Below are 83,002 nucleotides of genomic sequence, written 5' to 3'. Positions count from 1 at the left end.
GTGCAGTAGCGTCGCGGCCAGCGCGGTCGTGCGGGTGCCCGCGTCGGCGGTGACGGCCGCGCCGAGCCAGTCGGCCAGCCGCACCGCCCCGCCGTGCCGGACGGCGCCGCCGACCAGCCGCAGCGCGACCAGCAGGCCGCACAGGATGTCGTCGCCGGTGGGCGTCAGCCCGGGGCCGAGGCCCATCACCAGCTCGGCCGCCTCCACCGCGGCCGCCGCCACGCCGGCGGCGCAGGCCGCGGCGAGCGCGTCGGGGTCGGGGTGCCCGGCGAGGCCGCCGCCCGACGGCCCGGCGGCGGTGAGGGCGCCCGCCGCGGTCAGTTCGGCCTCCAGGGCGCGCACGCCCCGGGCCAGCGCGTCCGGCCGCAGCCCGCCGAGCGCGGGGGAGGGATCCCACCAGCGGCGCACGCGCACGGTGAGGCCCTCCGCCTCGATCCGGCCGTCGCCGACGAACGCGTCCGCGCCCTCGCGGACGGACCGGAACGGGTGCTCGCGGCGGGTGGCGACCATCACCACCGCGTTGGGCAGGCGTCCGGCGTCGGAGGTGACGACGGCGAGCACGCGCGGCTCGGGGCCTCCCCGCATCTCCAGGTACAGCGCGGCCGGGAACACCGCGATGACGCGGGCGGGGCGGCGCGGCGGGTCGAGCAGCGGCCGCAGCGCGAGGCTCGCGGCGCCGGCGGCGGGGGGCCGGCCCTGGGGGCGGGGACGGGCCGGGAGCCGGATCGGGTCGCGGACGAGAGCGGTCACGGATCCTCCCGAGGCCGGGGTCGGCGGCCGCACGGCGTGCGGGCGGCCCGGCCTCCGGCATGACGGTAGAACGGGCCCGGCATCGGACGTATGGATAATTCTGCCAAGGATGGTTGTCATCGTTCGTCTTTGTTGTCAGTGTTGATCAGGAATCGGTAGCGATCACGCCGTTACGGGCGATGTACGCACCAAAAGGCGAGGTGACCCCTGGCATGAGTTACACCACTGCGGACCCGGGCCCACCGGCCCTCAGGCTCGCGAGTACCGGAACCCTGACCTACGGCCTGTCGGTCGGCGAGGTCCTCGGCGTCAGCACCCTGAACGGCGCCCGCCTCATCGCCGGACGAGCCGGACTCGAACGCGTCGTCCAGCGGCTGAACGTGATGGAGGTCCCCGACATCCTGTCGTGGGTCAAACCGAACGAACTGCTGCTGACCACCGGCTACCCCCTCCGCAACACCCCCCAGTCGCTCGACAACCTGGTGTCCGACCTGGACGAGCGCGGCCTGGCCGCGCTGGCCATCAAGCTCGGCCGCTACCTGGACTCGCTGCCCGCCGAGATGATCGCGCAGGCGGACCGGCGCGGCTTCCCCCTGATCCTGCTCCCGAACGACGTCGGCTTCGACGACATCCTGAACCAGGTGCTGACCGACATCCTGAACCGGCAGGCGGCCGTCCTCGCCCGCACCGAGGAGGTGCACCGGGCGCTCGTGCAGATCGTGCTGTGCGGCGGCGGCCTCCAGGAGGTCGTGGACGAGGTCGCGACGCTGCTGGACGTGGCGGTCGTCGTGCTGGACGGCGAGCAGCGGGTGCTCGCGGGCGCCGGCCCCGACGAGCACGTCCAGGCGATGCGGGCCTTCGACGCGGGCCGGCACGCGGCGTGCGGCCGCGGCGGCTGCGGCATCATCGGCGCGCACGGCACCGGAGACCACCTGGTCGTGCCCGTGATGGCGGGCGGCTTCGACCACGGCCGGATCGTCGCGTTCAGCCCCGGCGGCACCCTGCGCGGCACCGACCTCGGCATCCTGGAGCGCGCCGCGACCGTCGCCGCGCTCGTGGTGACGAAACAGCAGGCCGTCGCGGCCGTGGAGAGCAAGTACCGCGCCGACTTCCTGCGCGACATCCTCGCGGGGCGCGCGGGCGGCGACGACCGGATCGTCGCGCACTGCGGCGGGTTCGGCTGGGACCTGGACCGCCCGATGATGGTGGTCGTCGCCGAGCTGGACGGGCGCCCGCGCGGCGCGGTCTCCCCGGAGGGCGAGGGGAAGGGCCGCGGCAAGGCGGCCGAGCCCGACGGCCCGCGCGGCGTGCGCGGCGCCGAGGAGCGGGCCGCGCAGGAGCGGCTCGCCGCCGCGTGGACGGCCGCCGTCCGGCGGCACGACCGGGGCGCGGCCGTCGCGAGCTTCGCCCACGAGGTCGTGGCGATCGTCGGCGCCGAGGGCGACGACCCCGCCGAGTGGACGGCCGGCCCGGTCCAGGCGATGGTCAAGGAGGCCTCGTCGATCTTCGCCGAGCACCTGCCGGTGCGGCGGACGTTCTCCACCGGCATCAGCCGGACGGTGGCGTCGCCGGCCGCGCTGCCCGAGGCCTACGAGCAGGCGGTGAAGGCGGTGCGGGTCGGGCGCCAGCTCAACGGCGCGGGCGCGCGGGCGCACTTCGACCAGCTCGGCGTCTACCGGCTGCTGAGCCTCGTCTCCGACCCCGAGGAGCTGCACGCGTTCGTCCGCGAGACGCTGGGCGACCTCGCCGCCGACGACGAGCCGGAGCTGGTGGACCTGCGCCGCACCCTCCAGGTGCTGCTGGAGACGAACCTCAACGTCGCCGAGACGGCGCGCCGGCTGCACTTCCACTACAACACGCTGCGGTACCGCATCGGGAAGCTGGAAAGGATGCTCGGAGCCTTCACCGAGGACGCCCATCTGCGACTCAACCTCACCCTCGCCCTTCACGTCCTGCGCATGCGAGGTATCTGAGGGTAGCGGCGGCGTTCCGGCGACCCCGGGACGCCGCACCGGAGCGCCCGGAGGTCCGTGCCCGGATCGGCCCGCCGGCGCACCGGCCGGTCCTCCCAATCCTGGGCGCGGGGTTTGGCAGAAGTCGCCGATGCCCGCCCAACAGGGTAGATCTACCTTGCCCGCATGACAGGCCCGCGGGAACGCGGCCGGCTGAGCAGGAGGCCCCCCGATGATGATCGGCTGGAAGCTGCACGGGGACGGGCGGACCCCGCCCCCCGGGGAGGTCGTCCGCCCGGACGAGCGGCTGTCGTGGCCGCGGACCGCGGGCATCGGCGCCCAGCACGTGGTCGCGATGTTCGGGGCCACGTTCGTGTTCCCGCTCGTGATGGGCCTGGACCCCAACCTCGCGATCATGATGTCCGGGATCGCGACGATCCTGTTCCTGCTGATCGTGGGCGGCCGGGTGCCGAGCTACCTCGGCACGAGCGCCTCGTTCGTCGGCGCGGTCGCGGCGATCCGCGCGGCGGGCGGCGACAGCGCCACCGTCACCGGGGCGATCCTCGTCGCGGGCCTGGTGCTCGCGGTGGTCGGCGTGCTCATCCACGTCGTGGGCGGCGAGGTCATCCACCGGGTGTTCCCGCCGGTGGTCACGGGCGCCGTGGTGATGCTGATCGGGTTCAACCTGGCCCCGGTCGTCGCCACCGTGTACTGGCCCCAGGACCAGTGGGCGGCGCTGGCGACGCTGACGTTCGCGGTGCTCTGCGCGGTGCTGCTGCGGGGGTTCTGGGCGCGGATCACGATCCTGCTGGCGCTGGTGTTCGGCTTCGTCCTGTCGTGGCTCCTCGACGCCACCGCGGGCAAGATCACCTCCGTGCTGCCGGGGCAGAACCTGCTGGACGGGTCGGGCAAGCCGTGCGCGGCCGAGGGCCCCTACTGCGTCGCCACCGCGTTCCCGCACGAGCGGGTGAGCTTCACGGGCGTCAGGGCCGCCGACTGGTTCGGCTTCCCCGACCTGCACGCCCCCGACTTCAAGACCTCGGCGATCCTGCTCGCGCTCCCCGCCGTCATCGCCCTGATCGCGGAGAACACCGGGCACGTCAAGGCCGTCGCCGCGATGACCGGCGACGACCTCGACCCGGTCCTCGGCCGGGCCATCGCCGCGGACGGCGTCGGCACCGCCCTCGCCACCGCCGTGGGCGGCTCGCCCACCACCACCTACGCCGAGAACATCGGCGTCATGGCCGCGACCCGGATCTACTCGACGGCCGCCTATCTCGTCGCCGCCGTCGTGGCGATCCTGTTCGGGCTGTGCCCGAAGTTCGGGGCCCTCGTCGCCGCGACGCCGGGCGGCGTCCTCGGCGGCATCACCGTCGTGCTCTACGGGATGATCGGGCTGCTCGGCGCGAAGATCTGGATCGAGAACCGGGTCGACTTCGGCGACCCGGTCAACCTCGTCCCGGTGGCGGCCGCGATCATCCTGGCGATCGGGAACGTGACACTCCGGGTCACCGACGACTTCCCGCTCCAGGGCATCGCGCTCGGTACCATCGCCGTCCTGGTCGGCTACCACGTCCTGAACGTGCTGCGCCGGCCGGAGGACACCGGCGGCGGCGTCATCGCCCCGGCGGAGCAGGAGATCGGCGGCCCCGTCCGGCACTCCCGGCGCGAGCCGCCCGAACCGGGTGAACCGAAGGGCGATGCGAGCTGACGGGGATGCGAGCTGACCGAGATGCGAGCTGACGGGACCGCGCGGTGAAGCCGCCTCCGTTCGGGTACCACGCGCCGGGCACGCTCGGCGAGGCCCTGGACGCGCTGGCCGCCGCGCCCGGCGGGAAGGTGCTCGCGGGCGGGCAGAGCCTCATCCCGCTGCTGAACATGCGGCTGGCCGCGCCGTCCGACCTCGTCGACGTCAACCGCGTCGCGGAGCTGGACACGCTGCACGTCGGCGACCAGGGCGTGCGGGTCGGCGCGCTCGCCCGGCACGCGCGGGTGGAGCGCTCGGCGGAGGCGGCGGCCGTGCAGCCGCTGCTCGGCCGGGCGCTCCGGCACGTCGCGCACCCGGTGATCCGCAACCGGGGGACGGTCGTCGGCAGCCTCGCGCACGCCGACCCCGCCGCCGAGATGCCCGCGGTGCTGGCCGTCCTCGGCGGGACGGTCGAGGCGGCGTCGGTGCGGGGGCGCCGCACCATCCCGGCCGCCGCGTTCTTCCGCGGGCCCCTGGAATCGGCGCTGGAGCCCGGCGAGCTGGCCGTCTCGGCGTTCTTCCCGGCCGCGCCGCCCCGCACCGGCACCGCGTTCGCCGAGACGGCGCGGCGGCACGGCGACTACGCGCTGAGCGGCGTCGCCGCCGTCGTCGGCCTCGACGAGGACCTGCGGGTCGCCTCCGCCCGGGCCGGGTTCCTCGGCATCGCGCCGACGCCGCTCGTCCTCGACCTGACCGGAGCCGCGGGTCCCCGCGGTGACTGGGCGGCGGCCGCCGCGCACGTCCGCGAGCGGATCGATCCCGAACCCGACATCCACGCGGGCGCCGCGTACCGGCGCCACCTGACCGGCGTGCTCGCCGAGCGCGCCCTGAACGCGGCCGCCGCCGAGGCGCTGCGGAGGGCGGAGGACTGATGGCCGAGGGCTTCGAGGTCGCGCTGACCGTCAACGGGACGCACCGCACGGCCCGCGTCCCGGCGCGTCGGCTGCTGTCGGACCTGCTCCGGCACGACCTCGGGCTCACCGGCACGCACGTCGGCTGCGAGCACGGCGTGTGCGGGTGCTGCACCGTCCTGCTGGACGGGGAGCCGGTGCGCTCGTGCCTGATGCTCGCCGTCACCGCCGCGGGCCACGAGGTCACCACCGTCGAGGGGCTCGCCGCGCCGGACGGGACGCCGTCGCCGGTGCAGCGCGCGTTCCGCGAGTGCCACGGGCTGCAGTGCGGGTTCTGCACGCCCGGCTTCCTCTGCACCGTCACGGCGCTGCTCCGGGAGACGCCGCGCCCGACGGACGACCAGGTCCTGGAGGGGATCTCCGGGAACCTGTGCCGCTGCACCGGCTACCAGAACATCGTCAAGTCGGTGCACCGCGCCGCCGACCTGCTCAGCGGGGCCGAGGGGAGCGGGGGGCCGTCCCCCCGCGACGAACCCGGCGGTTCCGGGGGGCGCGGGGGGTCGTCCCCCCGCAACGAGACAGCCGAGGAGTCGTGAATGGGCACCAGGGTCTTCGGTGAGCCGGTCGAGCGGCGCGAGGACGCGAGGCTCCTCACCGGGCGCGGCCGCTACCTCGACGACCTCGGGCGGGACGCGCTCGCGGCGGCGTTCGTGCGCTCCCCCCACGCGCACGCCCGGATCGCCGACATCGACGTGTCGGGGGCGCTCGACGTCGACGGGCTGGTCGCCGTCTACACGTGGGAGGACCTGCCCGGCAAGGTCGGGGACCCGCTGCCGCTGCTCATCCCGCACCCCGCCCTGACCCACGGCCGCACCGGGTACCCGCTGGCCCGCGACGTCGTCCGGCACGTCGGCGAGCCCGTGGCGATGGTCGTGGCCCGCGACCGCTACCTGGCCGAGGACGCCGTCGAACGCATCCGCGTCGAGTACGAGCCCCTGCCGCCCGTCGTCGGCATCGAGAACGCGGAGCGCGCCGAGCACCTGGTCCACGACGACGTGCCCGGCAACGTGGGCGCCGTCCTGGTCCAGGAGAACGGCGACGCCGCCGCCGCGATCGGCGCGGCGCCGCACGTGCTGGAGTTCCGGCTCTCCATCGAGCGCAGCGCGTCCATGCCCCTGGAGGGCCGCGGCGTCTACGCCCGGTGGGACGCCGACGACGGCTCGCTGCGCGTGTACTCCTCCACTCAGGCGTCCACCAGCGTGCGGGCGGCGATCGCGGCGCGGCTCGGGCTGCCGAACGGCAAGGTCGAGGTGATCGCGCCGGACGTCGGCGGCGGCTTCGGCGTGAAGATCGTCCACCCGTGGCCCGAGGAGGTCCTCGTGCCGTGGGCGGCGCGGCTGCTGGACCGCGAGATCAAGTGGACCGAGGACCGCCGCGAGCACTTCGTCTCCGCCGCGCACGAGCGCGGGCAGCTCCAGGACGTGCGGGTCGGCTTCGACGGCGAGGGCCGTGTCCTCGGCCTGGACGTGCGGATCCTGCACGACCACGGCGCCTACACCCCGTACGGGATCATCATCCCGATCGTCACCTCCACCCAGCTCCTCGGCCCCTACAAGATCGGCGCGTACCGGGCGGAGGTCGTCAGCCTCTACACCAACACCCTCATCGTCACCCCGTACCGGGGCGCGGGCCGCCCGCAGGGGGTGTTCTGCATGGAGCGGACGATGGACCGCATCGCCCGCCACCTCGGCCTCGACCGCGCCGACGTGCGCGCGGCCAACGTCATCCAGCCGGACGAGTTCCCCTACGACCAGGGCCTGACGTTCCAGGACGGCCGCCCGCTGATCTACGACTCGGGCGACTACCCCGAGCTGCTCCGCAAGGTCCGCGAACTGATCGGCTGGGACGGCTTCGAGGCCGAGCGCGCCGCCGCCGCGTCCCGCGGCCGCCGCCTCGGCATCGGCCTCGGCGTCTACGTGGAGGGCACGGGCGTCGGCCCCTACGAGGGCGGGCACGTCGAGATCGACACCGCGGGGCGGGTGCACGTGTCGACCGGGCTCACCTCGCAGGGCCAGGGCCACGAGACCGTGTTCGCGCAGATCGCCGCCGCCGAGCTGGGCGTCCCCATCGAGGACGTCCACGTCACGACGGGCGACACGCGGCGGTTCGGGTACGCGGTCGGGACGTTCGCGTCCCGCGCGGCGGTGATGAGCGGCAACGCGATCGCGCTGGCGTGCCGGAAGGTCCGCGGCAAGGCCCTGCGCATCGCGGGGGAGGCCCTGGAGGCCGACCCGGACGACCTGGAGATCACCGACGGGGTCGTGCACGTGCGCGGCGACCGGTCCGCGGCCGTCCCGCTGCGGACGGTGGCGGTGCTGTCCAACCCGCTGCGGTACGCGTTCGACGAGGAGGCCGCGGCGGCGACGCAGTTCGCGGTGGGGCGCCCGGTCACCGAGCCGCCCGTCGCGGCCGGGGACGAGCCCGGCCTGGAGGGCCGCGACTACTACTCGCCGGTGCGCTCGACGTTCGCCTCGGGCGCGCACGCCGCGATCGTGGAGGTCGACCCGGACACCGCCGAGGTCGCGATCCTGCGGTACGCGGTCGTGCACGACTGCGGGCGGCTCGTCAACCCGATGGTGGTCGAGGGCCAGATCCACGGCGGCGTCGCGCAGGGCGTCGGCGGCGCGCTGTACGAGCGGATGGTGTACGACGAGTCGGGGCAGCTGCTCAACGCCTCGTTCATGGACTTCCTGATGCCGTACGCGACGGAGATCCCGCGCATCGAGACCGACCATCTGGAGACGCCGTCGCCGCTGAACCCGCTCGGCATCAAGGGTGCGGGGGAGGCGGGCGTCATCCCCGTGTCGGCGGTGATCGCGTCGGCGGTCGAGGACGCGGAGGGGATCCGGGTGGACGCGATGCCGCTGTCGCCCGACGACCTGTACACGCTCCGGCTGCGCGCCGCGGACGACCCGTCGCTGCGCGTCCGCGAGGGCGCCGGCGCCGTCTGAGGCGGCGCGCGGTCGGGGCGTCTCCCGGGCGCCGGGCGGGGGCGAGGCTGGCGGGGCCGGCTCGGGAAAGCAGGGGACCTCGGCCCCGCCAGCGTGTTGACCTTAGGCACAGTCCGCCCGGCCCTCCGGCTCAACCGGGTTTCCTCCGGGAAGGTCCCTTTCAGGCGTGGGACGGCTGGTCGGGGGCATTTCCGCCGAGCGAGCGCGGCAGGTAGTTCTGCACGGCGGCGGGCCGGAAGCCGGCCTGCCTGATCCAGCCGAGGATCATCTGGAACTCCTGGGCGAGCCCCTTGCGGTAGTGCATGAGGACGATGTCGCCGGGCTTGAACCCCTTGCCGCCGTCGCCGCGCGCGAAGCCGTTGTAGCCGACTCCGGGCCCGGAGGTGCCGTTGTAGAACTCCGCCGACCAGAGCAGCACCGACTTGATGCCGCATTCCTTGGCCACCTGGAGGGTGGTCTGGTTGTAGCTCCCGAACGGCGGACGGAAGATCTGCGGCCGGCGCCCGTACTGCTTCGTGATGGCCTCGGAGGAGTCGCAGATCTGCTTCTTCTGCGCCTCGGCGCTCAGCGTCGCCATGTTGGGGTGCGTGACGGTGTGGTTCTCCATCTGCGAGCCCGCGTTGCGCAACGCCCAGAAGTACTGCCCCTGCCCCTTGATGTAGGTGGAGGTCAGGAACGTCAGGATGGGGACCTTCTCCTTGCGGACGAGGTTCACGAACTCCGAGTCGTAGGTGTAGCCGTCGTCGATGGTCAGGAAGACGACGCGGTCCTGCGTCTGGATGCTCCTGATGACGGGCGGCAGGCCGTTCGCGGCGGGCTGCGGCGCCGTCCAGGACCCGGGCCTGGGCGTCGCCCACTGCTGGTCGTCGAGCACGGAGGCGAGCTGCGTCCGCATGGACGGGCCGGACTCGCCGCCCAGCCGGGCGGCCACGACGGGCCAGCCGCCCGCCGCCACGCCGAACACTCCGGCGGCGACCATGGCGATCACGGGCGTCTTCCCTGGCATCGGCCGCGTACTCCGTTCGGTCGGGGGGTCTGCAGCTCTCAGGGGCGTGCAGTGGGTCCGCATCGGTTGACGCGCGAGCGGCGAGCGGGGTTCGCACCCGCGCGGAACCTGGCGGACATATCTGACCATTCCCAGCGGCCCCGGGGGTGCATCTGCCCAATCCTCGGCGTGTACTCGGCAGAAGTTGCCGTTCGGGGAGGCCGCGGGGTTCTCTAAAGTCGGGTCATGCAGCTCACCGGCAGTGCCAGCGTCGCCGCGCCGCTCGACCGCGTCTGGGACGCGCTCCAGGATCCGGCCGTGCTGGCGAGGACGATCCCCGGGTGCCGCTCCCTGGAGGAGACGGGGGACGGCACCTACCGCATGACGGTCACCGCGGGCGTCGCGTCGATCCAGGGCACCTACGTGGGGCAGGTCGAGCTGGCCGACCCCGACCCGCCGCGCTCGTTCGTCCTGCGCGCCCGCGGCCAGGGCGCGCCCGGCACGGTGGACGCCACGGTCCGCGTCCGGCTGTCGGACGGCGACGGCGCGACCCGCATCGACTACGACGCGGACGCGGTCGTCGGCGGGATGGTCGGCGGCGTCGGGCAGCGGATGCTCGGCAGCGTCGCCAAGCGCACCGCGGGCGAGTTCTTCTCCGCCGTCGAACGCGACCTCACGGCCCTGGCCCCGAGCCCGAGCCCAGGCCCGGCCCCGGCCGCGGAGCCGGTTCCCGCGGCTCGGCCGGCCCCGTCCGCCGCCGGGACCGTGTATCCGGGACGCGCCGCGGCCGCGCCTCCCTCCCCGGAGTGGCTCCCGATGGCCGTCGCGTTCGGAACCGGCGGAGCGGTCGCCCTCGCGGGCGTCGCGGTCGGCTACCTCATCGGCCGCCGCTCCCGCTGACCCGCCCTCCGGAAACGGCGACGGCGGGCGCCCCGGGCGAGATCGCCCGGGGCACCCGCCGCCGGAAGCCGCTAGCTGACGCCGACCAGGTCGACGACGAAGATGAGCGTCTCGCCGGGCTTGATGGCGGGGCTCGGGCTGCGGTCGCCGTAGGCCAGGTGCGGCGGGATGACCAGCTTGCGCCGGCCGCCGACCTTCATCCCGACGATGCCCATGTCCCAGCCCTTGATGACGCGGCCGGAGCCGAGCTCGAAGTCGAACGTGCCGCCGCGGTTCCACGACGCGTCGAACTCCTCGCCGGTCGACCACGACACGCCGACGTAGTGCATCGACACACGCGAGCCCTTGACGGCCTCCGGGCCGTCGCCCTCGGTGATGTCGGTGATGTCGAGGTACGCGGGCGGCTGGCCCTCGGGAAAGTCGATCTCGGGGCGTTCAAGCGCCATGAACGGGCTCCAGCGGTCGTCAGATGTGCGGACAGGACAGAGCTGCTCAGCCTATCCGCACGCCGGTCACGAAAGAACGACGCCTCCATTGGCAGGTTGCGACGGTTTCGCAGGTGGCCGGCGTCCGGTAGACCTCTGTGCATGGTGAGGCGGCTGAGGATCGGCATCGACACGGGCGGGACGTTCACCGACGTCGTCGCGCTGGACGGCGACGGGGCGCTCGTCACCACCAAGACGCCCTCGACGCCCGCCGACCCGGCCGAGGGGTTCGCCGACGGCGTCGCGAAGATCCTGCGGCTGACCGGCGCGGAGCCGGCGGACGTGGCGGCGCTGTCGCACGGCACGACGGTCGCCACGAACCGCCTGCTGGAGGACCGGATCGACGACCTCGGGCTCGTCACCACCGAGGGCTTCGAGTCGATCCTGGAGATCGCCAGGCAGAGCGTCCCGGACGGCTACGGCAACAGCTACTTCTGGGTGAAGCCGCCGCGGATCGTCCCCGCGCACCGGGTGCGGGCGGTCGGCGGGCGGCTCGACCACACCGGCGCCGAGCTGCGCCCGTTCGACGAGGAGTCGGCCGTCGCGGCGGCCCGCTGGTTCCGCGACCAGGGCGTCCTCGCGATCGGGGTGTGCTTCCTGCACTCCTACGCCGACCCGTCCCACGAGCTGGCGATGCGGGACGTGCTGGCCCGGGAGCACCCGGACGCGGTCGTGTCGCTGTCGTCCGAGGTGCTGCGCGAGTACCGCGAGTACGAGCGGTCGGTGACGACGCTCGTCGACGCCGCCGTCAAGCCCGCGATGAACGGCTACCTCGCGCGGATCGCCGAGCGCGTCGCGGCCCGGCTGCTGGTGATGAAGAGCAACGGCGGCGTCCTGTCGGCGGAGGAGGTGGCGCGGCAGCCGATCACGACCGTTCTGTCCGGCCCGGCGGCCGGGGCGCTCGGCGCGGCGTTCGTGGTCGCGCGCAGCGGCCGCGGCTCGGTGGTGACGCTGGACGGCGGCGGGACGTCCACCGACGTCGCGGTCGTCCTGGACGGCGAGCCCACCCTCACCACCGAGGGGTCCATCGGCCGCCACCCCGTCAAGATCCCGATGATCGACATCGTGACCGTCGGGGCGGGCGGCGGGTCGGTCGCGTGGCGCTCGCCCGACGGCGCGCTGAAGGTCGGGCCGCGCAGCGCCGGGGCCGACCCCGGGCCGCTGTGCTACGGGCGCGGCGGCGCCGAGGTCACGGTGACCGACGCGCACGCCGTCCTCGGCCGCATCCCGCCGCACCTGCTGGGCGGCGAGGTGCCCCTGGACGTGGACGCCGCCCGCCGGGGCCTGGAGGCCCTCGCCGCGGACCTCGGCCTCTCCGTGGAGCGGGCCGCGGCCGGGATCCTGGAGATCTCCGCGTGGAACCAGGCCAACGCCATCCGGCAGATCACCGTGAAGCGCGGCCTGGACGTGCGCGACTACCCGCTCGTCGCGTTCGGCGGCTCCGGGCCCCTGCTGGCGTGCCGGCTGCTGGACGTCCTCGGCCTGCCCGCCGCGGTCGTCCCGGAGAACCCCGGCAACCTGTCGGCCTTCGGGCTGCTCACCGTGGACGTGAAGAACGACTACGTCCGGACCCGCGTCGTCCGCGACGCCGAGCTCGACCCCGCGCTCCTCGCCGGCGTCTACGCCGACCTCGAATCCGAGGCCGCCGAGGCCCTGGCGCGCGAGGGGTTCCCCGAGGACCGCCGCCGCTTCGCCCGCTCCGCCGACCTGCGCTACTACGGCCAGGCGTTCGAGGTGCGGGTCGCCGCCCCCGCCGGGCCGCCGGACGAGGGGCTGCGCGCCGAGGTCGTCCGCCGCTTCCACGACGCGCACGAGGCCCTCTACGGGTACTGCTACCGGGACGACCCGCGCCATCCCGTCGAATGGGTCAACCTGCGGGTCTCCGGCATCGGCCCCATCGAACGGCCGCGCCCGGCCGAGCGTCCGCCCGGCGACGGCGACCCGTCGCGGGCCCGCACCGGCACCCGGGCCGTCCACTTCGACGCGTGGGAGGAGGCGGCCGTCTACCGGCGCGAGAAACTCGCGCCCGGCGACACCGTCGAGGGCCCGGCCGTCATCGAGGAGTTCGGCTCGACGCTCCCGCTGCATCCCGGCTTCACGGCGGCCCTCGACGGCCACGGCAACCTGGTGGTGACCCGATGACCGGCCCCGCGCCCGACCCGATCCTGCTGGAGATCGTCGAGGGGACGCTCGCCTCGGTGGAGCGCGAGGTCGAGACGGCCATCGCCCGCACCGCCCGCTCCCCGATGATCCGCGACGCGCACGACTTCCGCGCCGGGATCCACGACCGCCGCCTGCGCAAGCTGACCGGACGGTCCTACTCGGCGCTCGTCCAGCCGGTCGCCCGCGACTTCCCGCCGGACGAGATGCGGCCCGGCGACGTCTTCTTCCACAACGACGTCTACCTGTCCGAGGGCGGCATCGGGCACCTGCCCGACCTGTGCGTGACGGTCCCGGTGTTCCACGGCGACGAGGTGGTCGCGTTCGTCCAGGCGTTCGGCCACCACGACGACATCGGCGGCGCCGTCCCGGGGTCGATGCCGAGCCACGCCCGCAGCGCGTTCGAGGAGGGCCTGATGGTCCCGCCGATCAAGCTGTGGGACCGGGGCGTGCCGAACCGGGCGGCGCTGACCATCATGACCCGCAACTCGCGGATGCCCGACTCGCTCGCCGGCGACCTGGACGCCGAGTGCTCGGCCTGCCTGATGGGCGCCCGCCGCCTCGGCGAGCTGTTCGCCCGCTACGGCCGCGCCGACGTCGAGGCCTGCTTCGACGCGATCATCGACCGGACCACCGAGACGTTCCGCCGCGAGCTGCTCACCAAGATCCCGGACGGGACGTTCGTGTGGGAGGACTACGCCGAGCACGACGGCGTCGACCCGCCCCGCCTGCACGCCCAGCGCATCACGCTGACGGTCGACAAGGCGGCCGCCGTCCCGCTCGTCATCGACTTCACCGGGACGTCCCCGCAGGCCAAGGGGCCCATCAACCACGCCGGTGACTACTCGGGCGGCGTGTTCCTGAAGAAGTGGCTGGCGCCCGTCCTGCGCAACCTCGCCGACACCCCGGAGCGGGCCGCCGAGCTCGACGTCAACGAGGGCGTGGTGCCGCTCATCGAGATGCGGTTCCCGGAGAAGGGCACCCTGCTCACACCCGTGTTCCCCGCCCCGACCAACGCCCGCACGTTCGTCATCCTGCGGCTCCTCGGCGTCCTCGCGGGCGTGCTGGCCAAGGCGACGGGCGGCCGGATGCCCGCCGACCAGGAGACGATCCGCTACACCGGCGTCTACGGCGAGGACGACCGGGGCCCCTACCTGATGCGGGAGGTGCTCGGCGGCGGCTCCGGCGGCCGCTCCTACGCCGACGGCGAGGACACCATCCACGTCGTGCCCGACTCCCGCAACATCCCCGCCGAGTTCGCCGAGGCCCGCTGGCCGTTCGTCGTCGAGCGCCTCGGCCTCGCCGTCGACTCGGGCGGGCCGGGGGAGCACCGCGGCGGCCTCGGCTACGACAAGCACATCCGGATGCTCCGCGACGCCCACTACATGTCGATCGCCGACCGCTCCATCCTGTCGTGCTGGGGCGTCAACGGCGGACGCGCGGGGCGCCCGTTCCGCGTCGACATCGACGGCGAGGAGATGGACGGCCTCGTCGACGACCGTCCCGTCCGCGCCGGGCAGGTCATCCGCATCCGCACCACCGGCGGGGGCGGCTGGGGCGACCCCCTGAACCGCGACCCGTCCCGCGTCGCCGCCGACGTCCGCGACGGCAAGGTCTCCCCGGCCGGCGCCCGCGACGACTACGGCGTCGTCCTCACCGGCGGCGCCGTGGACGCCGAGGCGACCGAGACCCTCCGAGCGCGCCTCCGCGCGGAACGCGGCCCCGTCCCGTTCTTCGACCGAGGCCCCGGCTACCCGCGACTCTCCGGCGGCGCCACCTCCGCCGAAGTCGACTCCCTCGACCCCTGAGGAGCTTCTGCTCGCCATGCCGGACGTGTTCCCGTGGGTGCGTCACCTCAGCACCGAGGAGGTCCGCGCCTTCACCGTGGAGCTCGTCGAGGCCCTCTCGGACGCGGCGGAGCTCGACCTCGACACGTCCCTCAACGAGGTGGTCGCCGGGTGGCGTGCCACCGCGCGCATCAAGGCGGACCCCGAGCAGCACGAGGAAGCGGTGCGGCCCACCAGCGGTGACTTCGGTCCGGTGGAAGTCATCCCATGAGCCCCAAACGAGGGGACAGGGTCACCGTCCCGCCCGCCGCCGACGAGTGGGACTTACGCTTCGGAACGAGCGAGGCGGCGCGCGGCTGGGAGGAGCGTACGAGGCGGCGCCGTCGCGCCCCTCTTGAGGGCCCTACCGCTCGGGTTCGCGGCCGGCGGCGAGTTCGGCGAAGACGTGGTCGGGGTCGTGCTGCTGCCAGTAGCGGAACATGAGCGAGACCCGGCCCCCGTCGTCGCCGAACGCGCTGATCGGCTGCGAGGCGTCCACGAGGTAGCGCGGCTCGTCCCACTGCTGCGCCACGACCGCCAGCGGGCGGCCGGCCACGAGGATCCACGTCGCCCGCCCACCGGCGATCACGGCGAGGAAATGCCCCTCCAGGAGCCCCGCGACCACGTCGCCCAACGGGGTCCCGGGCGGCACGTCGATGCTCCGGGCATGGGGCCGGACGTCGTCGCCCGCCGCCACGCTGCCGCGATCCACCTTGATGATCATTGTTCCGCCGCCCTCCGCAGCCGCCAGTATGCCCCTTACCGGCGCGACCACGTCCCGCCGCCGGACGGCGACGGGACGCGGCGTGCTGTTCCCCTGGGTTCGAGGACCGTCAGGTCAGCAGGCCTGGACGTAGTACGCCGGCCTGAAGTCGTACGTGCCGTCGGTGCCCGGAGGGACGTTGACGAGCACGTTGTGCGCGATGCCCTTGATGAAGGCGTGCGCTCCGCCGGTGTTGGAGTTGTCGTAGAGGCCGGTGCCGTTCCACGCCCGCAGCGCCCAGTCCGCTCCGCCGCGACGGCAGTGGAAGAGGGAGAAGACCTTGCCTCCCTCGGCGGCCAGGACGTTGGTGTAGAGGCAGAAGTGGCCGGTCGGGCACGGCGTGCCGCTGGTCGTGTTGATCCACGTCCAGCAGTCGGCGCTCACGTAGATGTTGGCGCAGTACGGGACGCCGACGACCGACGCGTTGTCGTTGCCGTGGTCCTGCTGGACCGGCGCCGCAGCGGGGGCGACCCGCTTGCCGTCGGCCCGGACGGACCCGCCGCCGGGACCGGCGGCGTAGGCGGCGCCGCTGCCGGCGAGGAGCACCGTCAGGCAGATCACCAGCCCGAGCGCCTTGCGCAGTGTTCGTGGTGCCATCAGAGGACAACCTTTCTCGTGTGCCGCGAGGTCGTGCCTCTTGCAGGAGCGATGCGGAGCGGGGAGGTCGGATCTTGCAGGGAGCGTCCGGGCCTCGCGTGGTTTCACGATTGAGGGTGCAGGCCGCTGACCTGGCCTGTCGTTACGTGTGCGCGCACTCGCCTGTCGCCTGAGCGCACTGCCGGCGGAACTGGCCGGGGGAGAGGCCGTAGGCTCCGCGGAACACCTGGCTGAAGTGCGCGGCGCTGCCGAATCCCCACCGGGCCGCGATCGCGTTGATCGGACGGTCGGCCAGCCGGGGATCGGCGAGGTCGCGCAGGCAGCGCTCCAGGCGGCGCTCGCGGATCCAGCCGGCGACGGTGTGCCCCTCCTCATGGAAGAGCTTGTGGAGGTAGCGCAGCGAGATGTGATGAGCCGTGGCGATCGCGTCCGGCGTCAGGTGCGGGTCGGCCAGGTTCCGGCGGATGAAGCTGAAGATCTGGGCCATCAGCACATGCCGCCTCGCCTGGGGCGGCACCACGTCCGGGGCGTCCAACGCGGTGGCGAGCGCCGCGGTGAAGACGTCCAGCGTGAGGGTGGACAGCCGGGCGGTGTCGGACGGCCCGAGTTCATGCATGTGCCGGGCCAGTTGCAGCAGGAACTGCGACGACAGCGCCCCCACACCCTGATCCCTCCGGAGTCGGACCCCGGCCAGCCGCCGCAGATCCCGATGCGGGAACGGCAGCAGCGAGCGAGGAAGGCACAGGACCAGCACCTGCCCGCGGGGAACGTCCGGCGATAACTCCGCCCGGTAGGGCCGCGAGGTGTCGGCCAGCACCAGGTCCCCGGGACCGAACTCCGCCCGCCGACCGTCTTGCGCCATCACGCCGTGCCCGCGCACGGTGCACACCAAAATGAAGGCCCCGGGATCGGACTGACGGATCAGCTTGGGGGTGCGCTCCACCGAGTACGGCGTGGCGGTCATCAAGGACGCCTGCACGGGCCCGAATTCACTGATGCAGAGACGGGCCTGGAAACGGCTCTCCAGGTGCGGTTCGCAGTGCAGTTCGCAGGGGCCCCAGACTTTCGAGGTGACCTCGTGCCAGAAAGCGAATCGCTCCGCCACGGGCACTTCCGCGGTACTGATCACTTTCATGAACCCACCCGAACACGGTCGTGGCGGGGTTTCGGAACAGCCTCACCCGAACACCTCCATGAACGCAACCCGCCGTTTCCGCCCGTGGGCGGGGTGTCGAAATGCGCATTTATCGAGATTCTGTGCCATTTACTCCTAGGGGATGATTCGGGCCCAGACCCACTTGCCGCCGCAGGGGTCGCGCATCGCCCCGCACGCGGCGGACAGGGCCTGGACGATGTGCAGCCCCCACCCGCCGTTGTCGTCGAACGCCTCCTCGGACAGGTCGAGGCCGTCGAGGGTGAGCTCGACCTTCGGCCGGGCTTCGGGGAGGTCGGAGGCTCCGTCCCACACCGCGACGATGACCCCGTGCGCGTCCCTGCTGACCTGGAGCCGCAGCTCCGCGTGCGGCGTCCGGTCCACCGCGTTCGTGACGAGTTCGGAGACGATCAGCAATGCGTCGTCGAGAACATGCGAATAGCCCCATTTGTGAAAGCGTGCCCCCGCCAGCGTCCGCGCCAGCCCCACCGCCGCCGCCGATCCCGCCAAGGAAATGATCAGATCCCCGGTCGCCGTCGTCATGACCGCCTCACCCTCGTCCGAGTTTCGGATTCTCTAGGGCAAGGATGGCTGTAGCGGCCTAGTGTTTCGTGTTAGTGAACGGAGACGAAACAGGAGTTCCCGTGACCATGGTTCGCGACCCCCTTGAGCCCAAGATCTCTCTGTGGCATTTTCTTGCGTTCTATCTGCGGTTTCTGCGCGAGAGGGCAGGGCTCTCCCTCAGCCAGTGCGGCAAGATCATTGGCGTTGCTCGATCAACTGTTTCGAATATCGAGGCTGGCCGACAACGGCCACAAGAGGACCAACTTGCGAGACTGGACGAGCAATATGGCACAGGGAGGCTATTGCAACTCTTGCTGTGGTATGCCCGAAACACTCACGATCCCGATTGGGGGCGTCAGCTGGTTCCATTCGAGGAGCAGGCAGCCGCGTTCAGGGCCTACCACGGCAAGTCGATTCCAAGACCGTTTCAAACTGAGGACTACATGCGTGCCCTTGCCATGGCAGGCGCACCGGATGATGCCGATGACACTGTTGCCAGGCGTTTGGCTCGCCAGCAGGTCCTGCTCGACCGGGAGAAGCCGCCGTTCTTTTATCTGATCCTAGAAGAGGACGTGCTTCGTACCTGCGTGGGGGGCCCAGAGATCATGAAGGCTCAGCTCGCACACCTGCGCGGGATGATGGACCTACCTCAGGTCATCATCCGCTTCGTCCAACCGGCTGCGGGAGCCCACGAAGGGTTCGACGGTGCTTTCCAGATCATCAGCTTGGAACGCCGGGATGTGGCGTTCGCTGGCGCTCAATACGGCGGGCGACTGATCGAAGGTCCAAGCGAGGTGAGGGATCTCTGGGCTAGATTCGATCGTATCGGTGCGAAGGCTCTTTCTGAGGACGCCTCGCGCGCTCTGGTCGAGCGGTACTTGGAGCAGGTCACATGAACGTCCAATGGCGCAAGAGCACCCGTAGCAGTGGTGTTAACGACGAAGACTGCGTTGAGCTGGGGCGTTTGGCCGCCGGGGCCCGTATCGGCGTCCGCGACTCGAAGGACCCGGACGGCGGTCACGTGTCTATGACCGCAGCCCAGTTCGCTGGTCTGATTGCGGAGATCAAGCGGCGTTCAGGGTGGTGACCGAGCCTGTGTGACGGCCTCTGAGCCGCCATCAGCGGTGGGAGGGAACAGGGCCCGGCAGTGGGTGCCGGGCCCTGCGTGTTGGGCGGCGCGTCCGTGGACGCGCCGCCCGGACAGCACCCCGCCGGCCGTGGTTCGACCGGTGGAGTCCTGCGGTTCGGTCGGGCGGCGTCGAGCCGCCCGACCGCCTGTGCTTCAGGCGTCACGAAACACCTTGTCCTCGCGGCGCTCGGCCTCTCAGTTGAGGCCGAACAACGCGGAGACTTGCCGCGCCAGCTTCTCCTCGGTGACCGTGGAGTCCACCTGGAGCCCGTGCAGGCCCAGATGCTCGACCTGGTCGGCGATCCGTTGGGTGAACATCGCGTCGCGCTGGAGGAGCTTCTCCAGCGCCTGCGCCGGGTCACTGGTCTTGGCGATGAATCCCCACTCCAGGCCGCCGCGGTGCTCGAACACCGACGTGCGGAACTCTGGCGTGGGCAGCAGCCACACCGCCTGGTCCTTCCTTGCCAGCAGTGGCAGGACGAGGTCCGGCAGCAGCCGGAAGCCCTCGGCGATCACTGGCCGGTCGTCGGGAAGTTCCAGGAGATCCTTGACGATCTCGTCGAACCCCTCCCCCTGGTACCAGTGGAAGGTGTCGAGCATCGCCTGAGGGGTCCTGGTCACCCACCGCTGGTCCATGCTCATGGCCGCGAAGCCCCGCAGGTAGGGGGCCTGCTCCACGGGCATGCGACGGGCGTGGGCGGGCATGGTCGCGTCCGTGTCGTACAGGTACACCTCACCCTGGTCGGCGAGGCGCCGGGCGGTGGTCGTCTTCCCGCCGCCGCTGCCGCCGCCGATCCAGAAGACGTGACGCAACCGCTCCCGCACCATGGCGAGGGGAGAGCTGGCGTCAGTGAAGTCGGTCTCCGCCGGATCGGCGTGAGTGGTGAGCGGCCTGGCGCCGCCGTTGTCATGCGGAGCGACCCTTGCGCTGTCCATGCGCTGCATAGGGTTGCCTCCCGGTGTGAGTTGGCTTTGCCCAGCTGTTGATCAGCCGGGCCTTTCCGCCGTGGACCCGAGTGGTCACGGCACATGATCATCATGATCCAGATAGAGGTGGTTTGTCTAACGCCTTTGCACTGCACGGGATCTGCCGCCGACGGCCTTGCGGAGCAGGGGCGCCCTGCTTTTCGATTCGCGGCGGACCCGGTAATCGTCCGTGGTAGGCAAACTCGTCTGTGACCTGCTGTTCTGGCGGGTGTCGGACAGATGACCTGCGAGAATGCGCGCGGTGGCGCGACGGTGCGGCCGGAGGGCGGCTTGCGATCCGCCTCTGATCGGCCTGTTAGTGGAACGTTCCGAGGTAAATAGTGACCCTCGAAATTTCTCCTCGCCTTCGAAATGACGGCGCCCTGCTGACGGAGGCGTCGAAGGAGTTTCGGCCTGTCGGATACCGCAGCCAGACCGATGTCCACATGTGGCAGGCGATCCGGAAGGTCCACGGATACTGCGGAGGAGGATCCGCTGCGCGCCTCGGCCGGTCCAGAAGCCCGATCGCGCCCTCGGCATGGGCCGCCGGCCAATGTTGCCTCTCGGGACGGTGAGTCCAGAGTGGCCGAGCGAACCCTTCCGGACCAAATCACCCTAAGTGACACTTCAACTCCGGAGAGTCGCCGCGTCCGGCGGTGCGACCCCGGAAGCGCTCGGCCGTCTTCCCGCCGTCTGTGAGCCGCGCCGTTGGGCGGCGCGGTCGCGGGGAGCCCGGACGACCTTGAGGAGGAAGCTGTGCATCTGACCCCGCACGAGCAGGAGCGCCTGATGATCCATGTGGCCGCCGGGGTGGCGGCCGGGCGCCGGGCTCGTGGGCTCCGGCTGAACTATCCCGAAACGGTGGCGCTGCTGACCGCGCACGTGCTCGAAGGGGCCAGGGACGGCAGGACCGTCCGCGAACTGATGGCCTCGGGGCGGGGCGTGCTCACGCGCCGCGAGGTGATGCAGGGCGTGCCCGAGATGATCGAGATGATCCAGGTGGAGGCGACCTTCCCGGACGGCACCAAGCTGGTGACCATCACCGACCCCATCCCGGCGCGGCCCGACGTCACCGCGCCCGGGCAGGTCGCGCACCCCGAGCAGGCGGAGCCCGTGGGGATCAACGACGGGCTGCCGGTGACGAGGGTGGAGGTCCGCAACACCGGCGACCGCGCGGTGCAGGTCGGCTCGCACTACCACTTCTACGAGGTGAACCCGGCGCTGGAGATCCGGCCGGTACCGGTGGCGGCGGAGGCGGAACCCGACCGGGAGTGCGCGTACGGCAAGCGCCTGAACATACCCGCGGGCAAGTCGCGGCGCTTTGAGACCGCCTGCCGGGTCGAGGTCGATCTGGTTCCGCTGCAGGGAGAGCGCAAGGTCATGGGGCTTCGCGGGATGGTCGGAGGCGAGCTGCGTGACTGAGCCCGAGGTGTGCCGTCCCCGGCTGGAGCGCGCGGAGTACGCCGACCTGTACGGGCCCACCGCGGGCGACCGGATCCGGCTCGCCGACACCGACCTGTGGATCGAGATCGACGAGGACTGGGCGGGCGGCCCGGGGCACAGCGGTGACGAGGTGGTGTTCGGCGGCGGCAAGGTGATCCGCGAGTCGATGGGCCAGTCCCGGGTGTCGCGCGCCGAAGGCGCCCCCGACACGGTGATCACCGGGGCGGTGGTCCTGGACCACTGGGGCGTCGTCAAGGCGGACGTCGCGCTGCGCGACGGTGACATCGTCGCCCTGGGCAAGGCGTACAACCCCGAGACCATGAACCGGCGCCACGACGGCCACGCGGTCGCCACCGACATCGTGATCGGCCCGGAGACCGAGATCATCGCCGGCAACGGCAAGATCCTCACCGCGGGCGGGGTGGACACCCACGTCCACTTCATCTGCCCCGAGCAGCTCGACGAGGCGCTCGGCTCGGGCGTGACGACGCTCATCGGCGGCGGTACGGGGCCCGCCGAGGGGAGCAAGGCCACCACCGTCACGTCGGGCTCCTGGCACATCACCTCCCTGCTGGAGGCGCTGGACGGCTCGGCCGTCAACATCGGGCTGCTCGGCCAGGGCGCGACGATGTCCGCGGACTCCATGCGGGACCAGCTCGGCGCGGGGGTCATCGGGTTCAAGGTGCACGAGGACTGGGGCGCCACCCCCGCCGTCATCGACGCCTGCCTGCGGGTCTGCGAGGAGTCGGGCGCGCAGCTGGCCATCCACGCCGACACCCTCAACGAGGCCGGTTCCCTGGAGAGCACGCTGGAGGCCATCGCGGGCCGCTGCATCCACGCCTTCCACGTGGAGGGAGCGGGCGGCGGACACGCCCCGGACATGATCGAGATGGCGTCCCGGCGCAACGTGCTGCCCGCGTCCACCAACCCCACCCGGCCGCTGACGGTCAACACCGTCACCGAGCACATCGACATGCTGATGGTCTGCCATCACCTCAACCCGAAGGTCACGGAGGACCTGGCCTTCGCCGAGTCGCGGATCCGGCCGTCGACGATGGCGGCCGAGGACGTCCTGCACGACATGGGCGCCATCTCCATCATGTCCTCCGACGCCCAGGCGATGGGGCGCATCGGCGAGATGGTCCTGCGGACCTGGCAGACCGCGCACGTGATGAAGCGGCAGCGCGGCCCGCTGGACGGCGACGGGGCCGCAGACAACCTGCGGGCCCGCCGCTACGTCGCCAAGTACACCATCAACCCCGCCGTCGCCCAGGGCATCGCCCACCGGGTCGGCTCGGTGGAGACCGGCAAGCTCGCCGACCTGGTCCTGTGGGAGCCGGCGTTCTTCGGCGTCAAGCCCTACCTGGTGATCAAGGGCGGGCAGATCGCCTGCGCGCAGGTCGGGGACGCCAACGCCGCCGTCCCGACCCCGCAGCCGGTGCTTCCCCGCCGCATGTTCGGCGCCCTCGGGCAGGCCCCGGGCGGCAACTCGGTCACCTTCGTCACCGAACGGTTCGCCGGAGGCGTGCCCGGCCTCCGCAAGCCCTTCGAGACCATCACCGGCACCCGGGGGCTGACCAAGGCCGACATGCGCGAGAACGACGCCCTCCCGCGCATCGAGGTCGACCCCGACAGCTTCACCGTGGTGATCGACGGCAGCGGGGGAGCGGCCGAGCAGGACGACCGGAGCCGGGACGTCAACGTGGAGGTCGGCGAGGACGCGGTCACGCCGGCCTACCGGACCGAACTGCCCATGGCCCAGCGGTACTTCCTGTTCTGACCGGTCCCCACCCCTTGGAGCCACGTTGAGCCCCGTGTCGCTTCTGATCCTCGGTGACGGGCGTTTCCCCTCCGGAGGCCACGCGCACTCCGGAGGCGCCGAGGCCGCCGTCACCGCCGGACGCGTCCGCGACGCCGCGACCCTGGAGGACTTCTGCCGCGGGCGGCTGGCCACCGCCGGCCTGGTCGCGGCCTCGCTGGCCGCCGCCGCGGCGGCCGGACACGACCCGCTGGTCCTGGACGACGCCGCCGACGCCCGCACACCCGCCCCGGCGCTGCGCCGGGCGGCGCGCAGGCTGGGACGGCAGCTGACGCGCGCCGTCCGCGCCGTCTGGCCCAGCCCCGAACTGGAGCACCTGGCAGCCGCGCGTCCCGGCGGCGCGCACCAGCCCGTCGTGCTCGGCGTCGCCGCGCGCACGGCCGGGCTGACGCCGCGGAACGCCGCCCAGGCCGCCGCTTACGACAGCGTCAGCGCGCCGGTGACCGCCGCGGTACGCCTCCTCGGCCTGGACCCCTTCCAGGCCGCCGCCGTCGCCGCCCGCCTCGCCGGCGACATGGAGGACGTCGCCGCGGAGGCCGCCCGCCATGCCGCGCGCCTGCCGGTGGACGGGGTGGACGCGCTGCCCGCCGCGTCCGCGCCGCTCCTGGACATCACCGCCGAACAGCACGCGGCCTGGCCGGTACGCCTGTTCGCCAGCTGAAGACCGCCACACCCGGAGAGCACCATGCACCTGCACCGCACCGACCCGGTCATCGACGACATCATTCCCCCCGCCGCGGCCCGCTCCGGCGACCGCCCGCGCCCGCTGCGCATCGGCCTGGGCGGCCCGGTGGGCTCCGGCAAGACCGCCACCGTCGCCGCCCTGTGCAGGCGGCTGCGCGACACCCTGTCCATCGCGGTGGTGACCAACGACATCTACACCCGCGAAGACGCCGAGGCCCTGCTGCGCCAGGCGGTGCTGCCCCCCGAACGGATCACCGCCGTCGAGACCGGCGCCTGCCCGCACACCGCCATCCGCGACGACATCTCCGCCAACCTCGAAGCCGTCGACGACCTCCAGGAACGGATCGGCTCCCTCGACCTCGTCCTGATCGAATCCGGCGGCGACAACCTCACCGCCACCTTCTCCAAGGGCCTGGTCGACCACCAGATCTTCCTCATCGACGTCGCGGGCGGCGACGACATCCCCCGCAAGGGCGGCCCCGGCGTCACCGCCGCCGACCTCCTGGTCATCAACAAGACGGACCTCGCCCCGCACGTCGGCGCGGACCTCGGCGCCATGGAACGCGACGCCAGGTCCGCGCGCGGCCCCCTGCCCGTCGTCCTCACCAGCGTCAAGGCCGACCACGGCGTCGACCCCATCGCGGACTGGGTCCGCCGCCGCCTCGCCGAGCAGGCCGCGGCCCGGGCATGACCGCGGCGCCGCCCGCTCCCTTCGGGCTGCACGCCACCGCCCGCCTCAGAGCCGAGGCGGCGGACGGACTCACCGATCTGCCGCTGCTCCACGGCGACGGCCCGTTCGCGCTCCGGCGGCTCCGCCCGCGCGGCCCGCAGGCGCGCGTCTGCCTCCTGAACACCATGAGCGCCCCGCACAACGGCGACCGCCTGCGCGTCGAGGCCGTCGTCGGGCCGGGCGCCGACCTGCACGTCATCTCCGCCGCCGCCACCGTCGCACTGCCCGGACCGGCGCCCGGACACGCCGTCCTCGACGTGGCGCTGAGCGTGGCGGACTCCGCGCGACTGCTCTGGCTGCCCGAACCCGTCATCTCCGCCACCGGAAGCGACCTGCGCCAGCGCATCCGCGTCGACCTGGCCCCCGGCGCACGGCTCGTCCTCGGCGAGCAGCAGATCCTCGGCCGCGCACACGAGCCGGCAGGACGGCTGGCCTGCCGCGTCACCGTCCGCCACGGCGGACGGACGCTGCTGGACCAGCACACCGTCTACGGTCCCGGCGCCCCCGGCTGGGACGGCCCCGCCGTGCTGGCCGGCAACCGCGCCGTCGGCCAGCTCCTCGTCATCGACCCCGCGTACCGAGACCTTCCGCCCGGCACGCGGATCCTCGACGACGTCCCGGCGCGCGCCCACGGCGTCGTCACCCCGCTCGCCGGCCCAGGCGTCCTCCTCACCGCCGTGGCCCCGGACGCCGGCGACCTCCGCCGCTGTCTCGACGCCGCGCTCCGCCACCTCGGCCTCGGGGCCGGCTGAGCCGGGGAGCCCGCACTCGATCAGCCCGACGACCCGGGCCGGGTGCCGGGTTCGGTGAGCTCGATGATGTTGCCGAGGTTGTCGCTGACGAACGCGACGCGCTGACCGATCTCCGCCACCGCCATGGGCCCGCCGATCAGGTCCGCTCCCAGGTCGCGCAGTTCGGAGACGGCCGCGTCGAGATCGGTGACGGCGAGGCAGAAGTGGTGCAGGCGCGCCGGGTCCATGCTCGACAGGACGTTGTCCGTGGGCGCTTGGCGGGTCGACGCGACCGCCATCAGTTCGATCTTGACGTCCCCGCGGACGAGGAAGACGAACGTCATGCCGTAGGTGTCGAACCGCCGGTCGACGGTGAAGCCGAGCGCGCGGGAGTACCAGTCGATGGTGGCGTCGAGGTCCGCGGGGGGAACGGTGATGCCGATGTGGTCGAGGGAGAAGGAAATGCTCATGCGGTCAACGTTCGCCGCGGGCCGGGCCGATTACCAGAGCCGGATCGACGGCGGAGTCCACGGCATGATGCCGGTATGGCTCATGTCGCGCTGTTCCACTCCGTCCTCGGGCTGCGCTCCGCCGAACTCGCCGCGGCCGAGCGACTGCGCCGCGCCGGGCATGAGGTCCTCGCACCGGACCTGTTCGGCGGCCGTACCGCGGCCACGCTCGACCAGGGATTCCGGATAGCCGACCAGGTCGGCTGGACGACGGTGGTCGAGCGCGCCCGCCAAGCCCTCCAGGCCATGCCGGACCGGACCGTGCTGGCCGGCCTCTCCATGGGCGCGGGCGTCGTCGGCGCCGTCTGGCCCGAGCGCCCCGACGCCGCCGGGGTCCTCCTGCTGCACGCCCCCGCCGAGATCCCGGCGTCCGTCCGGCCGGGCCTCCGGGTGCAACTGCACGCCGCCGAGCCGGACCCCTTCGCCCCGCCCGAGCAGGTCGCCGCCCTGCGGCGGTCGGCCCGGACCGCCGGCGCCGAGCTGGAGATCTTCCGCTACCCGGGCGTCGGCCACTTCTATACCGACCCCGATCTCCCCGACCACGACTCCGCCGCGTCCGAGCTGACCTGGAGCAGAGTGCTCGACTTCCTCGCCTCGGCCTGAAGCCGCGCGCGACGAGGGGAGCGGCCGCCCGGCGTCCGGGGTTCTGTGATCCGCTTTTCGGCCGGCTGGTCTTCCTGACAGGGCCCATTTCCGGGCGCGGTAAGGACCACGGCCGGGCGGAGGTACTCTCGGTGTCCGGCCGCGTGCATTGGGTGCCGGGAAATGATGTCGATTCGCTCTCACCTCATGGCGCGGCGGCATGAAACGCGTATCCGCGGGGACGCATCCGGGCCGAGCGGCGATCGCTTTCGTGCTTTCGGTGTGGCGGCACGAGTCCGTCGATCGTCGGCCTTGGCATAAGGAGAAGACAACAGAATGACCGTGTCGCAGCAGGAACCGACGCCCCCCGGAGACGATCTGCTCTCCTCCCCGTCCGACGATCGCGCGCACCGGATCCGCCGCGCCCTGGAGCGGCTGATCGGCGTGGCGGCGACGGAGGGCAACGCCGTGACGCCCCTGCGCAACGGGGACGAGATCTTCCCCCGGATGCTGGACGAGATCGCCGGGGCGCGGCGCACCATCGACATGATGACCTACGTGTACTGGCGCGGGGACATCGCCCACCGCTTCGCCGACGCGCTGTCGGAGCGCGCCCGCGCCGGGGTGCGGGTCCGGCTGCTGCTGGACGGCATCGGCGCCTGGCAGATCGAGAAAGACCTGGTGAGGCGGATGGAGCGGGCGGGCGTGACGGTCGCCTGGTTCCGCAAGCCCGTGTACGTGTCGCCGTTCAAGCAGAACCACCGGTGTCACCGGAAGGTCCTGGTGGTGGACGAGCGGGTGGCCTTCACCGGCGGGGTCGGCATCGCGGAGGAATGGTGCGGTGACGCCCGGGACGAGAGCGAGTGGCGCGACAGCCATTTCCGGGTCCGCGGGCCCGCGGTGGACGGGATCGCGGCCGCGTTCGCGCAGAACTGGGCCGAGTGCCACGACATGCTGTTCGACGACCGCGACCACTTCGTCGGCCACGAACCGGCCGGCGACGCCGTGGTGCAGGTGGTGCGGGGGTCGGCCAGCGTCGGCTGGCAGGACATGCAGACCCTTCTGCGCGTCGTCCTGCAGCTGGCCGAGCGGCGGCTACGGGTGGCCTCCGCCTATTTCGCGCCCGACGACTACTTCGTCAACCTGCTGTGCGAGACCGTCGCCCGCGGGGTCGAGGTGGAAATGCTCCTCCCCGGCCCGCACGCCGACAAGCGCGTGAGCCGCCTGGCGAGTCAGCGCCATTACGAGGACCTTTTGAAGTGCGGCGTGCGCATTAACCAGTTCCAGCCGTCGATGCTGCACACGAAAATCCTCACGATGGACGGAATGGTCTCGCTCATCGGGTCCACGAACTTCAACCGGCGGTCCCTCGATCACGACGAGGAGGTCATGCTGGCCGTGATCGACAAGGATCTGACCGCGACCCTGGACGCCCATTTCGAGGAGGATCTCGCGCGCAGCGAGCGGGTCGACCACGCCCGGTGGGCCCGGCGCTCCGTGGCGCAGCGCGCCAAGGAACTGTCGATCACGCCCATCCGCCGTTTCCTCTAGGAGGGCGGTCGTCCGCCGGTCCGGGAAGGGCTCTGAAGCGGTGCGGGGTGAAGGTCGTGCCGTCCACGAGGAGATCGCAGCGGTCGGCGGTGGCGTCGGCGGCGAAGTGGGCCTGCTCGCGGACGGCCCAGTCCTCCCAGGCCCCGGCGTACTCGGGGCCGTCCCGGTCGAGGGCGCGGGCGCGGCGCAGGTCGTACGGCGCGTCGATCCAGATCCGGTAGGCGGCGGGCGCCTTCGCCCAGGCGGAGCCGACGCCCTCGACGAGCAGCACGGGAGCGGGCGGGACGCTCTCCTCGGGGCCGTAGCGGTCGTGGCGCCAGTCGTAGCGGCGCAGCACGGCGGGCCGCCCGTCCCGCAGCGGGCCCAGCGCCGCGTGCCGGAGGGGGCGCCACCAGGTGAGCGGGTCCGCGTCCCACGGCACCCGGAAATCGTCCGACCGGACGACCGGGGCGCCGACCAGGACCTCCGCCAGGTGGCCCGCGAACGTGGACTTGCCCGCGCCGCTCGGGCCGTCCACCGCGACGACCCGCACCGGGCCGCAGGACGGCGGCAGCGCGAGCAGCCGCGCGGCGAGCGCGGCGTAGGTCACGCTGGAGGACCCTCCTCCGGGGTGGGACACGGGAGACGGCGGCACGGACGGCATACTTCCAGGTACCCGAGCCCGCCCGAGAACGGAGCCGTCCCCCCGGAGCCCCGAGAAGGAGAACGTCCCTTGCCCGGACCGCTCGAAGGCGTCGTGATCGTCGACCTCAGCCGCGTCGTGGCGGGCCCGCAGGCCACCATGACGCTCGCCGACCTCGGCGCCCGCGTGATCAAGGTCGAGCAGCCCGGCACCGGGGACGAGACGCGGGGGTGGGGCCCGCCGTTCGCGGGCGCGGACCGCGTGAGCACCTACTACCTGTCGATCAACCGGAACAAGGAGTCGATCACCCTCGACCTGAAGTCGGACGAGGGCCGGGACGTCCTCGCCCGGCTCGTCCGGCACGCCGACGTGCTGGTGGAGAACTTCCGGGCGGGGGTGCTCGACCGGCTCGGCTTCCCGGTGGAGCGGCTGCACGAGCTGAACCCGGGGCTGGTCGTCCTGTCCATCACCGGGTTCGGGCACGACGGGCCCGAGGGCGGACGGCCCGGCTACGACGCGATCATGCAGGGCGAGGCGGGGATCATGAGCGTGACGGGGCCGCCCGGCACGCCGAGCAAGGTGGGCCTGTCGATCGCCGACATCCTCGCCGCGGGCAACGGCGTCGCGGGCGTGCTGGCCGCCCTGTACGAGCGGACCCGCACCGGGCGCGGGGCCGTCGTCCGCACCTCGCTGCTGGCGTCGGTGGTCGGGGCCCACATGTTCCAGGGGACGCGCTGGACCGTCGCCCGGGACGTCCCCGAGTCGGTCGGCAACGACCACCCGTCCATCGCCCCCTACGGGACGTTCCGCTGCGCGGACGGGCAGATCCAGATCGGCGTCGCGAACCAGAACCTGTGGCGCAGGTTCGCGCCGATCGTCGGCCTGGACCCGGACGACGCCCGCTACGCGACGATCCCCGACCGCGCGGCCCGGCGCGCCGAGCTGACCGCCGACATCGAGCGGGCCCTCGCGGCCGGCACGCGCGACGCCTGGCTCGCGCGGTTCGGCGAGGCGGGCGTCCCGGCCGGGGCGATCCGGTCGATCGACGAGGTGTACGAGTGGGAGCAGACCCGCTCGCAGGGCCTGGTCGTCGAGGTGGACCACCCCCAGCTCGGCCCGATCGAGCTGCCGGGGCCGCCGCTGCGCTTCGACGGCGCGCCGCGGCGCGAGCACACCGCGCCGCCGCTGCTGGGCGAGCACACCGGCGCGGTCATGGCCTGGCTGGAGGAACGGGAGAACGAGGAAAGGGGCGAGTGATGGATCTGCTCGGCGGGACGGGCGGCCCGGTGCGGATCGCCGGACGGGAGCTGCCACGCGACGAGCTGCTCGGCCGGGCGTCCGCCGTCGCCGCGGAGATCCGGGGCGCGGACGCGGTCGCCGTGCACGCCACGGCGTCCCTGGAGACGGTCGCGGCGGTCGTGGGCGGCCTCCTCGCGGGCGTCCCGGTGGTGCCGCTGCCCCCCGACTCCGGGCCCGCCGAGCGCGCCCACATCCTCGGCGACTCCGGCGCGGACCTGATCCTCGCGGACGGGGCGACGGAGGCGTCCGTGACGGAGCCGCCGCTCCTCCCGGTCGACCGGTTGCCGAGCGGCGGGAGCGGTGGGAGCGGCGGGCACGCGGAGGTCCCCGCCGACGCGACCGCCCTGATCCTCTACACGAGCGGGACGACGGGCGCGCCGAAGGGCGTGCTGATCTCGCGGAGCGCCATCGCCGCCGGGCTCGACGCCCTCGCCGAGGCGTGGGCCTGGACGCCCGGCGACGTCCTGGTCCACGGGCTTCCGCTGTTCCACGTGCACGGGCTCGTTCTCGGCGTTCTCGGGCCCCTGCGGGTCGGGTCGCCCCTCGTCCACACCGGGCGTCCGAGGCCGGAGCTCTACGCGGCGGCGGCGCGGGACGACGGCGGCAGCCTGTTCTTCGGCGTCCCCACCGTCTGGTCGAGGACGGCGGCGGACCCGTCCACCGCCGAGGCCCTGCGCGGCGCTCGGCTGCTGGTGTCCGGCAGCGCGCCGCTGCCCGTGCCCGTGTTCGAGCGGCTCTCGGCCCTCACCGGGCACCGCCCGGTGGAGCGGTACGGCATGACCGAGACGCTCATCACGGTCAGCGCCCGCGCGGAGGGCGACCGGCGCCCCGGCTACGTCGGCACGCCGCTGCCCGGCGTGGAGACCCGCCTGGCCGCGGAGGACGGCTCGGCCGTCCCGCCGGACGGGGAGACGCCCGGGGAGCTGCACGTCCGCGCGCCGCTGCTGTTCAAGGGGTACCTCAACCGGCCGGAGGCGACCGCGGAGTCGTTCACGCCGGACGGCTGGTTCCGCACCGGCGACATCGCCACGATCGGCCCGGACGGCTGGCACCGGATCGTGGGGCGCGCGTCCACCGACCTGATCAAGAGCGGCGGTTACCGGATCGGCGCCGGGGAGATCGAGAACGCGCTGCTCGCCCACCCCGCCGTGCGGGAGGCCGCCGTCGTCGGGACGCCGCACGACGACCTCGGCGAGCAGGTCACGGCCTACGTCGTCGCCGACGGGGTCGGCGAGAGGCAGCTCATCGACTTCGTGGCCGAGCGCCTGTCGGTGCACAAGCGGCCCCGCGTCGTCCACCTGGTCGGCTCCCTGCCCCGCAACGCCATGGGCAAGGTCGTCAAGAGCCGGCTGAGCGAGCTCTAGGGGAGGAGTTCGGCGAGGACGGGCCGGACCAGGCCGCGGGCGAAGGGCTCGGGGGGGTCCTCGGACTCCGCGAAGTAGAGCAGGAACCCCTGCTGGAAGCAGGCGCCCATCAGCAGGGCCGCCGCGGCCTGCGTGTCGGCGGTCGGGGCCACCCGGCCGAGCTCGCGTTCGGCGTCCAGGTAGCGGGCCAGCGCGCGCACCGGCTCGTGCGGGCCCGCGCCGTACTCGCGCAGCGACTCGCGGGTCGCGTGCAGCAGCCGCGGCTGCGCCGCCATCGAGACCATCATCGGGAACGAGCGCCGGTAGAAGCCCAGCGCGCCGTGCACGATCCTGACGAGGTTCGCCTCGACGGTCTCCTCGCCCGGGACGCCCATCGAGGTGAACGGCGGCATGCGCTCCTTCAGGACGCGCAGCATCAGCTCGTCCTTGTCGCGGAAGTGCTTGTAGAGCAGCGCCTCGGAGTAGCCGGCCGCCTTCGCGATCTCCTTGGTGGTGGCGCGGGCGACCCCGTGCCGCCGCATGACGTCCGCCGCGGCGTCGAGGATCCGTTCGCGCGCGTCGCTCAATGAGGCCCCCTTGACAGGTGAGTGAACGCTCACCATGATAGAGGTTAGTAAGCACTCACTCACCCTCTTTCGCACCGATTCCCAGGAGGACCCGATGAAGCTCACGGTGTTCGGGGCGACCGGCGGCACCGGCGTCCAGGTCGTCCGGCGCGCGCTGGACGCCGGGCACGAGGTGACCGCCGTCGTCCGCGACCCCGCCGCCCTGCCCGGCGAGGTCCGCGCCTGCGCCGACGTCGTCCAGGCCGACGTCATGGACCCGGCGGCGATCGAGGAGGCGGTCCAGGGCCGCGACGCCGTCGTCACCGCGATCGGCACCCGCGACGGCCGCCGGCCGACCAGCGTCTGCGCGGCCAGCGCGGGCGCCATCACCGCGGCCATGCGGGCGGCCGGGGCCGAGCGGTTCGTGCTGACCAGCGCGTCCGGGCTCCACGCCGGACCGGGCGACGACCCGTTCACCCGGTTCGTGGTCAAGCCGCTCGTCCTGGGCCCGCTCCTCAAGCACGCGTTCGCCGACATGCGCGCCGCCGAGGCCGTCACCCGCGAAAGCGGCCTCGCCTGGACGATCGTCCGCCCGCCGCGCCTCACCGCCGGCCCCGGCAACGGCCGCTACCGCAAGGCCGCCGACCGCAACGTCCTCGGCGGCCTGTCGATCGCCCGCACCGACCTCGCCACCGCGCTCCTCGACGTGGCGGGCGACCTGTCCACCGTCCGGCACGTCATCAGCGTCGCGGGCTGAGGCCGCGGCATGACACCTGTCACGCCGATCACCTGACGGCGCGCGTCCCGGACCGGTGACACGCGCTTCTACCGGGGCGCACGCGCGGGCGCGAGGCTGGGGCCATGGAGACGAACCCAGCGATCCGCGTCGACGGCCTGCGGCAGCGGTACGGGGACTTCGAGGCCGTCGCCGGGATCTCGTTCGAGGTCGCGCCGGGGGAGCTGTTCGCGCTGCTCGGCACGAACGGCGCGGGCAAGACCACCACCCTGGAAACGCTGGAGGGGCACCGGACCGTCCACGAGGGCACGGTCCGCGTCCTCGGCCACGACCCGCACCGGGAGCGCCGCCGGGTCCGGCCGCGCATGGGCATCATGCTGCAGGACGGCGGCTTCTTCGCCGACCTCACCGTCGCCGAGACCGTCGACCACTGGCGCGGCTTCACCCCCGCCGCGCGGGCGCGCGACGAGGTCGTCGCCCTGGCCGGGCTCGCCGAGAAGGCGGGCGTGCGGGTGCGGCAGCTCTCCGGCGGCCAGAAGCGCCGCCTCGACCTCGCGCTCGCCCTGCTCGGCAGGCCCGACGTCCTGTTCCTGGACGAGCCGACGAGCGGCATGGACCCCGAGGCCCGGCGCGCGACCTGGGACATCGTCCGGGACGTGGTGGCGGGCGGCACGGCCGTCCTGCTCACCACCCACTACCTGGAGGAGGCCGAGCACCTCGCCGACCGGCTCGCGATCCTGCACCGGGGCCGGATCGAGGCGTCCGGGACGGTCGCCGACGTCGTCGCCGGGCACGGCGACCGCATCGAGTTCCGGCTGCCCGAGCGCGTCCAGGTCGCCGAGCTGCCCCCGCTGCGGGGCGCCCGCGCCGACGTCCGGGTGGAGGGCGGGCGCGCCGTCGCGTCCTACGCCCTGCCCTCCGGCGACGGTGACCGAGACGGCGACGCCCCGGGGCTCCAGTCGGGGCTCTACGAGCTGCTGCGCTGGGCCGACCGGGAGGGCGTCCGGCTGGACGGCCTGCGGGCGCGCAGCGCCTCCCTCGAAGACGTCTTCCTGCGCACCGCCGAAGGAGCCTCCCGATGATCCTCCCCTCGATGAGCTCCGCCGCGGTGCTGCGCGTCGCCCGGCTCGACCTCGTCCTGCTCTGGCGGAACCGGACCGCCCTGTTCACCGTCGCCGGCCTGCCCGTCCTGTTCGCGGCCATGCTCGTCCCGGTCCGCGGCGAGAGGATCGACGGCGTCGACGGCGCCCTCCTGCAGGGCACCGGCCACCTGGGGTTCTTCCTGGTCTTCGCCGTCTTCATGAACCTCGTCAACGTGCTCACCGCCCGCCGGGAGGACCGCACGCTCAAGCGGCTGCGCGGCACCGCCCTGTCGGACGCGGAGATCAGCGCCGGCAGCGTCCTCACCGCGACCGCGCTGTACGCGGTGCAGGCCGCGGCGCTGCTGGTCCTGCTCGGCGCCGCGATGGGCGGCCGGATCCCCGCCGACCCCGTCCTGGTGCTGGCCGGGCTCGCGGGCGGCGCCGCCGTGTTCGCGACGCTGGCGTTCGCCGTCTCGGGGATCACGCCGAACGCGGAGCTGGCGCAGCTCACCGTCCTGCCGATCATGTTCGGCTGCATGCTCGGGGCCGGCGTCATGTTCCCGATGGGCGGCCTGCCCGGCTGGGTCCAGGAGGCCTGCCGGTGGGTGCCGCTCAGCCCCGTCGTGGAGATCGTCCGGACGGGGTACTTCGGCCAGGACTTCGTGCACCGCCCCGGACACCCGTCCGTCGGCATCGCGGAAGGCTGGCTCAGCTGCGTGCGGCCGTTCTTCCTCCTGGCCTTCTGGGCCGCGTTCGGACGCCTGCTGGCCACCCGCTGGTTCCGGTGGGAGCCGCGCCGCGCCTGACGCGCCGCGGGGCCCCGTTACAGTGCGATGCGAGGAGGAACGGAACCATGGCGGTCGCGACCACGGCGGACATCGAGGAACAGGCCGCCCGCAAGCTGGAGCGGTACAGGCGGGTGACGTACCGCTCGTTCATGTTCGCCGCCGTCGGCTTCGTCCTGCCGGGCCTGTACGGCCTCGAAGAGGCGTACACCGACGGCGACGCGCCCGTGCCGGTGATCGTCGCGGCCGTCGCGGGGCTCGCGGTGCTCGCCTGGTACTACGCGCGCCTCGTCCGGGCGGGACTCGAAGGCACGACGTCCAGGCGCGACGCCGTGGGAAGCGGCGCCGTCGCCGGAGCCCTGAGCCTGATGCTGCTCACCAGCCCGTGGTTCAGCGTCATCCCCGTCTTCTGGGTCTCGGCCGTGGTGCTGTCCCCGATGGGACGGAGGCGGATCGCCGCGCTGTGCGCGGGCACCGGGGCGCACTGCGGGGCGGTGGGCACGATCGCCGCGGAGCGCCTGTACCCCGACGGCGACGCCCCCTGGTACGCGATCTTCCCGGTGCTGTTCGCCCTGTACACCGCGATCTCCGGGTTCGTCGTGTTCGTCAACCGGTACCAGCGGCGCATGTGGGAGCTGCACCAGGAGGCCTACGCGGCCCGCGACGCCCTCGCCCGGCTCGCGGTCACCGAGGAGCGGCTCCGCTTCTCCCGCGACCTGCACGACCTGCTCGGCCACAGCCTGTCCCTCATCGCGGTGAAGAGCGAGCTGGCCAAGCGGACGGTGCGCGACGACCCCGACCGGGCGGGCGCCGAGATGGCCGACGTCCAGCACGCCGCGAGGGAGGCGCTCCGGGAGGTCCGCGCCGCCGTCCGCGGCTACCGGGCCGTGGAGCTGGACGCCGAACTGGCCGGGGTGCGGGCCGTCCTGGAGGCCGCCGGGGTGCGCTGCGAGATCGGCCGCCCGCCGGACGGGCTGCCGCCGGAGGTCGGCTCGGTGCTCGCCTGGGTGATCCGCGAGGGCGCCACCAACGTCATCAAGCACAGCGAGGCGAGGAACTGCGCGATCTCGCTCGTCGTGTACGGCGGCCCCGCTCGCGGCGGCGTCCCCTACGGTGACTCCGTGGTCCTGGAGATGCGCAACGACGGCGTCCGCGGCGCCGAGGCCGCCGGGGGCTCGGGCCTGACCGGCCTCGCCGAACGCGTCGCCGTGCTCGGCGGCGAGATCACCGCCGGCCGGCACGGCCGCGACGGGTTCCTGCTGCGCGCCGCCGTTCCCCTCCCGCCCGCGCACGAGCGCGGCGACGGGACGGACGCCGGTCAGGCGCTCACGGCCGGGCGGCCCGCGTGATCCGTGTCCTGCTCGCCGACGACGAGCACCTCATCCGCGGCGCCGTCGCCGCCCTCCTCGGCCTGGAGCCCGACCTGGAGGTCGTCGCCGAGGTCGGCCGCGGCGACGCGGTCGGCGCCGCGGTCGCCGCGCACGACCCCGACGTGGCCGTCCTCGACATCGAGATGCCGGGCGCGGACGGCCTCGCCGTCGCCGAGGAGCTGCACGCCGCCGGCGCCCGCTGCGCGGTGTGCATCCTGACGAGCTTCGGCCGCCCCGGCTACCTGCGCCGCGCCATGTCCGCCGGGGTCCGCGGCTTCGTCGCCAAGGACGCCCCCACCGACGAGCTCGCCAGCGCCATCCGCAAGATCCACGGCGGCGGCCGGTACCTGGACGCCGAGCTGGCCGCCAGCGCGATGGCCGCCGGGGACAACCCGCTCTCCGAGCGCGAGCGCGACGTCCTCCGCCTCGCCGGGGCCGGCGCCGAGACCGCCCGCATCGCGGCCGACCTGCACCTGTCGGAGGGCACCGTCCGCAACTACCTGTCCACCGCGATGGCCAAGATGGGCGAGCCCACCCGCGTCCGCGCCGCCCGCGCCGCCCTCGACATGGGCTGGATCTGATCGGGAGGCCGTCCCGGCGGCGCCGTGCACGCCGGGCCGGGGGCCTAGGCTTGGGGCGTGAGCGAGCCATTGGTCGAGCGCATGCAGGGATTCGGCGAGACGATCTTCGCTGAGATGTCGGCTCTCGCCGTCCGGACCGGGGCCATCAATCTGGGCCAGGGCTTCCCGGACACCAGCGGTCCGCCGCGGATGCTGGAAACGGCCGTCGAGGCCGTGCGGGCGGGCGCGAACCAGTACCCGCCCGGCCCCGGACTGCTCGAACTCCGGGAGGCCGTGGCGGCGCAGCGGCGGGAGCGGTACGGGCTGTCGTTCGACCCGGCGACCGAGGTGTTCGTGACGGTCGGGGCCACCGAGGGGATCGCCGCGTCCGTGCTGGCGCTGGCGGGGCCGGGCGACGAGGTCGTCGTGTTCGAGCCGTACTACGACTCCTACGCGGCCGTGATCGCGCTCGCCGGGGCCGTCCGCAGGCCCGTCACGCTGCGCCCGGTGGAGGGGCGCTTCACCTTCGACCCGGACGAGCTGCGCGCCGCCGTCGGCCCCCGCACCCGGGCGATCCTGGTGAACTCGCCGCACAACCCGGCCGGCACCGTGTTCACGCGGGACGAGCTGGAGGCCATCGCGGACGTCTGCCGCGAGCGCGACCTGGTGGCGATCACCGACGAGGTGTACGAGTACCTGACGTTCGACGAGACCGAGCACGTCCCGCTGGCGACGCTCGACGGCATGCGCGAGCGGACGGTGTCGGTGTCGTCCGCGGGCAAGTCGTTCTCCGTGACCGGATGGAAGACCGGGTGGGTGACGGCGCCCGCCCCCTACATCCGGGCCGTCCAGACCGTGAAGCAGTTCCTCACCTACGCGGTCAGCGCCCCCTACCAGCACGCCGCCGCGTACGCGCTGCGCAACGAGATCCCGTGGGTCGTGGAGCTGCGCAAGTCGCTCCAGGCCAAGCGGGACCGGCTCATCACCGGCCTGGAGGCGGCCGGGTTCGCGACCTGCCGCCCGCAGGGCACCTACTTCGTGCAGGCCGACATCCGCCCGCTCGGCTTCACCGACGGCAGGGAGCTGGCCCGCGCGCTGCCGGAGAAGGCGGGCGTCGTCGCGATCCCGAGCCAGGTGTTCTACGACCACGCCGAGGCGGGCGCCCACTTCGTCCGGTTCGCCTTCTGCAAGAAGGACGAGGTCATCGACGAGGCGGTGAGCCGTCTCGCGCGCCTGCGCTGAGGCCTCCCCGCTCCGCGGGCGCCGGGGAGAACCGCCGGAACTTGCCGAAGAACCGGCGTTCGTTGGGCGGAATTCGCCCGTGAGGGGCAACCGCCGCGCGGGTTAGCGTCCGTCCCGTGACCTGGGGCCATGCGGGCGGACGCAGCGGTGGACACGGCGGCGAGCGGATCCTGGTCGCCCTCGGCGGGAACGCCATGACGGCGCCGGACGGCAGCGCGACCCCGGACGCGCAGGCGGCCGCGATCGAGGCCGCGATGGCGCCCGTGGCGGACCTGGTCGCGGCGGGCGCGCGGGTCGCGCTCACGCACGGCAACGGCCCCCAGGTCGGCAACCTGCTGATCAAGAACCAGCTGGCGTCGGCGGTGGTGCCTCCCGTCCCGCTGGACTGGTGCGGCGCGCAGACCCAGGCCACCGTCGGCGTGATGGTCATGAACGCGCTGGAGCGGGCGCTGGCCGCGCGGGGCGCCGCCCGCCCGGTGTCGACCGTGGTGACGCGGACGCTGGTGGACGCCGCCGACCCCGGGTTCGCGGCCCCCGCCAAACCGATCGGCCGGTACTTCCCCGAGGCGGAGGCCCGCCGCTCGATGGCGCTCGGGCAGGTGTGGAAGCGGTTCGGGGACCGGGGCTGGCGGCGCGTCGTCGCCTCGCCCGAGCCGCTGGAGATCCTGGATGCCGACGCGGCGGCCGTGCTGCTGGACGCCGGGCACGTCGTGGTCGCCGCGGGCGGCGGGGGAGTGCCCGTCGCCCGGTCGGACGGGGTGCTGCACGGCGTCGAGGCCGTCGTCGACAAGGACCTGGCCGCGCAGCTGCTGGCGCGCCGCCTGGAGGCGACCACCCTCGTGATCGCCACCGACGTGGAGAACGCGATGACCGGGTTCGGGACGCCGCGGGCCCGCCCGCTGCACCGCACGACGGTCGCGGAGCTGACGGAGCTGGCCGCCGCGGGGCACTTCGCCGGCGGCAGCATGGGCCCGAAGGTCGAGGCGGTGCGGCGGTTCGTCGCGTCCGGCGGGCGGCGCGCCGCGATCGCCTCGCTGGCCCGGCTCGGCGACGCCGCGCACGGCAGGGCCGGGACGGTCGTCGAGGGCTGACCCCGGGTAGAGACCGATCAACACAGCAGGTGAGGAGCGATGACGGTGCCCGATCCGATCGAAGTCCGCAAGATCCCCATCGAGAGCGTGACCGACGCGTCCGGGCTGGCCCGGCTGGTCGACGACGGCGTGCTGGAGGCCGACCGGGTCCTCGCGGTCGTCGGCAAGACCGAGGGCAACGGCGGCGTGAACGACTACACGCGGCTGCTCGCCGACCGGGCGTTCCGCGAGGTGCTCCTCGCGAAGGGCACCCGCACCGCGGACGAGGTGGCGCGGGTCCCGCTGGTGTGGTCGGGCGGCACGGACGGGGTGCTCAGCCCGCACGCGACCGTCTTCGCGACCGCCGACCCCGCCCGCGTCCCCGCCACCGACGAGCCGCGGCTGTCGGTCGGCGTCGCGATGAGCGAGGTCATCCTGCCCGAGGACATCGGCCGCCCCGCGATGGTGGAGACCGTCGCCGCCGGCGTGCGCGAGGCCATGAAGACCGCCGGGATCGACGATCCGGCCGACGTCCACTACGTGCAGACGAAGACGCCGCTGCTCACCCTCGACACGATCAACGACGCCAGGAAGCGCGGCCGCGACGTGGTCACCGAGGACACCCTCAAGTCGATGGACATCTCCAACTCCACGACCGCGCTCGGCATCGCGGTCGCGCTCGGCGAGATCGAGCCGCCGTCCGCCGAGCAGATCCACAGGGACCTGTCGCTGTACTCGTCGGTGGCGTCGTGCTCGTCCGGCGTCGAGCTGGACCGGGCGCAGATCGTGGTCGTCGGCAACGTGCGCGGCATCGGCGGCCGGTACCGGGCCGGGCACGGGGTGATGAAGGACGCGCTCGACGCCGACGGGATCTGGGACGCCGTCCGGTCGACGGGCCTGGACCTGCCCGAACGGCCCCGCACGTCCGACCTCGGCGACCGGCTCGTCAACGTGTTCATCAAGTGCGAGGCCGACCCGCGGGGCTCGGTCCGGGGCCGCCGCAACATCATGCTGGACGACTCCGACGTGCACTGGCACCGGCAGATCAAGGCGTGCGTGGGCGGCGTCGCCGCGTCCGTCACCGGCGACCCGGCGGTGTTCGTGTCGGTCGCGGCGGTGCACCAGGGGCCCTCGGGCGGCGGCACCGTCGCGGCCATCGCCGACCTCGGGTGAGCGCGCCGCGGACGCGGAGAGTATCCGCGGAGTAGCCCCTCGCGGTCGCCGGAGGCTATAGCCTTCCTGGCGTGTCCGGACTGACCATTCCCGAACCACAGTTCCCCGGGGACGACGGAAGCGCCGATCCCCGGTTGTGCGAGGCGCTCGCCGGGTACGCGTCCGGCCGCGTCGGCGTGCACGCGGTGCTGCGGCGGCTCCAGGGCGCGCGGCTGCTGGTGCCGATCGTCGCCGTCCTCACCGAGGAGGAGCCCGCGGCGCCCGGCGAGCTGCGGCGGGAGAAGTCGAGCGACATGGCGCTGCCCACCCTGATCGGCGACGACGGGCGGCGCGGCGTGCTCGGCTTCACCTGCACCGAGACGATGAAGGCCTGGCGCGCCGACGCCCGCCCGGTCGCGGTGCGGGCCGGCGACGCCTGCCGCGCCGCCCTCGACGAGGGGGCCGACGCCCTGGTCGTGGACGTGGCGGGCCCGGTCCCGTTCGCCGTGGACGGGCTGCGCCTGCACCTGCTCGCCGACGGCCGCCCGATCCCGCCGCCGCACGAGGACCCCGACATCCTCGCCGCGGTCGAGGCCGCGTTCGGCTCCGACCCCTCCGTCAGCGGGGTCCGCGTCGTCGAGGGCACCTCCGCGGAGATCGCCGTCCGGTTCGCCGTCGTGCCCGGGCACGACGAGCGGGGCACCGTCCAGCGGGTCTCCGACCGCCTCGCCGAACTCCTGCGCGGCCGGATCGTCGGCGGCGTCGAACTGAACGTCCTGCGCAGGTAGGCCCCCCGGACGGGCGGCCGGGGCGCGATTAATCGCTGGCCTCCGCCGCGGCCGCTCTGCGACCCTGGCGCCATGATCGACGTTGACGCCTTCATCGCCGACGGATTCGTCCGGGTGGAGCGGGCGTTCCCCCGGGAACTGGCGGCCGAGTGCCGCGACATCCTGTGGCGCGACACCGGCTGCGACCCCCACGACCCCGCGACGTGGGCGCATCCCGTCGTGCGGCTCGGCGACCACGCCGAGGAGCCGTTCCGGGCCGCCGTGAACACCGGCCCCCTGCACGCCGCGTTCGACGCCGTCGTCGGGAAGGGCGCCTGGCTGCCGCGCGCCGGCCTCGGCACGTTCCCGGTGCGGTTCCCCAGCGACCAGCCGCCCGGCGACGACGGCTGGCACATCGACGCGAGCTTCCCCGGCGACGACCCGGCCGACTTCATGTCCTACCGGGTGAACGTCGCGTCGAAGGGCCGCGCGCTGCTCATGCTGTTCCTGTTCTCCGACGTGGGGGAGGACGACGGGCCCACCCGCATCCGCGTCGGCTCCCACCTGGACGTCCCGCCGATCCTGGAGTCGGCGGGGGAGGCGGGGCTAACGTTCATGGACCTGGCGGGCAAGGCCGTCCCCGCGACCGAGCACCGCCCGCTCGCCTACGCCACGGGGCAGGCGGGCGACGTGTACCTGTGCCACCCGTTCCTGGTGCACGCCGCGCAGGCGCACCGGGGCACCGTCCCCCGGTTCATGGCGCAGCCGCCCCTGATTCCGGCGGGCCCGTTGCCTCCGTCGTCCCCCGTGCGGGTCGCGATCGATCGAGCCCTCGGCCGGTCCTGACGCCCTACCGGGGGCGCGGCGGTGAGAACCAGGTGGTGGGGAGGCCGTGGGACGGGCCCTCACCGAGGATCACCGGCTCCCCGCCCGGCCACAGCCGCAGCGTCACGACGTGCAGGACGTCGAGCCGCGAGGCGTCGCGGCCCTCGAACGACAGGTGCGCCACGGGCGCTTCGGGGGTGGCCGCCGCCCCGGCCCGCTCGATGCTCCGGTCGACGCGCGCGGCCTCGTCGCGCGACATGTACGCGCGCATCGTCGAGTGCCACACGACCGTGGCGACGCCCTCCTCGGGGGCCAGCCCCTCCAGGAAGTCCGCGGCGCCCGCCTTCACGACCGTCGCGGGGACCCGCGCGGCGACCTCGAACGCCGCCCGCAGCCGCGCCACCCGGGCCGTCTGGTCGGGCCACACGTACGACAGGAGCCGCCGCCGCCCGGCGGGCGAGGCCGCGTCCAGCGGGTTCGGGTCGCATCCCCGCCGCTCGGCGATGGCGAGCGGCGCGCCCACCGGGGGAAGGCCCCGCCAGGCGTCCGGCAGGACGACCGGCGACTCCGGGCCGTACGCGCCGCTCTCGTGCAGGAACCGGAAGCGGTCGGCGCGCAGGTTCAGGCCCCCACTGGCCCCGATCTCCAGCAGCCTGACCGGCAGGGACCGGCCCGGGGCGCCCGCGGGACGGCAGGCGTCGGCGATCGCGAGGAGCCCGCCGACGAGCGGCGCCGCCCGCCCGACCTCGTTGGTCTGCGGCGGATCGAGGAGGCCGTCGCGGACCTCGGCCGCGTGCCCGGCCAGCACGTCCCGGAACGCGGGCCAGGCCTCCAGCGGGTCCCGCGTCCCGCCGGCGGTCGGGTAGTACGCCGCCAGCTCCGGCGCCCGGCCCTCAAGGACGAGCCGGTGCACCGTGCCGAGCATGCCCAGGATGTAGCCGGTCCGCGTGCGCTCCCCGAGCACCTCCGTCACGACCGCGCCCGGATCCTCCGCCGCCCGCGTGAGCAGTTCGGCGTACATCGGCGACCCCAGCTGGGCGGACGCCCGCGCCTGGCCCAGCAGCGCCCGCCTCGTCTCGACCCCGTCCGCACCGGCCCTTCCCATCGCCACCTCCCCGACGAGCCTCTCAGATGCTGGACGCCGTCACGGGCGGGCACGCGGAGTCAATAGGATTCCTCCCATGCTGCGATGGTTGACCGCGGGGGAGTCCCATGGCCCGGCCCTGACCGCGATCGTGGAGGGGCTGCCGGCCGGAGTGCGCGTGACCTCGGGGGACATCGCCGAGGAACTGCGCCGCCGGAGGCTCGGCCACGGCCGGGGCGCCCGGATGAAGTTCGAGCAGGACAAGGTCACGATCATCGGGGGCGTCCGGCACGGGGCGACGCTCGGCGGGCCGGTCGCGATCGAGGTCGGCAATACCGAGTGGCCCAAGTGGGAGACGGTCATGTCGGCCGACCCCGTGGACGCCGACGTCCTCGCGGCCCAGGCCAGGAACGCCCCGCTGTCGCAGCCGAGGCCCGGCCACGCCGACCTGGTCGGCATGCAGAAGTACGGCTTCGACGACGCGCGGCCCGTCCTGGAGCGGGCGAGCGCGCGGGAGACGGCCGCGCGGGTCGCGCTCGGCACCGTCGCCAAGGCGTTCCTCAAGCAGGCCCTCGGCGCGGACGTCCTGAGCCACGTGATCGCGCTGGGCGAGGTCGAGGCCCCCGAGGGCGTCCTGCCGGAGCCCGGCGACCTGGCGCGGGTCGACGAGAGCCCGGTGCGCTGCTTCGACGGCGAGGCGTCGGAGCGGATGGTCGCGCACATCGACGAGACGAAGAAGGCCGGCGACACCCTCGGCGGCGTGGTGGAGGTGCTCGCCTACGGGCTCCCGCCCGGCCTCGGCAGCCACGTCCACTGGGACCGGCGCCTGGACTCCCGGCTCGCCGGCATCCTCATGGGCATCCAGGCGATCAAGGGCGTGGAGCTCGGCGACGGGTTCACCACCGCGCGGCGGCCCGGCTCGCGGGCGCACGACGAGATCGACGCGACTCCGGAGGGGGTCCGCCGCCGCACCAACCGGGCCGGCGGCGTCGAGGGCGGCATGACCACCGGCGAGGTGCTGCGGGTGCGCGCCGCGATGAAGCCGATCTCGACCGTCCCGCGGCGGCTCGACACGATCGACGTCACGACCGGCGAGCCCGCCAAGGCGATCAACCAGCGCAGCGACGTGACGGCCGTCCCGGCCGCCGGGGTGGTCGCCGAGGCGATGGTCGCGCTCGTCCTCGCGGACGCGGCGCTGGAGAAGTTCGGCGGCGACTCCGTCGAGGAGACCGCCCGCAACCTGCGCGGATACCTGTCCTCCCTGACGATCAAGTGAGCGTGGCCATGCGACCGAAGGCAGTCATCATCGGGCCGCCCGGCTCGGGCAAGTCCACCGTCGGCGCCGGGCTGGCCGAACGCCTCGGCGTCACGCTGCGCGACACCGACGCCGACGTCGAGCGGGCCGCGGGCAAGCCCATCGGCGAGATCTTCATCGACGACGGCGAGGAGCGCTTCCGCGAGCTGGAGCGCGCCGCCGTCGCCGAGGCGCTGGCCGAGCACGACGGCGTCGTCGCGCTCGGCGGCGGCGCCGTCCTCGCGGCCGAGACGCAGGACCTGCTCGCCGGGCACACCGTCGTCTACCTGCGGGTCGGCCTCGCCGAGGCGATCAAGCGGGTCGGCCTGGCGTCGGCGCGGCCGCTGCTCGTGCTGAACCCGCGCAGCCAGATGCGCAAGCTGCTGGAGGAGCGGCTCCCGATCTACGAGCGGCTCGGCACCGTGGACGTCGACACCGACGGGCGCGAGCCCGCCGACGTCGTCGACGAGGTCGTGAGGGCCCTGGAGGGGGACGCGTGACGCAGGCCCGGGTGCACGTCGGCGGCGCCGACCCCTACGACGTCGTCATCGGGACGGGCGTGCTCGGCGAGCTGCCCGCCCTCGTCGGGGAGGGGGCCCGGACCGTCGCGGTCGTCCACGCCGAGGGGCTGCCGCAGATCGCCCGTCCCGTGTGCGGGGCGCTCGAACAGGCCGGGTACGCCGTGCACGCGCTGCCCGTCCCGGACGGCGAGGCCGCCAAGGAGGTCGGCGTCCTCGCCGGGCTGTGGTCGTCCTTCGCCCGCCTCGGCATGACCCGCACGGACGTCGTCGTCGGCGTCGGCGGCGGCGCCACCACCGACCTCGCCGGGTTCGCGGCGGCCTCGTGGCTGCGCGGCGTGCGGGCGGTGCTCGTCCCGACGACGCTGCTCGGCATGGTGGACGCGGCGGTCGGCGGCAAGACCGGCATCAACGTCCCCGAGGGCAAGAACCTCGTCGGCGCGTTCCACCCGCCCGCCGGCGTCCTGTGCGACCTCGCCACGCTGGTGACGATGCCGCGCGAGGACTACGTCAGCGGCCTCGCCGAGATCATCAAGGCCGGCTTCATCGCCGACCCGCGGATCCTCGCCCTGGTCGAGGAGGACCCGAAGGGCGCCGCGCACCCCGACGGCCCGCACACCCGCGAGCTGGTCGAACGGGCCGTCCGGGTCAAGGCCGACGTCGTGTCGGCCGACCTGAGGGAGAGCGGCCTCCGCGAGATCCTGAACTACGGCCACACCCTCGCGCACGCCATCGAGAAGAACGAGGAGTACCGGTTCCGCCACGGCCACGCCGTCGCGATCGGCATGGTGTACGCCGCCGAGCTGTCCCGCCTCGCCGGGCGGCTGCCCGCCGACGTCGTCCGGCGGCACCGCGACATCCTCGAAGCCGTGGGCCTCCCGGTCTCCTACGCCGCCGACTGGCCCGGCCTGCGCGCCACCATGACCATCGACAAGAAGTCGCGGGGCTCCACGCTCCGGTTCGTCGTCCTCGACGGCATCGCCGAGCCGGGCCGCCTCGAAGGCCCGGACGAGGAGCTGCTCGCCGCCGCCTACCGGGAGATCGCCCGATGACCCGCGTCCTCGTCCTGAACGGCCCCAACCTGCGCCGCCTCGGCGTCCGCGAGCCCGACACCTACGGGACGGCCAGCTTCGACGACCTGGTCGCCGTCTGCCGCGACGCGGGCCGCCGCCTCGACCTGCACGTCGAGGTCCGGCAGACCGACGACGAGGCCGAGATGATGCGCTGGCTGCACGAGGCCGCCGACGAGCGCGTCCCGGTCGTGCTGAACCCGGCCGCGTTCACGCACTACTCCTACGCGCTGCGCGACGCCGTCGCCCAGCGCACCGCCCCGCTCGTCGAGGTCCACATCACCAACCCGGCCGCCCGCGAGGAGTTCCGCCACAACTCCGTCGTCGCGGGCGTCGCCACCGGAACCATCGCCGGTTTCGGCACCATGTCCTACGTCCTGGCCCTCCAGGCCGTGGCCGAGCTGGTCGCCGAGAACTCCTAGCCTTCCTCGGCGGCGCTGCGGGCCATGTCCTTGAGCTCGGCCACGACGTCGTCCAGCGGGGCGACGTCGCGGTGGGCGCGGCACAGGATGGTGGCGCCCTCCACGGCCGCGACGATCAGGCGGGCGAGGCGGGACGCGCGGTCGTCGGGGACGCCGGCGTTGCCGAGCCCGGTGGCGAGGGTGTCCTGCCAGCGCCCGAACGCCGCCGCGGCGGCCGCGGCGAGCTGCGGGGCCTCGTCGTGGGACTCGACGGTGACGGCGACGACGGGGCAGCCGGCGCGGAACTCGCTCTTGATCAGGACCTGCCGCCACCAGGCCGTGAAGGCGTCCACGGCGGACGCGGCGTCACCGCTCTCGGTGGCGGCGAGGATGCCGGCGTTGAGGAACTCGCCGGCGTAGCGGACGGCCTCCTCGGCGAGCTGCGCCTTGCCGCCGGGGAAGTGGTGGTAGATCGACCCGCGCGGGGCGCCGCTGTGGGCGATGACGTCACGGAACCCGGTGCCGCTGTAGCCGCGCTCGCGGAAGAGGAAGGCGGCGCTGCGCACCATGCGTTCCCTGCTGTCCGTCCCCATGGGACGATTATGACATTCATCATACGGTCCTCGCGTTGTCCATGACGACCGTCATGGACAACTTTGGCCGTGCCGGACGCCATCGCCGCTACTCGCGAGTAGGGTCACCTCAGGCACGCGATACGGGCCGGTTCCGGGAGCGGGGCCGGGCAGGGGAGAAGGAGACGTTCGTGATCGACCTCCAGCGCGACGGAGACGTGTACGTCCTGCGGTTCGACGCGGGCGAGAACCGGTTCGGCCCCGACTTCCTCGACGCGGTCGAGGGGGCCCTCGACTCGGTGGCGAAGAACGACGGGCCGGGCGCGCTCGTCACCGTCGGCACCGGCAAGTTCTACTCCAACGGCCTGGACCTGGAATGGCTCGGCGCCAACCAGGACAGGTTCGAGGACTACCTGCGGCGGGTGCACGCCCTGTACGCGCGCGTGCTGACCCTGCCGATGCCGACGGTCGCGGCGCTGAACGGCCACGCCTTCGCGGGGGGCGGCATGCTGGCCCTCGCCCACGACTTCGCCGTCATGCGCACCGACCGCGGCTACTTCTGCCTGCCCGAGGTGGACCTCGGCATGACCTTCACCCCCGGGATGAACGCGCTGATCACGGCGCGGCTCCCGAAGGCCACCGCGCACGAGGCGATGATCACCGGCCGCCGCTACGCCGCGGAGCAGGCGCGCGAGGCCGGGATCGTGCAGCGCACCGCGCCCGAGGAGGAGGTGCTGCCCGCCGCCGTGGAGTGGGCGGCGTCGCTGGCGAGCAAGAACGGACCGGTGGTGGCGACGATCCGCACCGCGATGTACCGGCAGGCGCTGGACGCGCTGAACGGTCCCGCGCTGCCGTGACCCCTCCTCTCGGACCCGGGCCGGGAGTAGGTTACGTTCGACTGGAATCGGATTCGGTTTAGGAAGGGGCGCGGGACACCATGCGCATCGGTATGGCGCTCAGCTACTCGGGCGGTTTCAAGGAGACCGTCGAGGAGCTCGCCGACTACGAGAAGGCCGGCCTCGACATCGTCTACGTCGCGGAGGCCTACAGCTTCGACGCGGTGAGCCAGATGGGCTACATCGCCGCCAGGACCGAGCGGGTGGAGATCGCCTCCGGCATCCTCAACATCTACTCGCGCACCCCGACCGCGATCGCGCAGACCGCCGCGGGGCTGGACTACGTCTCCGACGGGCGGTTCACGCTCGGCATCGGCGCGTCCGGCCCGCAGGTCATCGAGGGCTTCCACGGGGTCCCCTACACCGCGCCGCTCGGCCGCACCCGGGAGATCATCGAGATCTGCCGCAAGGTGTGGCGCCGCGAGCGCGTGCAGCACGACGGCAAGCATTACCACCTGCCGCTGCCGGAGGGCCAGGGCACCGGCCTCGGCAAGGCGCTCAAGCTCATCAACCACCCGGTCCGCGCCGACATCCCGATCATGGTCGCCGCGATCGGCCCGAAGAACGTCGAGCTGACCGCCGAGATCGCCAACGGCTGGGAGCCGATCTTCTACATGCCGGAGAAGGCCGCGGAGGTGTGGGGGCCCTCGCTCGCGGCCGGGAAGGCCAAGCGCGACCCCGCGCTCGGCGAGCTCGACGTGGTCGGGCAGTCCCCGCTCGCCATCGGCGACGACGTGCAGGGCCTCCTGGAGTTCGGCCGTCCGATGGCCGCCCTCTACATCGGCGGCATGGGCGCCAAGGGCAAGAACTTCTACAACGACCTCGCCCGGCGCTACGGCTTCGAGAGGGAGGCCGAGGAGATCCAGGATCTGTACCTGGACGGCAAGAAGGACGAGGCCGCCGCGAAGGTCCCGCAGGAGCTGCTGGAGAAGATGTCCCTCATCGGCTCCGAGGAGCACGTCCGGGAGCGGCTCGCCGCGATGAAGGAGTCCGGCGTCACGACCCTCAACGTGGCCCCGATCGCCGGCGACCACAAGGGCCGCCTCGCCCTGATCGAGAAGGTCAAGGAGATGGCCGCCGGACTCTGACGCGCCGCCTCCGCCGCCGGCGGAGACGCCCGAGCCAGAAACCCGTCCCGGGCCCGAACGGCGGGACGTCCAGCTCGAACAGCACGCGGAGTAGGACACCGCCGCCGAACAGGCCGGCCCCCCATTTCAGGGAGGAGCCCGGATCGCCCACCGAGCCGGCGGGGCGCGGATCGAGGCGGCCGCGCGGGTCGTACACGACCTGGACGCGCTCGCCTCGGTCCGCGACCTCCGACCCGGTCGTCATCGTCCGCACCCGCGGCTCGGCGCAGGCGAGGTCGTGGTCGTAGTAGACGTCCGTGGTCGTGTTCCCGTTGCTGTCGGTGCTGGTGACCTCGCGCCGGTCGACCTTCTGGACGGTGCAGGCCGTGGTCCGTCCGCGCTCGTGCAGAGCCTGGTCCGACACCGCGCCCGCGACCACGGACGCCCCGATGCCCAGCAGGAAGAAGGCGCCGAAGAAGACCAGGACGTTCTCGTAGCGCAGCTGCGTGAAGACCAGCAGGGCGTATCCGGCCATCATCATCACGAAGAACAGCGCCGTGCCCGCCCAGTTGCCCGCCAGCGCCGACGGCCCGTAAGCGTTCAGGGCGGCCTGGGCGACGATCAGCGCCAGCCCGGTCAGGGGCGCGCCGACCGCCAGCAGCGCCGCCACCGCCCAGCCCGACCGTTTCCCGTACCCCACCATCGGAACCCGTCCCGTCGTTCATCCGTGTCCCTGGATGAGACGCGCGGATCCGCCGACAGGATCGCCATCTGATCCTTACTTCTCGCGGCCGGCGGAACCGCGCGGGGAACGCCCCGGGAAGGGCGGATCAGAGCGCCGCGTCGACCTCCTTCGCGACGCGCTCGCCGGAGCGGACGGCGCCGTCCATGTAACCCGTCCAGTAGCCGGACGTCTCGGTGCCCGCCCAGTGGACCGGGCCGCACGGCTCCCGCAGCGCCGGACCGAACGCGGTGAGCGCGCCGGGCGGGGCGACGCCGACGGGGCCGCCGCCGCTCCACGTCTCGTTGTCCCAGCGCTGGAAGGCGGTCAGCTTCGGGTTCGCGGCCTTGTCGCCGAACAGCCTGGTGAACGAGTCGAGTCCCGCGGCCCGCACGTCCGCGGCCGGCGCGCCGTCCAGCCTCCTGATGTTGGCCTGGTTCATGAAGCCCATCAGGATGCCCCGCGACCCGTCCGGGGGGCTGTTGTCGAACGTCGCGTCGATGGCGCCGCTGTCGGCCACGGCCTGCCCGGTCAGCCCGTCCGCCCGCCAGAACGGCGTGTCGTAGACGGCGACGAACTTGGCCACCGAGCCCATCGGGTACCGCTGCATGAGCTGCGCCCGGGCGGCGGGCAGCGCCGGCGAGAAGTCGATCCTCCCGGCGATCGCCGGGGACATCGCGACCACGACCCGCTTCGCCGACACCGTGACCCCGTCGGCGGTCACCGTCACGCCGCCCGCCTCGGCGGCGATGGACCGGACCGGCGCGTTGTAGTGGACGATGTCGCCGAGCCGCGCCGCCAGCCGGATCGGCACCTCCTGCGAGCCGCCGACGAACCGCGACTCCTGCGCCCCGCCCCTCGTGTTGATCAGCCGGTCGATCGTTCCCGGGGCGCTCTCGTTGCCCGCCGAGGCCGCGTAGTTCAGCAGGTAGAGCAGCGAGACCTCCTGCGAGCGCATCGACAGGGTGGAGGAGGCGAACGCGTCCATCAGGAACCGCGCGCCGCTGCTCAGGGAGTTGGCCCGCGACCAGGTGTGGAAGGTCTGCGCGTCCCACTCCTCCGCCTTGGCCGCCTTCCACGGCTCGCCGACCGGCACCTCCTTGACCATCCCGCCGAGCTTGAGCAGCGCCAGCTCCAGGTCGACCACGCCCCAGTCCGGCGGGACCGCGCCGAGCAGGCCGTCGGTCGCGTACAGCGACCGCTTGCCGTCCCGGTAGTAGACGTTCTTGCCCTCGTTGTAGGTGGCGTAGGTGTCGACGCCCAGGTCCCCGGCGAGCGCGGCGATGCGGTCCTGCGTCGGGCCGATGAACTCGGCGCCGCCCTCGTTGGTGGTGCCGTCGCCGAGCGGCATCCCGTAGACGCGGCCGCCGGGGCGCTCCCGCGCCTCCAGCACGACCACGGACCGGCCCGCCGCGACGAGGTCGCGGGCGGCGGTGAGGCCGGAGAGCCCGGCGCCGACGATCACCACGTCGGCGGTGAGGGGCGCCGTGCGGGCGGCGGCGGAGGGGGCCGCGGCCGCGGTGACGACCGCTCCCGCGGCGGTGAGCGCGCCTGTGCCCAGCAGTCTTCTACGGCTGACTCGGGTCAAGGGGAATCACTCCTGGGGAAGTCCATGGGACCGGACATTCGGGGGGACGGAGCACACGCCGGGTCACGCTAGGCCAGCTCTCGACCAGAAGTCGAGGGTTCTTCATGTTCGTGACCGCGTTGAGACGGCCGTCTCGCGATGATCTAGAGTCCTGGCCATGGGGGAGACTCACTACGCGCGGCGCCGCCGGCTCGCCGCGCTCGTCGCCGACCGGGGCGCCGCCGCACTGCTGGTGACCCGCCTGGTCAACGTCCGCTACCTGACCGGTCTCGACAGCTCGCGGGCCGCGCTGCTCGTCCCGGCCGACGGCCCCGCCGTGCTCGCGACCGACGGCCGCTACGCCGGGATGGCCGCGCAGGTCTGCCCGGAACTGCCCGTCGTCGTCGACCGCCAGGTGGCGGAGGCGCTGGTGAGGCGGGCGGCCGAGGACGGCCACGGCCGCATCGGCTTCGAGGCCCACGACCTGACCGTCGAGCACCACACGGCCCTCCTCGGCGTCGCGCTTCCGGGCCACGCCGCCGCCGAACTGGTCCCGCTCGGCCATCTCGTCGAAGAGCTGCGCATGGTCAAGGACGAGGAGGAGATCGGCCTGCTGCGCGAGGCGTGCGCCGTCACCGACCGGGCGTTCGAGGCCGTCCTGCCCGAGATCCGCGCCGGGGTCACCGAGCGCGCCGTCGCGATCGCCCTCGAACGGGCCATGGTGGACCAGGGCGCCGAAGGCCCCGCGTTCGACTCGATCATCGCGTCCGGCCCCAACGGCGCCGTCCCGCACCACCACCCGGGCGGCCGCGAGCTCCAGCGCGGCGACCTCGTCACCATGGACTTCGGCGCCCTCTACGGCGGCTACCACGCCGACATGACCCGCACCGTCGCGATCGGCGAGCCCGCCGCCTGGCAGCGGGACGTCTACGACCTCGTCCACCGCGCCCAGGCCGCCGCGCTGGCCGCCGCGCTGCCCGGCGCCGACACCAAGGACGTGGACGCCGCCGCCCGCGACGTCATCGCGGAGGCCGGGCACGGCGAGGCGTTCACCCACGGCCTCGGGCACGGCGTCGGCCTGGAGATCCACGAAGCGCCGCTCATGGGGTACGACAAGACCGGTAAGCTGATGGATCGGGTTCCGATCACCGCGGAGCCGGGGGTCTACCTCACGGGCCGGGGCGGGGTCCGCATCGAGGACACGCTGGTGGTCCGCGCGGGCGGGCCGGAGCTCCTCACCACAACGACCAAGGACCTGCTCGTCCTGTAGGACGCGCGGGCCCGCGACCGGGAGAACAACGCAGTGGCGACGACGAACGACCTGAAGAACGGCATGACGCTGAACCTCGACGGCCAGTTGTGGACCGTCCAGGAGTTCCAGCACGTCAAGCCCGGCAAGGGCGGCGCGTTCGTCCGCACCAAGCTCAAGAACGTGCTGTCGGGCAAGGTCGTCGACAAGACCTTCAACGCCGGCACCAAGGTCGAGGTGGCGAGCGTCGACAAGCGCGAGATGCAGTACCTCTACCGCGAGGGCGAGGACTTCGTCTTCATGGACACCGAGACCTACGACCAGCCGCACATCCCCGCGGCCGTCGTCGGCGACGCGGCGAACTACCTGCTCCCCGAGCAGAACGCCGTGATCGCCTTCAACAACGAGAACCCGCTGTACGTCGAGCTGCCCGCCGCCGTCGTGCTGGAGATCACCGAGACCGAGCCCGGCCTGCAGGGCGACCGCTCCACCGGCGGCAGCAAGCCCGCCACGCTGGAGACCGGGGCGCAGATCCAGGTGCCGCTGTTCATCACCACCGGCGAGAAGGTCAAGGTCGACACCCGCTCCGGCGAGTACCTCGGCCGCGCCTGAGATGGCAGCGCGCACCAAGGCCAGGAAACTCGCCCTCGACATCCTGTTCGCCGCCGAGCTCCGCGAGGAGGAGCCGACGGCGGTCCTCGCCGCCCGCGGCCGTCCGAACCAGGACGAGCTCGCCGAGTACCCGCACGCCGTCCGGCTGATCGAGGGCGTCCAGGAGAACCAGGAGCGCATCGACGAGCTGCTCGCCACCTACGCCACCGGCTGGACGCTCGAACGCATGCCCGTCGTCGACCGCAACATCCTGCGGATGGGCGCGTTCGAACTCCTGTGGGTCGACGACGTCCCCGACGGCGTCGCGGTGAGCGAGGCGGTGGGCCTGGCCACCGAGCTGTCCACCGACGAGTCCCCCCGCTTCGTCAACGGCCTCCTCTCCCGCCTCCAACAACTGAAGCCTTCTCTGAGTCTTTAGCCTTTTCTCCTCCTTCGGGCCTGGCGGCCCTCCATCGTCGAAAAAGCTGGCGATCGCTGGCATCGCTTCGTCTCGCCTTGCGGCTCGCTGCGCGATCAGGTTCTCGCAAGCTCGAACCTGCCTTCGGACGCGATCGCGGCCATTGAGGTCGTTGCGGGGTTGCGGAGCGGGCTGGGGTGGGTGCGATCGGCCGTGCCCGCATCGGCATCGCTCGGGGCCTGCCTGCGGGCGCGCGTGACTTCGGTGGGCGGCCAGGCGTGGAAGAGGAGTGCACTGCAATAAGCTCTCCTTGATGACCAACGTTAGGGGAGCGGGTGTGACCGGCCGGCAACAGAAGCGGGTGCGGGGTGGCAGCCGGGTGCGCAGCGCCGTCCTGTGGGACGCGCTGCGCGCGGTCCTCGACCGCATCACTCCCGAGGCCGGCCTGAGCGATGTCGTGGACGTCGGCGGGGGGACCGGAGGGTTCGCCGTTCCGCTCGCCGAGCTGGGGCACCGGGTCACCGTGGTCGACGCCAACCCGGACGCCCTGGCCGCGCTGGAGCGCCGGGCCTCCGAGTCCGGCGTGCGGGTGCGCGCCGTGCAGGGCGACGCGGTCGACCTGCCCGACCTGCTCGGCCCGGACGCCGCCGACCTCGTCCTGTGCCACAGCGTCCTCGAGTACGTCGACGATCCGGGCGCGGCGATGGCGGCGCTGACCGGCGCCGTCCGTCCGGGCGGCTCGGTCAGCGTGCTGGCGGCCGGGCAGGTCGCGGCCGCGCTGCACCGCGCCGTGTCCGGGCACTTCGACGACGCGCGGCGGGTGCTGACGGACCCGTCCGGGCGGTGGGGCGAGGGCGACCGGATGCCCCGCCGGTTCACCCGCGAGTCGCTGTCGGAGCTGGTGAGCGGCGCCGGGTTGCGGGTCGCCGAGCTGCACGGCGTCCGGATCTTCGCCGACCTCGTGCCGAGCGGCCTGCTGGACGGCGACGCCGACTCCGCGGACGCGCTGATCGCGCTGGAGTCCGTCGCGGCCGTCCACCCCGTCCTGCGGGACCTCGCCACCCAGTTGCACCTGGTGGCCGACAAACCGGCCGGCTAGCACCGTGAGCCGCAAGCAGCAGCTGCACCGGCCGGGGCCGCAGCCGGGCCCGCCCGCCGACGACACCGGCTGCGCCATCCTGCACGTCGACATGGACGCCTTCTTCGTCAGCGTCGAGCTGCTGGAGCGGCCCGAGCTGCGCGGCCGTCCCGTCGTCGTGGGCGGCGCCGGGCCGCGCGGCGTGGTGTCCGCGGCCTCCTACGAGGCCCGCCGGTTCGGCGTGCACTCGGCGATGCCGATGACGCGGGCGCGGCGGCTGTGCCCGCAGGCCGTGGTGCTGCCGGTGAGCCACGGCAAGTACGGCCGCGTCTCCGCCGCGGTCTTCGAGATCTTCCGCTCCGTCACGCCGCTGGTCGAGGGCCTGTCGCTCGACGAGGCCTTCCTGGACGTGGCGGGCGCCCGGCGGCGGCTGGGGCGTCCCGCCGAGATCGCGCAGCTCATCCGCGACCAGGTGCGCGACCAGCAGGGCATCACCTGCTCGGTCGGCGTCGCGACCACCAAGTTCGTAGCGAAGCTGGCCTCGACCCGGTGCAAGCCCGACGGGCTGCTCGTGGTGCCGGCCGACGGCGTGGTCGACTTCCTTCACCCGCTGCCCGTCGCGTCCCTCTGGGGCGTCGGCGAGCGGACGGAGCAGGCGCTCACCCGGCTCGGGCTGCGCACCGTCGGGCAGCTCGCCCAGGTGCCCCTCGCCACGCTGCAGCGCGAGCTCGGCAACGCGCTCGGCGCGCACCTGCACGAGCTGGCGTGGGGACGCGACCCGCGCGAGGTCGTCCCGCACACGCCCGACAAGAGCATCGGCGCCGAGGAGACCTTCGACACCGACGTCGACGATCCCGAGATCATCCGGCGGGAGCTGCTGCGGCTCGCGGAGCGGGTCGGCGCGCGGCTGCGCGAGAGCGGGAACGCCGGCCGGACGGTCAGCGTCAAACTGCGGATGGCCGACTTCAAGACGATCACACGCGCGCGCACGCTGGCCGAGCCCACCGACCTGGCTCGTGTGATCTATGTCACAGCCCGCGAGCTGTACGAGGCGTCGGGCCTGGAACGGGTACGACTCCGTTTGGTCGGGGTGCGGGTGGAGAATCTGGGCCCCGCCGGCGAGGCCCCCCGTCAGCTCGCCCTCGACGAGCCGGACAGCGGCTGGCGTGAGGCCGAGCGAGCCATGGATCAGGTCGCGCACCGGTTCGGGCGCGGCGCGGTGCGTCCCGCCGCGCTGGTTCGGCGTGCGGCGGAGGGTGACGCAGGGGACGGCAGGGACGGAAGGCAATGAAAGAAGGCTGTGAGGTGACCGGCGCCGGGCCCTCGGCGGGCCGTTCGCTTTCGTACGCTCGAGAGTCCTCGTATTCTGGGCATATCACCGTTGACGTTCGCGTCCCGCATCGGATACTCCGTCGCGGAGCTGTCGCTGGGAGGTGCCGTGCCGCTGTCTGAGCACGAGCAGCGCATGCTCGAACAGATCGAATCGGCCTTGTACGCCGAGGATCCCAAGTTCGCTCACGCGGTTCGCTCGACCAACCCCCAGGTCCATTACAAGCGCCGGATCGTCAAGGCGGCCCTCGGCTTCGCGGTGGGCGTCTGCGCGCTGATGGCCGGTCTTGTGATCAATGCCGGGACGGTCACGATCGCCGTCAGCGTCACGGGCTTCCTGCTGATGGTCGTGTGCTGCGTCTGGGCGCTGACGAGCTGGAAGCGGATGACGGGCATCGGCAACGAGCCCGCGCGCGGAGGCGGCCGGCAGGCGCGCCCCGCGAAGGCCGGCTTCATGGAACGCATGGAGGAACGCTGGCGCCGCCGCACCGAGGGTGACTGAGCGGCGTCTGGAGCGAAGCGGAAGACGACGCTCAGTCTTCTTCCGGGGGGTCTGGGGGGTCGTCCCCCCAGATTGTGATTGAGCGGCGTCTGGAGCGAAGCGGAAGACGGCGCTCAGTCTTCTTCCGGGGGTCTGGGGGGTTGTCCCCCCCCAGGTTGTGACTGAGCGGTCCCTCGGTACCGGCGAGGCGACTCGTCCCGGCCGTATGCGGACTTTTTCGCGACCGGGACGAACGTGTGTGCGGGGTCGCGGCTAGCGGCGGCGGAGGCGGGACGGTAGGTCGTTCAGTCGGGCGGTGGCGTCGAGGGTGCGGTCTCCGGCGGTGCGGAGCGCGGTGCGGGTCTGCTCCATCGTCGACGGCGGCAGCAGGCGGGCGCGCCACCGGGCCCGGCGCCCGACGGACGCGGCGAACGCCTCCCGGACGGTCCGCACGTCGGCGCGCAGCCGCTCGGCGGGCTCGGCGGCGCGGGTCCGCGAGTAGCGCGCCAGTTCCTCGGCGCGGGCGATCCGGGTGAGGGCCTGGACGCTCGGCGCGTCCATCTCCAGCAGTTCCCCGAGCCGGCGGGCGGCGGCGCGCGGGGAGTCGCTGGCCCGCCATTCCAGGCCGTGGTCGAGCGCGTCCGCGCGCATCTCCTGCCAGGCGGCGTGCGCCGCCCCAGTCGGATCGGGCGTCCCGTTCGGTGATCTCACCGGCGCGGCCGGATCGGGCGTGCGCTTGCGGCGCCGTTCCGCCTCCTCCGCCGGACCAGGGGAGGCCCTGCGCCGCTTGGGCGTCGGCGTCCCGCTGGGCGAGGCGGTCAGGGCCGCCCAACGGCGCCACCGGGTGTAGATGCGCAGCGTCATCGGCACGGCCATCAGCAGCAGCACCAGCAGGGCGACGGCGAGCCACCGCGCCGCGGAGAACCCGCCGTCGTCGCCCTCCTGGACGTCGGTCGCCGCGCCCGCGCCCTCGTCGTTGCGGTGCGCGGGGCCGCTGGGCGAGGCCGTCGCGCCCGCGTCGGGGGACGAGGCGTCCGGCGCCTGCGTGACCTGGTCGTCCGGTCCGCCGCCGGTGCTGACCGCGGGCAGGCTGTACTCAGGGGCGAGGGCCGTGCCCTGCCCGGCGGCGCCGCTCGGCGTGGGCTCGAAGCGCACCCATCCCGAGCCCTCGAAGTACAGCTCGGGCCAGGCGTGCGCGTCGCGCGACCGCACCACCCACTCGCCGGGCTTGACCTCGCTGCCCGGCGTGTAGCCCATCGCGACCCGCGAGGGGATCCCGAGGATCCGCGCCATCAGCGCCATCGCGGCGGCGAACTGCTCGCAGTAGCCGCGCTTGCTGTGCAGGAGGAAGTCGACGAGGTCGCTGCCGTGCTGCGGCGCGGGCGCCGACAGGTCGTAGGTGAACCCGCCGGACAGGGTGAACCAGCGCTGCAGCCGGACGGCCTGGCCGAGCGCGGTCGCCGAACCGGCGGTGACGTCCGAGGCGAGCTTCCTGACCTCCGGCGGGACGTTCTTGGGCACCGCCGTGTAGTGCGCGACGATCTCGGGCGGGTAGGGCCCCGAGGCGGCGAGCTGCCCGGCGGTCGGCTGCGGGATCAGGCTCCTGACGGTGTAGGAGCGTCCGCCCGCCGAGTCGCGCAGCGAGTAGATCATCAGCGACGGGCCGTGCACCCGCCAGTCGCCCTTGATCGACACCTTGGCCGGGGCGTACGGCACTGGCAGGAACGTCATGTTCCTGACCTCCGGCCGCACCCGGACCTCGGTCGTCACCTCGCGCGAGGGCGCGACCGTCAGCCCCTGCGGGGCGGGGAGGGCGCGGTCGCCGCTCAGCCGGTCCTTGGAGCTGCTCTTCAGCGGGCTGTAGGTCCACCGGTCGCCGTCGAACCGGTCGAGGGCGTAGAGACGGAGGTAGCCGGGGCTCTCCGGGGCGTCGCTGCGGTAGGTCAGCACGGTCGAGTCGTCCAGCCGGGTCAGCTCCCGCTTCAGGCTGACCAGCGGGTCGGGCGTCGTCACGGTCTGCGTGCCCCGGCCGGAGCCGCCGCCCACGCCGAACACGCCGCGCGGGTGCAGCCCGGGGATCGCCGCAGGCAGCAGCACGGCCACGGCGACCGTGCCGGCCGCGATCCGGCGGCCGCTGGCCGCCAAGGCCGAGGCGTCGGGCCGGTCGGCGCGGTCCGCCGGCGGCGGCTGCGCCCCCGCCAGCGGCACCTCCCGCGGGCTGCGGCGCGTCGTCACCGTACGGCCCCAGCCGCCGACCTGCTCGCGGGCGTCGGCCGTCAGCAGGGCGAGGAAGCCGAACGCGCCGATGCCGAAGGCCAGCCAGCCGACGCCGTCCTCGCGGACGGCCGCGGGCACGCTGTACATCGCCAGCAGCGGCAGCCCGGCGGGCGCGGCGCGGCGCAGCCGCACGGCCAGCAGGTCGACCAGGACGGCGACCAGGCCGATGCCCGCGGCGGCCAGCATCGCGATGCCGGGGACGAGCGGGACGGGCGCCGCGTACCGGTTGGCCGCACGCCAGCCCTCGTCCGCCAGCTCGCCGAGCCGCCGCACCGACTCCGGTGACGGGACGACGCCGAGCCACGCCTCGCCGCCCGCGAACGCGAGGTTGAGATAGAGCAGGAGCGCCGCGAGCCCGAACAGCAGGCCGACCGGAGCGGGCATGCGCAGGCGCCGCGCCAGCAGGCCCCCGCCCGACACGGCCAGCACCGCGCCGAGTCCCGCCCAGAACCAGCTCGCCCTCTCGAACAGCGGGTACAGCGCGAGCGAGCAGGCGAGCGTCGCCAGCCCCGCCATCACCGTCATCCGGACCCTCATGCGCTGCCCCTGCTCATGCGCCGCCCTCAGTCATGCGCCGCCCCTGACACGAAATCCTCGCCGGCCTTGCCCGCGCGCGCCCACGCCCCGGCGAGCTCCGCCGCGGACCCGACGGTCACCACCCGCCAGCCGCCCGCGCGTAGCAGCCCCGCGGCCATCCCGCCGTCCTGCGGTTCGCCGTCCTCGGGGCCGCCCCGCATGAGGACCGCGACGCACGTGCCGGTGCCGCGCCGGGCCGCGGAGACCGCGCGGGCCTCCTCGTCCGACAGCACGCCGAACACCCCGACGACCAGGCCGTCGCCCTCCCGGCCCGCGCCGTGCCCGCGCAGCGCGGCCAGCCCCGCCGAGAGCGAGCCGCCCTTGGACCGGCGGGCGACGGCCAGCGCGTCGAGCAGCAGCCCTTCGAACGCGCCCTCGGAGGGCGCGGCCGGCAGCGCCTCCCCGCCGTCGGTGACGTACCGCAGGCTCATCCCCGTCCGGACGAGGTGGACGCCGATCGACGCGGCCGCCGAGACGGCCTGCTCGAACGAGCCCGCCGGCCCGTCGCCCCAGTGGGCCGACCGGCGGGTGTCGAGGAAGAGCGTGCCGCTGCTCTGGAAGTGCTGCTCCTCGCGCCGCACCATCAGCTCCCCGTGCCGCGCGGTGGAACGCCAGTGCACGCGGCGCAGGTCGTCGCCGTGCCGGTACTCGCGCGGCGCCACGTCGTCCTCGCCCGCCGCGGACACCGCGCGGGCGACGCTGTCGCCGCCGCCCGTCCACGCCCCCGACAGCCGGCCCGGCGGCAGCGGCACGATCGACGGCGTCACCGTGAGCGTGTCGGAGAGGCTGAACGAGCGGACCAGCTCCACCATCCCGAACGGGTCGGCGAGCCGGACGGTCAGCGGCCCCACCCGGTAGCGCCCGCGCACGTCCGAGCGGATCCGGTAGCCGAGCTCACGGAACGCGTGCGGCTCGATCCGCTCCAGCACGAACCGGGCCCGCCCGCCGAGCGCGTAGGGGACCCGGTCCTCCACCATCAGCAGCCCGCTCGGCAGCCGCGACACGTTCTCCAGCCGCAGGTCGACGCGGGACTCGTGGCCGACCGGCAGCCGCGCCGGCTCCAGCCGCCGCGCGCAGGCCAGCCGGTACCGCGTCCGCGCCACCGCGACCGTGCACAGCAGGGGGAGCGCCAGCACGAGCACCCCGGCGCGCAACAGGTCGCGCTCCCCGAGCGCCACCGCGCAGACGATCGCGGTCGCCCCGGCGGCCACGAACGACCGCCCCCGCGTGGTGAGGCCGGCCAGCGCCCGTCGCACCCGTCACCTGCCGGGGGAGGGCACCGGCAGCCGCTTCACCAGGTCGGCCACCACCTGTTCGGGACGGCGGCGCTCCACCTGCGCCTCGGCGGTCGGCAGCAGCCGGTGCGCGAGGACGGGGACGGCGAGGTCCTGGATGTCGTCGGGGACGACGTAGTCGCGGTCGTCGAGCGCGGCGTAGGCCCGCGCGGCCCGCACCAGGTGCAGGGTCGCCCGCGGGGACGCGCCGAGCCGCAGCTCCGGATGCCTGCGGGTGGCGGAGACGAGGTCGATCGCGTACTGCCGCACCGCCGGCGCGACGTGCTGGGCCCGCACCACCTCGATGAGGTCGCGGACGTCGGCGGCGTGCGCGACCGGGGTGAGCCGGTCGAGCGGTGACGTCTCGCCGTGGGTCTCCAGCATCTCCAGCTCGGCGGCGGGATCGGGGTAGCCCATCGAGATGCGGGCGGTGAACCGGTCGCGCTGTGCCTCGGGCAGCGGGTAGGTCCCCTCCATCTCCACCGGGTTCTGCGTGGAGATGACCATGAAAGGCGGCTCCAGCGCGTAGGTGGTGCCGTCGACCGTGACCTGGCGCTCCTCCATGCACTCCAGCAGCGCGGACTGCGTCTTCGGGGACGCCCGGTTGATCTCGTCGCCGACCACGATGTTGGCGAACACCGGGCCCGGCTTGAACTCGAACTCGCGCCGCTCCTGGTTGTAGGCGCTGACCCCGGTGATGTCGCTCGGCAGCAGGTCGGGCGTGAACTGCACGCGCCGCACCGAGCAGTCGACCGAGCGCGCGAGCGCCTTGGCGAGCATCGTCTTGCCGACCCCGGGCACGTCCTCGATGAGCAGGTGCCCCTCCGCCAGCAGCACCGTCAGCGCGAGCCGCACGGCCGAGGGCTTGCCCTCGATCACCGACTCCACGGCGTCGCGGATCTTGTTCGCGACGTGGGCGAGCCCGTCGAGCCCGCCTCCCGTCCCGCGGTCCGCGTCACGGCCCTCCGCGTCCGCGGCTCCGGCGTCACGGCCGCCGCGCCGGGCCGGGTGGGGTGCCGGGGGGTCGGTCTCCATGAACGACTCGCCGTGCGTGCCTACTGCCACCAAACCCTCCTCAGCCGTTCCAAACGACAGTACGTCTTTGGAACGCCCACTGCGATGTTCATGTGGAACGCGAGCCAATTGTGCTCCACGGAGACGACGACAAACGACGCGTGCGCCTCACCACTTCACTCCACCCCGTCCCACAGGGCCGTGTCGCACCCCCCGAGCGGGGGCGTTCGGAACCGGCTCGCGCCGGGGCGGCGCGCTGAGGGCCCCCGCTGGGCCCCACTCCACACCACCCCCGTTGACCTGCGATTTCGTCGCGGAAAACGGCGCGTGGACGGTGTTTTTCTTGTTGACGGTGGGGAAGAGTGGAGTAGAGTGGGGCGCCGTGGGGGGCGGTAGCGCCCCATGCGGCGCGGGAGGTGGGGCCCGGTGTTTCTCGGCACCCACTCACCGCGCCTCGACGACAAGGGACGACTGTTCCTGCCGGCGAAGTACCGCGAGGAGCTGTCGGGGGGATTGGTGATCACGAAGGGCCAGGAACGCTGCCTGTACGTCTTCCCCATGGCGGAGTTCCAGCGGATAACCGAGGCTCTGCGTGCCGCGCCGGTCACCGAGAAGGCGGTCCGGAGCTACAGCCGGGTCTTCTTCGCCAGCGCCTCCGACGAGGTGCCCGACAAGCAGGGCCGCGTCACCATTCCTCCGCCGCTGCGCAAGTACGCGGGCCTCACCCGCGACTGCACGGTCATCGGGGCCAACACGCGTCTGGAGATCTGGGACACCCAGGCCTGGGAGACCTACCTGGAGCAGGAGGAGCAAACCTTCTCCGACGTCTCGGAGGAGGTGTTGCCAGGGATTCTCTGAGATACGACTCGTCGGTCCGTTGACCGGCACTGGCCCACGTTCGGCCAGGTCTCCAGCCGCTCTCCAGTCAGCTGGCGCAGCTTCCCCGGTGCCAGACGGCGACCCCCCGCGGGCAACGCGGTGATCTTCCTCCAGGGCAGCGGATGGGGACCTGGCCGGGCGAGGCCGCCGCCGGGGGCGCGGGACGGTCCGGTCCGGCGATGCCACACAGTCCGCGAGCGAGGTGGCAGTACAGGGGGTGAAGCATGGACGGCGTGGAGAACGGAGCGGGGAACAGCGCAAGGAACCACGCGGCGCACGACCGGGGGCCCGAGAGCGGCCACATCCCGGTCATGCTCGACCGCGTTCTCGAACTTCTCGTCCCCGCGGCGCAGGCCGTCGCCGGCCGTGCTCCCGTGTACCTCGACGCCACGCTCGGCATGGGCGGCCACGCCGAGGCGATGCTGCGGGCCGTCCCGTCGCTGCGCCTGATCGGCCTCGACCGCGACACCACGGCGCTGGAGCGCTCCGCGCGCAGGCTCGCCCCGTTCGGCGACCGCGTGGCGCTGGAGCACGCCGTCTACGACGAGATCCCCTCCGTGCTGCGCCGGCTTCGCGTCCGGGCGGTCGACGCCGTCCTGTTCGACCTCGGCGTGTCCTCCCCGCAGCTCGACGAGGCCGACCGCGGCTTCGCCTACTCCTACGACGCCCCCCTCGACATGCGGATGGACCGCACGCAGAGCCTGACCGCGGCCGAGGTCGTCAACGGCTACCCGCCCGCCGAACTCGCCCGCATCCTGCGCGAGTACGGCGAGGAGCGGTTCGCCCAGCGCATCGCCGCCGCGATCGTCAGGGAGCGCGAGCGCGCCCCGCTGGAGTCGACCCGGCGGCTCGCCGACCTGGTGCGCACCTCCATCCCCGCCGCCACCCGCCGCACCGGCGGGAACCCGGCCAAGCGCACCTTCCAGGCGCTGCGCATCGAGGTGAACGGCGAGCTCGACACCTGGCGCCGGGCGCTGCCCGCCGCCCTCGACGCGCTCCCGGTCGGCGGCCGGGTGGTCGTCCTGTCCTACCACTCGCTCGAAGACCGCATCACCAAGCAGGTCCTCGCCGCCCAGGCGGCCGACACGACCCCGCCGGAGCTGCCGGTCCCGCTGCCCGAGCACGAGCCGAGGTTCCGGCTCCTGACGCGCGGGGCCGAAGTGGCGTCCGACGAGGAGACCACGACCAATCCACGGGCCGGATCGGTGCGGATGCGCGCCGCGGAGCGCGTCCGGGAGGCGACATGACCACGACGAGCAGGCGGCCGCCGACCAGGGCGCCGAGGAAGCGGGCCCCGGAGCGGCCGGACGGAGCCGCCCCGGCGCCGGCCGCGCCGCCGAAGAGCCGGCCCGCGGGGACCGCTCCCGCCAAGCCGGCGCCCGCCAAGCCCGCCAAGCCGGCGAAGGCGGCGCCCGCCCCGGCGCGGACGAAGGCCTCGCCGGCCAAGAGCACGAAGGCGACGAAGGCCGCGAAGGCCGCGGGCGGCGCGACGGGAGGCACGACAGGGGCGACCGCGTCGCGACGCGGCGGCCAGAGCGCGCCGCGCGCCCCGTTCGTCCTTCTCATCGTCGGGCTGCTCGGCGGCGCGCTGGTCAGCCTGCTGCTGCTCAACACCGTCCTCGCCAAGGACGCCTTCACGCTGACGCGGCTGCAGCAGAGCAACAAGCAGCTCGAACAGCAGCGACAGGCCTACGAGGAGGAGATCGCCCGGGAGGGGGCCCCGCAGCAGCTGTCGAAGAAGGCCGAGGGGCTCGGCATGAAGCCGGGCAAGGACCCGGCCTTCTTCTCCACCGAGCCCGGCCGCCCCGGCGGCACCATCCGCCCCGTCCCGCACTCGGCCGCGGCGTCGGCCGGCGCGGCGGGCGTCCTCGGCGTTCCCGGCACCGTGATCCCCGGCGACGGCGTCCCGCCCGCCGACGCCCGCACGAACGGCGCGGGCACGCGGAACGGGCAGGGCGCGGGCACGCGGAACGGTCACGGGAACGGCGCGGGAGCACGGAGCGGCACAGGAGCACAGACCGGGCACGGAGCGCCGTGAACGGGCGAGGGCACGGCGGGGAGCGGGTGGAACGGTGACGAAGGGCCCGGGACGCGGTACCGCTGGGCCGCCCTCCGGCCGCGGACGCGGCTCGGACGGGCGCGGCCCCCGCGGCGCGGCCGGGCGCGACGACAAGAGCGGCCCGGGCGCGGCGCGCGCGTCCGGGCGTCAGACGGGGAACACGCCGCGCCCGCCCGCGGGGCGGGCCGACGGCGCGGGACGGCCGGGCAGGAAGGGCGGCGGCGCCCGCCAGCCCGCGCGCAGCGGCACGGTCCCCACCTCCCGCAAGGAGACCCCGGGCAAGGACACCCCCCGCAAAGACGCCCCGCGCAAGGACAGCGGACGTAAGGACGGCGCACGCAAGGAAGGCGCACGCAAGGACACCGCGGGCAAGGAGAAACCGGGCGGGCGGACGGGCGGCGCCGCGACGGCCGTCAAGCGCTCCGCGCGGAAGAAGGCGCCCGCCAGGGGCGCGACGGCGGAGAGCCGCACGCCCCGCAACGCCCAGACCGCGCGGCCGAAGACGGACGGAGCGGGCCCCCGCGGCCCGCGCCCCGGCGGCGGATCCGGACGGCGCCCGCCGCCGGGCCGCCCCCCGCGGTCCCGGGTCCCCTTCCACCGCCGCGACCCGCTCAAGCGGCTCAACGTCGGGTTGCTCGTCGTCGCGTTCGTGCTGTCGCTTTTCGCCGGGCGGCTCGTCCAGCTCCAGACGATCGACTCGGGGCAGTACACCGAGCAGGCGATGCTGCAGCGGATGCGGGAGCTCAAGCTGCCCGCCGTCCGCGGCGACATCACCGACGCGCAGGGCAACCCGCTCGCCATGACGGTGGAGGCCCGCGCGATCTTCGCGGACCCCTCGCTCATCAAGCCGGACAAGCGGCAGCCGATCGTCAACGCGCTGGCCCCGACGCTCGGGCTGAACCCCGCGACGCTGCTGAAGCAGATCAGCAAGCCCGAGACGCGGTTCGTGTACCTCGCGCACGGGGTCCGCCCCGACCAGGCGCGGCTGGTGAGCTCGTGGAACTTCCTCGGCATCGGCACTTTGCCGGAATACCGCCGGGAATACCCCAACGATTCGCTGGCCGCCAGCGTCATAGGTTTCGTGAACGACACGGGGAGCGGCGCCGCCGGCCTGGAGAGCTCGCTGAACGGCGTGCTCGCGGGCAAGGAGGGCTGGCAGCGGGTCGAGATCAGCCCCGAGGGCCAGCACATCCCCATGGGCGAGGACCAGAAGCGCCCGTCGGTGCCCGGCCGCGGGGTCCGCCTGACGCTGCAGCGCGATCTGCAGTTCAAGGCGCAGCAGGCGATCGAGCGGCAGGTCAGGGCGAGCAGGGCCAAGAGCGGCACCGTGATCGTCATGGACCCGCGCACCGGCCGTCTCCTCGCGATGGCGTCCGCGCCGGGGTTCGACCCGAACGACTACGCCGACTCCGACCGGTCCCGCTGGGGCAGCCCCCTGGTGCAGGAGGCCTACGAGCCGGGCAGCACCGGCAAGGTCGTCACCGCCGCGGCCGTCATGGAGCACGGCGGCGTCACCCCGCAGACGCCCTACACCGTCCCGGACAAGATCAAAAAGTACGACGTGGTGTTCCACGACTCGCATCCGCACCAGCCCGAGCGGCTGACGTTCGCCGGCGTGCTCGCCAAGTCGAGCAACGTCGGCACGATCATGGCGAGCGAGACCATCGACTCGCAACGGCTCTACCAGACGCTGCGCGACTTCGGGTTCGGCCGCCGGACCGGCCTGCCGCTGCCCGGCGAGACGCAGGGCCTGCTGGAGCCGCCGGGCAAGTGGTCGGGCACCGACCGGTACCCGATCGCGTTCGGGCAGACGGTCTCGGTGAACGCGGTGCAGATGGCGAGCGTGTACTCGACGATCGCCAACGGCGGCGTCCGCGTCGCGCCGAACCTGATCGCGGGCACCGTCGGGGAGCACGACAGGTTCACCCCGGCGCCCGAACCGGAGCGCAGGCAGGTCATCAGCGCCAAGACGGCCCGGCAGATCAGCGACATGCTGGAGGGCGTCACGACGAAGGAGGGCACCGCCCCGAAGGCCCAGATCAAGGGCTACCGCGTCGCCGGCAAGACCGGCACCGCCGAGGCCGTCAACCCGCGCTGCGGCTGCTACGACGGCGGCGGCTACACCGCCTCCTTCGCCGGGTTCGCGCCCGCGGACGACCCGCGCCTGGTGGTGCAGGTCGTCCTGCAGGATCCGAAGCGCGGGAGCCACTATGGTGGCGATGCGGCGGCACCGGTCTTCAAGGACGTGATGAGCTTCGCGCTTCAGTCCGAGAAGATCCCGCCGACGGGGAGCAGGCCGCCGATCATCGAGATCCGCGCCCGCGACTGATCGCAGCGAGTACCCTCCTCGCCTGTGAGTCCACCACCCGTGTCCGACCAGTCCCGTACCGTCCGCAACGAAAGAAACGTCATGCGTCCCACCACCAACCCGGCTCGTCCGCTGAGCGGACTCGCGGCGCTCCTCGGAATCGGATCGGACGAACAGGGCGGACAGGACGTATGGGACGCGGTGTCCGTCACGGGGATCACACATGACTCGCGCGCCGTGCTGCCGGGCGACGTCTACGCGGCGCTGCCCGGCGCCCGCGCGCACGGCGCCCAGTTCTCCGCCCAGGCCGCGGAGGCCGGCGCCGTGGCGATCCTCACCGACGCCGACGGGCACGACCGGGCCGCGGCGACGGGCCTCCCCGTCCTGGTGACGGGGGACGTCCGGGCGCGGCTCGGCGACGCGGCGGCGTGGGTGTACGGCGAGCCCGGGCGCGACATCACGCTCATCGGCGTGACCGGCACCAGCGGCAAGACCACCACGGTGTTCCTGGTGGAGGCGGGCCTGCGCGCCGCCGGGATCGAGACGGGCCTGGTCGGCGGCGTGGAGATCCGGGTGGGCGGTGACCGGGTGCCGAGCGCGCTCACCACGCCGGAGGCGACCGATCTGCACGCGCTGCTCGCGATGATGCGCGAGCGCGGCGTCGGCGCCGCCGCGATGGAGGTGTCCAGCCACGCGCTGGTGCAGGGCCGGGTCGGCGGCGCCCGCTACGAGGTCGCGGTTTTCACGAACCTGTCCCAGGACCACCTCGACTACCACCCGACCATGCAGGACTACTTCCTCGCGAAGGCGCGGCTGTTCACGCCCGAGTACTCGCGGGTCGGCGTGATCAACCTCGACGACCACTACGGCCGCGAGCTGCTGGAGATCGCCACGGTGCCGGCGACGACGTTCTCCCCGACCGGGGACCCGGCGGCGGACTGGCGGGCCGAGGACGTGCGCGTCGGCGCCGACGGCAGCGTGTTCCGCGTGGTCGGCCCCCTCGGCATCGAGGCCGACGGCGAGGTCCGCCTCGCCGGGCCGTTCAACGTCGCCAACGCCCTGGCCGCGATCGTCGCGCTGGTGGAGGCGGGCATCCCGCTGCAGGCGGCGGTCCGCGGGGTGGCGTCGCTGCCCGGCGTCCCCGGACGGCTGGAGCGGGTCGACGAGGGGCAGGACTTCGTGACCCTCGTCGACTACTCGCACAAGCCGGGGGCGGTCGAGGCCGTCCTGAACGCGCTGCGGCCCGTCACCGAGGGCGACCTCGCGGTGGTGATCGGCTGCGGCGGCGACCGCGACCGCGGCAAGCGGCCGCTCATGGGCGAGGCCGCCGCGCGGCTGGCCGACATGGCGTACCTCACCAACGACAACCCGAGGTCGGAAGATCCACTGGCCATCCTTGCCGCTATGGTCGAGGGCGGGCTCAAGGTGCCGCAGCCGGAGCGCGCGCACATCGTCGTGGAGCCCGACCGCGCCGCGGCGATCGACCTGGCCGTCGGCCGCGCCCGCCGCGGCGACGTGGTCGTCGTCGCGGGCAAGGGGCACGAGCAGGGCCAGAACGTGGCCGGCGAGGTACATCCGTTCGACGACCGCGAGGTCGTGCGCGCCGCGCTCCGGCGCCGTGCGGACGCGCTCCGGCGCCATGGACAAGGGACAAGAGGGGACGGGACGCAGGCGTGATCCCACTTCCGCTGTCGACGATCGCGGAGATCACGGGAGGGACCCGGCACGGGCCGCCGGACCCGGTGGTGGACGGCCCCGTGGTGATCGACTCCCGCGCGGTGGAGCCCGGGGCGCTGTTCGCGGCGCTGAAGGGCGACCGCTCGGACGGGCACGACTTCGCGGCCGGGGCCCTCGCGGCCGGGGCGGCGGGCGTGCTCGCGCAGCGCCCGGTGGACGGGCCGTGCGTGGTCGTCGACGACGTCCAGGAGGCCCTCGGACGGCTCGCGAGGGGCGTCCTGGAGCGGCTGCCCGACGTGACCGTCGTCGCGGTCACCGGCTCGGCCGGCAAGACCTCCACCAAGGACCTCATCGGGCAGGTCCTCAGCGGCGCGGGCCCGACGGTCTACCCGCCCGGCTCGTTCAACAACGAGATCGGGCTGCCGCTCACCGTGCTGCGCGCCGACGCCGCCACCCGGCACCTCGTGCTGGAGATGGGGGCCCGCGGCATCGGCCACATCGCCTACCTCACCGGGATCGCGCGCCCGGACGTCGGCGTCGTGCTGAACGTCGGCACCGCGCACGTCGGGGAGTTCGGCAGCAGGGAGAACATCGCCCTGGCCAAGGGCGAGATCGTGGAGGCGGTCCCGCCGGGCGGCACCGCCGTCCTGAACGCCGACGACCCCCTGGTCAGCGCGATGGCGTCCCGGACGCGGGGCGAGGTCGTCATGTTCGGCCGCTCGCCGGGCGCCGCGGTCCGCGCCGAGGACGAGACCCTCGACGAGCAGGGCCGGGCGAGCTTCACCCTCGTGACGCCGGAGGGCGCGGCGCCGGTCGCGCTGCGCCTGCACGGCTCGCACGCCGTCCCGAACGCGCTGGCCGCGGCCGCGGCGGCGCGTGCGGCGGGGCTGGCGACCGGAGCGGTCGCCGAGGCGCTCTCGGCGGCCGTGCCGGTCAGCCGGTGGCGGATGGAGGTCACCGAGCGGGCCGACGGGGTGACCGTGGTGAACGACGCCTACAACGCCAACCCCGACTCGACCCGCGCCGCGATCGACGTGCTCGTTCACCTGGCCCGCGGCCGCCGCGCCTACGCGGTCCTGGGCGAGATGGCCGAACTAGGTGACTCGTCCGTGGCGGAACATGCCAGGATCGGGCAGCATGTCGCGCGCAGTGGGATCGCCGGGTTCGTGGTGGTCGGTGCGAACGCGGCGGCGATGGCCGAAGGGGCCGGGCAGGTGGCGTCATGGACGGGAGAGTGCGTACAGGTGGATGACGTCGGCGCGGCGGTGACCGTGCTCAGGGAGCGGCTGGCGCCGCGGGACGTCGTGCTGGTGAAGGGCTCCCGCGTGGCCGGCCTGGAACGGGTGGCCGAGGCGATCCTCGCGGAGGACGGCCGATGACCAACATCATCATCGCCGCGGGGATCGCGCTGATCTTCGTCGGGGTCGGCACGCCGGTGTGGATCCGCATCGTCAACCGGCTCGGCTACGGCCAGATGATCCGCGACGAGGGCCCCGAGGCCCACCTGAACAAGCGCGGCACCCCCACGATGGGCGGGACGGTCTTCATCGTCGGCTCGCTCGTCGGCTACGCGGCCGCGCACCTGTTCACCGGGGAGGTCCCCACCATCTCGGGGATCCTGGTGCTGTTCCTGATGACGGGCCTCGGCCTCGTCGGGTTCGTGGACGACTACATCAAGGTGTTCAAGCAGCGCAGCCTCGGCCTGCGCAGCGGCGCCAAGATGATCGGCATCGTCCTCGTCGGCGTCGTGTTCGCGGTCGGATCGCTGAACTTCCCCAACGGCTACGACGTCACCCCCGCCGACCCCCACATCTCTTTCCTGCGCGACTTCGGCCCCTCGATCGGCCCGTACCTGTTCGTGGTGTGGGCGCTGCTGCTCATCGCGGCCATGTCCAACGGCGTGAACCTCACCGACGGTCTGGACGGCCTCGCGGCCGGCCCGGCGGGCATGGTGCTGGCCGCCTACGTCATCATCGGCAACTGGCAGCTGCGCAACAGCTGCGCCGCCAGCCTCGTCCCGAACTGCTACAGCGTCCGCGACCCCCTCGACCTCGCGGTGGTCGCCGCGGCCGTGCTCGGCGGCGTGTTCGGGTTCCTGTGGTGGAACGCCCCGCCCGCGAAGATCTTCATGGGCGACACCGGCTCGCTGGCCCTCGGCGGCGTGCTGGTCGGCCTGGCGATCCTCACCCGCACCCAGCTGCTGCTGGCCATCCTGTGCGGGCTGATCGTGATGATCACGCTGTCGGTGATCATCCAGGTCGGCGGGTTCAAGATGACCCGCAAACGCGTGTTCAAGATGGCGCCGCTGCAGCACCACTTCGAGCTGTCGGGCTGGGCCGAGACCACGATCGTCGTGCGCTTCTGGCTGATGTCCGCGACGTTCGTGGCGATCGGCATCGGCCTGTTCTACCTCGAATGGATGCCGAAGAAGTGAACGAGCGCCCCTGGGAGGGCCGCCCCTGGGACGGCCAGAGCGTGTGCGTGGCCGGGCTCGGCGTGTCCGGCCGCGCCGCCGCCCGCGTCCTCGCCGCGCGCGGCGCCCGCGTCACCATCGTCGACGCCCGCGACGGGGAGGAGCAGCGCGGCCACGCCGCCGAGCTGGAGGCTCGCGGGGTCACGGTCAGGCTCGGCGACGGAGAGTCCCTCCCGGCGGACGCCGACCTCGTCGTGACCTCGCCGGGCTGGCGCCCGGACGCGCCGCTGCTCGCCGCGGCCGCCGCGGCCGGCATCGAGATCATCGGCGAGGTGGAGCTGGCGTGGCGGCTCCGCCCCGAGGGCGCGGCGCCTTGGCTGGCCATCACCGGGACGGACGGCAAGACCACGGTCGTGCGGATGCTGGCGTGCATGCTCACCGCCGCCGGGCACAAGGCCATGGCCGTCGGAAACGTCGGCACTCCCATCGTGGAGGCCGTGAGCGAGCCCTACGACGTGCTGGCGGTGGAGCTCTCCAGCTACCAGCTGCACTGGTCCCGCTCCCTCGCCCCGTACGCGGCCACGGTGCTGAACGTCGCGCCCGACCACCTCGACTGGCACGGCTCCATGGACGCCTACGTCGGCGCCAAGGCCAAGATCTTCGCCCCGGGCTGCGTCGCCGTCTACAACGCCGACGACGACACCTCCGCGGCGCTCGCCGAACGCGCCGAGGGCGTGTCCCGGAGGATCGGCTTCACCCTCCAGGTGCCGCGGCCCGGGGAGCTCGGCGTCGTGGAGGAACTGCTGGTCGACCGGGCCTTCACCGACGACCCCGCGACCCAGGCCGCCGAACTCGCCGCGCTCGGCGACGTGCGGCCGTTCGCGCCGCACAACGTCGCCAACGCGCTCGCCGCCGCCGGGCTGGCCCGCGCGTTCGGCGCGCCGCCCGAGGCCGTCCGCGAGGGGCTGCGGGCGTTCGTCCCCGACCCGCACCGCATCCAGCACGTCGCCGACGTCGCGGGCGTCGCCTACGTCAACGACTCCAAGGCGACCCAGCCGCACGCCGCCGCCGCGTCCCTCGCCGCCTACGACAGCGTCGTGTGGATCGCCGGCGGCCTCCTCAAGGGGCTGGACGTCGACGACCTGGTGCGCTCGTGCGCCGGCCGGCTGCGCGGCGCCGTGCTGATGGGGCGCGACCGGCACCGGATCGCCGAGGCGCTCGCGCGACACGCCCCGGATGTCCCCGTGGTGGACGTCCCCGACACCGACACTGGGGCGATGGACCGCGTCGTCGCCCACGCCTCCGGCCTCGCCCGGCCGGGGGACACCGTGCTGCTCGCGCCCGTCGGGGCCTCCTTCGACATGTTCGCCAACTACCCGGCCCGCGGGGACGCCTTCATCGCGGCGGTCGAGCGCCTCTCCCGGGACGCCCGGTAACGATGACCACCGCGGCCGGGGAGGACGGCGCCGCCCGGCGTCCGGGTCCACGGGAGCAGGTGGTCGCCGCCGTGGGGCTGCTCGACCGGCCCCTCACCTCCTACTACCTGGTGCTGGGCTGCTCGGTGATGCTGCTCGCGCTCGGCCTGACGATGGTGCTGTCGGCCTCCAGCGTGAAGCAGCTCCAGGCGACGGGTTCGGCGTACACGCTGTTCCAGAAGCAGGCCGTGTGGGTCGCGATCGGGCTGCCCGGCATGTGGGTGGCGTCCCGGCTGCCGGTGAAGACGTTCCGCGCGCTCGCCTATCCGCTGCTTCTGCTGTCGGTCGTCGCGCTGGCGCTGGTGCTGGTCCCCGGGCTCGGGCGCAGCGCCGGCGGCGCGACCCGCTGGGTCGACCTCGGCCCGGTGCAGATCCAGCCGTCCGAGCTGGCCAAGCTCGCCCTGGTGCTGTGGGGCGCCGACCTGCTGGCCCGCAAGGACCGGCTCGGCCAGCTCACCGAGTGGCGGCCGCTGCTGGTGCCGCTGATGCCGGGCGCCGGGGTGCTCGTCCTGCTGGTGATGCTGGGCAGCGACCTCGGCACCACGCTGGTGCTCCTCACGATCTTCCTGGCGCTGCTGTGGGTCGTCGGCGCGCCCGGCCGGCTGTTCGTCGGCATCGCGGGGCTCGTGTGCCTGCTCGTGTCGATCCTCATCATCGTCGAGCCGTACCGGATGCAGCGCCTCACCGGGTTCCTCGACCCGTCCGGCAACCAGCTCACCACCAACTACCAGGGCACGCAGGGGCTGTTCGCGGTCGCCTCGGGCGGCCTGTTCGGCACGGGCCTCGGCGAGGGCCGCGCCAAGTGGGACTACCTGCCGCACGCCGAGACCGACTTCATCTTCGCGATCGTGGGCGAGGAGTTCGGCCTCGTCGGGACGCTCGTCGTGCTCGGCCTGTTCGGGATGCTCACCTACGCGGGCCTGCGGATCGCCCGGCGCGTGAAGGACCCGTTCACCCGGCTCGCCGCCGCGGGGGCCACGGCGTGGCTGGTGGTCCAGGCGATCGTGAACATCGGCGCGGTCATCGGCGTCCTGCCCATCACGGGAATCCCCCTCCCGCTGGTGTCCTACGGGGGCTCGGCGCTCATCCCGACCCTGTTCGCGCTCGGCATGCTGCTCGCGTTCGCCAAGCGCGAGCCCGGCGCGCGGCAGGCACTCTCCGCACGGGGTCCCGGACCGGTCGTGAGGGCTCTAAGCTGGCTGGGTCTGGCACGGCGTTGAAATCCCCCCTTCGAACCACGCTGAGGAGTTGTCAACGGACATGAGGGTTGTCCTGGCCGGCGGCGGCACCGCCGGACACATCGAGCCCGCCCTGGCGCTCGCCGACGCGCTGCGCCGCAACGACCCGAACACCGGGGTCGTCTGTCTGGGGACCGAGCGGGGGCTGGAGACCCGTCTCGTCCCGCAGCGGGGCTACGAGCTCGCCCTGATCCCGCCGGTGCCGCTGCCGCGCACGCTCACCCCGCAGCTGCTGTCGGTGCCCGGCCGGCTGCGCGGGGCGATCAACGCGGCGGCCTCCGTCCTCGACCAGGCCCAGGCCGACATCCTCGTCGGCTTCGGCGGCTACGTCGCCACCCCGGGCTACCTCGCGGCGCGCAAGCGCAAGGTGCCGATCATCGTGCACGAGGCCAACCCGAAGCCCGGCCTGGCCAACAAGCTCGGCGCCCGCTTCACCGAGCACGTGGCGGTCTCGCACGCCGACTCGCCGCTGCCGAACGCCCGCTTCGTGGGGATCCCGCTGCGCCGCGAGATCGCGACGCTGGACCGGCTGGCGATGGGCGACAAGGCCCGCTCCTACTTCGGGCTGCTCCCCGACCTGCCCACGCTGCTGATCTTCGGCGGCTCGCAGGGCGCCCGCTCGCTGAACCAGGCCGCCGTGGCCTCCGCGCCGTACTTCCGGCAGGCGGGCATCCAGGTGCTGCACATCGTCGGGCCGAAGAACACCGAGGAGCCCGAGCCCGCGGCCGGCGGCCCGCAGTACGTCACGATCCCCTACTGCGACCGGATGGACCTCGCCTACGCCGCCGCCGACATGGCGATGTGCCGCGCGGGCGCGATGACCTGCGCCGAGCTGGCCGCGGTCGCGCTGCCTGCGGTGTACGTCCCGCTCCCCATCGGCAACGGCGAGCAGCGGCTGAACGCCGAGCCGATCGTCGCGGCGGGCGGCGGCATGCTGGTCGACAACGCCGAGCTGTCGCCGGACTGGATCGCCCGGCACCTGCTTCCGGTGCTGGCCGACCCGGCCCGCGTCGCGCACATGTCGGAGGCCGCCGGCCGGATGGGCCGCCGCGACGCCGACGTCGCGCTCGCCCAGATGGTCTACGAAGTGGTCCGCTCCGCGGGCGCCGCCCGATGAGCCTGATCGACCCGGGGGAGGCGGTGCCGGCGGCCGATCTCGGGCGGGTCCACTTCATCGCGATCGGGGGCGCCGGCATGTCCGGCGTCGCCCGCATCATGCTGCGGCGCGGCATCGCCGTGTCCGGCAGCGACGCGCGCGACTCCGAGCTGCTCACCCAGCTCGGCGACCTCGGCGCCAAGGTGTTCGTCGGGCACGACGCCGCGCACGTGGGCGACGCCGACACCGTCGTGGTGTCCACGGCGATCCGCGACACCAACCCCGAGCTGGTCGCCGCACGCGCGCGCGGGCTTCGCGTCCTGCACCGCTCGGCCGCGCTCGCCTCGCTGATGGCGGACCGCCGGGCCGTCGCGGTCGCCGGCACGCACGGCAAGACCACCACCACCTCGATGCTGACGGTGGCGCTCCAGCACGCCGGCGCCGACCCGTCCTACTGCATCGGCGGGCAGCTCGTCACCACCGGCCTCGGCGCCGACGAGGGCACCGGCGAGGCGTTCGTCGCGGAGGCCGACGAGAGCGACGGCTCGTTCCTCATGTACACCCCGAACATCGCGGTCGTCACCAACGTCGAGGCCGACCACCTCGACAACTACGGCGGGTTCGAGAAGGTCAAGGAGAACTTCGCCCGCTTCGTCGACCGGATCGAGCCGGGCGGCACCCTCGTCGCCGGCGCCGACGATCCGGTCGCGATGGAGCTCGCCGAGCGGGCGCGGGCCCGCGGCCTGACGGTGCTGACCTACGGGCAGGCCGAAGGCGCCGACCTGCGCGTGACCGGGTTCACGCCGCGCGGCCTCGGCTCCCGCTTCGAGATCGAGGGCGACGGGGAGTTCACGCTGGCCGTGCCGGGGCGGCACAACGCGCTCAACGCCGCCGCCGTCGTCGCGGTCACGCGGTCCCTCGGCCTGGACGACGCGCCGGTGCGCGACGGTCTCGCCGCGTTCGGCGGGGCGATGCGGCGGCTGGAGCGCAAGGGCGAGGCGGGCGGCGTCGAGGTGTTCGACAGCTACGCCCACCACCCGACCGAGCTGACCGCCGACCTGGACGCCACCCGCGACTACCTGGGGGAGAAGGGCGAGGGCCCGGACGGGCGGGGCCGCATCGTCGCCGTGTTCCAGCCGCACCTGTACAGCCGCACCCGGTTCTTCGCCGCCGAGTTCGGCGCCGCGCTCGGCCTCGCCGACGTCGCGGTCGTCCTCGACGTCTACGGCGCCCGCGAGGACCCCGAGCCCGGCGTCACCGGCGCGCTGGTCGCCGACGCCGTCCCGCCGGGAACCGAGACCGTCTACGCGCCCGAGCGGGACGAGGTGCCCGGCATCGCGGCGTCGCTCGCCCGCCCCGGCGACGTCGTCATCACGCTGGGCGCCGGTGACGTGACCCAGCTCGGCCCGCTCATCCTGGAACGGCTCGCCGGGGCGCAGGGCCCGTCGGGGCGATAGGGCTCGACAGGAGATCGGGCTCGCCGAGGGGGTCGGGCATGTCGGGGGGATCGGCTTTCGGGGGAGCGGGGCGTGACACGCCGTCGCGCGCGGGGTCGGCGGCCGGCGCGGGGATCACTGTCAGGCTTGGGGCATGACCGAGGCGCAGACGGGCCGCCGCGCGTCGCCGGAGCCGGAGCCGGAGCACGATCCGGACACGGAGACCGCGGCGCCGGACGGGCGCGCCCGCGCGAACCGCTGGAAGGTGGTGTTCGTCACCCTCCTGGTGGTCGGCGCGCTCGGCGCGGTGTCCTGGGTCCTGCTCGGGTCGAGGCTGCTGGTGGTGCGGCACGTCGAGGTGACGGGCACCCGCCTCGCGTCCGCCGACCAGGTGGTGGCCTCCGCCGGGATCGATCTCGGCACGCCGATGGTGAGGCTCAGGACGGGCGCGGTCCGCGACCGCGTCGAGCGGCTGCGCGAGGTCGAGTCGGCGGCGATCGAGCGGCGCTGGCCGGGGACGGTCCGCATCGTCGTGCGGGAGCGCGAGCCGATCGCGGTGTTCCGCGACGGCGACGGCTACCACCTGCTCGACCGGCACGGCGTGACCGTCGCCGACGAGGAGGCCCGCCCGGCGGGGCTTCCCGCGCTCACGGTCGCCTCGCCCGGGCCGTCCGACCGGGCGACCCTGGCGGCGCTCACCGTGCTGTCCGCGCTGCCCGAACGCCTCAGCGGCAAGCTCACCGAGGTGGAGGCGAGCGGTCCCGAGGAGGTGACCCTCTACATGGCGGGCGGCCAGACGGTGGTGTGGGGGGCCGCCGAACGGGCAGACGAGAAGATCAGGTTGCTGGACGCCGTGCGGCGGACGGCGGCGGGGCGCGCCGTCCGCACCGTCGATGTCAGCTCGCCGGAGGTCCTCAAGACGGAATGAGCCCGCTCGGGCGGCCGGGCCGGGGGACCTGCGAAGGCGGGCGTTCCGCGACACGCCGGTGGAGTTCGGGGGAGGTTAGTTGACCCTGGCGGTAAGGCCGCCCTACTATCCGTATCAGTCCTCAGGTTGACATAACTGTAAGCCTCAAGTTGAGGGTGAGGGTTTACCCCCGCCAGCAGACGGCTTCACAGCGAGGCTTCACAAACCAGCTCGAACACTCAGCTCGGATACACAGAGCGAAACACAGCTCAAAGCACAGTCGGAATACAGGTCGGGTACACCGCGACGGCACGGTCGGCAGATCGGGCAGGGCGGTCGGAGAGAGCGGAAAGGCCCCTCGTCGTGGCAGCACCGCAGAATTACCTCGCGGTCATCAAGGTCGTCGGCATCGGCGGCGGCGGCGTCAACGCCGTCAACCGGATGATCGAAGAGGGACTCAAGGGCGTCGAGTTCATCGCGATCAACACGGACGCCCAGGCGCTGCTGATGAGTGACGCCGACGTGAAACTGGACGTGGGCCGCGAGCTCACCCGGGGCCTCGGCGCCGGGGCGAACCCCGACGTCGGCCGCAAGGCCGCCGAGGACCACCGGGAGGAGATCGAGGAGGTCCTCAAGGGCGCCGACATGGTGTTCGTCACCGCCGGCGAAGGCGGCGGCACCGGCACCGGCGGCGCGCCCGTGGTCGCCAACATCGCCCGCTCGCTCGGCGCCCTGACCATAGGCGTCGTCACCCGGCCCTTCAGCTTCGAGGGCAAGCGCCGCGCCATGCAGGCCGAGGCCGGCATCGAGACGCTGCGCGACGAGGTCGACACCCTCATCGTCATCCCGAACGACCGGCTGCTGTCGATCTCCGACCGGCAGGTCAGCGTGCTGGACGCCTTCAAGGCCGCCGACCAGGTGCTGCTGTCCGGTGTCCAGGGCATCACCGACCTGATCACCACCCCGGGCCTGATCAACCTCGACTTCGCCGACGTCAAGTCCGTGATGTCCGGCGCCGGCTCGGCGCTGATGGGCATCGGCTCGGCGCGCGGCGACGACCGCTCGGTCGCCGCCGCCGAGATGGCGATCTCCAGCCCGCTGCTGGAGGCCAGCATCGACGGCGCGCACGGCGTGCTGCTGTCCATCTCCGGCGGCTCCGACCTCGGGCTCTTCGAGATCAACGAGGCGGCGCAGCTGGTGTCCAACGCGGCGGCGCCCGATGCCAACATCATCTTCGGCGCGGTCATCGACGACGCGCTCGGCGACGAGGTCCGGGTCACGGTGATCGCGGCGGGTTTCGACGAGGGGCGTCCGGCCAAGCCGGTCCCTGAGCCGGAGAGCAAGCGGCTGCCCCCGCCTCCGCGTCCCGTCCCGCCGCCCGCGTCCCCGCCCGCGCCGGCCAACCCGATCCCCAGCCGGGTCGGGCGGTCCGAGCCGCCGGGCGCGCAGCCGACCGCGCAGCAGCAGTCGGTGGCGCAGGCCGCCGCCGCGTCCCCGCCCCCCGCTCAGCAGCGGCCGGAGGCCGACCGTCCCGCGCCCGCGCGGGCGCAGGACGACCGGTCCGCCGGGCGCGGCGAGCAGTCCCGGCCCGAGGGGGCGGCGTCCGGGCAGCCGGGCCCGCCGGCCGACCGGGACGCCGGCGCTTCCGGCGGCGAGTCCGGCGGTTCGCGCGCCCCCGCGCCCCGCCCGCCCGCCGAGCAGCCCTCCCCCCGCGTGCACGCGGGGGAGAACGACGGCGGCCCCGCCTCCGGGCAGCGCCGCCGTCCCGTCGTGTTCGACGAGGACGACGACCTCGACGTGCCCGACTTCCTGAAGTGATCACCGCCGTCGCCCTGGGCGACGGCGTCGGCGCCGGCTTCACCGGCCGCGCCGGCGGCGTGAGCGGGCCCCCCTACGACTCCCTGAACCTCGGCGGCGCGGTCGGCGACGACCCGGCCGCCGTCCTGGACAACCGGCGGCGCGCCGCCGCCGCGCTCGGCGCCGACCCCGAGCGCACCGTCTTCATGCGGCAGGTGCACGGCGCCGACGTCGCGTTCGCCGCCTCGACCGACCTGCCCGGTCCGGTCGACGCCGTCGTCACGACCGTGCCCGGGCTCGCCCTCGCCGTCCTCGTCGCCGACTGCGCGCCCGTCCTGCTGGCCGACGCGGCCGCCGGGGTCGTCGGCGCCGCCCACTCCGGCCGCCCCGGGACGGCCGCCGGAGTCGTCCCGGCCCTGGTGAAGGCGATGTGCGAGCGGGGCGCCGACCCCGCCCGGATGACCGCGGCCATCGGACCCGCCGCGTGCGGCCGCTGCTACGAGGTCCCCGCGGAGATGCGGGACGAGGTCGCCGCCGTCGTCCCCGCCGCGTACTCCACGACGTCCGCGGGCACCCCGGCCCTCGACATCCGCGCCGGCGTCGCCGAGCAGCTCGCGTCCGCGGGGGTGACCCGCGTGACCGCCGACGGCCGCTGCACGATCGAGGACCCGGGCCTCTACTCCTACCGCCGCGAGGGACGCACCGGCCGTTTCGCCGGATATGTCTGGTTGAAGGAAGGCACGTGACCGACCGGGACCACACCGGCGCCGCCGCGGACGGCCCCGCGGCCGGGCGGCGCGCCGAGATCGCCGAGGGCCTGGCCGCCGTCCGGGCGCGCATCGCCGCCGCGTGCGCGGCCGCCGGCCGGAGCGAGGACGAGATCACGCTGATCGCGGTGACCAAGACGTTCCCCGCGTCCGACGTGCGGCTGCTGGCCGGGCTGGGCGTCACCGAGGTCGGCGAGAACCGCGACCAGGAGGCGCGCCCGAAGGCCGCCGACTGCGCCGACCTGCCGCTGACCTGGCACTTCGTCGGACGGCTCCAGACCAACAAGGCGCGCGCCGTGGCCGGCTACGCCGACGTCGTGCACTCCGTGGACCGGTCGCGACTGGTCACGGCCCTCGCGGAGGGCGCCGCCCGCGCCGGCCGCACGCTCCGCTGCCTCGTGCAGGTCTCCCTGGACGAGGCGGGGAAGAAGGGCGAGGTGGGGGAGAGGGGCGGGGCCGTGCCCGACGACGTCCCCGGGCTGGCCGACGAGATCGCCGCCGCCCCCGGCCTGGAGCTCGGCGGCGTCATGGCCGTCGCGCCCCTCGGCGCGGACCCGCTGCCCGCCTTCGACCGGCTCGCGGAGACGGCGGCGCGGATGAGGCGGAACCATCCGGACGCGCGGATCGTCAGTGCGGGTATGAGCGGCGATCTGGAGCAGGCGATCGCGTGCGGCGCGACACACCTGCGGATCGGTACGGCGTTGCTCGGCGGCCGACGGGCAATCGTCAGGTAATGTCCCCCCAGTGGTACCTGCCTGAACGCGGGAGGCCACGACTGATCAGTCCAACGGCGGGGCCGGACGCGCCCGGCGCCGAGGCCACAGGACACGGAGGGACGTATGGCCAGCGCGATGCGCAAGATGGCGGTCTACCTCGGCCTTGTGGAGGACGATCGCTACGACGACAAGTACGGCGACTACGACGAGTACGAGGTCTACGACGAGGAGACCGACACCGGGCAGGGACGCCGTCGCGATGACGAATCCGGCGGTCAGCTTACCCGAGCCGAAGAGGCGTCGGACCGCGATCGCGACCATCACTCCACGTCGACCATCGAGCGACGGTCCGTGGCGCTCTACGAGTCCGGTACCACCGACCTCGCGCGTATCACTACGCTGCATCCGAGGACCTACAACGAGGCGAGGACGATCGGGGAGCACTTCCGGGAGGGCACGCCGGTGATCATGAACCTGACCGAGATGGTCGACAGCGACGCCAAGCGCCTGGTCGACTTCGCGGCGGGTCTCGTGTTCGGGCTGCACGGCAGCATCGAGCGTGTTACCAACAAGGTGTTCCTGCTGTCGCCCGTCAACGTCGAGGTGACGGCGGAGGACAAGGCCCGGATGGCGGAACGTGGGTTCTTCAACCAGAGCTGAGAGTCGCATGCGAGAGTGTCCGTGAACATCGTTGGATCCGTCCTGCAGGGCGTTCTGTACCTCTTCCTGCTGTTCCTGATCGGAAGGCTGGTCCTGGAGGTCCTGCAGTCGTTCGCCAGGCAGTGGAAGCCGACCGGAGTGGTGCTCGTGATCGCTGAGGCGACCTACACGGTCACCGATCCGCCGCTGAAACTCCTCAGGCGTTTCATCCCGCCCATCCGGCTGGGTAACGTTGCCCTGGACCTCAGCTTCACGGTCCTCATCCTTGTGGTCTGGGTCTTGATCGTCTTCGTCGGCTCCATATTCGGCGGAGGTTAGGTCGATCGGATACCGTCCTTCGGGGACAGACTCCAAGCGCGCCAAGGAGACGAGAACATGCCGCTGACACCCGCCGACGTGCGGAACAAGCAGTTCAGTACCACCAGGCTGAGGCCGGGGTACGACGAGGAGGAGGTGGACGCCTTCCTCGACGAGGTCGAGGCGGAGCTCGACCGCCTCATCCAGGAGAACGAGGAACTGCGGGCCAAGCTGGCCGAGTGCCTGCGCGGCAAGGTTCCCGCCATGGCCGCTCCCATCGTGGAGCCCAAGCCGGACATCCAGAAGATCCCCGAGCCTCCCCGTCCCGAGCCGCAGCCGCAGCCCGAGCCGGAGCCCGTCCTCGGCGGCCTCGGCATGTCGTCCCCCGCCCCGAGCGGCGAGGACAACATGGACACCGCGGCCCGCGTGCTGGCGCTCGCGCAGCAGACCGCCGACCAGGCGATCGCCGACGCCCGCCGCGAGGCCGACGAGACGCTCGGCCGCGCCCGCCGCGAGGCCGAGGAGATCCTCGGCAAGGCCCGCCGGCAGGCCGACCAGATCGTCAGCGAGGCCCGCTCGCGCGCCGAGGCCCTCGACCGCGACGCCCAGGAGCGGCACCGCCAGGTCATGGGCTCGCTCGTGCAGCAGCGCGAGGAGCTCGAGCGCGAGGTCGACAACCTGCGCGCCTTCGAGCGCGAGTACCGCAGCCGCCTGAAGGTCTATCTGGAGGGCCAGCTCCGCGACCTGGAGGCGGGCAGCACCGAGACCGGCGCGTTCGCCGCCGTCCCGGGCGCGGCCCCCGTGCAGGCGCAGCAGAACACGCCCCAGGCCGGTCCGCAGACGGGCCCGCAGAACGCCCTTCCGCACGCCGAGAACCGCAACGGCGGCGGCGCGCCGGCACCGGGCACGTTCCCCTCGCCCGAGCACGCCCAGCAGGTCCAGCACTCGGCGACGGGCGCTTTCCACTCCGGCGGCGACAACCCGCCGCACGACAGGCGCTGACACGGACGCCTCAGGCGATAGTGTCGTTCCGATCGCCGCGCCGGGGATGGCGCGCCGCCATCCCCGCGGCGCCGGGCGGTCGTGCCCAGGGCCGGCCGCCGGCCCTCTCGCGCGGCCCGGAGCCTAGCGGTCTGAACGAGGGGGAGTGACCCTGTGATCATCCTGAGTGGCGTTCTCGTGGTAGTGGCGATCGCCCTGCTGGTAGCGGGAATCGTCGCGGGCAACGGAGACAGCGCGCAGGTCTTCGGCCTGGACGCCCTGGTGGTGATCTACATCTCGATCGCCGTCAGCATCGTCTCCGCGGTGTGCCTGGCCATCGGGGTGTTCCTGCGGCGCAAGGAGCTGTTCGGCCCGGGAGCGTCGCCGACCCCGGCCCGCCCCAGCAGGAAGGCGCAGAAGGCCAAGAAGGACAAGCGGGCCAAGGGCGGCGAGAGCGCCCCGGCCGCGTCCGCTCCGGCCAAGGACGCGCAGGGCGCCGCGAAGGCCGAGCCTCCGGCCGACCCGGCCGACACCGAGGTCGAGATCCCCGCCCCCGCCGTCGACGTCCCCGACGACGCGCTGGTGTTCGTCGTCCGCGGCCGCAAGCGCTACCACCTCGACACCTGCCGGCAGCTCGCCGGGCGGGACACCGAGGAGCTCACCTACGCCGAGGCCAAGGAAGAGGGGTTCAGCCCCTGCACGGCCTGCATGCCCGACACCGCACTGGCGGCGCGCGCCGCGGCGTCGGCCCCCGCGTCCGCCGACGCGAGCAAGACGGCGGAGACCGCACCCGCCGCCCGCAAGCCCGCCGAGCGATCCGAGAGCGGCCTCGCGGGCCTCGCCAAGCCCGCGCCCACCTCGTTCGACAAGCCCGGCGCCTCTGACAGGCCTGGCGCCCCTGACAAGCTTGGTGCCCCTGACAAGCCCGGCGCGTTCGACACGACGGCCGAGATCCCGCGGGCCGGCGAGCCCGCCGACGACGCGGACCGGAGCGCCGAGGACGCGGGCGCCCCGAAGCGGGGCGCGGCCGTTCCCACCCGCACCGACATGCCCGTCGCGGGCCTCTTCGCGTCCGGCGCCTCCGAGGAGCCCTCCACGGCCCCGGAGACGGCCGATCCCGCCGACGCCGAGACCGATGACCGGCCCGGCGCCGAACCGGGCGCTGCGGCCGAATCCGCGCCGCCGGACGTCACCGTCGACCTCGGCACCGCACCGTTCGGCGGTCCCGACACGGACGACGCCCCGGCGCCGGAGCCCGAGCCGGACGAGGCCGGCGACGACGGCCCGCAGGTCCGCATCCTGAGCGGCACCAAGCGCTACCACCGCGTCGACTGCGCCCTCATCGAGGACATCGGCGACGAGGCCGACGACCTGGAGTCGCTGTCGCGCGCGGAGGCGAAGGCCCGGGGCTGCACGCCCTGCCTGGTCTGCCAGCCCGACCGCGAGCACGCCCGCGACTGACCCGCCCCGCCTCGTTCGCGTGACCCCCGGGCGGCCCGAGCCGTCCGGGGC

79 protein-coding genes are annotated in these 83,002 nt (G+C 73.6%); 61 read left to right on the top strand and 18 right to left on the bottom strand.

The window, feature by feature from the left end:
* The coding region (locus ABD944_RS12735; protein ID WP_345175607.1) for an oxamate carbamoyltransferase subunit AllH family protein at window positions 1–750 on the bottom strand (750 nt) is incomplete at its 3' end.
* A gap of 212 nt (window positions 751–962) precedes the next feature.
* Here ABD944_RS12735 and ABD944_RS12730 point away from each other — a divergent pair.
* The 5 genes from ABD944_RS12730 (at window position 963) to cutA (ending at window position 8,311) form a co-directional block, all read left to right on the top strand.
* Window positions 963–2,723 (top strand): PucR family transcriptional regulator, encoded by a 1,761-nt coding sequence (locus ABD944_RS12730; RefSeq protein ID WP_345175606.1) that lies wholly within the window; start codon window positions 963–965, stop codon window positions 2,721–2,723.
* Window positions 2,724–2,934: 211 nt separating this feature from the next.
* Window positions 2,935–4,413: a uracil-xanthine permease family protein gene (locus tag ABD944_RS12725; RefSeq protein WP_345175605.1), complete on the top strand. Its 1,479-nt coding sequence runs from the start codon at window positions 2,935–2,937 to the stop codon at window positions 4,411–4,413.
* A 44-nt stretch (window positions 4,414–4,457) separates the two neighbouring features.
* Window positions 4,458–5,321 carry an FAD binding domain-containing protein gene (locus tag ABD944_RS12720; protein ID WP_345175603.1) on the top strand — a complete coding sequence of 288 codons (864 nt, stop codon included), beginning with the start codon at window positions 4,458–4,460 and terminating at the stop codon, window positions 5,319–5,321.
* A complete protein-coding gene (locus ABD944_RS12715) occupies window positions 5,321–5,896 on the top strand; it encodes a (2Fe-2S)-binding protein (protein ID WP_345175600.1) in 576 nt (191 codons plus the stop codon). Before ABD944_RS12720 ends, ABD944_RS12715 begins: the two co-directional genes overlap by 1 nt.
* The gene (gene cutA / locus ABD944_RS12710; protein ID WP_345175598.1) at window positions 5,897–8,311 is read left to right on the top strand and encodes an aerobic carbon-monoxide dehydrogenase large subunit; all 2,415 of its coding nucleotides are present in this window, start codon (window positions 5,897–5,899) and stop codon (window positions 8,309–8,311) included.
* A gap of 160 nt (window positions 8,312–8,471) precedes the next feature.
* Here cutA and ABD944_RS12705 read toward each other — a convergent pair whose 3' ends face one another.
* The gene (locus ABD944_RS12705) at window positions 8,472–9,317 is read right to left on the bottom strand and encodes a polysaccharide deacetylase family protein (protein ID WP_345175597.1); all 846 of its coding nucleotides are present in this window, start codon (window positions 9,315–9,317) and stop codon (window positions 8,472–8,474) included.
* A 225-nt stretch (window positions 9,318–9,542) separates the two neighbouring features.
* On the opposite strand from ABD944_RS12705, the gene ABD944_RS12700 reads away from it, so the two are divergent.
* A complete protein-coding gene (locus ABD944_RS12700) occupies window positions 9,543–10,196 on the top strand; it encodes an SRPBCC family protein (protein WP_345175595.1) in 654 nt (217 codons plus the stop codon).
* A 71-nt stretch (window positions 10,197–10,267) separates the two neighbouring features.
* Here the strand turns inward: ABD944_RS12700 and ABD944_RS12695 are convergent, their stop codons facing one another.
* A complete protein-coding gene (locus tag ABD944_RS12695) occupies window positions 10,268–10,642 on the bottom strand; it encodes an FKBP-type peptidyl-prolyl cis-trans isomerase (protein ID WP_345175594.1) in 375 nt (124 codons plus the stop codon).
* A 141-nt stretch (window positions 10,643–10,783) separates the two neighbouring features.
* On the opposite strand from ABD944_RS12695, the gene ABD944_RS12690 reads away from it, so the two are divergent.
* From ABD944_RS12690 to ABD944_RS12680, 3 genes are read left to right on the top strand one after another with little or no spacing between them, the layout of a single operon-like run.
* Window positions 10,784–12,823 (top strand): hydantoinase/oxoprolinase family protein, encoded by a 2,040-nt coding sequence (locus ABD944_RS12690; RefSeq protein WP_345175591.1) that lies wholly within the window; start codon window positions 10,784–10,786, stop codon window positions 12,821–12,823.
* On the top strand, window positions 12,820–14,649 hold the full coding sequence (locus tag ABD944_RS12685) for a hydantoinase B/oxoprolinase family protein (protein ID WP_345175590.1): 1,830 nt from the start codon (window positions 12,820–12,822) through the stop codon (window positions 14,647–14,649). Before ABD944_RS12690 ends, ABD944_RS12685 begins: the two co-directional genes overlap by 4 nt.
* A gap of 16 nt (window positions 14,650–14,665) precedes the next feature.
* The gene (locus tag ABD944_RS12680) at window positions 14,666–14,899 is read left to right on the top strand and encodes a DUF6247 family protein (protein ID WP_345175588.1); all 234 of its coding nucleotides are present in this window, start codon (window positions 14,666–14,668) and stop codon (window positions 14,897–14,899) included.
* A gap of 132 nt (window positions 14,900–15,031) precedes the next feature.
* On the opposite strand, the gene ABD944_RS12675 is transcribed toward ABD944_RS12680, so the two are convergent.
* From ABD944_RS12675 to ABD944_RS12660, 4 genes are all read right to left on the bottom strand, one after another.
* Window positions 15,032–15,379, bottom strand: coding sequence for a hypothetical protein (locus tag ABD944_RS12675; RefSeq protein ID WP_345175585.1), 348 nt, complete (start codon window positions 15,377–15,379; stop codon window positions 15,032–15,034).
* A gap of 126 nt (window positions 15,380–15,505) precedes the next feature.
* The gene (locus ABD944_RS12670) at window positions 15,506–16,027 is read right to left on the bottom strand and encodes a hypothetical protein (RefSeq protein ID WP_345175583.1); all 522 of its coding nucleotides are present in this window, start codon (window positions 16,025–16,027) and stop codon (window positions 15,506–15,508) included.
* A 142-nt stretch (window positions 16,028–16,169) separates the two neighbouring features.
* Window positions 16,170–17,138, bottom strand: coding sequence for an AraC-like ligand-binding domain-containing protein (locus ABD944_RS12665; RefSeq protein ID WP_345175581.1), 969 nt, complete (start codon window positions 17,136–17,138; stop codon window positions 16,170–16,172).
* A 159-nt stretch (window positions 17,139–17,297) separates the two neighbouring features.
* Entirely contained in the window at window positions 17,298–17,723 is a 426-nt protein-coding gene (locus ABD944_RS12660; RefSeq protein WP_345175580.1) for an ATP-binding protein, read from the bottom strand.
* 107 nt (window positions 17,724–17,830) lie between these two features.
* Here ABD944_RS12660 and ABD944_RS12655 point away from each other — a divergent pair, with 107 nt between their 5' ends.
* Window positions 17,831–18,640, top strand: a complete 810-nt coding sequence (locus ABD944_RS12655) for a helix-turn-helix domain-containing protein (protein ID WP_345175631.1) — start codon at window positions 17,831–17,833, stop codon at window positions 18,638–18,640.
* On the top strand, window positions 18,637–18,831 hold the full coding sequence (locus ABD944_RS12650; RefSeq protein ID WP_345175579.1) for a DUF397 domain-containing protein: 195 nt from the start codon (window positions 18,637–18,639) through the stop codon (window positions 18,829–18,831). Before ABD944_RS12655 ends, ABD944_RS12650 begins: the two co-directional genes overlap by 4 nt.
* A 237-nt stretch (window positions 18,832–19,068) precedes the next feature.
* Here the strand turns inward: ABD944_RS12650 and ABD944_RS12645 are convergent, their stop codons facing one another.
* Window positions 19,069–19,809, bottom strand: coding sequence for a hypothetical protein (locus tag ABD944_RS12645; RefSeq protein ID WP_345175577.1), 741 nt, complete (start codon window positions 19,807–19,809; stop codon window positions 19,069–19,071).
* A gap of 786 nt (window positions 19,810–20,595) precedes the next feature.
* Here ABD944_RS12645 and ABD944_RS12640 point away from each other — a divergent pair.
* Genes ABD944_RS12640 through ABD944_RS12620 form a run of 5 tightly spaced genes read left to right on the top strand, consistent with a single transcriptional unit; the run spans window position 20,596 to window position 25,267 of the window.
* Window positions 20,596–21,261 (top strand): urease subunit gamma, encoded by a 666-nt coding sequence (locus ABD944_RS12640; protein WP_345175575.1) that lies wholly within the window; start codon window positions 20,596–20,598, stop codon window positions 21,259–21,261.
* On the top strand, window positions 21,254–23,062 hold the full coding sequence (locus ABD944_RS12635) for an urease subunit alpha (protein ID WP_345175573.1): 1,809 nt from the start codon (window positions 21,254–21,256) through the stop codon (window positions 23,060–23,062). The genes ABD944_RS12640 and ABD944_RS12635 overlap by 8 nt, the downstream gene beginning before the upstream one ends.
* Before the next feature lie 34 nt (window positions 23,063–23,096).
* A complete protein-coding gene (locus tag ABD944_RS12630) occupies window positions 23,097–23,762 on the top strand; it encodes an urease accessory protein UreF (RefSeq protein ID WP_345175572.1) in 666 nt (221 codons plus the stop codon).
* A 24-nt stretch (window positions 23,763–23,786) separates the two neighbouring features.
* Entirely contained in the window at window positions 23,787–24,476 is a 690-nt protein-coding gene (gene ureG, locus ABD944_RS12625) for an urease accessory protein UreG (protein ID WP_345175569.1), read from the top strand.
* Window positions 24,473–25,267, top strand: coding sequence for an urease accessory protein UreD (locus ABD944_RS12620; RefSeq protein ID WP_345175568.1), 795 nt, complete (start codon window positions 24,473–24,475; stop codon window positions 25,265–25,267). Before ureG ends, ABD944_RS12620 begins: the two co-directional genes overlap by 4 nt.
* A 20-nt stretch (window positions 25,268–25,287) precedes the next feature.
* Here the strand turns inward: ABD944_RS12620 and ABD944_RS12615 are convergent, their stop codons facing one another.
* Window positions 25,288–25,716: a VOC family protein gene (locus tag ABD944_RS12615; protein ID WP_345175567.1), complete on the bottom strand. Its 429-nt coding sequence runs from the start codon at window positions 25,714–25,716 to the stop codon at window positions 25,288–25,290.
* 75 nt (window positions 25,717–25,791) lie between these two features.
* Here ABD944_RS12615 and ABD944_RS12610 point away from each other — a divergent pair, with 75 nt between their 5' ends.
* Window positions 25,792–26,358 carry a dienelactone hydrolase family protein gene (locus ABD944_RS12610; RefSeq protein ID WP_345175566.1) on the top strand — a complete coding sequence of 189 codons (567 nt, stop codon included), beginning with the start codon at window positions 25,792–25,794 and terminating at the stop codon, window positions 26,356–26,358.
* 315 nt (window positions 26,359–26,673) lie between these two features.
* Complete coding sequence (locus ABD944_RS12605; protein WP_345175564.1) at window positions 26,674–27,888, top strand: phospholipase D-like domain-containing protein; 1,215 nt, start codon at window positions 26,674–26,676, stop codon at window positions 27,886–27,888.
* Here ABD944_RS12605 and ABD944_RS12600 read toward each other — a convergent pair.
* Complete coding sequence (locus tag ABD944_RS12600; protein ID WP_345175562.1) at window positions 27,863–28,477, bottom strand: uridine kinase family protein; 615 nt, start codon at window positions 28,475–28,477, stop codon at window positions 27,863–27,865. The two genes, ABD944_RS12605 and ABD944_RS12600, sit on opposite strands and share 26 nt — an antisense overlap.
* Before the next feature lie 123 nt (window positions 28,478–28,600).
* On the opposite strand from ABD944_RS12600, the gene ABD944_RS12595 reads away from it, so the two are divergent.
* Together ABD944_RS12595 and ABD944_RS12590 are read left to right on the top strand one after the other, a co-directional pair.
* On the top strand, window positions 28,601–29,767 hold the full coding sequence (locus ABD944_RS12595; protein ID WP_345175560.1) for a CaiB/BaiF CoA transferase family protein: 1,167 nt from the start codon (window positions 28,601–28,603) through the stop codon (window positions 29,765–29,767).
* On the top strand, window positions 29,767–31,173 hold the full coding sequence (locus ABD944_RS12590) for an acyl-CoA synthetase (protein WP_345175558.1): 1,407 nt from the start codon (window positions 29,767–29,769) through the stop codon (window positions 31,171–31,173). The genes ABD944_RS12595 and ABD944_RS12590 overlap by 1 nt, the downstream gene beginning before the upstream one ends.
* Here ABD944_RS12590 and ABD944_RS12585 read toward each other — a convergent pair.
* The gene (locus ABD944_RS12585) at window positions 31,170–31,739 is read right to left on the bottom strand and encodes a TetR/AcrR family transcriptional regulator (RefSeq protein WP_345175555.1); all 570 of its coding nucleotides are present in this window, start codon (window positions 31,737–31,739) and stop codon (window positions 31,170–31,172) included. The two genes, ABD944_RS12590 and ABD944_RS12585, sit on opposite strands and share 4 nt — an antisense overlap.
* 94 nt (window positions 31,740–31,833) lie before the next feature.
* Here ABD944_RS12585 and ABD944_RS12580 point away from each other — a divergent pair, with 94 nt between their 5' ends.
* The 10 genes from ABD944_RS12580 (at window position 31,834) to ABD944_RS12535 (ending at window position 41,328) form a co-directional block, all read left to right on the top strand.
* Complete coding sequence (locus ABD944_RS12580) at window positions 31,834–32,475, top strand: NAD(P)-dependent oxidoreductase (protein WP_345175553.1); 642 nt, start codon at window positions 31,834–31,836, stop codon at window positions 32,473–32,475.
* A 104-nt stretch (window positions 32,476–32,579) separates the two neighbouring features.
* Entirely contained in the window at window positions 32,580–33,536 is a 957-nt protein-coding gene (locus ABD944_RS12575; RefSeq protein WP_345175551.1) for an ABC transporter ATP-binding protein, read from the top strand.
* On the top strand, window positions 33,533–34,342 hold the full coding sequence (locus ABD944_RS12570; protein WP_345175549.1) for an ABC transporter permease: 810 nt from the start codon (window positions 33,533–33,535) through the stop codon (window positions 34,340–34,342). The genes ABD944_RS12575 and ABD944_RS12570 overlap by 4 nt, the downstream gene beginning before the upstream one ends.
* Window positions 34,343–34,389: 47 nt before the next feature.
* Complete coding sequence (locus tag ABD944_RS12565) at window positions 34,390–35,670, top strand: sensor histidine kinase (RefSeq protein WP_345175546.1); 1,281 nt, start codon at window positions 34,390–34,392, stop codon at window positions 35,668–35,670.
* Window positions 35,667–36,272, top strand: coding sequence for a response regulator transcription factor (locus ABD944_RS12560; protein WP_345175544.1), 606 nt, complete (start codon window positions 35,667–35,669; stop codon window positions 36,270–36,272). The genes ABD944_RS12565 and ABD944_RS12560 overlap by 4 nt, the downstream gene beginning before the upstream one ends.
* A gap of 57 nt (window positions 36,273–36,329) precedes the next feature.
* Window positions 36,330–37,493: a pyridoxal phosphate-dependent aminotransferase gene (locus tag ABD944_RS12555; RefSeq protein WP_345175543.1), complete on the top strand. Its 1,164-nt coding sequence runs from the start codon at window positions 36,330–36,332 to the stop codon at window positions 37,491–37,493.
* 116 nt (window positions 37,494–37,609) lie between these two features.
* The gene (locus ABD944_RS12550; protein WP_345175542.1) at window positions 37,610–38,584 is read left to right on the top strand and encodes a carbamate kinase; all 975 of its coding nucleotides are present in this window, start codon (window positions 37,610–37,612) and stop codon (window positions 38,582–38,584) included.
* Window positions 38,585–38,623: 39 nt separating this feature from the next.
* On the top strand, window positions 38,624–39,736 hold the full coding sequence (bar, locus tag ABD944_RS12545) for a barbiturase (protein ID WP_345175539.1): 1,113 nt from the start codon (window positions 38,624–38,626) through the stop codon (window positions 39,734–39,736).
* 71 nt (window positions 39,737–39,807) lie between these two features.
* Entirely contained in the window at window positions 39,808–40,503 is a 696-nt protein-coding gene (locus tag ABD944_RS12540) for an SseB family protein (RefSeq protein WP_345175537.1), read from the top strand.
* A 72-nt stretch (window positions 40,504–40,575) separates the two neighbouring features.
* A complete protein-coding gene (locus ABD944_RS12535) occupies window positions 40,576–41,328 on the top strand; it encodes a phytanoyl-CoA dioxygenase family protein (RefSeq protein WP_345175535.1) in 753 nt (250 codons plus the stop codon).
* A gap of 4 nt (window positions 41,329–41,332) precedes the next feature.
* Here the strand turns inward: ABD944_RS12535 and ABD944_RS12530 are convergent, their stop codons facing one another.
* Window positions 41,333–42,412, bottom strand: a complete 1,080-nt coding sequence (locus ABD944_RS12530; RefSeq protein ID WP_345175533.1) for a DUF2332 domain-containing protein — start codon at window positions 42,410–42,412, stop codon at window positions 41,333–41,335.
* A 76-nt stretch (window positions 42,413–42,488) separates the two neighbouring features.
* Here ABD944_RS12530 and aroC point away from each other — a divergent pair, with 76 nt between their 5' ends.
* From aroC to aroQ, 4 genes are read left to right on the top strand one after another with little or no spacing between them, the layout of a single operon-like run.
* On the top strand, window positions 42,489–43,667 hold the full coding sequence (aroC, locus tag ABD944_RS12525) for a chorismate synthase (RefSeq protein ID WP_345175530.1): 1,179 nt from the start codon (window positions 42,489–42,491) through the stop codon (window positions 43,665–43,667).
* A gap of 8 nt (window positions 43,668–43,675) precedes the next feature.
* Window positions 43,676–44,185: a shikimate kinase gene (locus ABD944_RS12520; protein WP_345175528.1), complete on the top strand. Its 510-nt coding sequence runs from the start codon at window positions 43,676–43,678 to the stop codon at window positions 44,183–44,185.
* Window positions 44,182–45,255, top strand: coding sequence for a 3-dehydroquinate synthase (gene aroB / locus ABD944_RS12515; protein WP_345175526.1), 1,074 nt, complete (start codon window positions 44,182–44,184; stop codon window positions 45,253–45,255). The genes ABD944_RS12520 and aroB overlap by 4 nt, the downstream gene beginning before the upstream one ends.
* Complete coding sequence (aroQ, locus tag ABD944_RS12510) at window positions 45,252–45,695, top strand: type II 3-dehydroquinate dehydratase (protein WP_345175524.1); 444 nt, start codon at window positions 45,252–45,254, stop codon at window positions 45,693–45,695. Before aroB ends, aroQ begins: the two co-directional genes overlap by 4 nt.
* Here aroQ and ABD944_RS12505 read toward each other — a convergent pair.
* Window positions 45,692–46,267 (bottom strand): TetR/AcrR family transcriptional regulator, encoded by a 576-nt coding sequence (locus tag ABD944_RS12505; protein WP_345175523.1) that lies wholly within the window; start codon window positions 46,265–46,267, stop codon window positions 45,692–45,694. The two genes, aroQ and ABD944_RS12505, sit on opposite strands and share 4 nt — an antisense overlap.
* A gap of 170 nt (window positions 46,268–46,437) precedes the next feature.
* On the opposite strand from ABD944_RS12505, the gene ABD944_RS12500 reads away from it, so the two are divergent.
* Both ABD944_RS12500 and ABD944_RS12495 read left to right on the top strand, forming a co-directional pair.
* The gene (locus tag ABD944_RS12500) at window positions 46,438–47,103 is read left to right on the top strand and encodes an enoyl-CoA hydratase-related protein (protein WP_345175521.1); all 666 of its coding nucleotides are present in this window, start codon (window positions 46,438–46,440) and stop codon (window positions 47,101–47,103) included.
* An 80-nt stretch (window positions 47,104–47,183) separates the two neighbouring features.
* Window positions 47,184–48,230: an LLM class F420-dependent oxidoreductase gene (locus ABD944_RS12495; protein ID WP_345175519.1), complete on the top strand. Its 1,047-nt coding sequence runs from the start codon at window positions 47,184–47,186 to the stop codon at window positions 48,228–48,230.
* On the opposite strand, the gene ABD944_RS12490 is transcribed toward ABD944_RS12495, so the two are convergent.
* Both ABD944_RS12490 and ABD944_RS12485 read right to left on the bottom strand, forming a co-directional pair.
* Window positions 48,205–48,912 carry a hypothetical protein gene (locus ABD944_RS12490; RefSeq protein ID WP_345175518.1) on the bottom strand — a complete coding sequence of 236 codons (708 nt, stop codon included), beginning with the start codon at window positions 48,910–48,912 and terminating at the stop codon, window positions 48,205–48,207. The two genes, ABD944_RS12495 and ABD944_RS12490, sit on opposite strands and share 26 nt — an antisense overlap.
* Window positions 48,913–49,039: 127 nt before the next feature.
* Window positions 49,040–50,518, bottom strand: a complete 1,479-nt coding sequence (locus ABD944_RS12485; protein ID WP_345175517.1) for a flavin monoamine oxidase family protein — start codon at window positions 50,516–50,518, stop codon at window positions 49,040–49,042.
* A 157-nt stretch (window positions 50,519–50,675) separates the two neighbouring features.
* Here ABD944_RS12485 and ABD944_RS12480 point away from each other — a divergent pair, with 157 nt between their 5' ends.
* The 6 genes from ABD944_RS12480 to ABD944_RS12455 all read left to right on the top strand — a co-directional run bounded on the left by ABD944_RS12480 (window position 50,676) and on the right by ABD944_RS12455 (window position 55,664).
* On the top strand, window positions 50,676–51,767 hold the full coding sequence (locus tag ABD944_RS12480) for a M24 family metallopeptidase (protein ID WP_345175516.1): 1,092 nt from the start codon (window positions 50,676–50,678) through the stop codon (window positions 51,765–51,767).
* Between the two features lie 33 nt (window positions 51,768–51,800).
* On the top strand, window positions 51,801–52,358 hold the full coding sequence (efp, locus tag ABD944_RS12475) for an elongation factor P (RefSeq protein WP_345175515.1): 558 nt from the start codon (window positions 51,801–51,803) through the stop codon (window positions 52,356–52,358).
* 1 nt (window position 52,359) lies between these two features.
* Window positions 52,360–52,776, top strand: coding sequence for a transcription antitermination factor NusB (gene nusB, locus ABD944_RS12470; RefSeq protein WP_345175514.1), 417 nt, complete (start codon window positions 52,360–52,362; stop codon window positions 52,774–52,776).
* 292 nt (window positions 52,777–53,068) lie between these two features.
* Window positions 53,069–53,854, top strand: a complete 786-nt coding sequence (locus ABD944_RS12465) for a methyltransferase domain-containing protein (protein ID WP_378189135.1) — start codon at window positions 53,069–53,071, stop codon at window positions 53,852–53,854.
* A gap of 4 nt (window positions 53,855–53,858) precedes the next feature.
* A complete protein-coding gene (locus ABD944_RS12460) occupies window positions 53,859–55,124 on the top strand; it encodes a DNA polymerase IV (RefSeq protein WP_345175512.1) in 1,266 nt (421 codons plus the stop codon).
* A gap of 147 nt (window positions 55,125–55,271) precedes the next feature.
* Window positions 55,272–55,664, top strand: coding sequence for a DUF3040 domain-containing protein (locus tag ABD944_RS12455; RefSeq protein ID WP_185023574.1), 393 nt, complete (start codon window positions 55,272–55,274; stop codon window positions 55,662–55,664).
* Between the two features lie 252 nt (window positions 55,665–55,916).
* Here the strand turns inward: ABD944_RS12455 and ABD944_RS12450 are convergent, their stop codons facing one another.
* Genes ABD944_RS12450 through ABD944_RS12440 form a run of 3 tightly spaced genes read right to left on the bottom strand, consistent with a single transcriptional unit; the run spans window position 55,917 to window position 60,835 of the window.
* On the bottom strand, window positions 55,917–58,457 hold the full coding sequence (locus ABD944_RS12450) for a transglutaminase TgpA family protein (protein WP_345175510.1): 2,541 nt from the start codon (window positions 58,455–58,457) through the stop codon (window positions 55,917–55,919).
* 26 nt (window positions 58,458–58,483) lie between these two features.
* Window positions 58,484–59,752: a DUF58 domain-containing protein gene (locus tag ABD944_RS12445; RefSeq protein ID WP_345175508.1), complete on the bottom strand. Its 1,269-nt coding sequence runs from the start codon at window positions 59,750–59,752 to the stop codon at window positions 58,484–58,486.
* Window positions 59,753–59,755: 3 nt separating this feature from the next.
* Entirely contained in the window at window positions 59,756–60,835 is a 1,080-nt protein-coding gene (locus ABD944_RS12440) for an AAA family ATPase (RefSeq protein WP_345175505.1), read from the bottom strand.
* Between the two features lie 375 nt (window positions 60,836–61,210).
* Between ABD944_RS12440 and mraZ the strand changes: the two genes are divergently transcribed.
* From mraZ to ABD944_RS12345, 19 genes are all read left to right on the top strand, one after another.
* On the top strand, window positions 61,211–61,642 hold the full coding sequence (gene mraZ / locus ABD944_RS12435; protein WP_089312308.1) for a division/cell wall cluster transcriptional repressor MraZ: 432 nt from the start codon (window positions 61,211–61,213) through the stop codon (window positions 61,640–61,642).
* A 245-nt stretch (window positions 61,643–61,887) separates the two neighbouring features.
* Window positions 61,888–62,910, top strand: coding sequence for a 16S rRNA (cytosine(1402)-N(4))-methyltransferase RsmH (gene rsmH, locus ABD944_RS12430; protein WP_345175502.1), 1,023 nt, complete (start codon window positions 61,888–61,890; stop codon window positions 62,908–62,910).
* Entirely contained in the window at window positions 62,907–63,701 is a 795-nt protein-coding gene (gene ftsL, locus ABD944_RS12425) for a cell division protein FtsL (protein WP_345175500.1), read from the top strand. Before rsmH ends, ftsL begins: the two co-directional genes overlap by 4 nt.
* 652 nt (window positions 63,702–64,353) lie before the next feature.
* Window positions 64,354–66,051, top strand: a complete 1,698-nt coding sequence (locus tag ABD944_RS12420) for a peptidoglycan D,D-transpeptidase FtsI family protein (protein ID WP_446678591.1) — start codon at window positions 64,354–64,356, stop codon at window positions 66,049–66,051.
* A gap of 81 nt (window positions 66,052–66,132) precedes the next feature.
* The gene (locus ABD944_RS12415; protein WP_345175497.1) at window positions 66,133–67,707 is read left to right on the top strand and encodes a UDP-N-acetylmuramoyl-L-alanyl-D-glutamate--2,6-diaminopimelate ligase; all 1,575 of its coding nucleotides are present in this window, start codon (window positions 66,133–66,135) and stop codon (window positions 67,705–67,707) included.
* Complete coding sequence (locus ABD944_RS12410; protein WP_345175495.1) at window positions 67,704–69,086, top strand: UDP-N-acetylmuramoyl-tripeptide--D-alanyl-D-alanine ligase; 1,383 nt, start codon at window positions 67,704–67,706, stop codon at window positions 69,084–69,086. The genes ABD944_RS12415 and ABD944_RS12410 overlap by 4 nt, the downstream gene beginning before the upstream one ends.
* Window positions 69,083–70,141 carry a phospho-N-acetylmuramoyl-pentapeptide-transferase gene (gene mraY / locus ABD944_RS12405; RefSeq protein ID WP_345175494.1) on the top strand — a complete coding sequence of 353 codons (1,059 nt, stop codon included), beginning with the start codon at window positions 69,083–69,085 and terminating at the stop codon, window positions 70,139–70,141. The genes ABD944_RS12410 and mraY overlap by 4 nt, the downstream gene beginning before the upstream one ends.
* Window positions 70,123–71,556: a UDP-N-acetylmuramoyl-L-alanine--D-glutamate ligase gene (murD, locus tag ABD944_RS12400; RefSeq protein WP_345175492.1), complete on the top strand. Its 1,434-nt coding sequence runs from the start codon at window positions 70,123–70,125 to the stop codon at window positions 71,554–71,556. The genes mraY and murD overlap by 19 nt, the downstream gene beginning before the upstream one ends.
* Before the next feature lie 2 nt (window positions 71,557–71,558).
* Window positions 71,559–72,815, top strand: a complete 1,257-nt coding sequence (gene ftsW / locus ABD944_RS12395) for a putative lipid II flippase FtsW (protein WP_345175490.1) — start codon at window positions 71,559–71,561, stop codon at window positions 72,813–72,815.
* Between the two features lie 40 nt (window positions 72,816–72,855).
* Window positions 72,856–73,950 (top strand): undecaprenyldiphospho-muramoylpentapeptide beta-N-acetylglucosaminyltransferase, encoded by a 1,095-nt coding sequence (gene murG / locus ABD944_RS12390; RefSeq protein ID WP_089312300.1) that lies wholly within the window; start codon window positions 72,856–72,858, stop codon window positions 73,948–73,950.
* Window positions 73,947–75,386, top strand: a complete 1,440-nt coding sequence (gene murC, locus ABD944_RS12385) for a UDP-N-acetylmuramate--L-alanine ligase (protein WP_345175489.1) — start codon at window positions 73,947–73,949, stop codon at window positions 75,384–75,386. Before murG ends, murC begins: the two co-directional genes overlap by 4 nt.
* Before the next feature lie 133 nt (window positions 75,387–75,519).
* On the top strand, window positions 75,520–76,293 hold the full coding sequence (locus ABD944_RS12380; protein WP_345175486.1) for a cell division protein FtsQ/DivIB: 774 nt from the start codon (window positions 75,520–75,522) through the stop codon (window positions 76,291–76,293).
* A gap of 342 nt (window positions 76,294–76,635) precedes the next feature.
* Window positions 76,636–78,090, top strand: a complete 1,455-nt coding sequence (ftsZ, locus tag ABD944_RS12375; protein ID WP_345175484.1) for a cell division protein FtsZ — start codon at window positions 76,636–76,638, stop codon at window positions 78,088–78,090.
* Complete coding sequence (gene pgeF, locus ABD944_RS12370) at window positions 78,087–78,815, top strand: peptidoglycan editing factor PgeF (RefSeq protein ID WP_345175483.1); 729 nt, start codon at window positions 78,087–78,089, stop codon at window positions 78,813–78,815. The genes ftsZ and pgeF overlap by 4 nt, the downstream gene beginning before the upstream one ends.
* Before the next feature lie 59 nt (window positions 78,816–78,874).
* Complete coding sequence (locus ABD944_RS12365; RefSeq protein ID WP_345175627.1) at window positions 78,875–79,570, top strand: YggS family pyridoxal phosphate-dependent enzyme; 696 nt, start codon at window positions 78,875–78,877, stop codon at window positions 79,568–79,570.
* Between the two features lie 105 nt (window positions 79,571–79,675).
* Window positions 79,676–80,212 carry a cell division protein SepF gene (locus ABD944_RS12360; protein ID WP_345175482.1) on the top strand — a complete coding sequence of 179 codons (537 nt, stop codon included), beginning with the start codon at window positions 79,676–79,678 and terminating at the stop codon, window positions 80,210–80,212.
* 21 nt (window positions 80,213–80,233) lie between these two features.
* Complete coding sequence (locus ABD944_RS12355) at window positions 80,234–80,530, top strand: YggT family protein (RefSeq protein WP_089312594.1); 297 nt, start codon at window positions 80,234–80,236, stop codon at window positions 80,528–80,530.
* Between the two features lie 57 nt (window positions 80,531–80,587).
* Complete coding sequence (locus tag ABD944_RS12350) at window positions 80,588–81,511, top strand: DivIVA domain-containing protein (RefSeq protein WP_345175479.1); 924 nt, start codon at window positions 80,588–80,590, stop codon at window positions 81,509–81,511.
* 153 nt (window positions 81,512–81,664) lie between these two features.
* Entirely contained in the window at window positions 81,665–82,951 is a 1,287-nt protein-coding gene (locus tag ABD944_RS12345; protein WP_345175478.1) for a prolipoprotein diacylglyceryl transferase, read from the top strand.
* Window positions 82,952–83,002 lie beyond the last annotated feature (51 nt).

It is taken from the genome of Actinomadura verrucosospora, assembly GCF_039540335.1.
Taxonomy (GTDB): domain Bacteria; phylum Actinomycetota; class Actinomycetes; order Streptosporangiales; family Streptosporangiaceae; genus Spirillospora; species Spirillospora verrucosospora.
Note: the sequence above shows the minus strand (reverse complement) of the source record. Positions and strands in the feature narration are given on the sequence as shown.

Coding starts and splice junctions, on each gene's coding strand:
- ABD944_RS12730 (WP_345175606.1), top strand. CDS start 963: ATGAGTTACACCACTGCGGACCCGGGCCCACCGGCCCTCAGGCTCGCG.
- ABD944_RS12725 (WP_345175605.1), top strand. CDS start 2,935: ATGATGATCGGCTGGAAGCTGCACGGGGACGGGCGGACCCCGCCCCCC.
- ABD944_RS12715 (WP_345175600.1), top strand. CDS start 5,321: ATGGCCGAGGGCTTCGAGGTCGCGCTGACCGTCAACGGGACGCACCGC.
- cutA (WP_345175598.1), top strand. CDS start 5,897: ATGGGCACCAGGGTCTTCGGTGAGCCGGTCGAGCGGCGCGAGGACGCG.
- ABD944_RS12705 (WP_345175597.1), bottom strand. CDS start 9,317: ATGCCAGGGAAGACGCCCGTGATCGCCATGGTCGCCGCCGGAGTGTTC.
- ABD944_RS12700 (WP_345175595.1), top strand. CDS start 9,543: ATGCAGCTCACCGGCAGTGCCAGCGTCGCCGCGCCGCTCGACCGCGTC.
- ABD944_RS12695 (WP_345175594.1), bottom strand. CDS start 10,642: ATGGCGCTTGAACGCCCCGAGATCGACTTTCCCGAGGGCCAGCCGCCC.
- ABD944_RS12690 (WP_345175591.1), top strand. CDS start 10,784: ATGGTGAGGCGGCTGAGGATCGGCATCGACACGGGCGGGACGTTCACC.
- ABD944_RS12685 (WP_345175590.1), top strand. CDS start 12,820: ATGACCGGCCCCGCGCCCGACCCGATCCTGCTGGAGATCGTCGAGGGG.
- ABD944_RS12680 (WP_345175588.1), top strand. CDS start 14,666: ATGCCGGACGTGTTCCCGTGGGTGCGTCACCTCAGCACCGAGGAGGTC.
- ABD944_RS12670 (WP_345175583.1), bottom strand. CDS start 16,027: ATGGCACCACGAACACTGCGCAAGGCGCTCGGGCTGGTGATCTGCCTG.
- ABD944_RS12660 (WP_345175580.1), bottom strand. CDS start 17,723: ATGACGACGGCGACCGGGGATCTGATCATTTCCTTGGCGGGATCGGCG.
- ABD944_RS12655 (WP_345175631.1), top strand. CDS start 17,831: ATGGTTCGCGACCCCCTTGAGCCCAAGATCTCTCTGTGGCATTTTCTT.
- ABD944_RS12650 (WP_345175579.1), top strand. CDS start 18,637: ATGAACGTCCAATGGCGCAAGAGCACCCGTAGCAGTGGTGTTAACGAC.
- ABD944_RS12645 (WP_345175577.1), bottom strand. CDS start 19,809: ATGGACAGCGCAAGGGTCGCTCCGCATGACAACGGCGGCGCCAGGCCG.
- ureG (WP_345175569.1), top strand. CDS start 23,787: ATGCACCTGCACCGCACCGACCCGGTCATCGACGACATCATTCCCCCC.
- ABD944_RS12620 (WP_345175568.1), top strand. CDS start 24,473: ATGACCGCGGCGCCGCCCGCTCCCTTCGGGCTGCACGCCACCGCCCGC.
- ABD944_RS12615 (WP_345175567.1), bottom strand. CDS start 25,716: ATGAGCATTTCCTTCTCCCTCGACCACATCGGCATCACCGTTCCCCCC.
- ABD944_RS12610 (WP_345175566.1), top strand. CDS start 25,792: ATGGCTCATGTCGCGCTGTTCCACTCCGTCCTCGGGCTGCGCTCCGCC.
- ABD944_RS12605 (WP_345175564.1), top strand. CDS start 26,674: ATGACCGTGTCGCAGCAGGAACCGACGCCCCCCGGAGACGATCTGCTC.
- ABD944_RS12590 (WP_345175558.1), top strand. CDS start 29,767: ATGGATCTGCTCGGCGGGACGGGCGGCCCGGTGCGGATCGCCGGACGG.
- ABD944_RS12580 (WP_345175553.1), top strand. CDS start 31,834: ATGAAGCTCACGGTGTTCGGGGCGACCGGCGGCACCGGCGTCCAGGTC.
- ABD944_RS12575 (WP_345175551.1), top strand. CDS start 32,580: ATGGAGACGAACCCAGCGATCCGCGTCGACGGCCTGCGGCAGCGGTAC.
- ABD944_RS12570 (WP_345175549.1), top strand. CDS start 33,533: ATGATCCTCCCCTCGATGAGCTCCGCCGCGGTGCTGCGCGTCGCCCGG.
- ABD944_RS12565 (WP_345175546.1), top strand. CDS start 34,390: ATGGCGGTCGCGACCACGGCGGACATCGAGGAACAGGCCGCCCGCAAG.
- bar (WP_345175539.1), top strand. CDS start 38,624: ATGACGGTGCCCGATCCGATCGAAGTCCGCAAGATCCCCATCGAGAGC.
- ABD944_RS12535 (WP_345175535.1), top strand. CDS start 40,576: ATGATCGACGTTGACGCCTTCATCGCCGACGGATTCGTCCGGGTGGAG.
- ABD944_RS12530 (WP_345175533.1), bottom strand. CDS start 42,412: ATGGGAAGGGCCGGTGCGGACGGGGTCGAGACGAGGCGGGCGCTGCTG.
- aroC (WP_345175530.1), top strand. CDS start 42,489: ATGCTGCGATGGTTGACCGCGGGGGAGTCCCATGGCCCGGCCCTGACC.
- ABD944_RS12520 (WP_345175528.1), top strand. CDS start 43,676: ATGCGACCGAAGGCAGTCATCATCGGGCCGCCCGGCTCGGGCAAGTCC.
- aroQ (WP_345175524.1), top strand. CDS start 45,252: ATGACCCGCGTCCTCGTCCTGAACGGCCCCAACCTGCGCCGCCTCGGC.
- ABD944_RS12505 (WP_345175523.1), bottom strand. CDS start 46,267: ATGGGGACGGACAGCAGGGAACGCATGGTGCGCAGCGCCGCCTTCCTC.
- ABD944_RS12495 (WP_345175519.1), top strand. CDS start 47,184: ATGCGCATCGGTATGGCGCTCAGCTACTCGGGCGGTTTCAAGGAGACC.
- ABD944_RS12490 (WP_345175518.1), bottom strand. CDS start 48,912: ATGGTGGGGTACGGGAAACGGTCGGGCTGGGCGGTGGCGGCGCTGCTG.
- ABD944_RS12480 (WP_345175516.1), top strand. CDS start 50,676: ATGGGGGAGACTCACTACGCGCGGCGCCGCCGGCTCGCCGCGCTCGTC.
- nusB (WP_345175514.1), top strand. CDS start 52,360: ATGGCAGCGCGCACCAAGGCCAGGAAACTCGCCCTCGACATCCTGTTC.
- ABD944_RS12465 (WP_378189135.1), top strand. CDS start 53,069: ATGACCAACGTTAGGGGAGCGGGTGTGACCGGCCGGCAACAGAAGCGG.
- ABD944_RS12450 (WP_345175510.1), bottom strand. CDS start 58,457: ATGAGGGTCCGGATGACGGTGATGGCGGGGCTGGCGACGCTCGCCTGC.
- rsmH (WP_345175502.1), top strand. CDS start 61,888: ATGGACGGCGTGGAGAACGGAGCGGGGAACAGCGCAAGGAACCACGCG.
- ftsL (WP_345175500.1), top strand. CDS start 62,907: ATGACCACGACGAGCAGGCGGCCGCCGACCAGGGCGCCGAGGAAGCGG.
- ABD944_RS12415 (WP_345175497.1), top strand. CDS start 66,133: ATGCGTCCCACCACCAACCCGGCTCGTCCGCTGAGCGGACTCGCGGCG.
- mraY (WP_345175494.1), top strand. CDS start 69,083: ATGACCAACATCATCATCGCCGCGGGGATCGCGCTGATCTTCGTCGGG.
- murD (WP_345175492.1), top strand. CDS start 70,123: ATGGATGCCGAAGAAGTGAACGAGCGCCCCTGGGAGGGCCGCCCCTGG.
- ftsW (WP_345175490.1), top strand. CDS start 71,559: ATGACCACCGCGGCCGGGGAGGACGGCGCCGCCCGGCGTCCGGGTCCA.
- murG (WP_089312300.1), top strand. CDS start 72,856: ATGAGGGTTGTCCTGGCCGGCGGCGGCACCGCCGGACACATCGAGCCC.
- murC (WP_345175489.1), top strand. CDS start 73,947: ATGAGCCTGATCGACCCGGGGGAGGCGGTGCCGGCGGCCGATCTCGGG.
- ABD944_RS12380 (WP_345175486.1), top strand. CDS start 75,520: ATGACCGAGGCGCAGACGGGCCGCCGCGCGTCGCCGGAGCCGGAGCCG.
- ABD944_RS12360 (WP_345175482.1), top strand. CDS start 79,676: ATGGCCAGCGCGATGCGCAAGATGGCGGTCTACCTCGGCCTTGTGGAG.
- ABD944_RS12350 (WP_345175479.1), top strand. CDS start 80,588: ATGCCGCTGACACCCGCCGACGTGCGGAACAAGCAGTTCAGTACCACC.